The 115,343-nt window shown below is 41.2% G+C and carries 88 protein-coding genes (1 of these 88 running past the window's edge); 28 read left to right on the forward strand and 60 right to left on the reverse strand.

Annotated features, from left to right (window positions below):
- Positions 1–279 (forward strand): hypothetical protein (locus VK664_RS09600; protein WP_461398429.1); only part of this gene is annotated, 279 nt, incomplete at its 5' end.
- 386 nt (positions 280–665) lie between these two features.
- On the opposite strand, the gene VK664_RS09605 is transcribed toward VK664_RS09600, so the two are convergent.
- Together VK664_RS09605 and VK664_RS09610 are read right to left on the reverse strand one after the other, a co-directional pair.
- A complete protein-coding gene (locus tag VK664_RS09605) occupies positions 666–3,401 on the reverse strand; it encodes a TonB-dependent receptor (protein ID WP_461398430.1) in 2,736 nt (911 codons plus the stop codon).
- A 330-nt stretch (positions 3,402–3,731) separates the two neighbouring features.
- Entirely contained in the window at positions 3,732–4,325 is a 594-nt protein-coding gene (locus VK664_RS09610; protein ID WP_461398431.1) for a DUF3347 domain-containing protein, read from the reverse strand.
- Positions 4,326–4,488: 163 nt separating this feature from the next.
- Between VK664_RS09610 and VK664_RS09615 the strand changes: the two genes are divergently transcribed.
- Together VK664_RS09615 and VK664_RS09620 are read left to right on the forward strand one after the other, a co-directional pair.
- Positions 4,489–6,516 carry an ABC-F family ATP-binding cassette domain-containing protein gene (locus VK664_RS09615; RefSeq protein ID WP_461398432.1) on the forward strand — a complete coding sequence of 676 codons (2,028 nt, stop codon included), beginning with the start codon at positions 4,489–4,491 and terminating at the stop codon, positions 6,514–6,516.
- A gap of 62 nt (positions 6,517–6,578) precedes the next feature.
- On the forward strand, positions 6,579–8,837 hold the full coding sequence (locus tag VK664_RS09620) for a patatin-like phospholipase family protein (RefSeq protein ID WP_461398433.1): 2,259 nt from the start codon (positions 6,579–6,581) through the stop codon (positions 8,835–8,837).
- Here the strand turns inward: VK664_RS09620 and VK664_RS09625 are convergent.
- The 3 genes from VK664_RS09625 to VK664_RS09635 form a co-directional block, all read right to left on the reverse strand.
- Positions 8,793–9,893 carry a formimidoylglutamase gene (locus tag VK664_RS09625; protein WP_461398434.1) on the reverse strand — a complete coding sequence of 367 codons (1,101 nt, stop codon included), beginning with the start codon at positions 9,891–9,893 and terminating at the stop codon, positions 8,793–8,795. The two genes, VK664_RS09620 and VK664_RS09625, sit on opposite strands and share 45 nt — an antisense overlap.
- 109 nt (positions 9,894–10,002) lie before the next feature.
- On the reverse strand, positions 10,003–11,244 hold the full coding sequence (hutI, locus tag VK664_RS09630) for an imidazolonepropionase (protein WP_461398435.1): 1,242 nt from the start codon (positions 11,242–11,244) through the stop codon (positions 10,003–10,005).
- 2 nt (positions 11,245–11,246) lie between these two features.
- Positions 11,247–11,717, reverse strand: a complete 471-nt coding sequence (locus VK664_RS09635) for a hypothetical protein (RefSeq protein ID WP_461398436.1) — start codon at positions 11,715–11,717, stop codon at positions 11,247–11,249.
- 190 nt (positions 11,718–11,907) lie between these two features.
- On the opposite strand from VK664_RS09635, the gene VK664_RS09640 reads away from it, so the two are divergent.
- Positions 11,908–12,678, forward strand: coding sequence for a TerC family protein (locus tag VK664_RS09640; RefSeq protein ID WP_461398437.1), 771 nt, complete (start codon positions 11,908–11,910; stop codon positions 12,676–12,678).
- A gap of 96 nt (positions 12,679–12,774) precedes the next feature.
- Here VK664_RS09640 and hutU read toward each other — a convergent pair whose 3' ends face one another.
- Both hutU and hutH read right to left on the reverse strand, forming a co-directional pair.
- On the reverse strand, positions 12,775–14,427 hold the full coding sequence (gene hutU / locus VK664_RS09645; RefSeq protein WP_461398438.1) for a urocanate hydratase: 1,653 nt from the start codon (positions 14,425–14,427) through the stop codon (positions 12,775–12,777).
- Entirely contained in the window at positions 14,427–15,986 is a 1,560-nt protein-coding gene (hutH, locus tag VK664_RS09650) for a histidine ammonia-lyase (RefSeq protein ID WP_461398439.1), read from the reverse strand. The genes hutU and hutH overlap by 1 nt, the downstream gene beginning before the upstream one ends.
- Before the next feature lie 136 nt (positions 15,987–16,122).
- On the opposite strand from hutH, the gene VK664_RS09655 reads away from it, so the two are divergent.
- Positions 16,123–17,331, forward strand: coding sequence for a nucleoside permease (locus tag VK664_RS09655; RefSeq protein WP_461398440.1), 1,209 nt, complete (start codon positions 16,123–16,125; stop codon positions 17,329–17,331).
- A gap of 267 nt (positions 17,332–17,598) precedes the next feature.
- Complete coding sequence (locus VK664_RS09660; protein WP_461398441.1) at positions 17,599–18,792, forward strand: Gfo/Idh/MocA family protein; 1,194 nt, start codon at positions 17,599–17,601, stop codon at positions 18,790–18,792.
- Between the two features lie 111 nt (positions 18,793–18,903).
- Here VK664_RS09660 and VK664_RS09665 read toward each other — a convergent pair whose 3' ends face one another.
- Positions 18,904–20,625, reverse strand: coding sequence for a phospho-sugar mutase (locus VK664_RS09665; RefSeq protein WP_461398442.1), 1,722 nt, complete (start codon positions 20,623–20,625; stop codon positions 18,904–18,906).
- A gap of 128 nt (positions 20,626–20,753) precedes the next feature.
- Here VK664_RS09665 and VK664_RS09670 point away from each other — a divergent pair, with 128 nt between their 5' ends.
- The gene (locus VK664_RS09670; protein ID WP_461398443.1) at positions 20,754–21,896 is read left to right on the forward strand and encodes a DUF2279 domain-containing protein; all 1,143 of its coding nucleotides are present in this window, start codon (positions 20,754–20,756) and stop codon (positions 21,894–21,896) included.
- A gap of 2 nt (positions 21,897–21,898) precedes the next feature.
- On the opposite strand, the gene VK664_RS09675 is transcribed toward VK664_RS09670, so the two are convergent.
- Both VK664_RS09675 and VK664_RS09680 read right to left on the reverse strand, forming a co-directional pair.
- On the reverse strand, positions 21,899–22,396 hold the full coding sequence (locus VK664_RS09675; protein ID WP_461398444.1) for a phosphoribosyltransferase family protein: 498 nt from the start codon (positions 22,394–22,396) through the stop codon (positions 21,899–21,901).
- A gap of 30 nt (positions 22,397–22,426) precedes the next feature.
- The gene (locus VK664_RS09680) at positions 22,427–22,891 is read right to left on the reverse strand and encodes a hypothetical protein (RefSeq protein ID WP_461398445.1); all 465 of its coding nucleotides are present in this window, start codon (positions 22,889–22,891) and stop codon (positions 22,427–22,429) included.
- A 162-nt stretch (positions 22,892–23,053) separates the two neighbouring features.
- Here VK664_RS09680 and VK664_RS09685 point away from each other — a divergent pair, with 162 nt between their 5' ends.
- Complete coding sequence (locus tag VK664_RS09685; protein WP_461398446.1) at positions 23,054–24,376, forward strand: 4Fe-4S dicluster domain-containing protein; 1,323 nt, start codon at positions 23,054–23,056, stop codon at positions 24,374–24,376.
- 86 nt (positions 24,377–24,462) lie between these two features.
- On the opposite strand, the gene VK664_RS09690 is transcribed toward VK664_RS09685, so the two are convergent.
- The 6 genes from VK664_RS09690 to VK664_RS09715 form a co-directional block, all read right to left on the reverse strand.
- Complete coding sequence (locus tag VK664_RS09690) at positions 24,463–24,963, reverse strand: DinB family protein (RefSeq protein ID WP_461398447.1); 501 nt, start codon at positions 24,961–24,963, stop codon at positions 24,463–24,465.
- A 19-nt stretch (positions 24,964–24,982) separates the two neighbouring features.
- Positions 24,983–25,708: a LysE family translocator gene (locus tag VK664_RS09695; protein ID WP_461398448.1), complete on the reverse strand. Its 726-nt coding sequence runs from the start codon at positions 25,706–25,708 to the stop codon at positions 24,983–24,985.
- 11 nt (positions 25,709–25,719) lie between these two features.
- A complete protein-coding gene (locus tag VK664_RS09700) occupies positions 25,720–26,784 on the reverse strand; it encodes an ATP-grasp domain-containing protein (protein WP_461398449.1) in 1,065 nt (354 codons plus the stop codon).
- Complete coding sequence (locus VK664_RS09705) at positions 26,781–27,512, reverse strand: NRDE family protein (RefSeq protein ID WP_461398450.1); 732 nt, start codon at positions 27,510–27,512, stop codon at positions 26,781–26,783. The genes VK664_RS09700 and VK664_RS09705 overlap by 4 nt, the downstream gene beginning before the upstream one ends.
- Complete coding sequence (locus VK664_RS09710) at positions 27,500–28,000, reverse strand: DinB family protein (RefSeq protein ID WP_461398451.1); 501 nt, start codon at positions 27,998–28,000, stop codon at positions 27,500–27,502. The genes VK664_RS09705 and VK664_RS09710 overlap by 13 nt, the downstream gene beginning before the upstream one ends.
- Positions 28,001–28,104: 104 nt before the next feature.
- Positions 28,105–28,644, reverse strand: a complete 540-nt coding sequence (locus VK664_RS09715; RefSeq protein ID WP_461398452.1) for a YceI family protein — start codon at positions 28,642–28,644, stop codon at positions 28,105–28,107.
- Between the two features lie 104 nt (positions 28,645–28,748).
- Here VK664_RS09715 and VK664_RS09720 point away from each other — a divergent pair, with 104 nt between their 5' ends.
- Both VK664_RS09720 and VK664_RS09725 read left to right on the forward strand, forming a co-directional pair.
- Complete coding sequence (locus tag VK664_RS09720; protein ID WP_461398453.1) at positions 28,749–29,528, forward strand: (Fe-S)-binding protein; 780 nt, start codon at positions 28,749–28,751, stop codon at positions 29,526–29,528.
- A gap of 64 nt (positions 29,529–29,592) precedes the next feature.
- Complete coding sequence (locus VK664_RS09725) at positions 29,593–30,111, forward strand: hypothetical protein (protein ID WP_461398454.1); 519 nt, start codon at positions 29,593–29,595, stop codon at positions 30,109–30,111.
- Positions 30,112–30,174: 63 nt separating this feature from the next.
- Here VK664_RS09725 and VK664_RS09730 read toward each other — a convergent pair whose 3' ends face one another.
- From VK664_RS09730 to VK664_RS09740, 3 genes are all read right to left on the reverse strand, one after another.
- Complete coding sequence (locus tag VK664_RS09730) at positions 30,175–30,414, reverse strand: hypothetical protein (protein ID WP_461398455.1); 240 nt, start codon at positions 30,412–30,414, stop codon at positions 30,175–30,177.
- A gap of 903 nt (positions 30,415–31,317) precedes the next feature.
- Positions 31,318–32,676 carry a sensor histidine kinase gene (locus VK664_RS09735; protein WP_461398456.1) on the reverse strand — a complete coding sequence of 453 codons (1,359 nt, stop codon included), beginning with the start codon at positions 32,674–32,676 and terminating at the stop codon, positions 31,318–31,320.
- A 60-nt stretch (positions 32,677–32,736) separates the two neighbouring features.
- Complete coding sequence (locus VK664_RS09740) at positions 32,737–34,098, reverse strand: sigma-54-dependent transcriptional regulator (RefSeq protein WP_461398457.1); 1,362 nt, start codon at positions 34,096–34,098, stop codon at positions 32,737–32,739.
- Between the two features lie 320 nt (positions 34,099–34,418).
- Here VK664_RS09740 and VK664_RS09745 point away from each other — a divergent pair, with 320 nt between their 5' ends.
- From VK664_RS09745 to VK664_RS09810, 14 genes are all read left to right on the forward strand, one after another.
- Positions 34,419–35,675, forward strand: coding sequence for an efflux RND transporter periplasmic adaptor subunit (locus VK664_RS09745; RefSeq protein ID WP_461398458.1), 1,257 nt, complete (start codon positions 34,419–34,421; stop codon positions 35,673–35,675).
- 29 nt (positions 35,676–35,704) lie between these two features.
- Positions 35,705–35,914, forward strand: coding sequence for a hypothetical protein (locus VK664_RS09750; protein WP_461398459.1), 210 nt, complete (start codon positions 35,705–35,707; stop codon positions 35,912–35,914).
- A gap of 112 nt (positions 35,915–36,026) precedes the next feature.
- Complete coding sequence (locus VK664_RS09755; protein ID WP_461398460.1) at positions 36,027–36,704, forward strand: ABC transporter ATP-binding protein; 678 nt, start codon at positions 36,027–36,029, stop codon at positions 36,702–36,704.
- A gap of 72 nt (positions 36,705–36,776) precedes the next feature.
- A complete protein-coding gene (locus VK664_RS09760; protein WP_461398461.1) occupies positions 36,777–39,203 on the forward strand; it encodes an ABC transporter permease in 2,427 nt (808 codons plus the stop codon).
- A 15-nt stretch (positions 39,204–39,218) separates the two neighbouring features.
- Positions 39,219–41,639, forward strand: a complete 2,421-nt coding sequence (locus VK664_RS09765) for an ABC transporter permease (RefSeq protein WP_461398462.1) — start codon at positions 39,219–39,221, stop codon at positions 41,637–41,639.
- Positions 41,640–41,662: 23 nt separating this feature from the next.
- Positions 41,663–44,086 carry an ABC transporter permease gene (locus tag VK664_RS09770; RefSeq protein WP_461398463.1) on the forward strand — a complete coding sequence of 808 codons (2,424 nt, stop codon included), beginning with the start codon at positions 41,663–41,665 and terminating at the stop codon, positions 44,084–44,086.
- Positions 44,087–44,120: 34 nt separating this feature from the next.
- On the forward strand, positions 44,121–46,538 hold the full coding sequence (locus VK664_RS09775; RefSeq protein ID WP_461398464.1) for an ABC transporter permease: 2,418 nt from the start codon (positions 44,121–44,123) through the stop codon (positions 46,536–46,538).
- 75 nt (positions 46,539–46,613) lie between these two features.
- Positions 46,614–49,022 carry an ABC transporter permease gene (locus VK664_RS09780; RefSeq protein ID WP_461398465.1) on the forward strand — a complete coding sequence of 803 codons (2,409 nt, stop codon included), beginning with the start codon at positions 46,614–46,616 and terminating at the stop codon, positions 49,020–49,022.
- Positions 49,023–49,048: 26 nt separating this feature from the next.
- Positions 49,049–51,385, forward strand: a complete 2,337-nt coding sequence (locus tag VK664_RS09785) for an ABC transporter permease (protein WP_461398466.1) — start codon at positions 49,049–49,051, stop codon at positions 51,383–51,385.
- Between the two features lie 60 nt (positions 51,386–51,445).
- Positions 51,446–53,836 carry an ABC transporter permease gene (locus VK664_RS09790; RefSeq protein ID WP_461398467.1) on the forward strand — a complete coding sequence of 797 codons (2,391 nt, stop codon included), beginning with the start codon at positions 51,446–51,448 and terminating at the stop codon, positions 53,834–53,836.
- Positions 53,837–53,979: 143 nt separating this feature from the next.
- A complete protein-coding gene (locus tag VK664_RS09795; protein WP_461398468.1) occupies positions 53,980–56,367 on the forward strand; it encodes an ABC transporter permease in 2,388 nt (795 codons plus the stop codon).
- Positions 56,368–56,610: 243 nt separating this feature from the next.
- On the forward strand, positions 56,611–59,079 hold the full coding sequence (locus tag VK664_RS09800) for an ABC transporter permease (RefSeq protein ID WP_461398469.1): 2,469 nt from the start codon (positions 56,611–56,613) through the stop codon (positions 59,077–59,079).
- A 39-nt stretch (positions 59,080–59,118) separates the two neighbouring features.
- Positions 59,119–59,781: an ABC transporter ATP-binding protein gene (locus VK664_RS09805; protein ID WP_461398470.1), complete on the forward strand. Its 663-nt coding sequence runs from the start codon at positions 59,119–59,121 to the stop codon at positions 59,779–59,781.
- A gap of 57 nt (positions 59,782–59,838) precedes the next feature.
- Positions 59,839–61,260, forward strand: a complete 1,422-nt coding sequence (locus VK664_RS09810) for a TolC family protein (RefSeq protein ID WP_461398471.1) — start codon at positions 59,839–59,841, stop codon at positions 61,258–61,260.
- A gap of 147 nt (positions 61,261–61,407) precedes the next feature.
- Here VK664_RS09810 and VK664_RS09815 read toward each other — a convergent pair whose 3' ends face one another.
- The 4 genes from VK664_RS09815 to prmA form a co-directional block, all read right to left on the reverse strand.
- Complete coding sequence (locus VK664_RS09815; RefSeq protein ID WP_461398472.1) at positions 61,408–61,848, reverse strand: hypothetical protein; 441 nt, start codon at positions 61,846–61,848, stop codon at positions 61,408–61,410.
- Positions 61,849–62,099: 251 nt separating this feature from the next.
- Positions 62,100–62,915 (reverse strand): M48 family metallopeptidase, encoded by an 816-nt coding sequence (locus tag VK664_RS09820; protein WP_461398473.1) that lies wholly within the window; start codon positions 62,913–62,915, stop codon positions 62,100–62,102.
- A 186-nt stretch (positions 62,916–63,101) separates the two neighbouring features.
- Positions 63,102–63,764, reverse strand: coding sequence for a glycerol-3-phosphate 1-O-acyltransferase PlsY (gene plsY, locus VK664_RS09825; RefSeq protein WP_461398474.1), 663 nt, complete (start codon positions 63,762–63,764; stop codon positions 63,102–63,104).
- Positions 63,765–63,839: 75 nt separating this feature from the next.
- Positions 63,840–64,658 carry a 50S ribosomal protein L11 methyltransferase gene (gene prmA, locus VK664_RS09830; protein ID WP_461398475.1) on the reverse strand — a complete coding sequence of 273 codons (819 nt, stop codon included), beginning with the start codon at positions 64,656–64,658 and terminating at the stop codon, positions 63,840–63,842.
- Between the two features lie 93 nt (positions 64,659–64,751).
- On the opposite strand from prmA, the gene cls reads away from it, so the two are divergent.
- Positions 64,752–66,200: a cardiolipin synthase gene (cls, locus tag VK664_RS09835; protein WP_461398476.1), complete on the forward strand. Its 1,449-nt coding sequence runs from the start codon at positions 64,752–64,754 to the stop codon at positions 66,198–66,200.
- Between the two features lie 175 nt (positions 66,201–66,375).
- Here the strand turns inward: cls and pnp are convergent, their stop codons facing one another.
- On the reverse strand, positions 66,376–68,511 hold the full coding sequence (pnp, locus tag VK664_RS09840) for a polyribonucleotide nucleotidyltransferase (protein WP_461398477.1): 2,136 nt from the start codon (positions 68,509–68,511) through the stop codon (positions 66,376–66,378).
- Positions 68,512–68,689: 178 nt separating this feature from the next.
- Positions 68,690–68,962 (reverse strand): 30S ribosomal protein S15, encoded by a 273-nt coding sequence (gene rpsO, locus VK664_RS09845; protein WP_461398478.1) that lies wholly within the window; start codon positions 68,960–68,962, stop codon positions 68,690–68,692.
- Positions 68,963–69,178: 216 nt separating this feature from the next.
- Between rpsO and VK664_RS09850 the strand changes: the two genes are divergently transcribed.
- Together VK664_RS09850 and VK664_RS09855 are read left to right on the forward strand one after the other, a co-directional pair.
- Positions 69,179–70,276 carry a glycosyltransferase family 4 protein gene (locus VK664_RS09850; RefSeq protein ID WP_461398479.1) on the forward strand — a complete coding sequence of 366 codons (1,098 nt, stop codon included), beginning with the start codon at positions 69,179–69,181 and terminating at the stop codon, positions 70,274–70,276.
- A complete protein-coding gene (locus VK664_RS09855) occupies positions 70,269–71,402 on the forward strand; it encodes a glycosyltransferase (protein ID WP_461398480.1) in 1,134 nt (377 codons plus the stop codon). Before VK664_RS09850 ends, VK664_RS09855 begins: the two co-directional genes overlap by 8 nt.
- 3 nt (positions 71,403–71,405) lie before the next feature.
- Here the strand turns inward: VK664_RS09855 and VK664_RS09860 are convergent, their stop codons facing one another.
- The 28 genes from VK664_RS09860 to VK664_RS09995 form a co-directional block, all read right to left on the reverse strand.
- Positions 71,406–72,095 carry a cell division ATP-binding protein FtsE gene (locus tag VK664_RS09860; protein WP_461398481.1) on the reverse strand — a complete coding sequence of 230 codons (690 nt, stop codon included), beginning with the start codon at positions 72,093–72,095 and terminating at the stop codon, positions 71,406–71,408.
- A 95-nt stretch (positions 72,096–72,190) separates the two neighbouring features.
- The gene (locus VK664_RS09865; protein ID WP_461398482.1) at positions 72,191–76,912 is read right to left on the reverse strand and encodes a PKD domain-containing protein; all 4,722 of its coding nucleotides are present in this window, start codon (positions 76,910–76,912) and stop codon (positions 72,191–72,193) included.
- A gap of 754 nt (positions 76,913–77,666) precedes the next feature.
- Positions 77,667–78,695 carry a polysaccharide deacetylase family protein gene (locus tag VK664_RS09870; protein WP_461398483.1) on the reverse strand — a complete coding sequence of 343 codons (1,029 nt, stop codon included), beginning with the start codon at positions 78,693–78,695 and terminating at the stop codon, positions 77,667–77,669.
- A gap of 249 nt (positions 78,696–78,944) precedes the next feature.
- Positions 78,945–79,865 carry a glycosyltransferase family 2 protein gene (locus VK664_RS09875; RefSeq protein WP_461398484.1) on the reverse strand — a complete coding sequence of 307 codons (921 nt, stop codon included), beginning with the start codon at positions 79,863–79,865 and terminating at the stop codon, positions 78,945–78,947.
- A gap of 16 nt (positions 79,866–79,881) precedes the next feature.
- Positions 79,882–80,844: a glycosyltransferase family 2 protein gene (locus tag VK664_RS09880; protein ID WP_461398485.1), complete on the reverse strand. Its 963-nt coding sequence runs from the start codon at positions 80,842–80,844 to the stop codon at positions 79,882–79,884.
- Between the two features lie 47 nt (positions 80,845–80,891).
- The gene (locus tag VK664_RS09885) at positions 80,892–81,764 is read right to left on the reverse strand and encodes a glycosyltransferase family 2 protein (protein WP_461398486.1); all 873 of its coding nucleotides are present in this window, start codon (positions 81,762–81,764) and stop codon (positions 80,892–80,894) included.
- 95 nt (positions 81,765–81,859) lie between these two features.
- A complete protein-coding gene (locus VK664_RS09890; RefSeq protein ID WP_461398487.1) occupies positions 81,860–82,804 on the reverse strand; it encodes a glycosyltransferase family 2 protein in 945 nt (314 codons plus the stop codon).
- A gap of 5 nt (positions 82,805–82,809) precedes the next feature.
- Complete coding sequence (locus VK664_RS09895) at positions 82,810–83,775, reverse strand: glycosyltransferase family 2 protein (protein WP_461398488.1); 966 nt, start codon at positions 83,773–83,775, stop codon at positions 82,810–82,812.
- Positions 83,776–84,039: 264 nt separating this feature from the next.
- A complete protein-coding gene (locus VK664_RS09900) occupies positions 84,040–84,996 on the reverse strand; it encodes a hypothetical protein (RefSeq protein ID WP_461398489.1) in 957 nt (318 codons plus the stop codon).
- 3 nt (positions 84,997–84,999) lie between these two features.
- Positions 85,000–86,421, reverse strand: a complete 1,422-nt coding sequence (locus VK664_RS09905; RefSeq protein ID WP_461398490.1) for an MBOAT family O-acyltransferase — start codon at positions 86,419–86,421, stop codon at positions 85,000–85,002.
- A gap of 392 nt (positions 86,422–86,813) precedes the next feature.
- Positions 86,814–87,062, reverse strand: coding sequence for an acyl carrier protein (locus VK664_RS09910; protein ID WP_461398491.1), 249 nt, complete (start codon positions 87,060–87,062; stop codon positions 86,814–86,816).
- Entirely contained in the window at positions 87,025–88,800 is a 1,776-nt protein-coding gene (locus VK664_RS09915; RefSeq protein ID WP_461398492.1) for an HAD-IIIC family phosphatase, read from the reverse strand. Before VK664_RS09915 ends, VK664_RS09910 begins: the two co-directional genes overlap by 38 nt.
- Before the next feature lie 90 nt (positions 88,801–88,890).
- Positions 88,891–90,183, reverse strand: a complete 1,293-nt coding sequence (locus VK664_RS09920; RefSeq protein WP_461398493.1) for a UDP-glucose dehydrogenase family protein — start codon at positions 90,181–90,183, stop codon at positions 88,891–88,893.
- The gene (locus tag VK664_RS09925) at positions 90,183–91,295 is read right to left on the reverse strand and encodes an NAD-dependent epimerase/dehydratase family protein (RefSeq protein WP_461398494.1); all 1,113 of its coding nucleotides are present in this window, start codon (positions 91,293–91,295) and stop codon (positions 90,183–90,185) included. Before VK664_RS09925 ends, VK664_RS09920 begins: the two co-directional genes overlap by 1 nt.
- 51 nt (positions 91,296–91,346) lie before the next feature.
- Positions 91,347–92,132, reverse strand: coding sequence for a methyltransferase domain-containing protein (locus tag VK664_RS09930; RefSeq protein ID WP_461398495.1), 786 nt, complete (start codon positions 92,130–92,132; stop codon positions 91,347–91,349).
- 58 nt (positions 92,133–92,190) lie between these two features.
- On the reverse strand, positions 92,191–93,504 hold the full coding sequence (locus VK664_RS09935; protein WP_461398496.1) for an NAD(P)H-dependent oxidoreductase: 1,314 nt from the start codon (positions 93,502–93,504) through the stop codon (positions 92,191–92,193).
- A gap of 51 nt (positions 93,505–93,555) precedes the next feature.
- Positions 93,556–94,785 carry a methyltransferase domain-containing protein gene (locus VK664_RS09940; RefSeq protein ID WP_461398497.1) on the reverse strand — a complete coding sequence of 410 codons (1,230 nt, stop codon included), beginning with the start codon at positions 94,783–94,785 and terminating at the stop codon, positions 93,556–93,558.
- A gap of 77 nt (positions 94,786–94,862) precedes the next feature.
- The gene (locus VK664_RS09945; RefSeq protein ID WP_461398498.1) at positions 94,863–95,870 is read right to left on the reverse strand and encodes an NAD-dependent epimerase/dehydratase family protein; all 1,008 of its coding nucleotides are present in this window, start codon (positions 95,868–95,870) and stop codon (positions 94,863–94,865) included.
- A gap of 197 nt (positions 95,871–96,067) precedes the next feature.
- Positions 96,068–96,622, reverse strand: coding sequence for a dTDP-4-dehydrorhamnose 3,5-epimerase (gene rfbC, locus VK664_RS09950; protein ID WP_461398499.1), 555 nt, complete (start codon positions 96,620–96,622; stop codon positions 96,068–96,070).
- Positions 96,623–96,644: 22 nt separating this feature from the next.
- Positions 96,645–97,448, reverse strand: a complete 804-nt coding sequence (rfbF, locus tag VK664_RS09955; RefSeq protein ID WP_461398500.1) for a glucose-1-phosphate cytidylyltransferase — start codon at positions 97,446–97,448, stop codon at positions 96,645–96,647.
- 60 nt (positions 97,449–97,508) lie between these two features.
- Positions 97,509–98,564, reverse strand: coding sequence for a hypothetical protein (locus tag VK664_RS09960; protein ID WP_461398501.1), 1,056 nt, complete (start codon positions 98,562–98,564; stop codon positions 97,509–97,511).
- 498 nt (positions 98,565–99,062) lie between these two features.
- Complete coding sequence (locus VK664_RS09965; RefSeq protein ID WP_461398502.1) at positions 99,063–101,024, reverse strand: polysaccharide biosynthesis protein; 1,962 nt, start codon at positions 101,022–101,024, stop codon at positions 99,063–99,065.
- A gap of 149 nt (positions 101,025–101,173) precedes the next feature.
- Complete coding sequence (locus VK664_RS09970) at positions 101,174–102,343, reverse strand: DegT/DnrJ/EryC1/StrS family aminotransferase (RefSeq protein ID WP_461398503.1); 1,170 nt, start codon at positions 102,341–102,343, stop codon at positions 101,174–101,176.
- A 263-nt stretch (positions 102,344–102,606) separates the two neighbouring features.
- The gene (locus VK664_RS09975) at positions 102,607–103,281 is read right to left on the reverse strand and encodes an HAD family hydrolase (protein WP_461398504.1); all 675 of its coding nucleotides are present in this window, start codon (positions 103,279–103,281) and stop codon (positions 102,607–102,609) included.
- Positions 103,265–104,230 (reverse strand): ATP-grasp domain-containing protein, encoded by a 966-nt coding sequence (locus VK664_RS09980; protein ID WP_461398505.1) that lies wholly within the window; start codon positions 104,228–104,230, stop codon positions 103,265–103,267. The genes VK664_RS09975 and VK664_RS09980 overlap by 17 nt, the downstream gene beginning before the upstream one ends.
- A complete protein-coding gene (locus VK664_RS09985) occupies positions 104,227–104,841 on the reverse strand; it encodes a sugar transferase (RefSeq protein WP_461398506.1) in 615 nt (204 codons plus the stop codon). The genes VK664_RS09980 and VK664_RS09985 overlap by 4 nt, the downstream gene beginning before the upstream one ends.
- On the reverse strand, positions 104,825–105,997 hold the full coding sequence (locus VK664_RS09990) for a glycosyltransferase family 4 protein (RefSeq protein ID WP_461398507.1): 1,173 nt from the start codon (positions 105,995–105,997) through the stop codon (positions 104,825–104,827). The genes VK664_RS09985 and VK664_RS09990 overlap by 17 nt, the downstream gene beginning before the upstream one ends.
- Positions 105,998–106,014: 17 nt before the next feature.
- Positions 106,015–107,082: an NAD-dependent epimerase gene (locus tag VK664_RS09995; protein WP_461398508.1), complete on the reverse strand. Its 1,068-nt coding sequence runs from the start codon at positions 107,080–107,082 to the stop codon at positions 106,015–106,017.
- A 66-nt stretch (positions 107,083–107,148) separates the two neighbouring features.
- Here VK664_RS09995 and VK664_RS10000 point away from each other — a divergent pair, with 66 nt between their 5' ends.
- Positions 107,149–108,129, forward strand: a complete 981-nt coding sequence (locus tag VK664_RS10000) for a GNAT family N-acetyltransferase (protein WP_461398509.1) — start codon at positions 107,149–107,151, stop codon at positions 108,127–108,129.
- Positions 108,130–108,152: 23 nt separating this feature from the next.
- On the opposite strand, the gene VK664_RS10005 is transcribed toward VK664_RS10000, so the two are convergent.
- The 7 genes in view from VK664_RS10005 to VK664_RS10035 are tightly spaced (at most 24 nt apart) and all read right to left on the reverse strand, a layout consistent with a single transcriptional unit that may run on beyond the window.
- Complete coding sequence (locus VK664_RS10005; RefSeq protein WP_461398510.1) at positions 108,153–109,145, reverse strand: polysaccharide deacetylase family protein; 993 nt, start codon at positions 109,143–109,145, stop codon at positions 108,153–108,155.
- Position 109,146: 1 nt separating this feature from the next.
- A complete protein-coding gene (locus VK664_RS10010) occupies positions 109,147–110,409 on the reverse strand; it encodes a hypothetical protein (RefSeq protein WP_461398511.1) in 1,263 nt (420 codons plus the stop codon).
- Positions 110,410–110,414: 5 nt separating this feature from the next.
- Positions 110,415–111,539, reverse strand: a complete 1,125-nt coding sequence (locus VK664_RS10015; protein ID WP_461398512.1) for a glycosyltransferase — start codon at positions 111,537–111,539, stop codon at positions 110,415–110,417.
- Between the two features lie 23 nt (positions 111,540–111,562).
- Complete coding sequence (locus VK664_RS10020; protein WP_461398513.1) at positions 111,563–112,648, reverse strand: glycosyltransferase; 1,086 nt, start codon at positions 112,646–112,648, stop codon at positions 111,563–111,565.
- Complete coding sequence (locus VK664_RS10025) at positions 112,645–113,790, reverse strand: glycosyltransferase (RefSeq protein ID WP_461398514.1); 1,146 nt, start codon at positions 113,788–113,790, stop codon at positions 112,645–112,647. Before VK664_RS10025 ends, VK664_RS10020 begins: the two co-directional genes overlap by 4 nt.
- Before the next feature lie 10 nt (positions 113,791–113,800).
- Complete coding sequence (locus tag VK664_RS10030) at positions 113,801–114,679, reverse strand: glycosyltransferase (RefSeq protein ID WP_461398515.1); 879 nt, start codon at positions 114,677–114,679, stop codon at positions 113,801–113,803.
- Positions 114,680–114,703: 24 nt separating this feature from the next.
- Positions 114,704–115,343, reverse strand: the 3' portion of a protein-coding gene (locus VK664_RS10035) for a glycosyltransferase family 2 protein (RefSeq protein ID WP_461398516.1). The gene runs 209 nt beyond the window's last position; 640 of the gene's 849 nt are visible here — the last part of the coding sequence; its start codon lies off the right edge, out of view — the gene reads right to left on this strand; its stop codon occupies positions 114,704–114,706.

A 115,343-nucleotide genomic window follows, 5' to 3' on the forward strand; every position in this document is an offset into this window, starting at 1 on the left:
ATGATTCAGCGCAGTACTGATTTAGTGTTTGCGGGTGGCTGTGATTATCGTTTGCGAACGCAGCTTTTACACGTGGCAGCGTTATCGGGTGCTGCCTTTGCAAGTAGTAGTTTTTGCGGGTGGCAGCGTTTGCGGGTGGCAGCATTTGCACGCGGCGTTTTTTTGCGGATGGCTGCGTTATCTCCTCCAATCGAATGTCAGATTGGTTTGAATATAGATCGGGCAGGGAATTGCAAAACCGAATATCAACTCATTTGTCTTCTATCGCTAAATAAGTGATTGGCTAATACACATGATTTGATGCTGATTGAATGATGGGACAAGGAACCTGCTATAGCGGACTCTTAAGAATTGCTATGACTAGTATGATATTCCCCCAAGTGGATGAGCTAGTTGGGAGCGGGATTGTGCCTTTGCGCGGCCTTCGTACCGTGGTCGGAGTTACTGAAGCCGATCAGGGCGATACTGCAACCAGCACTTGAAGAAACCCTAACAAAGCTGATCCGGGCAAAAAAAGCCGATCGGAGACAAGAACAAATAACGGCATAACGAAAGGTATTAACCACGGGACACAGCCGCAAAAAGGCACAATCCTGCTCCCAACGGTGCGAAGAAGCGACCAAAAACTGTTGCATAATAATGCTGATAAATTAATAAAACAATCGCTAAAATTTAAAGTTCCACGTAACCGCCGGAATAATTGGAAATAGCGAAACCTTCAGCGCTTCAATTTTCAGATCACCGGAAGTTGCAGTACCCGTCTGGTCGAAATAAATAAAATAAGGATTATACCGGCTGTATGCGTTGTAAATACTAAAAACCCAGCTCGTTTTGAGCTTTTTATTCTCACGATTCTGTGGCGTGAGTGTTGCCGAAAAATCAAGGCGGTGGTAAGCAGGAAGACGGTATTGGTTGAGTTTACTATACTCCTGGGTTAATACTCCGTTCACCAGGTAAAATCTTTCCGGCAGCGTTGTGGCATTACCGGTACCATAAACAAATACTGCAGAGAATTTCCACTTCTTGCTCAATTCATACATGCCAACTACAGACAAATCATGACGCCTGTCAAACTTTGCATAATAGGTTTCACCCCCGTTTAATTGAGGAAATTTTCTCCTGGTCCATGAAAGCGTATAGCCGATCCAACCGGTCAGTTTGCCTTTTGCTTTATTAATGAAAAATTCAGAACCATAACTCCAGCCCCTTCCGAATACAAATTCCTCTTCCGGATCGGTTAATGAAGGTGTGTAGCCTTCACCGTACTCGATCTGGTTCTCCATATTTTTATAATAAAGTTCAACCGAAGTTTCGAAGAGGTTGTTGTCGAAGTTTTTGAATAATCCAATCGCATAGAGCCAGCTTTTTTGGGGCAGAACCCGGTAGGTGCTGGGTACCCAAAGGTCTGTTGGTAAAGTTGAACCCGCATTACTGACCAGATGTATATATTGAAGATTGCGCGACACTGCTGCTTTCACAGAAGTTTCTTCGTTTATTGCATACCGTAACGAAAGCCTTGGTTCAGGTCCTCCGTAGGTTTTCACTACACCACTATTGTAAACGGTACTATCAATATGGTTTCCGTTAGCATCCTTTTCATAGATTGTGTGCGGACCCAGCTGGCTAAATGTGCTATAGCGCAGGCCTGCATTTAGCTGAAGTTTATCACTTATCTCCCAATCGTCCTGGATATAAACCCCCGTTTCAAGGGCATATTTTTTATTGACATTTTCCGGCTTGAATTCATTTTCTCCCTGACGGCCGCTTAACACATTTGGAATAAACGTATGATAAGTAGCAATTCCACCAAACTTCAGTTTATGCTGTGGTGCAGGATAATAATCGAGGTCGAGTTTAACACCAACATCCCTGATACCGGAAGACAGTTTTATTTCAAAGTCATTTTGTGTGGCTCCGAATGAAAAATTATAGCTGTTATAAACGGCTGTTGTATTTGCAAAAAGCTTTCGATTGAAAACATGGTTCCATCTTAATGTGCCTGTTGCGTTGCCCCAGGGTATGTCGGCCTTAAATCCACGTTCGGAATTCCTGAAATTAAATACATCACGACCAAAATAACCGCTGAGATAAAGACGATCACGGTCCGAGAATTTATAATTGACTTTTGTGTTCAGATCATAGAAATAATAACCCGAGCCATAAGCGGCATTAGACTTTGGAATAAAAGGCTTTGTCAGTACATCAATATAGGTGCGCCTGCCCGAAACAATAAACGATGCTTTGTCTTTCAGGATCGGTCCCTGGATCGAAAGCCTTGATGCGATCAGCCCCAGTCCACCGTCGACTTCCATTTTCTTCATGTTACCTTCTTTCATGGCTACGTCCAGCACAGAAGATAACCTGCCGCCATATTGAGGCGGCATACCACCTTTTATCAGGGATGTGTTTTTGATAGCGTCTGCATTAAAAATCGAAAAGAAACCGAAAAGGTGGCCGGTATTATAAACGATGGCATCGTCAAGTAATATCAGGTTTTGGTCTGGCCCTCCCCCACGTACATATAAACCGGTATTGCCTTCACCGGCATTTCTTACTCCCGGTAAAAGCTGAAGTGTTTTTAAAATGTCTGTCTCCCCCATCAATACGGGTACCGATTTGATCTGGTTGATGGAAAGGTCAATTCTTCCCATTTGCGAACTTTTTACATTCGCATCTCTTTTTTTGGAAGAAACGATTACTTCTTCCAGGTAGCCCTGCGGGACCAACTGGAAATTGTATACAAGGTTCTGTTTCAGATCTGCTTCAATCATCCTGGATTGATAGCCGGCGAAAGAAACCATGATCTGGTATTTGCCTTCATCCAGCGTGATAGAATAAAAACCGTAGTTGTTACTGTTAACTCCTTTTCCGCTTCCATTTACAACTATGGATGCGCCGATTAATGACTCAGCTGATAATGAATCACGAACATATCCACTCAATGTGAACTTATTTTGAGTGGGTTTCCACTTTGCGGTTTGATGTCCGGGGATCGGATCTGTAGTTAATTCGCCGACGGGAGATTGTTTGGTGGCTTCTTCGTTGTCGTGAGACTGTTCGGAGGCTGCTTCGTTGTCGTGAGATTGTTCGGAGGCTTCTTCTCTGTCGGGAGATTGTTCGGGGATTGCTTCGCAGCCCGCAAATTCTGGAGAAGCTGCGCCGTCGTTGGCATCTTTTGTGGAGACTGAACTGGCGCTGGGAACTTTTGAAGAAGCTGCACTGACGCTTGCAACTTTTGCGGAGACAACCTGGTCGTCGACAAACTGACCGGCGGCCGCCCGGTTCAAGGAAAGGCAGGATAAAACAATATTAATAACAATGAACATCCTGGTCATACCAGAACTTACGGAAAATTTTAGCGTTGATTCATCTACTGAGACCTCATTAAAAACTTTTCGCATGAACAATATTGAGATTGTTTCAATTGCAGGCTAACAGTCAGACAGTAACGAATGTTGACTATCAGATTAATGTTGATAACTGGACAAATGTTGACGCCAGGACGGATGTTATTTAATGCCAAATATTGAGTATCGACCACATGTTGTTTAATGCCAGATATTGACTTTCGAACGAGTGTTGTTAACTGTCCGGATATTGACTATCACAAAATGTTTACAACTGGACAAATGTTTACAACTAGACAAATGTTTACAACTGAACAAATGTTTACAACTGAACAAATGTTTACTATTGACGAATGATTACTATTGACGAATGTCGACAACTTATCAATTCTTGTATTCGAGTGAATCCTGGGTGCTACCACAGGTAAGCATCTTGTCACCGAAATATGGATTGCGGATATTTGCATCCTTGCTTAACCAATAGGCCCCTTTATTATCAAAGGCCATTGGACAGAATTGATAATATACTTTCTGACCTTCGTATTTCACCGTCCTGGTAAGACTCCATAAGGCATCCGAAATCATTTCAAATTCCTGTCTTTTATTTTCAATATTTTTCTCGCCTTTCAGGCCAAGAGCTGACCCGGTAATGGTCCCGGCGAAGTTTTTAGCTGTTGCTTTGATCATCCCGGTTGAATCACCGGTGATTTCATCCGTTTTTAGTGATTCGGACGCTATAGCGAGATTTACGGCAGCTGCATTTGCTTTAACCGTGTCACTTTCAACAAGTGCATCTTTTACAGAGAAATAGGCAGTCAGCAGTTCATTAAAAGAATCGTTGAAAGCGCCGGACTTTTGACCAAGGCTAAGCGGTTTAGGTTTTTCTGCCTTTGGCTCATCAGATTTATTTTGCCTGAACAAGTAGGTAGCAAAAGCTGCAATTACAAGAACAACAACGATTAAGACGACTTTTTTCATTTCCCCTGGGATTTTCGTAAAGTTAGTGGATTGCCGTTTAAATTCGTGCCGCTTAGGTGTTTATCAGTATTTTTGCAAATTCTAAGGATTAAGCTGGGTGATGCACTGGACGCAGCCAGTCTTATTCGCTATTTTGTGAATTTTATAATTGCTAATTTGTTTTATGCTCGCAGGATTAACTAATGTGACTTTTGAATTTGGAGCCCGTGTTTTAATTGAAGATGCCACCTGGCATATTCAGCCAAACGAAAGGATCGGACTAATAGGTTTTAACGGAACAGGCAAATCTACTTTACTTAAATTATTGGTAGGTCAATACTCTCCTTCGGCAGGTACGGTAGAACGCAGTAAAAATACGTCTATAGGTTATCTGCACCAGGATCTCCTAAGCTTCGATACCGCGGATTCTATTTTTGAAGTTGCCCTCGGCGCCTTTGAGAAGGTGCTAAAGCTTGAACACGAAATAGAAGTAATCGGCAAGCAGCTTGAACAGAGTGCAGGCAAACCGGAGGAGGAAGAATTATTGATCCAGTATACCGACAAGCTTCATGAAATGGAAACCCTTGATGGATATAATATTCATCATAAAACCGAAGAAGTTCTCCAGGGGCTCGGTTTTCCAAATGCAGATCTTAAACGACCCTTCCGGGAGTTCAGCGGGGGTTGGAGGATGCGTGTGCTTCTTGCTAAAATGATCCTGCAGGAACCCGATCTTTTATTGCTCGATGAGCCGACGAATCACCTTGATCTTCCTTCTATAGAATGGCTTGAAAAATACCTGTTGCATTACCAGGGTTCAGTGGTAATTGTAAGTCACGATAAATATTTCCTAAACCGGATGGTTACCAAAATCGTGGAAGTATATCAAAGGGAACTACATATTTATAGTGGTAACTATGAATATTATGAGGCTGAAAAGGAAATGCGTGTTGAGCTTCAGCAGCGGGCCTTTGAAAACCAGCAGGATTATATTAAACAACAGGAAAGATTTATAGAAAGGTTCCGTGCGAAAGCATCCAAAGCTGCAGCGGCCCAGAGTGCCATGAAGCGACTCGATAAGATCGATCGCATTGAAGATGTACAGATCGAAAGACCGGATCTTAAAATCAACTTTCAGGTTGATAAGATACCCGGTAAAGTATTGTGCGAGCTGAAGCACATTAATAAATCATTTGGTGATAATGTAATCATCAAAGATGCATCGGCCTATATAGACCGTGGTGATAAGATTGCATTGATCGGTGCGAACGGAAAAGGCAAGTCTACCATGCTACGAATTATAGCTGGTGTTGAAACTTATAATGGTGAACGCAAGTGGGGACACAATGTTGAGGAAAGTTTTTATGCGCAACACCAGCTGGAAGCTTTGAATGTAAATAATACCGTTATTGAGGAAATGAAGGAATGTGGAAGTCAACGAACTGACCAGGAATTAAGAACCTTGTTAGGATGTTTTCTTTTCAGCGGAGATGATGTTGAAAAAAAGATCAAAGTATTAAGTGGTGGTGAAAAGGCCCGGGTTGCACTTGCAAAAACCATCGTAAGCAAGGCAAATTTCCTTATGCTCGATGAGCCGACGAATCACCTCGATATGCACTCCTGTGATTTGTTAATCGGTGCACTCAATAAATACCAGGGCAGTATTATCCTGGTGAGTCATGATCGTTATTTTGTTTCCAAAACGGCCAATAAGATCTGGGAAATTGTTGACCAGCAAATAAAGGAATTTGATGGTGGCTATGAAGAATGGGTTGAGTGGAAAGAGCGGATGAAAAAAGCTCAACAGGCCTCAGCAAAAAGTGAATCAAAAAAAAAGGACGATAATGACTCCCGGAAACAGCCTCAGCAGGATATAGTAGCAAAAAAAGAAAATACTGCCCCTGCGCCTGCGGCAACTAAACCGGTTGCCCAACCACAGGCTCCTATAAACAAGGATGCAAAAAAAGAATTACAAAGACAACAAAAACTTTTCCAACAACTCGAAGAAAAGCTTGGTGAACTGAATAAAACGAAATTAAAATTTGAAGCAGACCTGGCTTCGCCCGAAGTTTATGCTGACCGCAACAAATTTGTTGTGGCAGAATCGGGTTATAAAAAAGCTTCGCAGGAAATTGAATCGCTGAATAAAGATTATGAAAAAGTTTTTGAGAAGATAATGGAGCTGGAAACCGAGCTGGGAGTTAATAATTAATGTGACAACCATTCAGAGTACCTGTGGCATCTTGTTGATTAATCATTACTAATCTGAAAACTTTGTCACTAACCAAATTCAGGCTGGACTATATTGTGATTACCCTGCTCATCTTCCTGGCTTATAGCCCCGTGAATGGTCAGGACATCCGTGTACGGCCAAAAATCGGTGTGGCCTTAAGCGGTGGAGGTGCCAAGGGCCTCGCACATATCGGCATCCTGAAAGCCATTGACAGCGCGGGCCTCAAAGTTGACTACATCACAGGTACAAGCATGGGCAGTATAATCGGAAGCCTTTACGCTATTGGATATTCTGCAGATTCCATTGAAAAACTGGCGAGGAAAATCGATTGGGATATACTTCTTTCAAACCAGGCTTCCCTGAAAGCTTTGATCATTGAAGAAAAAGATGAGTATGGAAAATATGCCATTGAGTTACCCTGGGTGAATCATGGATTTCGTTTACCAAGTGGTGTACTGGAAGGTGAAGAATTATGGCTGAAGTTTTCCGAACTGTTTTTCCCTGTCTATAATATCAAGAAATTTTCAGATTTTTCGATCCCCTTTAAATGTATTGGTGCGGATATCGCCACAGGTGAAACCGTTATACTTGACAGTGGTGAGATTGTCACTGCCGTTCGTGCAAGCATGGCGATTCCTTCAGTTTTTACTGCCGTTGAGCACAACGGCCGTAAGCTTGTTGACGGCGGAGTAGTAAGAAACTTCCCTGTTCGGGATGTACGCGAAATGGGAGCTGACTATGTTATTGGGTCTAATGTGGCTCTGGGCTTATTGCCAAAAGAAAAAGTGACAAATGCTATCCAGATACTAATGCAGATTGCATTTTTCAAGGAATCCGAAGACAATAAAAAAGAGGTGGAGTCTACAGATATGTATATAACCCACCCTATTGAAAATTATAATGCCGGGAGTTTCAGCCGCTCAGAAGAATTACTGGAAATTGGGCTTGAAGAAGGCCGTAAAATGTACCCGGCGTTAAAACGTCTTGCCGACAGCCTTAACGAGATTTATGGAGTTCCGGTAATTGCCAAAAACAGGTTGCCCGTTATTGATTCCCTCAAAATTTCAGACATTGAGATTAATGGCCTCGATAAAACAACAAAGGACTTTTTCCAACATATGATGGGGTTCTATGAAAACAAGTTTTATACGACAGCCCGTGTTTCAAACATGATCAGGAGGGTCTTCGGCACCCGCTATTATAGTCGCATCGTATACCGCCTGGAATCCTTGCCAGATGGTTCCGTTAAAATTATTATTGATGTCGTCGAAAATCCCAGGACTTTTGCGAAGGTAGGGATACATTATACCCAGTTTACAGGTATAGGTTTACTGCTGAATCTTACCAGCAGGAACTTTTTTTTACCTCATTCCCGTAGCCTTGTTACAGTAAACCTGGGCGAAACTTTCCGTGCGAGGGCGGAGCACCTTCAATACCTTGGCCGTGGGAAAAATGTTGCTCTGATACTTGGAACCCAATATGAAAGGTTCGATATGAACACCTATCAGAACTATAAACGGGATGGACTGTATAAAATGCACCTGTTTAAAGGCGATGCAAAAATGGAACATTCAACCAGCAGGAAATATACACTGGGGGCCGGTACAAGATATGAATGGATACATTATAATCCATCTATTCAATCAAGCTTTGAACTCGATGGCAAAAATGAATTTTTAACAACATATGGATACTTCGGGGTCAACACACTTGACAGGTCAATTTATCCCAGGCGGGGATGGAAGATAAATGGTGAGTTCGGACTCATTTATAACCAGTCTCCCGATATAACATTTTATTCAGAAGGTGTGCCGGTGGGCAATCTTGATTCATTTGGTATCTCCTATTCAAATTTTCAACAGGCAAAGCTTAACGTCGAGGCCTATTTGACCCTGAGTCGCCGGTCAACCTTGTTTACAAATTTCCAGGGCGGAATTAATTTCGGCTATAACCAGAATATCTTAAATGATTTTATTATTGGTGGGATGTATAGTCTTTTCAGGAACCAGATAACATTTGCGGGTCTCGATGAAGCAGCTGTTTATACTCCAAGTGTTGCCGCTTTACAAATCGGTTACCGTTTCCAGTTATTCAATAATCTTTTCATCATTGCCCGATCAAACGGATTGGTCAATAATTTTATCAGTAAAGACAATGTGTTGCAGAGACCTGCATTTCTCTCCGGCCATGCTTTGTCCATGGGATATAATTTTGCACTCGGACCCCTTGAAGTGAGTGCCGCTTACAGCGACCAGTCAAAGCAAGTGCAGTCTGTGATCAGCCTTGGTATTTCTTTCTGAATCCTCCAAAGCATCCCGGCTTTTTATGAAATCGGTTACCAGGTAAGTGATAAGTTTACCGGTTGTTTCGGATTTTCTGCCATCATTGAGTTGTACAGCACCCTCACAAATATGGAGATAAGCCACTTTCAGATTACTGGCTGTAAAAGTTACATATTGCCTGGCATCCCTTGATGATATACCACTGGGTGTTTCTGCGCTCGACAGGACTCCTTCAACACAATCAAGATCAACTTCGATGCCTGTGAAATTATCTTCCATATAGCTGGTGGCATGTGCTACTGCCTGGATAAAATTTCTTTTTTCGCGGACAAAAATATCTTCATAGGTAATGAAATCCATAAATGGATTGTTTGCTATATCCAGCCAAACGTTCTGGGGAAGATAATTCTCCTGTAACCCTATTATACAGTATTTCTCGAGGAAACCATCTTCTTCGGCATACCGGAAACCATTACCGCTATGTCTTCCCTCAATCGGCCGGAAATCAGCATGTGCGTCAAGATTCACTGCGTTAATCTGGGCGAGTGGTATCAGTCCTGATTTATATAAACCTTTTGCGGCACCTTTTATAAGAGGGTATGAATTATTGTGTCCGCCTCCTATAGCGATGGGGATCTTGTTGAGAGAGGTGATTACTTTCACCAGGCTTTCCACTTCTTCATCTATCACATGTACTGCATGCCTGTAAGCGTCCACTTTTTCTTCGTAACTATGTGCGTTTTGTTCGATAAGAAATTTGATATCGCCGAAATCAAAATGGCCCATGAGCATGATATCATCACCCGATAAAAAATCATTGCTCTGGATGTTCAGGAAAGCGGTTAGAAAAGGGGTCCATATTGAATCGGTACCACCTGTGCCTTCATTCGCCCGTACACCGATATCTTCAGGAATTCCAAAAACTACATATTTACAGTGGGATTCGCTGATCATTTTTTCAAGTGTGCCGGTACCCTCAACACAATGTATTTCCTCCCCCAGCTTGGTTTCAAATCTCCGGATCTTTGTGTGATATAATACATCCTGCTTTTTATAAAACTTGAAATGTATCATGCGATTTTTTTTAGTTGGTACAATTATTATTATTCACTTTTCAATGGCTGAATTTCCCTTTTTCAATGTTTAAATTATAACATATTCCTGAACATTAGCCATCGAAATCTCAGGGATCTACCGGTTTTCCGGATACTATTGCCTGGTGTATCAGGTTAGAACCAAAAGAATAAGGTAAATATCCTAAAGAAGGAATTCTTTCTGTGATAATCAGGTTCGCCTTTTTGCCAGCTGTAATAGATCCGGCCAGCTTCTCAACTTCCATTGCAAATGCCCCGTTCAGGGTGGCAGCATTGATGGCTTCCTCCGGTAATAATTTCATTTGAATACAAGCCAGCGATAAAACCAGGTTCATGTTTCCGCTTGGGCTTGAACCCGGATTATAGTCGGAGGCAAGGGCTATTGCGCAACCTGCATCAATCATTTGACGTGCGGTTCCCACCCGCATTCCAAGGAAAAATGCCGCGCCTGGTAAAAGCGTGCCTATGGTTGTCGAGTCCGCCAGGGCGCGGATCAGCTTTTCACTCATTGTTTCCAGGTGATCAACCGATAACGCATCAAGCTTTATGCCGGTCTCAACACCGCCGGAGAGATTTAACTGGTTTGCGTGTATTTTGGGTTTGAGTCCATATGCCATTCCGGCCCGGCAAATCTGCTCTGTTTCTTCTGGTGAAAAAAAACCTGACTCGCAGAAAACATCTATGTAGTCGGCCAGCTTTTCTGCTGCTATCACAGGCAGCATTTCATCTACGATCAATCCTATATATGCCTGGTGATCGTTTTTATATGCCGGCGGGTAAGTATGTGCTGCCAGGAAAGTAGACTTAATAAGCAGGTTGCTTTCCCGCTTTAGTCTTTGAATCACCCTCAGCATCTTCAATTCACCGTCTACCGTTAATCCATAACCGCTTTTTATTTCAACAGCTCCGGTTCCAAGTTTTGCTATTTCAAACAGACGTCTTTTTGCGGCTTCGTATAATGTCTGTTCACTGGTATCGTTTAATATCCGCGCTGAATTCAGGATGCCACCGCCTTTGGCTGCGATTTCAGCGTAGCTCAGTCCTTTTATTTTATCAACAAATTCATTTTCCCGGCTACCCGTAAAAACCAGGTGAGTATGACTATCGCACCAGGATGGCAAAACCATGCGCCCTTTCAGATCGGTAATTTCCGCAGGGTTTGAATAATTCAGATCGACCATCTGTCCGAAAGAAGCAATTTCATCATCTTCAATCACGAGGTAAGCGTTGTCAATACAGGGCAGGTTCGAAAGCCCGGCCCCACGCAACAGTTGATTTTCTGTCCGGCAGTTTACAAGTGATTTAATATTTGTCAGGATCGTTGTTGACATTATCAGATTAATTCCATCTGTTGAAGATAATCATGCTGCAGATCTTCATGAAGTCCCGTGATCAGTTTTTCAACTTTTTTTTGCTGGCCATTGTAGATATTTGCCAATAAAACACTTTTCTGCAAGGGAATCTTTGTTTCCTTTATTTTCCGTAGAAAATAAATCAAAAGTTCTACTTCTGCTGTTTTTCCGGATATATAACGAATATGCTTGTTAGTTATTCTTAATATTTTCCTAAGCATTTTTTTTGTATAGTAGATATTTGATTGGTTGATCTCAACAAACATTTCATCCATTTCATTTTTTACCGAACGTATATAGTCGTTTTCATCGCCTGCTTCAAATAAGAGGTAGCTTATTAATTCTTTGTTTTCTTTTTTGAATTTGGCAAGACGTAAACATATTTCAGTTAGCCTGGCAGGTTGAAGGTGGATCAGTTCCTGCTTAATTTCATGTACAGTCGCCGCTTTCATTAAAATATTTTTCTGAGAAAGTTAATATTCATTACAAACATACTTCACCCTCCCTTTACAGTTGTTGTTTTAATATATTTGCAATCTTTAAAGTACTCAAAAAGCTCGCGGCAACCGGGAACTTATGTACTTAGATGGCATAGATTTTAAGTTTCAATCAGTTAAATAATATCAGTTAAATAATAAAAGGATGGAGATACCAGATTTTTCGGACCCGGCCATATGGATCAGCCTGCTGACACTTACTTTTCTTGAAATTGTATTGGGTGTTGATAACATCATCTTTATCTCTATTATTTCCGATAAGCTTCAACCCGATCAGCAAAAGCGGGCAAGAACTATGGGATTATTGCTGGCTATGGCTTTCAGGATCCTGTTGTTACTGGCAATAACCTGGATTATGCGGCTCACCGAACCGTTGTTCACTATTCCCTTCATCAAAAAAGATGGCGAGTCGATTGGCATTTCCTGGAAGGATCTCATTTTGATGGCTGGTGGTATTTTCCTGATCGCAAAAAGCACGCTTGAGATACACCACAAACTGGAGAAGTCAGCACCCGAAGATGGAGTTAAACCGGTCTATACCGGGTTTGCAAATGTGGTGCTACAAATTGTGTTGATAGATGCTGTATTTTCTTTCGATTCCATATTAACTGCGATCGGCCTTGTTGATGAGGTGTTTATTATGATTATTGCGGTAGTGATATCTATCGGTATTATGATCGCTTTTAGCGGGGCAATAAGCCGGTTCATCAATAGAAACCCGACACTTCAGATGCTTGCCCTTGCTTTCCTGATAGCTATCGGTATTATGCTTGTCGCCGAAGGATTTCACCAGGAAATCAACAAGAGTTATATCTATACCATGATAGCGTTCTCGCTGGTTGTCGAACTGTTAAACATGCGCCTGCGTAAAAGATCTGAGAGTATAAAGCTCAAAAATTCAAGGGACGCAGAATAAATTCAGAAGTCTGGGAGCATGCAAGTTATCCAGCACCTTAGGATTAATTAAAGCTATGGACCAGATAAAGTCAGTTTTCAAATGAACAATAGTGTGTTAAAGACCAAGCGAATGCTTCAACGCTGTCGCTTTAGCTTCATCGTAACCGGCGTCGGCATGACGAATTACACCAATCCCTGGATCATTCCTGAGTACTCGGCTTAATCTCGCCGCAGCTTCTTCAGTACCGTCGGCAACTATTACCATCCCTGCATGGATGCTATAGCCCATTCCTACCCCACCCCCATGGTGAAGGCTAACCCAGCTGGCCCCTCCTGCAGTGCTTAACAGTGCGTTGAGTATCGGCCAGTCGGCCACCGCATCGCTACCATCCAGCATTGATTCCGTTTCCCGGTTTGGTGATGCAACCGAACCGGTGTCAAGATGATCCCGCCCAATCACGATAGGTGCTTTTACTTTGCCGTTTTTCACCAGTTCGTTAAAAGCAAGCCCGGCGATTTCGCGTTCACCTTGTCCCAGCCAGCAGATCCGCGCGGGAAGACCCTGGAAAGCTATCTTTTCTTTCGCAAGATCAAGCCAGCGGATCAGTGATTTGTTCTGCGGAAATAAATTCCTGATAACATCATCCGTAACAGCAATATCAGCCGGGTCACCACTTAACGCCGCCCAGCGGAAAGGACCTTTGCCCTCACAAAAAAGAGGTCTGATATAGGCGGGCACAAAACCAGGGAAACCAAAGGCATTAGGAAGTCCTTTTTCAGCTGCCCTTGCGCGGATATTGTTTCCATAATCAAAACAAACAGCGCCAGCCTGCTGCAGCTCAAGGATCAGCTCAACATGCCTGTACATCGAACGGTATGCGAGTTCAAGATATTTATCGGGATCGGCAGATCTTAACACCCGGGCAGCTTCCGGTTTAATTTCATGAGGCCAGTATCCAATAAGTGGATCATGGGCAGAAGTCTGGTCGGTACAGGTATCTGGAACGATTTTTCGTTCAAATAGCCGTTGCAACAAATCGACTGCGTTAGAAACAACCCCGATTGACAAAGGCAAATTGTTTTTTTTCGATTCAACCGCCTTGTCAATGGCTTCATCAATGTCTTCAATCATTAGATCACAATACCTGGTCTGCAGTCTTTTTTCAATCCGCCACTTTTCAACCTCAGCAATCAGTGCTACTCCGCCATTCATAGTAATTGCAAGTGGTTGTGCTCCACCCATACCTCCGAGTCCTGCAGTTACATGAATGGTGCCTTTCAAACTGCCATTGAAATGTTTATCTGCAATGGCAGCATAGGTTTCATAGGTGCCCTGAACAATTCCCTGTGACCCGATATAGATCCAGGAACCGGCAGTCATTTGGCCGTACATCATCAGGCCTTTTTTTTCAAGCTCATCAAAATGTTTCCAGTTTGCCCAGTTAGGCACGAGTTGGGAATTACTTATTAATATACGCGGACTGTTCGCATGGGTTTTCATGATGGCTACCGGCTTACCACTTTGGATAAGCAGCGATTCATCATTTTCAAGTTTTTTAAGCGAACTGATGATCAGGTCCAATGCTTCGAAATTCCTGGCTGCCTTACCACGACCACCATAAACAATCAGATCGTCCGGCCTTTCAGCCACAGCAGGATCCAGGTTGTTTAATAACATTCTTAATGCTGCTTCCTGTATCCATCCTTTACAATTAAGGGTGGTTCCGGTTGGAGTCCGGTATTTAACCGGGTCATATTTTGTTTGCATTAATCTAAGATTATATTGTTCCTTGTCGCAACCTGGTTTACATAATTCACAAACGAAAAATCACTGATCATTGCCGTTATTTTATTAATATCATCTGAGAAGACCCTGTCCTCTTCAGCAAAACTTACTGTCTCACGTACATGCTCATGCGCAGCTTCAAGTAAAAGACTGCTTTTTAATGGCCTGCGAAACTCTATGGCCTGGCAGGAAGTCAGCAACTCAATGGCAAGTATGTACTCAAGATTGTCCAGCACCTGGTTTAATTTGCGGCCACTGATACTTCCCATACTCACATGATCTTCCTGTCCCAGTGAGGTAGGTATGCTATCGGCGCTGGCCGGGAAACACAAAGTTTTATTTTCCGTAACCAGTGCTGCAGTTGTGTATTGGGGTATCATGAATCCGCTGTTAAGCCCCACTTTTCTCATCAATAACATAGGCAGTCCCCATTTGCCCTCAAGCAACAGGTAACATCTCCTGTCGCTGATATTTCCAATTTCCGCGGCTGCGAAACAGGCATAGTCGAGCGGAAGGGCCAAAGGCTGGCCATGAAAATTGCCTCCGCTGATGGTTGTGTTTTCATCAAAAATGATAGGATTATCTGTTACGGCATTTAATTCTATTTCTGTCAGTTCTTTGAGATGTGCCCAGGCATTTCTTGAAGCCCCATGCACCTGGGGTATACATCGCAGTGAATATGGATCCTGCACCCGGCCGCAATCAACATGGCTTTGCATGATCTCCGAACCTTCAAGAAGGTGACGCAAACGTTTAGCTACATGGATGGTTCCCTTAAAAGGTCTCAATGCATGAAGTCTTTCATCGAACGGTGCTTTTGTGCCCGATAGCGCCTCCAGGCTCATCGACCCAATGATGTCAGCTGCTTCCAGGCAATTCAGCATACGTTGCACACCCTTAATTGCGAATGCAAGTATGAACTGTGTTCCGTTTATCAGTGCCAGCCCTTCTTTTGGCCCAAGCTGGAGTGGCGCCAGCTCATAGCTATCCAGGAAAGATTTTGATCGCTTTGCCGTAGATGCTGACCTGGTCGATATATTGTATTCGATACATTCACCAAGACCAATCAATGGCAGAAAAAGGTGGGCAAGCGGTGCGAGATCGCCGGAAGCTCCCACGGAACCTTTTTCAGGGACCACGGGAATGATATTATTATCGATATGCCAGAGAATTCGTTCTATGGTTTCCAGTCTTACCCCGGAATAACCGCGGGCAAGGGCATGCACCTTGGTAATCATCATCAGTCTCGCTATCTCAGGATCAACCGGTTTTCCAACTCCAACACTATGACTTTGCAGGATTTTATGTTGTAATAATTTCGTGTCTTCAGGAGAGATCCGTTCATTTGCCAGGATTCCAAACCCGGTATTGATGCCATAAACCGTTTGATTGGTTTCAACGATATAATTTACATAAAGCTGGCTTTTGAGAATATTTCTTACGGCCTCATCACTTAACACACCCTGGATTGAACCATTGCACAAACCTGTTACTTTTTCTATGGTAAGTGTTTCGATTCCGTATTGAAAGATATTGTTCATTTGAATGTTTTGCCCGGCTTCAATATAAATCAAATTCGTCTTCCATCATTGATAATGAAAATTTGTTCGTAAATTTTCGCCTTCAATAATTTATGCGTTTATATATTCAAATCTAACTTAAACTGTACTAATTAATATGAAGACAAACACTGGTGTACTATTGGGCCTGATGATGTTCCTGGAATATTTCATCTGGGGGGCATGGTATGTAACGATGGGAACCTACATGGGTGAAAATCTTCAGTCAAGCGGTGTCCAGATCGGGGCAGCATATAGTTCATTTGCCATTGCTACTATGATATCGCCTTTTTTTATGGGAATGGTTGCTGATCGTTTTTTTGCTGCTCAAAAGATAATGGGACTTCTTCACCTGGCCGGAGCAGTACTTTTATTTTATGCATCCACCATCACAAATAATTCTAACTTTTACTGGATCATACTTTTTTATGCGCTGATGTATACTCCTACAATCGCGCTTTCTAACAGTATCGCATTTGGACAAATGAATGATCCCGGTAAACAATTTCCATGGATAAGAGTATTTGGAACAGTAGGTTGGATCGTAGCGGGTATTTTTATCGGTAAATATGGATTAGACAAATCAAACACTACTTTCCTGATGGCGGCCGGTGCATCCGCCCTCTTAGGCCTTCTCAGTTTCATATTACCAAATACACCTCCAAAGGGGAAAGCAACAGAAGCTTCGGCAGCTAAGTCTTTGGGAACCGAAGCCTTTGTATTATTTACCAACAGGCCCTACCTTATTTTCTTTATTGCTGCAATTCTTGTTTGTATACCACTTTCATTTTACTATGGATTCGCCAATAAATTTTTGAATGAGATTGGAATGGAAAACGCTGGTGGTAAGATGATCCTGGGCCAGATCTCTGAAGGCATCTTTATTCTTGCGATCCCTTTCCTTTTTAACAGGATAGGTGTCAAAAATATGTTGCTACTGGGAATGACAGCCTGGATTCTTCGTTATCTTGCATTTGGATACGGCGATACAGGTGCTAATGAATGGATGCTTTATGCTGGAATTCTGCTTCATGGAATTTGTTATGACTTCTTTTTTGTAACCGGTTATATGTATACCGAAAAGAAAGCTTCCGCAAATATCAAAAATGCTGCCCAGGGGCTTTTTACTTTCGCAACCTATGGCCTTGGTATGTTTATCGGGACATATTTTTCCGGTTTTGTTGTAGATCATTACGCTGTGGGTGAGGGACATAACTGGTTGGGAATATGGATGGTGCCTGCATTTATTGCAGTAGGTGTGTTTTTATATTTCGTACTTCTTTTCAAGGAGAAAAGAGACATACGGCAGCTTGATCAAACACTATAAGTTTATTCTCAGACACATTTTTCACTGATTGCTAAAATCCGGTCCTGGTTTTTGAAAGCATCAGTAGCTGGTTTTGAAGACTTCAAATGTTAATTCGAAGTCATTAGCTTCTGAATTCGTAGAGATCAATGATTGTTTCTGAATAACCGGAGAGTCAATCTTTAGTTTCTGAATAAGTGGAGAAATTTTTGATCTCGAAAAGGCAATTCTAATTTCACAAACACTTGTTTTTAATCAAAGACATCAGTTTTTAAAACATATCAAAAGATGAGAAAACTATCAATGCTCGGTTCCGGTTTTATTGGCCGGTTTTATGCTGATTCGATCCAGGGTTACAGATCCAAGGATAAGATCGTAAGCATCTATTCGAGGAGACAGGAAAGTGCGAATAAATTCGCAGAAGATTATAAGGTCGGACATGTAACCATCAACATGGAAGAGTCTATTGCACATCCTGATGTGGATGTTGTTTGTATTTCATTGCCAAACCATCTGCATGAAGAAGCAGTTATGTTGTGTTGCAAACATAAGAAGGCAGTTATAACAACCAAACCTCTTGGTCGTAATGCCGAAGAAGCCAAGCGCATGTTACTGGCTGTTGAAGAGGCAGGCATTTTTAATGGTTATCTCGAGGATCTTGTTTATACACCAAAATTTATCAAGGCATTTGAAAGTGTAAAGAACGGTGCACTGGGTCGGATACTCTGGGCTAAATCGCGTGAAACGCATCCCGGCCCGCATAGCGACTGGTTCTGGAACATCGAGCTGGCCGGCGGTGGCTGTATACTGGATCTCGGTTGTCATTGTGTTGAAATTACCCGCAGTTATATTGGCAAAGACATCAGGCCGGTCGAAGTGATGTGCTGGGCTGATACACAGGTAAAACCTATAGATGCGGAAGATCATGCAATCGGCCTTGTGAAATATGAAAATGGAGCAATAGCCCAGTTCGAGGTTAGCTGGACCTTCAGAGGAGGTCTTGATCTCCGTGACGAAGTGATGGGTACGGAAGGTACTATCTGGATCAACAACTTTCTCAGGACAGGTTTTGAAATGTTTACAACCGGTAAAGGAGACAACTATGTTGCCGAAAAAGCTGAAAGCAACAGCGGCTGGTTATTCCCGGTAGGCGACGAATTAAATGAACTTGGCTATAACCACATGTTTATGGACATGTTTAATGCCATTGAAGAAGGTCGCGCACCAAAGGAAACTTTTTATGATGGATATGTTGTAAATGCTGTTCTCGATGCAGCCTATAAATCTGCAAAATCTAAAGCCTGGGAACCTGTAAAACTCGAAATCTGGAGAGGGCAGGAAAATGTTCAAAAACCCAGCAATCTCGTTGAATACGATAAGGATCATTACCTGGTAAAAGAAGAATTAACACACTATGGAGCAAAGAAACTGATCCTGAAACACAAAACGACAGGCACGATCTCTGAACAAGTTTTAAATTAAGGCAGGTTTATAAGTGGTGAGTGGTGAGTGTAGTGATTGAGTTAGGAAATTAATAGACATTTCATAATTCACCACTCAACAACTACACTCACCACTCACCACTAAATTGGATTATTTAAAATAAGACTGCAGTCCTACGATTCTTGCTTTAAGTTCGGCATTCACTTTTTCGTAGTCGGCTGCTGAGTTTAGTTTTGTATTTACGCTGAAATAGAATTTTATCTTTGGTTCAGTACCTGAAGGGCGGGCTGATATTTTGCTGCCATCTGCAAGGATAAATTGCAAAACATTAGAAGTCGGAAGATTTATTTTCCATTCCTCGCCGGTCTGCAGGTTTTTGCCTTTGCTTAATTCGTAGTCCAGCAATTTAACGACAGCTGATCCATTCATCTCCTTCGGCGGATTGCTGCGAAAGTTTTCCATCATTTCTGCAATTTCCTGCTGACCATTCATTCCCTTCTTGGTAATAGAAATCAGATGTTCTTTGTAGAACCCGTATTGAACATATAAGTCGATCAGTTTATCAAACAATATCTTTCCCTGGTTTTTTTCATAAGCTGCCATTTCAGAAAGCAGGGCAACCGCTGAAACAGCATCTTTGTCGCGTAACCTGTCGCCGATCATTAAACCATAACTTTCTTCTCCGCCGATAACATAATTTTCGACACCTTCTTTTTCACGAATCAGTTCGGCGATCCACTTGAAACCGGTCAGTACGTTGTAACATTTTATTCCATTCGCTTTCGCAAACTCATCAATCATATCAGTTGTAACGATGGTCTTAACAACCATATCGTTTGGTTGGGAAATTCCCTTGGCTTTGCGGGCCTCAATCATGTAGTTGAATGCAAGCACTGCTGTCTGGTTGCCATTCATGAGTATCCATTCGCCTTTTTTATTTTTTATGGCTATCCCTACCCTGTCTGCATCCGGATCTGTTCCCAGTAAAATGTCCGCATCAATTGCTTTTGCTTTGCTGAGGCCAATGCTCATTGCATCAGGTTCTTCGGGATTCGGTGAAACCACAGTTGGAAAATTTCCATCGGGTTCTGCCTGTTCCTCTACAATCGTCACGTTAGTAAATCCAAATTCCTTGAGTACCTGTGGAACCAGCTTTATGCCCGTACCATGAATGGAGGTATAAACGATTTTGAGATCATGTTGTTTTTTTATTACATCGGGATAAACAGAGAGCCCTTTTACCATACTTATATAAGCATCGTCCAATTCTTTTCCTATAATCTGGATATTAGCAGCACCACCATCCCACTTAACATCATTGATGGAAGTAATTTTATCAACCTCTTTTATAACATTTTTATCATGTGGTGGAACCAACTGGCCACCATCATTCCAATATGCTTTGTAACCGTTATATTCTTTGGGATTGTGCGAAGCAGTGCAAACCACCCCACCCTGGCAGCCGAGATGCCTGATCGCAAAGGAGAGTTCCGGTGTTGGTCTCAGCGATTCAAAAAGAAATACCTTGATACCATTTGCCGCCATTACATTGGCAACAATCTCGGCGAACATGCGGCCGTTGTTGCGCGAATCATGTGCGATTGCCACCCTGACAGTACCACCCGGATAGGTCTGATTCAGGTAATTTGCATAACCCTGAGTCGACATTCCCACGGTATATTTATTCATACGGTTAGTGCCTACACCCATAATCCCCCTGAGACCACCGGTACCAAATTCAAGGTTGCGGTAAAAGCCATCAACAAGTTCTGTGGGGTTTTCTTTTTCCAGTCTTGATACCTCGTCTTTAGTGGCCTGGTCGAAGCTTCCTTTCAGCCAGACATTTACTCTTTCTTTGATAACTGTATCCATGATTTATAGTTGATTATACTTTATAATGTAACGGGGAACCAATTTCGGGAAGATTGGTAAGACTAACAAATTCGATTCCAAACGCAGATAGTTGTATTTTGGGCAAAATATTTTTAATCGCCGGAGTGTTGAGACGCAGTTCATTTTGTAATATCCTGAAGGTAAAAGATTACGTAGATGCCGCTGTGATACCCCACAGTAAATTGACTGCGATTTTTATGTTTGCAGCAATGCTTGCTGCTTTACTATTCCCAAACCTTAACGTTTTTGGCCAGGCATCCGCCCCTTCGATTAAAGGTTTTCAGGCATCAGGAACCTGGCTAAACAGCGGCAGTTCATCTGTTCAATCTCTTCAAGTATCTCTCCGGAACAAACGAAGTCTAATACAGTTTGCAGAGATACACCCGGCTTACCCGATTCAACTTCCGGATAAAAAATCACGGTTATGGATAGTTGCGGGTAGCCATGCCGCTATCTGGACTGGTACTTTTATTGCGCTAAATCATGCCTGGTATCGCGACTATCCAAAATCTCCATTCCATCTTTTTAACGACAGGAAAGAATGGAAACAGATGGACAAAGCCGGGCATGTATGGACATCCTACCAGTTGAGTCGACATTCTGCTGCATCTTGGAAGTGGGCCGGGATGACAGAACGACAGAGTGCATGGTATGGCGGAGCAAGCGCTTTTGCATTTCAAAGTATTATTGAGATTCTCGACGGTTTTTCCGAGGAATGGGGATTTAGTATCGGAGATATGGAAGCGAACCTCATAGGTTCAGGTGGATATGTTCTTCAGCAACTATTATTTAAAGAGCAGATGGTCCAGGTAAAATACGGGTACAATCCCTACGATTATCCCGACGATTTGAAACCCCGGCGCGACCAACTGTTTGGTACATCATTGCCGGAACAGCTATTAAAAGATTATAACAGCCAGCGTTACTGGCTAAGTGCCAATCTAAAGTCGATATCCGGCAGCTCACAACTACCCCCATGGCTGAATTTTGCTTTTGGTTATAGTGCCGATGGTCTTTATGGTGCGAATTCAAACGTGTGGATAGATGAGCAGGGAAATTATTTCGACAGGAGTGATATTGCCAGGGTTCGGAGGTTCTATCTTTCTCCCGATATTGATCTCACAAAAATCAAAACGAAAAGCAAATTCCTCCGATCAGTTTTTTTCATTATGAATATGGTAAAAATTCCGGCACCGGCTATCGAGTACAATACAAGCGGAAAGCTGAAGTTTCATCCATTGTTATTTTAAGATCATTCCATCCAGGCTCCCATTACCCTTTCACCCTGAACTTCAACGAAGATATGCTCCTGGATGGTGGTAGATAAAGAGATACCTACATAATCAGGTTTGATCGAAAATGCTTTATGAGTTCTTTCCACGAGCACCAGGATCTGTATTTTTTTGGGATGAAATTCCAGGAAGGGTTTCAGGGCGTACAACAGTGTTTTGCCGCTGTTAGCAACATCATCAACAATGATGATCACTTTGTTGTTGAAGTCAATGTTTTCACTAAGCCTGATTTCAGTTGGATTCCTTTTGTTAAGGGATATATTGATGAGGTGAGTTTTGTAACCTGTGATTTCTCCAAGCAGCTTCTGGATTTCCCTTGCGATCACCACGCCATTATCATCAATACCGGCGAGTATAATTTCAGTTTCTTCTATATTATTTTCTGAAATCTCGTAAGCCATTCTTTTCAACTTCCTACCAGTAGTTGCTTCATCCAGAATATACTTCTTATCAGCCATTATCGATTTTTTGTAAAACTAATAAACATATTACTTCACCCTTGTATATTTTTCAATGTTGATCCTGTTTATACCCGCACTTTCCACTACCTCTACTCCGCGCTGGATTAGTGTATCGTTTAAAATCCGGACATTGAAAGTGAAATCGTGCCCCTCCCATTCCCTGGCTGTACAGTATTCCAGGTGTTCGGTGTAAACGGAATCCTTTAGTGTATACTTTCCTCCACCGGCTGAAAATGAGGCTGCGCTGTCTTTTCCTTTTTGTAAATCATGTTGCAGAAAAGCAAAATGAGTATCATTTATGATCTTTATAAATGAGGTATTTTTTGTGTAATCGGTGGTGACCGTATCGCCTTTTTCGATGAGTGTTCCACTAAACAGTTGCCAGGAGCCTTTGAGAGCAGCAGAGGAAGGCGCCTCCTCTATTGGTTTTGTTTGGTTTTCACAGGAGAGAATAAAGATGCCGGCAATCATTAAAAGAACGTATGATTTCATTTGAAATTTGAAATTATGTATTTGAAATTGAAATGGTTTGTAATTGTATTATTTCACAAGATTCATTTATTTTTTGAATTCCCGTAATTTTTGAAATCCTGCAATTTTTGACCGCTAAAGCCCACCAAAGAAATTATTATATTACACCTCAATAGGCCGCATATGAATTATCTACAACAAATATTGTTTGTACTAGTGTCAGCAATAGCTATCTGGCTGTTCTCGCGAAATGCAATGCAGATAAGGAAAAATATATTGCTTGGCAGGGATGAAGATTATTCTGGCAATAAACCGGAAAGATGGAAAAACATGTTTCTTATTGCTTTCGGGCAAAAAAAGATGTTTCGCAACCCGCTTGTAGCTATTATGCACCTGGTAGTTTATGCCGGCTTTATAATTATCAATATTGAAGTGCTTGAGATAGTGCTGGATGGTATTTTCGGAACTCACCGGATGTTTGCCCCGGTTTTGGGCGGACTTTACCCATTGCTCATAAATGCATTTGAGCTGCTGGCTTTTGGTGTACTTTTTTTTTGTATTATATTTTTGATAAGAAGAAATGCTTTGAAGTTGCGCCGGTTCATCAGTCATGACCTTGATGGCTGGCCAAGATCAGACGCAAACTATATATTGATAACCGAAATCGGATTGATGGCTCTGTTTCTGACCATGAATAGCACCGATACATTGTTACAGGAAAGAAGTTATGGGCACTATGCAGAATACCCGACAGGCAACTTTATTTTTTCACAGATGTTGCATCCTTTGTTTGTAAACCTCGATAGTTCAACACTCGCGGGGATCGAAAGAACTGCCTGGTGGTTGCATATTGTCGGGATCTTTGCATTTCTGAATTATCTTCCATATTCAAAACATCTTCATATTCTACTGGCTTTTCCAAATGCGTATTATACGCGCCTTTTACCCAAGGGTATAATAAAAAACATGCCTTCCATTCAGAATGAAGTTTTATATGCCATGCATCCAGAGCTTGCTCCGGCCGATGCAACACCTCCTGAAAAATTTGGTGCAAAAGATGCGACTGACCTGAGTTGGAGGAATCTTCTCGATGCTTATAGCTGCACTGAATGCGGCCGATGCAGTGCCGCCTGCCCCGCAACTACCACCGGCAAAAAGTTATCACCCCGTAAGATCATGATGGACACACGGGATCGTATAACCGAAGTTGGTGAAAATATCAGGGTCAATGGGGAATTCAAAGATGACGGCAAAACGCTTCTGCACGATTATATCACCGCTGAGGAATTAAGAGCCTGTACCACATGCTCTGCCTGCGTTGAAGAATGCCCTGTCAGTATCAGTCCTCTTGAAATAATAATTGAAATGCGACGCTCCCTGGTTATGGAAGAAAGTAATGCACCCCAGGAATGGAACGCAATGTTTGGTAATGTTGAAAACAACTTTGCCCCCTGGAAATTCAGTCCGGAGGATCGCGATAGATGGACAGAGGATTTAAAAAGCTGAGCCTGTTTCCGGGACAAAACTTAAAAAGCTGTGCTTGTGTCCAGGATAAAAATTTAAAAGCAAGCTCCCGTTTTTTGATACAATTTTTATACGTCCCTTTCGTCGGCACTTGGCCCGTACATGCCCGGAACCGGGATATCCTGCAAACGCAGATAAAGGGATAGCTGTCCCCGGTGATGTACAATATGATTCAAGACCAAATAACGCATCACTATTTTCTTTGGTGCCTTTATGATTATAGTTTCTCCCTGGGTTAATGCCCATGTTTTTTCCAGGCCGGAATCCGGGGACTGCTCAATGGAACTGAGACAGGTTGCAAGGCGCTCATCAAAAAATGCAAGCAGTTCAGCGGCACTAGTTAAGGGTTCCAGTCTTGGAAGCGGATTTGCCAGATCCAACCCTTCGGAATTCAGGATAAGCGATATCCAGGTTGGAATATTAGAAATATGCTGTGCAAGCTTAGCGGTGGTATAGGACTTTTCGTGCGGCTTCCAGGGAAGATGAGCATCCTGGAGTCGTTCCAACATCTTACGAGTATTTGCTGCTTCTCTTTTTATTTCGCCAATCAACATTTCCTTTTCAGTCATAATGTATGGGTTTAACTTTCTAATGAATTCTGTTGATTCCTTCGATGGTTTTTTCGGATTTTTCCGTAACAATCTTTTGCGACTGTTTTTTTCTTCCGATCATTTTAATAAACATGATCACTGCGGTTAAAGCAAATACAGATCCGATTATCCAGTTCAGCACATTTTGGTTGGTATTTAACCGATCAACTATAAGGCGGCCGCCAAATATAAATATCGCGTTCCCAATTAATGTTCCGATTCCGATACCAATGATATAAAAATTGTAATGACTGGTACGTGGTAACAAGACTTGTTTTGTGACTAATACAGTGCTCCATCCAAACCAGAAAGGAATTTGTACCGGGTTAATAGCACTCATTGAAATACCAAGCCAGAATCGATGCATCGTATTGGATAAAATTATGTTCTTGCCTGAACCCCTGGGATTTGATGCAGCCAGGAAGGTGGTAATGGCAAGTGCCACAATCATGGCAAGACTTATCCATTCTAACCAGGTAAACAATCTATCATGTTTTCTTACCCATTCCATGGCAACCAGCGAAACACGAACATATATTATTTCAACGATCATGGCACCCAGAACAAAATACATCGCTGGTACAACCCCGTCAGTAACTGAAATCTGCATGGCTGCTACATTCAGCGTACCTAATGGCAAAGTGCCGAGAAAACTGATGAATAAGCCGGTTACAGCAATTCGTCCTAGTACAATTCCCGCCGGCCGCTTTTTCGTTGTGTTCATAATACCCGCTTTTATTCAGGCATCTCAGCCAATTTAAGAGAATGCGCCTTGTCTTCCCTGAACATGGCAATACCATCTTTGAGACTGAGATATGGATGACCTTCTTTGTGATTCATCCGGCTTATCCGCCACAATATAAACCAGTGCCGGATAATCTCCTTCCAGGCAAAGAAAATACTATGTCGTGGATCGTACATATGCGTGGGTTCAGACCCGGCACCGTTCACTTCAATAACGCTAAGTGCTTCCCCCCTTCTCAATTCTTCCCAGGTGTTGAAACGAATATCGAGCCGGCCATAATAAAAATCTTTGACCTGCCTGCATATCCGGTCAATACTTTCAGTAAGTTGATCATCTGCCAGATGTGTTTCATCAAGAAATAATGAACCACGGGCATGATTGCCATAAGGAGAAACAACTTTTTCTTCACCAGGAGGAAGCACCTGTTCAAGCGCAGTTCCATGCATCCTTTTCATAGCATCAACATACATTATTCCACGCTTATCGTTTTCCAGCAATTCCCGGATAGTATGTTTTCCATCACCCATAACCGTTAGAAATTTCTTCCTTACGATTCCTGAAATTCTCCCCTTCGATTCACCCGGATAACGATAATAAAAAATGCCCACCTCATTTTTATATGACACATATTCCTGGATATGAAAGTTCATGATAGCGCTTTTAACATAAGCGTGCACGTCATCTTCATTCATTAATCTTTTCACACCCCTCCCTCTTCCACCACTGTCTGGTTTGCCTATGAGCGGAAACCTGAGGTCGCAGCTATTCAACTCGTTAAGCACGTGTTCGGCCTGCACCGGCAGCTTAAAAAACACGGTTTTGGGGTGAAGTGATTCAGGCATAATAGCATAAATATCTTCCTTTGATTCATTCAGGAAACCACCATTCTGGATGGCAGGATTAGAAGCCGCAAAGAAAAAAAATGATCTTGCCCTGATACACAGGTAAATCCAGATTGGATAAATCAGCAGATAAACAGTATTAAAACTCCAGTATTCCCAATTAAATAACCTGATAAAAAACGGGCGATGAAAAATGCTGCTGCGGTTCATCATTTCAAACTAACCGGGTTTTTCTGTATTGCAAATTCAGCAGTCGCTGACTGGTTGTTTTTAAGATCAAGGTAACGGACCACGGTCTTCGTCCTTTCAAGGTTTAGCGATGTAATGCTGACGGTATAAGTTTCGCCGTCCCTGTTCATACGCAGATCATTATAAGTATCACCGTCTCCAGTAAACTGGTGAAAACGTATTATATCATCCTGCGCAGGCGACGGATTTTTGTTTATCCATCCGGTAAACCAGCTTTCGCGTTTAGCGATCACTTCTGGAGTGTAAAGAGTAACCGACGACCAGATATGAGGCAATGAAGGATCTGGTCTTTTTGTATGCTTTCCGGAACCATCCCAACGGCATTCATATAGGGTGCCATGTTCCCAGATAATGGCTGTGAAAGGTTCAATTTCATCCAGATCGAGCTTTGCAAATGTCTGGTATGGCTCATGGGTGTCAGCCAGGTCCAGGACAATCAGACCGCGGCTTTTGCGATATGGCGGAGCCGGTATATGTTTAACCAGTCCACCGTTCAGTAAAACTACTGCATTGCCATTTTGATGAACCGCTATCCAGGTGCCACCGGCATCAGCGTCTTTAGGAAACATAATTTTTCCCGATGAAAATTCATAAACTGCCGGGTAAACAGCAGAAGCCCGAACATTCTTCTCGTCACGGTTCGAAGTAAGAAAGATGCGCTGTTTTGATGGAATAAATGTTACTGTGCACATTTGTTGCGGTGCTTGACGGTGGAAGAAGCTACACCAAAATCTGCCGGTAGCTTTATATTGGAAACTTCGTTAATGCCAACGCGAATCAGCGCCATATGGTGAATCGTATGTTCAAGATTATAGGCAATTTCACGGTAAAAGTTTGTACGAATCCGGATCGGCTCGTCGCTCAGGTCGTCATATATGGCTTCCAGGATAAGTTCTTTATCTTCTTTCTCCAGCTTTTTATAGACATCTGTCAGTAAACCTGTTGCAAACTCCTTATTGTTTTCAATAACTGCATCTCTTTTTCTCTGTTCATAGTTCACAACACCAGAGTCGTAACCATTCTCCAGGCATTGAAATAATTCTAATATGTGACGAACATGCTGTCCGATTGTATTTTTAAATAATGTACCGCAGGGCTTAGCATATTCTTGCTGAGACAATTGATTTAAGGTCTCTGCAAGCTGTACAAACACGTTATTTACAGCTTGTTGTAATTGCATTTTAAAATTTTATTGTGCAAAATAATGTTATTTTTTAATTAACTGTCTACCTGTAATCGAAATGTGAAAACTGTTTTTCAACATATGTGCCAATCGTTTCCATATTAACTTTTTTTGGTAACTATTTCGAGGCTAACCAGGAGGTTATCAGAAATAGTGCTACCCCCTCCCACTCCAAAATCACGCCGGTTAATATTAAATTCTCCTTTTAACAGATAACCTTTTGCTAATGCTTTAGCCGTAAATGGAAAGGAAATATCGCGGGTCACTTTTTTGATGGTAAGTTTTCCATTTATGATGAATTCACCGTTTCTCTTACCGTTAGTAATCCTGCTAGATACGAATTGTATACGTGGGTAGTTTTTGACATCGAAATACTCTTCTTTCCGGAGATGATTGTCACGCGTATTGTTATCTGTATCTACAGAATTTGCATCCACCGAAACATTAACCGAAGCATTGGCGGCCGAGGCCGGATCAAAAACAATCTTACCTGTAAGACCGCTGAATTTACCTGTTACTCCAAAACCGAAGTTTCGGATTTTGAACCCGACCTTCGACTCACCCGGCACGGGTGTCTGCGCCTGTGGATAAACGTTAAACAATGCTAACATCAAAACGAAGCTGAGTAATAGACGGAGCATGATCAAAGCTTTGAGCTGTAAGTTCCGGGATATCAACGAATATACCAAAGTGACGACTTCGATCTTCCCCCCATTTATACTAGATTTACAAAAAAACAAAAAGGATGCAGGTACCAGTAATGGCCGAATTATTTGCTGAGGGGAAAACTCCGGAAGTCCTTTTCTGGGTGGGATGTGCAGGTAGTTTTGATCAGCGTGCGCAAAAGATCACCCGGGCCTTTGTTACCATTCTGGAAAAAATAGGGATCAGCTATGCGGTGCTGGGAAAAGAAGAGCTTTGTACAGGGGATCCGGTCCGGCGAGCAGGCAACGAGTTTATGTTCCAGATGATGGCTTACCAGAACATACAGATACTTAACAATTATGGCATCAAAAAAATTGTTACGGCCTGCCCGCATTGTTTTAATATCATTAAAAATGAATATCCCATTCTTGGAGGATGCTATGAAGTTATTCATCATACCACATTTTTGCAGACTCTGCTTGACAGCGGAAAGATCCGTATCAAAGAAGGTGGTACTTTCAAGGGACGTAAAATAACCTACCACGACAGTTGTTATCTTGGGCGCGCAAATGATATTTATGAGGCGCCGCGAAAAGTATTAGAGGCCCTCGATGGAGAGCTGTTAGAAATGAAAAGATGCCGCAGTAAAGGACTATGTTGTGGTGCTGGTGGTGCTCAAATGTTTAAAGAAGAAGAAAAGGGTGATACAAGGGTAAATTTTGAACGCACAAAAGAAGCTATTGATATTGGCGCCTCCGTTATAGCTTCTGCTTGTCCATTTTGTAATACAATGCTTACTGATGGTGTAAAAAATAATGAAAAAGAAGAAAGTGTACAGGTTCTCGATATAGCAGAGCTTGTTGCTTCTTCGATGGCTTAAAATGCGAGATGCTTTTAACACAAAACCCAACACAAAACTGAGACTTATTGCTTAATTTCACACCATGATGAATCTTGAATACCTGCCGCTACTACCACAAGATTTTGCCCCTGATTCCCGGGTATGGATTTACCAAAGCAGCCGCTTGTTTTCACTTGGAGAAGCACTTCAACTGGAAGAAATTCTCGAAGCTTTTGCCAACAACTGGAAATCGCACGGTACGCCGGTAAAAGGTTATGCAAACCTGTTTTTCGGACAGTTTATCATCCTGATGGCTGATGAGTCTGCTACTGGTGTCAGCGGATGCAGCACCGATAGTTCTGTAAGACTAATGAAAGACATTGAACAGACTTTCAAAGTCTCTTTGTTTGACAGACAATCCCTGGCATTTGTAGTAAAAGAATCTGTTCAGCTTCTTCCTATGTCGCAATTGAATTATGCGGTAGAAAAGTCTTTTATTACCGGTGATACTTTATACTTCAATAATCTTGTGCAGACTAAGGCGGAATTGATCAATAGCTGGATTATTCCTGTACGATCCAGTTGGCTTGCGAAAAAACTCAAACTTTCCGTTAGTAATTAGGCGGGGTTTCTTCAAGGGTAACAGCACTATTACGCAACAGTTATGTTTCATTCCTTCGCTCCGTTAGGAGCAGGATGGTGCCTTTTCGCGTCTGTGTCCCGTCCCGCATTTGGCGGGATTCTTTATGCCGTTGGCTGCTATTGTCTCCGGTCGGCTTTTTGTGCCCTGATCAGCTTTGTTAGGTATGCTTCCAGTGGTAGTTGCAGTTGGTCCCGCACGTGCTGGATGCAGTAACTCTCCCGTACGTACGGGAGTACGAAGGCCGCTCAAAGGCACCATCCCGCTCCCAACTCTCTCATCCATTTGGGGGATAGGCGACCAGTCATAACATTTCTTATTATTCCTCTATTGCTGGTTTCATCTATGGACACACTGCTTGTATCATCAAAGCATTCACAGTATCCATTAATTTGATTATGGTATAACCAGGGGTTTAAGTTGCGATCTGCATTTGTCTGAAGAACTCAGATTCAACCAAAAATGCAAAACTGCACCTGCAAGGGTTGCCACCTTATAACTCCTTAACGAGACGATGCAATGATCAGCCGTTCTTATTTTCTGCATGTATCATTGGTAATGAACAGGGATCAGATTGTTTCCAAATCGTAGCCGGTTTGGTTCCAACAAAGCGATAGAATAGAGAAAATAGAAATGTCGACAGTTGAAGGTCGACAGCTGCATGTCTTGATCTGAATTGTTTAAGTATAATTCGACAATAGTAACACAGTGAAGCTTAATTCAGATCAGCATTGCAGTTATTACAATTGCGCCATTGCAATTGTAATAACTGCAATGCTGATAATGAAATGCGGAAACTTCAATGCTGATAATTACAATAAGTGAATGTTGAATTTAGTTGTGCTGGTCGCATATTCCCTTAAGTGATCGAGGTTAGAACGTGCAGGATGGGCCTGAGGTTGGTTTGATTGCCACCTTCGATTCCTGCCCGGAGTTACTGAATCCGATCAGGGCCCAACAGCAGCCAGCGCTGGAAGCTGGGTTAACAAAGCCGATCAGGGAACTAAAGCCGATCGGAGACAAGAGCAGAGAACGGCATGAACAAACGTATTAACCAGGAATCACAGTGGCAAATCAAACCAACCGAAAGGCCCATCCGGCGAAGTGAAGAACCGAGTGAACGCCATGAACGTCGAAAATCAACAGATCACAGATAATAAAATCATCAAAAACAAAAGGAGATTGAGCTTAGAAAGATAGCATGAAAACAGTCCCCTCACCTTCCACAGACTGCACATTAATATTCCCATGATGCAACATCATAATCTGTTTGCATAAACTCAAACCTATACCAGATCCGGTTTTCTTAGTACTAAAGAAAGGGATGAAAATCTTATCCATTACCTCTTCACTCATTCCAAGTCCGTTATCTGAAACCTTGATCACAGTTTTACGTGTAGAAGCGATATAACCTGACAGTACGATCCTCCCGTTTGCCGTTTCCTTAACCGCTTCAATGGCATTCACAACAAGATTGATCAGCACTTGTTCGATGAGGTTTGTATCAGCTTCCAGCATAAGATCCGGGTCCTTTAGAATGATTTCCATTTCTATGTCTTTTTGTTCGAGGGTGGGCTCCATCAGGTGATGAAGATTCTCGAAAAGATCCCGGACATAAATTTTCTTAAGGTTAGGCTGGGTAATCTTATTCAGGTTCCGGTATGTTTCGGCAAATTTCAAAAGACCCTCACTCCTTCTCTGGATTGTTGTAATTCCTAATTCCAGATCATCAAGCGCTCCGCTCTCGTTATTCAGAGATTTCACAGATTGCTGCAGCCTTCGTTTCAGCGTTTCCGCCAGTGAAGATATAGGTGCAATTGAATTCATGATTTCATGTGTCATGACGCTTAACAGTTTCTGCCAGGCTTTTGATTCCGTTTCATCCAGTGCCTCATTCACATTCTGGAAGGCAATCAGTTTAAAAATTCTTCCGTCCGTTTGAAAAGCGGTGCAGGACAGCAGGATCTTAAAGGCCGCCCGGTCGAGATGTGCTGTACCTATTTTTGATTCGCCTGGCTTAAGTGCAAGGATTTGTTTGTACAAATCTTCATCTCTTTTGGTTAGCGAGTGAATAGTTTTAAGATAAGGAAGATGAATCATTTTCTTCAGAGATTCATTCATCCACACAACTTCCCCATTGTCTTCAGCGTACATCAGGATGCCTGTATCAATCAGTTCAAGAATCTTCTGAAGATATTGGTATTGTGTTTCTCTTTCCTTACTGATATCCTTAAACGTAGAATTAATTTCGTTGAACCCCTGCCGTAAGGGTTGCAGATCAACCGGTGCATGTTTCACATCGAAGTACCTGGAGAAGTCACGGTAGTGAACGGATTCCACAAATTGATCGAGTTCTGTATGTGCCTTTCGTTGAAACCGGTAGAACTCCACAACCTGGTAAGCAATAACAGGCAGCAGTATGGTAAGGTAAATAAACAATCCCTTTCCCATCATACCTTTTACAATAACATATGAAGCAATGGTAAGTGTAAACAGTAAAAGGAGCACCCTGACGAGTATGCGCCATTCGAAGTTCTTTAAAGCCATGTATAAAATTCAGTTTTGGGTTGAAGTTCTTTAAGAATAATATTTTGGCTAAGCAAATGATCAGATATCATATTTGCTCAAACGGCGGTATAAAGCAGTCCGGGTCAGACCCAGCTCCTTTGCGGCCTTACTGATGTTACCATTGTGTTTTTCGATCACTTTCATGATCGTATTTTTCTCTATGGAACTTAATTTGAATTCAGTGGGTTCCGACTCAATAACACGCGGTGATTCAATGGGTGAGAAAATGAGGTCCTTTGATTGTAATACATCTCCATCCGACATAATTACCGCACGCTCAATCGTGTACTGCAGTTCCCTGATATTGCCGGGATAATGGTAATGCATCAGCTTGTCAAGTGCTCTTTCATCAAACTGTAGCCCGGGTTTAAGATATTTGTTAGAATATAATTTGCTGAAATGTTTTGCCAGCAAAATGATATCCTCCCCTCTTTTATGCAATGGTGGTAACATGATCTCAACCGTATTGATCCGGTAAATCAGGTCTTTTCTAAACTTGTTTTCGTTGGCAAGTTCACTGAGCGGTACGTTTGTAGCACAGATCAGCCTGATGTCGATTGGTATTGCATCGTTGGTACCCAGCCTGGTAACCTGCCGGTTCTGAAGCACACTTAATAACTTGGCCTGCTGATGCAGGGAGATATTCCCGATTTCATCAAGGAAAAGTGTACCACCGGCAGCTGTCTCAAAACGACCCATGCGGTCCTCACGGGCATCTGTAAACGCACCTTTCTTGTGACCGAAAAGTTCGGATTCAAACAACGATTCAGTCAAAGCACCCACATCCACCTTTACAAAAGGTTTGGCAGCGCGAAGAGATTGCTGATGTATCGCTTTTGCGATCATGTCTTTACCTGTGCCATTTTCTCCAAGAATTAGGATGTTTGCATCAGTTGGAGCGATCTTTTCAATTTTATAAAAGATTTCAGCCATTACTTCAGACTCTCCCATCAGTTCCTTTCCTATAATGGAATCGGAACTGAATGAAGGCTGGGAACTTAATTTGCCGCCTTTTCTTTTCAAAGCATCTTTTATAATGCCAATAAGTTTTTCGTTATGCCACGGTTTCACAACGAAATCCGCGGCACCTTCCTTCAGGCACCTTACAGCCAGGTCGATATCGCCATAGGCAGTTATCATGATCACCGCAGCTTCTGAACGATATTCACCATGAATTTTTTTGAGCCAGAACAGGCCTTCATTGCCGGTATTTATCGAACTATTAAAGTTCATATCGAGCAAAATGAGATCAAATTTCTGCTTCGATAGCAGCCATCTCAGATTTTCCGGGTTCTTTTCGGTCACTACTTCCTTTACCTCAGTTTTTAAAAGCAGGCGGACAGCAGTCAGAACATCTGGGTCGTCATCGATCACCAGGACGCTTGTATTTTTTAATGACATAGTGTTGAAAAATATTTATTGCAATAGATGCAACATTCAGATCTACAATTATACCATAAATACAACGCCATGGCAATTAATTTTTTACGCAATTATTCTGTCACACAGTCACTGTATCAAAACCGTACACCGGATGTACCGCTAACGAACAGATTCGTAGAGATACCCACCCTAAGCCCTTGTATTTCAATAGACTCTGTTTCTGGCATATTGTTTCTTATGATAGTACAGTTGATTTAATCTTATGTGATTGTTTTAGTGGCCGGCCTGATCGGAAAAGCCGGTCACTTTTTAAAAAAATTAATTTAAAGTTTAATAAAGTGGATAGAGTAATTGCAAAAAAGACCTGGACTACCAAACGTATATTAACGATCGGCGGAATCGTGGCCCTGATCGCCCTGATTGCTTCAAGTGTTTATTTCACCTCCGGAAAAAGCCGTCTTAACGTAGATACAGAAAGAATCACCATCAGTGAGGTTAAAAAAGGCCCCTTCCAGGTTACTATACCCGTAAATGGAATTGTGCTCCCGATCACAACAATATATCTCGATGCTATTGAAGGTGGACGGGTTGAGGAAAGATATGTTGACGATGGTGCCGTAATGAAAAAAGGCGAACCGATCATGAAACTGTCTAATACTGACCTTGAACTTACTTTATCGAACCAGGAAACAAGTGTGTTCAATGTATTGACGCAGATGCAGATTCAAAAAAACGCCGCGGAGCAGAATACCATTACCAAGCTTAACCAGATGGCCGATGTAGACAATGCATTAAAAGAAGCTGAACGCGTTTATAAGCTGAATAAGCACCTTTACGACCAGAAAGCAATCGGATCGCAGGAGTATAGTTCCTCAAAGAATCTCTACGAATACCAGGTTTTAAGAAAAGATCTAACTGTTCAGATCCTGAATAAGGATTCACTTTCCAATAAGCAACAACTTAATCAGACTGCGCAGTCTTACGATCGTATGAAAAATGCGCTGGCGCTTATGCAGCAGAAAGTTGGTGACCTGGTAGTGCGTGCTCCGGTTGATGGCCAGCTGACCTCATTGGATGCCGAAATCGGACAATCAAAAAACAAGGGTGAGCGTCTGGGACAAATTGATGTACTCAGCGGATTTAAGGTGAGGGCGGATATAGACGAACATTATCTCTCCAATATAGTAACCGGACTTCGCGGTAAGTTCACATTCGCAGGTAAAAACTATGAGCTTGAAATTAAAAAGGTTTACACGCAGGTGACCAATGGCCGGTTCCAGGTTGATATGGAGTTCCTGGGGGAAATACCAAAAGGGGTAAGACGCGGGCAAACGCTTCAAATTCTTCTCGCATTGAGTGATGAAACCGAAGCGATCATGTTACCCAAAGGCGGCTTCTACCAGCAAACAGGTGGTAACTGGATTTATAAGGTAAGTGAAGATGGCAAATCTGCTTATAGGGTTGACATACAGCTGAACCGCCAGAGCACAGAATACTATGAGGTAATGGAAGGATTGAAACCAGGCGATAAAGTAGTTACATCCAGCTATGAAAACTATGGTACTATGCAGGAACTGATTCTTAAAAAAGAATAATTCCACAATCACTTTATAATACGCGTTTTATGCTAAAAAAAATCATTTTCACCCTCGCACTCGTTACCTGTGTCAGCGTGTTGCCTTCTTACACCAATACTTGTGCTAAGCCGGATGCTGCTTTTCTTAAAACGGGGATGTTGAAATCCTGCGATCCTGAAACGGTGTCAAAGCCAGTCAGGAAGATGAGCCATGGGTTGGAGGTTTTTCCTTTGGAATTGATAAGTATCCAGCTATAATTTGGAACTGTTTAATTTCAACCTGTTTAATTTCAAAAAGTGTAACACCTAAGGGCATATAAACGTATAATCAGATTATTCATAGAAAGTAAAATCACCTAAATCAACTAAAATGATCAAGATCACAGCACTAGAAAAATATTACCGTACCGAGGAAGTAGAAACTGTTGCCCTCAATAAACTCACTTTTGAAGTGAAAGAAGGCGAATTCGTGGCCGTCATGGGCCCTTCAGGTTGCGGTAAGTCAACCCTTCTTAATATCGTTGGATTGCTTGATGATCCTGATGGTGGTAGCTTTCTTTTCAACGGCATTGAAGTAGCCAAGTTTAATGAAAGAAAAAGAGCCGACCTGCGCAAGAGGAATATTGGCTTTGTGTTCCAGAGCTTCAACCTGATTGATGAACTCACTGTATACGAAAATGTTGAACTTCCGTTGATTTATCTCGGCGTAAAAAGTGCAGAGCGCAAACAACGTGTAGAAGAGGTGCTCGATAAAATGCAGATCATGCACCGTCGTAATCACTACCCACAACAGCTTTCAGGTGGTCAGCAACAACGTGTGGCTGTTGCCCGTGCTGTGGTAAATAAACCAAAACTTATCCTGGCGGATGAGCCGACCGGTAACCTTGATTCCTCTAACGGTAATGAAGTAATGACTTTACTCACAGATCTTAACGAACAGGGCACAACCATTATCATGGTGACACACAGCGAGCACGACTCCCGTTATAGCCACCGTATCATCCGTATGTTAGATGGTCAGGCCGTAACAGAAAATATCATGGTCTGATCTGAAGAATTTCTTTTTCACCGGGCTTACTAAGTAAAGGACTTCCACAAGGTTTGCCCTAATATCATTCCCATGCTTTATAATTATCTGAAGATTGCTTACAGAAGTCTGCTTAAGTACAAATTCATTTCATTTATAAATATATCGGGACTGGCAATTGGATTTACCTGTTGCCTGCTGATTGTAGGTTATATCCTTAACGAAGTAAGTTATGATCGTTCTAATCCAAGGGCGAAGGACATCTATCGTGTGTCAAGAAAATTTCATTCTGATAAAGGAGTAATATCGCTTCAACTGGCCAGCGTTGCTCCCCCTTTCGGCCCTTTGCTTGTGAATGATTACCCCGACATCCAAAAAATGACCCGGGTACTCGGTATTGGCACTCCCGCGATGAAGTACGGGGATAAAAATTTCAATGAGCGGCAGGTATATGCAGCCGACGAAAATTTTTTCGACTTCTTCAATGTCAAGGTTATAAAAGGTGATTCTAAGACAGCATTGAATGAGCCCGGCACCCTAATGTTATCCGAGGAGGTGGCTGAAAAGTATTTTGGAAACCAGGATCCGGTGAACCAGGTAATCAGGCTATACAACCAATACAATCTGAAGGTTACCGGTGTCTACAAGGCTTTCCCGGTGAACAGCCATTTTCATCCGCGGGTTTTGGTTTCATTTAATACCCTGAAGAACCCGGATATTTATGGTGAAGAACAGTTGAGAACCAACTGGGGTAATAATTCTTTCATGACTTATGTCATGCTGCCGGAAAACTACCCGGCAGAAAGCCTTGAAAAAAAATTCCCCGCCTTTCTTGACAAATATATGGCCGGTCAATATGGTGGTGGCAAGCCTTCGCTCTTTACAACTATCAATCTTCAAAAGCTAACGGACATTCATCTGCTCTCACATATGGATGATGAAGCCGAACCAAACGGTGACATCAAAAGAGTTTATATTTTTTCCGCGATTGCCTTATTTATTTTACTTATAGCCTGCATTAATTATATGAACCTGGCAACTGCAAGGTCAGTATTGCGTGCGAGAGAAATCGGGATCAGAAAAGTAACAGGTGCCACTAAAGCAGAGTTGATAACACAGTTTCTCACCGAATCGGTCTTAATTACCCTGATCGCTTTGACAATTGCTTTTGGCTTAACAACGATCTGTTTTCCACTGATGAATAAATTATCTGGGTTGGAATTGACTTTTAGTTCCCTGCTGAGTTGGAATATTCTTATTCCAATACTAACTATACCGGTATTGGTCGGTTTATTATCAGGCTTATATCCTGCTTTTTTTATGTCTTCGTTTCAACCAATAAAAACATTGAAGGGGTTTCTAAAGGTTGGGTCGGGCAACGTTTCTTTCCGCCAGGTGCTGGTCGTATTGCAATTTTCCATTTCTATTATTCTTATAATAAGTACCGCAATTGTATTCCAGCAATTGCATTTCATGCAACAAACAAATCTTGGATATGAAAGACAGCATATCGTAACAATCGATTATAACAATGCTATCACCGAAAATTATGAAAGTTTCAGGCAACAATTGTTACAGCACCCTGGAATTGAGGCGGCCGGCCGGTCTTCACGCGTTCCAACTGGCCGTTTACTTGATTCACAGGGATCCGGTATGATAAAGGGAGATTCGGGCGCTCCATCAAATACAGATTTAAAATACGTGATGGCCGATGATCAGTTTATTCCGGCATATAAAATAAAGATGGTCGCGGGCAGAAATTTCTCGAAAGATTTTGGTACTGATACCAGTGCCTATATATTAAATGAAACTGCGGCTAAAAATTTAGGTTATCAAAACCCGGCTGACCTGGTTGGCAAAACCATGAGTTATGGCGGAGACGCGGGGCCCGTTATAGGAATAATGGGAGACTTCCACTTTGAATCCATGCATCAGAAGATTGTTCCACTTGTACTGTTTACTGACCGGTCTACCGGCAATGCATATGGTGATATCTCGATCCGGATCAGTGGAAAAAATATTCCAGCTGCCATCACACATCTGGAAAATACACATAAAAAATTTCTTCCTGAAGTACCCTTTCAGTATAGTTTCCTTGATGAAAGATTTCAGCGTTTGTATGAATCTGAGCTGAAACAGGGAAGCATATTCGCAGTGTTTTCAGGCATCGCCATATTTATTGCCTGTCTTGGTTTATTTGGTTTGTCTGCATTTGCCATCACACAGCGAATGAAGGAAATAGGTGTACGCAAAGTGCTTGGAGCAAGTGTAAACAGCATTGTGCAATTGTTGTCTAAAGATTTCCTGAAACTCGTGGCTGTTGCAGCTGTTATTGCATTCCCGGTAGCCTGGTTTGCTATGTATTCGTGGTTGCAGGATTTTGCTTATCGTGTTACCATAGCATGGTGGATTTTCCTGCTTGCCGGTATTGTAGCTGCCGTGATTGCAATAGTTACCATTTCAACGCAAGCAATAAAAGCAGCTTTATCTAATCCGGTAAAGAGCCTCAGAAGCGAATAATAAACATTTACGATTATGATCAGGAACTATCTGAAAATCACCATCAGGAATATATTGAGGCATAAGATCTATTCAGCTATAAACATCGCGGGCCTTTCCATCGGCATAGCAGCCAGCTTACTGCTTTTCCTCGTGATCAGGTATGAATACAGCTATGACCGGTTTCAAAAAAATTTCAACAATATATACCAGGTAGTTACGGTGGATAAAACAACCTCGGGACTGCATTACACAATAGGTAATCCGTACCCGAATCTGCCGGCACTCAGGGCTGCCTTTCCATCTATAAAATTCGGTGCAGTAAATTCCAGCTATGGAAGCCAGATCTCCGTCATAAAAGAAGGGTCATCTGCTGCACTCGTCAATCCAAAATACATTGAAGAAAACGGATTGATTTATGCGGATCATAACTTCTTCCAGGTTTTTAATTTTAAGTGGCTCCACGGGCAGGCTTCAATTTTGAATGAGCCTAATGTAGCAGTACTTACCGTAGCCAAGGCGGAGAAATATTTTGGCGGCTGGAAAGAAGCTTTGGGTAAATCCTTAATAATTGATAACGGTGCTACTGTGCGTGTTGCCGGTATCATCGAAACACCCCCGGCAAATTCAGACTTTCCCTTACAGCTCATCTGCTCATTTGAAACATTCAAGAATATTAAGACAAGGTATGGGTATACAGAAGAATGGGGCAGCATCTCAAGTAACTTCCAGATCTTTGCATTGCTTCCCCCCGATATTTCACGCGGGCTTTTTGATAAACAACTCAAGGCATACAGCAAAACCCATTTCCCGGCATCAGGCCGCCGTGAGGAAAGAGCCAATATTTTGCATCCCCTTAGTGAAATTCATTTTGATACAAGGTTTGAAAACCTTGGAGATCATGTAATATCAAAGACTACTCTTAATATACTGTCTTTTATTGGAATTCTGATCCTGGTAATGGCTTCCATAAACTTCGTTAATCTTTCTACAGCGCAAGCCGTCGGAAGATCAAAGGAGGTTGGGGTTAGAAAAGTGCTGGGAGGCAGTCGCAGCCAGCTGTTTCGTCAACTAATGGGAGAAACGGGCATCATAGTACTTATATCTATTGCAATCTCTGTGCTTGCAGGTTATCTCTTATTACCTTATGTAAAAAATTTCGTTTCGATAAATGAGCCGTTGAGTCTCATAAATTCATCTTCATTGATATTCCTGGTTGTAGTTTTTATAGCTGTTACATTTCTCTCCGGTGTTTATCCTTCTCTTGTATTGTCGGGTTTCAGGCCAGCGCAGGTGCTCAAAAACAAGATGACATCTGCGAGCGTAGGTGGCATTTCGCTGAGGCGCGCTCTTGTTGTATTGCAATTTGGTATCTCCCAGGTTCTGATCATCGGGACCATCATTGCAGTCAGCCAGATGAACTATGTGAAAAATGCTGATATTGGTTTTAATAAAGATGCTGTTTTTGTTATAAATAGTAATTCAGACAGTGCTTTGCTGTCGCGTCTGCCGGCTTTTAAATCCGCGCTGCTGCAGCTTCCGGGAGTAAAGGCTGTAAGCTATACCAGTGATGTACCTTCTTCTGAAAATAACTCCTCTACAAATTTTGCCTTCGATATGAAGCCTGATGAAGACTTCAACCTTTATCTCAAATTTGCGGATCATGATTATTTCAGGACTTTCGGTATTGAAGTAATAGCCGGCCGCGGTCTCGCTGAGAGCGATACCATGCGCGAAGCCATCATTAATGAGACGCTTGTGCATCGCCTGGGACTTAAATCACCAAATGAAGCAATAGGCAAAAATATCCGTATGGGAGGCAATGCCTGGCTGCCTGTTGTGGGGGTAGTGAAAGATTTTAAAACAAATTCACTACGTGAAACGGTGAAGCCACTAATGATCAGCAGTCTTACTCAATTCTATTCTGTGACCGCAGTAAAACTTCATACAGCGGATATGGCTAAAGCCTCAGGTTCAGTGCTCTCGAAATGGGATGAATATTTTCCTGAATATGCCAACACAAACGTATTCATGAATGAGAGCATTGAGGATTTTTATAAGCAGGAGAACCAGTTAAGTAGGATGTATAAGATTTTTGCAAGCCTTGCAATATTTATTTCATGCCTGGGTCTATATGGCCTGGTATCTTTTTTAGCCGTACAGAAAACCAAAGAAGTTGGAATACGAAAAGTGCTCGGTGCAACGGTTGGAAATATCGTTTATTTATTTTCTAAAGAATTTACGATTCTGATAGCGGTTGCGTTTGCAATTGCCGCCCCTATTGCCTGGTATGTAATGAGTGACTGGCTCAATAATTTCGTATTTAAAATACCCATTGGTGCAGGTGTGTTTGTGCTTGCAATTGTTACATCCCTTATCATAGCATGGATAACTGTTGGCTATAAAGCTATACAGGCCGCGCTTGCGAACCCGGTGAAAAGTATCAGATCCGAATAAAAATTATTTAATACAAATATTTTATGATAAAAAGTTATTTGAAAACCGCCTGGAGAACGATTCTGAAACACAAGGGCTATTCGTCCATAAACATATTTGGTTTATCACTCGGTATCGCAGCCTGTTTACTGATATTGCATTACGTACGTTTTGAAAGAAGTTTTGACAAATTTCATGCAAAAGGCGACCGGATTTTTCGTTTACAACAGGATAGATTTAATGATGGTAAGTTGACAACTCAATGGGCTGCTGGTGCCGCGGGCGCAGGGAAAACTTTTAAACAAGCTTTCCCTGAGATTGAATCTTATGCCTGGTTCCGGTCTGCAGGCAATGGGGTCATCTCCTATAATAATGTCGAGTTCCGTCAAACCCGGGCATATCTTGCCAATGAAGACTTTCTCCGGATCTTTTCGTACCCGGTTCTTAGTGGCAAAATTGAAGGTGCACTCACTGAACCAAATACTGCTGTAATTACAGCCTCCTGTGCGCGTAAGTATTTTGGTAACGAAGATCCGATAGGCAAAGTTTTATCGCGGAATAAGCAGGAAAATTTTAAGATAACTGCTGTAATGGCTGATATGCCTGAAAACACCCATTTAAAATTTGAACTGGTACTATCCATGCCGACTTTCATAAACAGGGTGAAGGTTGATAATCCTGAAGTAGAAACAACTTTTGAATGGGACGGTTGGTATACTTATGTTCTTTTAAAGCAGAATGCAAACCCTGCAAGTGTCGAATCAAAGATCAATGCACTTATCCAGCAAAGATTTGGGGAGGAAATGAAAACCCGTAACTATGGCTTAAAATATCATCTTCAGCCATTAAAGGATATCCACTTATACAGTGATTATATGATGGAAGCTGAGCCAAACGGTAATGGTAAATCAGTAAGCTTCCTGCTTATCATTTCATTATTCATCATTGTTATTGCCTGGATCAATTATATAAATCTTTCAACTGCGCGGGCTGTAGAACGGGCCAGAGAAGTTGGAGTAAGGAAAGTGATGGGATCTTATCGCAGCCAATTGATTGGCCAGTTCCTGATGGAATCTTTACTGGTAAATCTTTTCGCAGTTCTCCTTGCTGTACTTATTGTTTTTGCAACGCTGCCGCTTTTCAATAACCTCACGGGTAAAGAATTCAGCTTTAAAGATTTCATGGATCTAAACTCCTGGATAGCGTTAACAGCATTATTCCTGACAGGATCATTTTTGTCAGGACTTTATCCAGCCTTTGTGCTGTCTTCATTTAAACCCATTGCTGTATTGAAAGGGCGTCTCGTGAAAAGCAGGCATGGCGCTATTCTCCGACACAGCCTGGTGGTTCTTCAGTTTGCAGCCTCCATTGCACTCATAGTTGGAACCTTCAGTGTATACAGCCAGTTAAACTATATGCAAAAGCAGGAGCTTGGGGTAAACATAAATCAAACACTGGTTTTGCGTGGTCCGAATGTCACAGATTCTCTTTACTCTGAAAAGCTGAATGCGTTCAAAACTGAGATGTTGCGAATTCCCGGGGTAACCAAGGTAACTGCTTCCACCGAAGTGCCTGGTAATAAAGTTGGATGGAACGCCGGTGGAATCGGCCTGGTTGGAGGGGACGGATCCAAAACAAATCAATATCGCGTCATTGGGATAGATTATGATTTTCTTGATGCTTATGGATTAAAAATCCTGAAAGGCCGCAATTTTTCCACTCAATTCAAAACAGATCCAAACGCTGTTTTGTTTAATGAATCGGCTGTTAAACTCCTGGGTTTCGATAAACCCGAAGATGCAATCAATAAGAGGATTGAGTTCTGGGGCGATCAATATACCATTATAGGTGTCGTTTCCAATCATCACCAGGAATCACTTAGGGAAGCTTATGATGCGCATATTTTTCGGCTTATTCCGGATAGCCGGAATTTCTATTCTGTACAGATTGATGCAGGGAATAAACAATGGAATAATATAGTTGAAAGTTCAAAACTTAAATGGGCGAATTTTTTTCCAGGCAATCCTTTTGAACATTTTTTTCTTAATGATTATTATGAAGCTCAGTACCAGGACGATAACCGGTTTGGACAAACCTTTGGACTTTTTGCGGTACTTGCAATCATAGTATCCTGTATGGGTTTATTCGGGCTCGCTTCATTCATCACCACTCAAAGAACAAAAGAAGTAGGTATCAGGAAAGTGTCAGGAGCAAACAAATTTAATATACTCGTGCTATTAACCCGCGATTTTGTAAAACCAATCGCAATTGCTTTGCTGATAGCTATACCAGTTACCTATTACCTGCTTATTCAATGGTTACAGGATTATGCATTTAAAATGCCTGTCAGCGCCTGGCTTTTTATTATTCCGGCGCTGTTGATCATCTTTATCGCATTAATCACCATCAGTATTCAGACGGTGAAAGTAGCTGCCGCAAATCCGATCAATAGCCTGAGGACAGAATAAAAGTTTGATTTACCATAACATTAATTTATTAACAATGCTGAAAAATTATTTTATCATCGCCTGGAGAAACATCAGGAAACAGCCTGTGTTTTCCGTGATTAATATTGCCGGTCTGTCAATTGGACTGGCGGCTTTCTGGCTGATAGCATTGTATATTGGTGATGAACTCAGTTTTGACCGGTATCATAAAAAGGGTGATCGCATCTATCGTGTCGTTCAGCATGCCAGCTGGAAAGAAAGTGGCTTTCACCTCGCTCCCACTTCTGCACCATTCGCACCGACGCTGAAAGCCGAATATCCCGAGGTGGAAGCAGCCGTTCGTATCAACCCTGAAGGTGGTGGGGTCATTATTGTTGGTGATAAATCAATCCAGGCAGGTGATGTAATGTTTGCAGATAACAGTATTTTTTCAGTGTTCACCTATAAATTTATTGCCGGCAATCCTTCAAATGCCCTGGCAGCACCACAAACAATTGTTATTACCCGCTCGCTTGCCGAAACGCTTTTTGGAGATGCTGGTTCTGCATTGGGAAAATCCCTGTATTTTGAAAATAAATTCCCTAATACAGTCAGTGCGGTAATAGAAGATTTACCTGCCAATTCTCATTTCAGGTTCCGTGGACTAAGATCATTGCCAGCCGGATATACCGCAGGCTGGCAGGCATTTGAACTTTATACTTATATCCTTCTTAAAAAAGGCACAGATGTAAATAATCTCGAATCAAAATTACCGGCATTCTTTAAAAAACACCTGGAACCATCCATGGGTCAGGGCATTGATTATCGAATGGAGTTGCAACCGCTGTCATCTATACATCTCTATTCGAATCTTGAATACGAAATGGCTGCCAATGGAAACATACAGTACGTCTATGTGTTTTCTATAATTGGCCTGCTGGTGCTTATAATTGCGTCTATTAATTATATGAATCTTTCCACGGCAAGAGCTTCATACCGGGTTAAAGAAATCGGTGTCAGAAAAGTAATAGGATCAGGAAAAAGCCAGCTGGTTTTTATGTTCCTTGCTGAGTCAGTGCTGATTTGTCTTTTTGCCGGTGGCCTGGCAATATTGATTGCGGAACTTGTTATGCCATTATTCAATCAATTATCTGGTAAGGAACTTTCAATCTGGCGGTTTGGCATGCCCGTTACCTTGTTGATGTTGTTTGCATTCACCGTTGTTACAGGATTAATAAGTGGCATCTATCCGGCATTTTTTATGTCGGGCTTCCTGATGATTCCTTCACTAAAGGGACAAATAGGTTCAAGAACCGGAACTGCCCTGTTCCGCAAAGGCCTGGTTACTTTTCAATTCGTGATAACCATAATGATGATAGCCGGATCGTATATTGTTTATCAGCAGTTGAATTATATACAAAATAAGAACCTTGGTTTGAACAAGGACCAGGTACTGACCTTTCATATAGACAATGATCAGTTGAGAGAAAAAACGGCAGCTATAAAAGAAGCTTTTTTACGAAATCCTCTTATTGAATCAGTAGCCGCAGCGAGCAATCCGATAGGGAATAACAATATCGGGTCAAATGGGATATTTTTTGAAGAGGAATCGAAATTGCCAGGTGAAGCGGGAAATATTTCTACCTCAACACGTAAAACACAAAATTTCATGGTTGATGGCGATTATCTTAAAACGCTTGAAATCGGACTTGTTGCCGGCAGAAACTACTCCGAGCAACGCAAGGGTGACCAGGCTTCGAGTATCCTGGTAAATGAAACTTTGGTTAAAGAACTGGGCTGGAAGCAACCAATCGGCAAAAAAGTAAGGTATTATGTAAATAACGAAGGTAAACTCGGAGAATCTATAGTCGTGGGTGTTGTAAAGGATTTCCATATTTATTCCCTTCAACATAAACTCGAACCGCTGATCCTACAAATGCCACAGGCAGAAATGATGAAGGACAATCTTTATGTAAAAGTCAGCTCAAAAAATATTCCTGCTGCCCTTGCATATCTTAAAAAAACCTATCTGCAGTTCGACCCGTCAGCCAATCCTGAATTCCGTTTTCTTAGTGAAAATTTTAACGCCCAGTATAAGAGTGAACAAAAACAAGGATCATTATTACTTGTTCTTACCGTAATTGCGATTTCCATTGCCTGCCTCGGTCTTTTTGGTCTTGTTACTTTCACGGCAGTTCAAAAGTCAAAAGAAATCGGGATAAGAAAAGTATTAGGCGCCAGTGTTGCTGGCATTGTAAAACTTCTTTCTATTGACTTATTAAAGCTCGTCGCGATAGCTTTTATTATTGCAACGCCTATTGCATGGATAGCTATGAAATATTGGTTACAGGATTTTGCATACCAGATAAAAATAAATTGGACAGTGTTTTTAATAGCGGGTGGAACCGCTCTGTTAATTGCACTAATAACGCTAAGTATACAGGCCATCAGATCTGCATTAGCAAACCCCGTAAAGAGTCTAAAGGCTGAATGACCTGGTAAGGCTGAATTATATGGTGGGGTAATCCTTCTTTCAAAGAGTGAATCAACCGTTTTAAAATCACAAAATATGCTCAGGAACTATATTAAAACTGCATGGAGGAACCTTTGGAAGAATTCCTTCTTTTCTTCCCTTAATATATTGGGTCTGGCCACAGGTATGGCAGCCTGTATCGTCATCATGCTTTTTGTTCACTATGAAAAAAGCTTTGATAGATTTCATACTAAAAACATTTACCGGTTGGATGAGGTTCAGAGTTTTCCAGGTATGGTAGCACCACAGAAAGTTGCTTTATCTATGTACCCAATGGGCCCGGTAATGAAAAAGGAATACCCGCAGATCCTGGATTTCACCAGGATGAATGCCCGGAACAATATGGATTTGAACTTTGGCGATAAAAAGATAGTGTTCCCAAAAATACTTTGTGCTGATTCGAACTTCCTCCAGATGTTCAATTTCAAATTGATACATGGTAATAGTAAATCAGTGCTTGAAAAACCGAACAGCATAGTATTAACGGAAACTTCGGCTAAAAGTTTGTTTGGCAATACCGACCCTATGGGTAAAACAGTCAGCAGGTTTGATGGCGATACAATTATATTCAAGGTTACTGGTATACTAAAAGATATTCCTAAAACTTCTCATCTGCAATTTGATGGTGTTTTTTCATTCAGTACTATAGCAAATCCCGAGATGATGAATAACTGGGGAGGCAACTGGCTCATTACTTATTTTGAAATCGCACCCAATACAAATATCGCCAGTCTTGAAAAGAAATTTCCGGAAATACTAAAAAAATACATGAGTGAGGAAGGCCGGAAATTCTATGAATTATTTTTACAGCCACTGAAAGATGTGCATGCAAATTCAGTAGACATAACACATGACTACCATAACTTCCAGAAGTTTGATAAACGATATACAGGTATATTTTCAATCATTGCTATAATTGTCTTGTTGATAGCCTGTATCAACTTCATGAATCTTGCAACTGCAAAATCAGCAAACAGGGCAAGGGAGGTTGGTGTACGGAAATCTATCGGTGCGTTAAGAATACAACTTGGATTCCAATTCATCAGTGAGTCTGTTTTGATTTGCCTGTTTTCCCTCCTGCTTGCTATAATTATGGTGGTTCTTGCTTTACCTTATGTCAGAAACCTTAGCGAGAGAGAACTGGAGTTTCCATTGTTCACCGATCCTGCATTGTTTGGAATTCTTTTCGGAGGTACGATCCTGACAGGTATTATCGCTGGGCTTTATCCCTCTCTTTATCTTTCATCATTCCAGCCAGCGAGGGTGCTCAAAGGATCTATAGTATCCGGAAAATCAAAAAGCATTTTTCGTAATGCGTTAGTTGTGACTCAATTTACCGGTTCTGTTTTTCTAATTATTGCAACCATTTTCGCGGTGAAACAACTTCGGTTTATGCAGGATAAAGATCCCGGATTTAATCGTGAGCAAGTCATGATGCTGCAGCTAAATAACAAAACTTTTCCGAAATACAATGCCATTAAAGAATCACTGCTCGGATCCACAGCAGTGGTTGCCGTTTCTGCATCGCAACAAAGACTTGGAAATAATCTCCATCAAACAGGCGTTGTTTATCATGGTACCAACGGTGCTAAAGAGTTGGCTGTTTCACAGAATGTAGTAGACCCTGATTTCCTTACTCTATATAAAATTGAATTGATTGCAGGGCGGAACTTTTCCAAAGACTATCAGACAGATAACGGCAAGGCATATATCATCAATGAAAATTTAGCGAGGGAACTTTTGAGAGACGACAAAAGTTCAAAACTCGAATCGCTCATAGGTAAACGATTTGGCTTTGGCGGCATGGATTCGGTTGGGTCTATTATCGGGATTACAAAAAACTTCAACTTTAATTCCCTGCATCATAAAGTCGAAACACTTTGCCTGCTTACACAGAAAGACTGGGGTTATTCGGAAATGTCGGTTCGTTTAAAAGGTTCAGATTCCAAAGCTGCAATTGAGCAGGTGAAAGCAATATGGAAGAAAGTTGTACCAGACTACCCTATCGATTATAAATTTCTGGATGAACATTTTAATGAGCTATACAAATCAGACAAACAGGTCAGCGAAGTTGTGGGTATTCTTGCCGGACTTGCGATACTTATCAGCTGTCTTGGTTTATTTGGGCTTGCCTCTTTTTCCGCTGAAAAACGAATTAAAGAAATAGGGATACGGAAGGTGCTTGGCGCCTCTGTTCAAAGTATGGTCAGCCTGCTGTCTGTTGATTTTGTAAGGCTCGTTATCCTCGCTAATGTTATTGCCTGGCCGATTGCCTGGTTTGCATTAACCAACTGGCTTGAAGGTTTTGCATTCCGTATCGAAATCAATTGGTGGATTTTTGCCCTGGCCGGTTTTGCTTCACTTGTAATTGCACTATTAACAGTTTCTTTCCAGGCAATCAAAGCAGCCTGGGCTAACCCTGTTAAGAGTCTGAAGGCAGAATAGAATTTTAAGAAATAAAACATTTTATAATGATCAGGAATTATTTTAAAACAGCCTGGCGCAATCTTATCCGTAACAAAGGTTTTGCTGTTACAAACCTGGTGAGCCTTACTATCGGCATTACTTCAACTATCCTTATCCTGCTTTGGGTCCATAACGAACTTTCCTGGAACAAGCATTACAAAAATTACAATTCTACTTACCAGGTATATGCCAACCGGAATTTCAACGGTAGCATTTATACCGACAATTCGGTCATTTTGCCACTGGCAGATGTGTTGGAGAGTGAACTTCCACAGGTTAAGAATGCAGCTTTTACTTCTTATGGTGAAGATCGAATTTTATCAACCGGTGACAAAAAACTCAAAAAAACGGGTTACAGGGTAAGTAAACATTATTTTAAAATTTTTTCGTCTGATGTTTTGAGAGGAGATCTCGAAACAGCACTGACAACACCTGATGCATTTGTAGTAACCAGGAGCACTGCCCTGGCCTTATTTAACAGTGAAGATGTAATCAATAAGATTATACGTGTAGATAATAGTCGTGATGTGAAAATAACCGCTGTCATTGATGATGTACCTCAAAACTCATCATTCATTCTTGATTTCATTGCTCCATATGATTTTGAACCCGCAGCCATGCAGGACTGGACCAACTCATATTCTAATGTTTTTGTTCAAACAAGCGGAGTAAAAGATGATGCTGCCCTTGAAAAGGCAGTGAATAAAATCATCGCTAAACATAGTGACAACAGAAATTCTACTTACTTTTTGCATCCAATGAAAAAGTGGCGGCTGTACAGTGAATTCAGGGATGGAAAGAATACGGGTGGATTGATCACATATGTAAAGATGTTTTCCATAATTGCAGTCGTGATCCTTTTGATTGGCTGTATAAATTTTATGAATTTATCCACTGCCCGATCAGAAAAACGTGCCCGGGAAGTTGGTATCAGAAAAACATTGGGTTCCGGGAAAACCCAGTTGATGTTCCAGTTTTTCTGCGAGTCGGTTATTTTAGCAATGATTGCTTTGATTATTTCTGTTTTTGTGGTTTACCTCGTTTTGCCATTGTTTAATGGATTAATCGACAAGCAACTTGAACTCCCGTTGAATGCCTGGCAGTTTTGGTTGCTGGCTATTGGCATCATCGTTTTTACAGGGCTTGTTGCCGGAAGTTATCCTGCGATCTATTTATCCTCATTTAACCCTGTGAATGTGCTTAAAGGTACTTTTCTACCGGGTAAAGCAGCTTCAACCCCAAGACGGATACTTGTAATTGCCCAGTTCGTAATATCAATACTATTAATTTCTTCCACCATCATCATCTACCAACAAATTCAACACGTAAAAAACCGGGATCTGGGTTATAAAACTGATAACCTGCTCATGCTTCCTTCCACTGCAGACATAGGCCGGAATATCCAGGCGATCCGGAATGAACTGATACAGTCGGGAGACGTGTTTTCCCTGACACAGACGTCCTCTCCCATTACCGAGATTTATAACTATACCCCTGCTCCGGATTATGAAGGCAAACCTGATGGTCAGATGATTGTTTCTTCAATCGGTGTATCACAGGACTTTACAAAAACCATGGGAATTAAACTGCTTGAAGGCAGTGATTTTGGCAATACTCCTGCTGACACTTCTTCAATGCTGTTGAACGGAGCTGCCGTCAAGACAATGGGTTTAAAAAATCCTGTCGGTACCACCATGCGGTATGGCAACCGTAACTTTGTAGTAAGAGGCGTCACTGAAAATGTAGTTATGACTTCTCCTTATCAACCTGTAGATCCTATGATCATCATGTACCGGCAGAATGCAAGTGGTACAGTAACCATAAGGCTTAACTCAAATACGCCGCCGCAGAAAGCAATCGGTACCATAGAAAAAATTTTCACAAAGTATAATCCCGGGTCGCCATTTGAATACCGGTTTGTAGATGCTGAATTCAACACAAAATTCATAACCGAAGAACTGATCGGGAAACTTACGAATTTGTTTGCCGGGCTTGCCATTTTTATCTGCTGCCTTGGCATGGCGGGACTTGCCTCTTATACTATCGAAAGAAGAATCAGGGAAATCAGTGTCAGGAAGATCCTTGGCGCTTCTGTTCAGCAATTACTGATGTTAATAGCCAGTGAGTTTATCAAACTGGTATTAATTGCTTTTGTAATTGCTGTACCATTGACCTGGTGGGCTATGAATAACTGGTTGCAAAACTATTCATACCGGGTTAAGGTAGAGGGATGGATATTCGGATTGGTTGGTATGATCGTAATTTTAATAACTATGACGATAGTTTGGCTAAATATCGCCAGAACAGCATATGCGAACCCGGCAAAGAAATTAAGAACATAATAAATTATCCTGGTAAAGCCAGGGATAGAATACTGCTTCCCGCACAACTAAAAGGAAATTATGATAAGGCGAAATCTCTTACATGCGTTTAGAAGCATGAGATATTCAAAAGCGACTACACTAATAAATGTCTGCGGCCTCGGTATAGCGGCCGCAGCCTTTTTATTATTACTGCATCATGTAAGCTTTGAAAGGAGTTATGAACTATTTCATAGTAAATCCGACCGGATAGCAAGACTCACGATTGATCTTTATGACGGACCAGGGATCATAGGAACAGATTGCGAAACATATCCTCCCATGGGACCGACTCTTAAAAAGGAATTGCCGGAAGTCGTCGATTTCGTGAGATTACAGGATTATAGCCCGGTTGAAGTAAAGGAAGCAAACCAGGTATTTGCCCTGGATAAATTATATGCGGCAGATCCAAGCATATTCTCGGTTTTTGACTATCGTCTGATCGAAGGTGACAAGCTAACTGCGTTATCAAAACCTATGCAGGCCGTGGTTAGCGAAAAAATTGCAAAGCGTTTGTTTGGGACTGGCCAGGCTGTTGGCAGGGTCATTAAGGTGAATACCCACCCTATGATCATAACCGGTATTATACAGGATGTACCACTGAACACACATCTCCGTTTCGATCTGCTTGTCTCTTTTAGTTCTGTACCAACACTTGGGGGTGACACAACTACATGGCAAGGTAACAATAACTTCACGTATCTATTACTTAAGAAGGATACTGATCTGAAAGCCCTTAACAGTAAACTTAGTGTATTTGCCAAAGCAAGACTTAAGCATGAAAATGTTGTTGCCCAGGGAATAAAAGATATCCACTTATTGTCAAACCGTTCTTTTGAACCTGACATAAACGGAGACATAAAAACTGTAAATTTTTTGACGGTCGTTGCAATACTTATTGTTATTATCGGATGTATTAACTATGTTAATCTTGTTACAGCAAATGCCTCTGACCGGGCTAAAGAGGCGGGTATGCGCAAGCTGCTCGGGTCATCCAGGTCATCTCTGGCGCAGCAATATCTCGCAGAAACATTGATGGTTAACATCCTCGCCTTCGCCTTCGCACTACTTCTTATCGAAGTTGTTTATCCTTATTACCTGGCACTTACGGGCAAAAAATTTCGTCAACATATTTTCCTGGAACCATCTTTTTGGTCAGCATTTTCGGTCTTATTCATGATTAATGCTTTATTGAGTGGACTGTATCCTGCATTTGTGTTGTCTTCCATCAAGCCAACGGCTGTTATCCGCCGCAAATTCACCCAGTCTACCACAGGCACTTTACTCAGAAAGGGGCTCGTGGTAGGGCAGTTCGCAGTGTCCATAATCGTATTAATTGCTTCCGTAGTAGTGTACAGGCAAGTGACTTTTATGCGCAGCCAGGAAATGGGAATGAATTCGAGCCAATTGCTTGTGTTAAAAGGTCCCTTGACTTCTGATCCCGATTCGATACATATTCATCGGATAAAAAGTTTCAAAAATCAGCTTCAGAATATCGATGCAGTTAGCCAGATTACAACAAGTGGTGCTGTGCCTGGAGAAAATATTAATCAGCTCAATACAACTACAGGCGTTGTGAAATTCGGAAGCAATATTGAATCAGGTCTCAACTATTGCAATTATGATATTGATGAAAACTTCCTTCCTTCCATGCAGATAAAACTGGCTGCAGGCCGGAACTTCAGACCAAATAATGAAAGAAATGAAGTATTACTGAATGAAGAGGCCGCGCGACTTCTCGGCTATGCATCTCCGGAAGAGGCTATCGGTGGCAAAATAACATATTCAAGACGGGGGACGAAATATTCAACAGTTGTTGGAGTGATCATGGATTACAAACAAGGTTCAGTAAAGGATGCAATGCTTCCTATCATTCATACATATTCGCAAACCAATGACAGTTATTATTCCCTTAAAATAAATACCGGTAATCTTGACCAGACCATTTCAGGTATAGAAAAAATATGGAAGTCCTCCTTTCCTGAAAATTCATTCCAATATTTTTTCCTGGATGAGTTGATAGACCGTCAATACAGATCGGATCTTAGATTCGGACAAATAATCGGTATATTTTCCGCATTGACTCTTTTTATTACCTGTCTTGGAATACTTGGATTAACTGCAGCCACTATTTCAAAACGTACGAGGGAGATAGGGATACGCAAAGTGCTGGGAGCATCGGTAAACAGTATCGTGTCATTGATCACCAGGGATTTCATCAGTCTCGTTTGTATTGCCATTCTTATCGCATCACCGGTTGCCTGGTTGCTCATGAATGAATGGCTCAAAGATTATCATACCAGGATAAATATTGGCTGGTGGATTTTTGTTGCGGCCGGTTCACTCGCCCTTGCAGTTGCCATTATAACCATAAGTTACCAGGCCATTAAAGCTGCAATTGCTAACCCCGTCAATAGTCTTAAGGCAGATTGAAAATTCATTATGAAGTAAAAATATTCTTCGTAAACTGTAACACCGGCAAGCAGAAAATCGTCTATCTAACTATGACCAGATTGTTGAAGTATAATCTGATCTGACTATATTTTCCAGCCACTAACTGTAAAAAACAAGTAATAATGTTCAAGAATTACCTGAAGATTGCCTGGAGAAGCATCAGAAAAAATAAAGTGTCCTCTGTTATAAATATTACCGGGCTCACCATAGGACTCACTTGCTGTTTGCTGATTGCATTGTACATAAAAAATGAACTGAGTTATGACAAGTTCCAGGTGAATGGTGACCGGATTGCGCGGGTCATCATGGAATACAAAATAGGTAATGACGGCAAATCCGGAACCTTCACAAGCACAAAGGTGTTCCCTGAATTTAAACGACAGTTTCCTGAAGTTGTTTCCGGGGTGAGGATGACGAGGACCTCAAGAATTACAAAATATGGGGACAAGCTTTTTGATGAAAAAAAATTTCTTTTTGCCGACTCAACTTTTTTTGAAGTTTTTTCTTTCAAATTATTGAAAGGGTTACCTGGCCAGGTTTTAAAGGCACCTAAAACTATAGTTCTTACTGAAGATGCTGCGAAAAAGTATTTTGGAAACGAGAATCCTGTTGGTAAAATACTCAAGACCGGTTCCGACGCTACTGATTTCCTGGTTACAGGTGTTATGGAAAACTGTCCGACCAACTCGCAGCTAAAATTTGATATGGTGGCCTCTTTTTCATCACTCGGACCCGCACAGGAGAAAACATGGTGGAATGCCAACTACACAACATATCTTTTATTAAGGGATCCGGCCTCGTTTGCATCCCTTTCGCGAAAGATTCCTCCCTTCATGAAAAAAGAATTTGCCAATGAACCCACAGTATCATTAAACTTTCATCTTGAGCCTTATACAAAAGTTCACCTCCATTCACCTCATGATGGTTTTGAACCAAACAATAACATTGTTTATATCTATATGCTGGCAGGGATCGCTTTGCTGATACTTGCCATCGCCTGCTTCACATATATCAATCTCAGTACTGCCAGGTCTATGGAAAGGGCAAGAGAAGTCGGCATACGCAAAGTTGTCGGTGCCATAAGGAAACAGATATTCTGGCAGTTCATTGGTGAATCAGTACTGATTACCTTCATTGCACTCCTGCTTTCGATTGGAGCCGCCATATTGGTGTTACCCTGGTTTAATACACTCGCTGACAAAAACCTGGAGGCATACCAGGTAATGGATCCTGCTGTATTGATGACCGGTATTTTTATTATAGCAATAATCAGTCTCCTGGCGGGAAGTTATCCTGCTCTTATTCTTTCAGGGTTTAACCCGGTTAAAGTGTTGAAAGGTGCTTTCAAGAATACAAATTCCGGGCTCTGGTTGAGAAAATCCCTTACGGTTTTCCAGTTTGTTATTTCGGTGTTCCTGATAATTGCAACCTTTACTATTCAACATCAGTTAAATTTTATCCGCAATAAAAAGCTTGGTTATGACCGGGACCAGGTATTAGTACTTCCAACCGATGACAAAATTTTAAAAGCCATCGACCTCCTTAAAATTGAATTCAGGAAAAATGGTCATGTACAGAATATATCGATGGCATATAATACGCCCAATCATATAAAGGGTGGCTATTCAATGAAAAACAACATGATGGCCGATGCGGAAGAAATGGGTGTAACAGCTAATCCGGTTGACCAGGATTTCATAAAAACTACTGGTCTGCAATTAATCACCGGTACTGACTATTCAGTGCAGGATATGAAAGACGTAGCCCACGAAGATGAATCCAAAAATGTTTACCAGTTTATAATCAATGAATCGGCTGCCGCAGCGCTCGGATGGAGTGCCCGGGATGCTATCGGTAAAAAAATGTTCCTCGGCGATGACAGACCTGGTTTCGTAAAAGGTGTCGTCAAAGACTTCCATTTCGAATCCCTGCATAATCCTATCAAGCCCCTCGTTTTGTTCCCTGGCTCCTGGTTTGGTGTGATTATGATAAAACTCGAAGGCAAGGACATCTCCCGAACCATCGCTTCTATTGGAGCCAGCTGGAAGCAACTTGTACCTCACCGGCCATTTGAATATCATTTTCTGGATGAAGATTTCAATAAAATGTATATGTCTGAAATGAAGATGGGACAAATTCTAAATGTTTTTGCCGGTATGGCTGTCCTTTTAGCCTGTCTTGGATTGTTTGGTTTGTCTTCATATGCAGCCCAACAAAGAATCAAAGAGATCGGCATAAGGAAAATCCTCGGTGCTTCTTTGCTCCAACTGGCATCTATTCTTTCCAAAGATTTTGTAAAGCTTGCCCTGGTAGCATTCCTGATTGCCGCACCATTAGCCTGGCTGGTAATGTCCGACTGGTTGCAAAATTTCAATTACAGAGTAAGCCTCAGTTGGTGGATATTTCTCATTGCCGGTTCAGTATCATTATTGATCGCCTTACTAACAGTCAGCATCCAGGCCATAAAAGTTGCCCTGACCAACCCCGTCAAAAATCTAAAAACAGACTAACCTTAAGAGAAATATGAATTATGAGTTATGAATTATGAAAGAAAATATGAAATACTAATCTCATAACTGGGTTTAATAACTCATAATTCATAATTCATAATTCACTTCTGTGTTCATTATCGGACAGTTTTTGTATCGAAAACGAACTGATTCGTATCAAATTTTAGTACAATTAAGTGAACATCAACCTGTTACAAACTGGCATATCATTGTTTATAAGATAGTGCACAAATTAATTGACGGATGTTCAAAAATTACTTCAAGGTTGCTGTCAGAAATATCACCAGGAACAAGTTTCTGTCTTCGCTGAATATTCTTGGGTTATCTGTTGGTTTGAGCTCAGCCCTCGTAATTTACCTGATCGTTCAATATCAGCTTGGATTTGATAAACACTATGAGGATAATGATCGTCTTTACCGGGTAGTTACACATCTTCGATTTGCGGAAACCGATTTTAAGAACTCGGGTGTTCCATCCCCCCTGACCACGACCGTGAAAAATGAAGTGACAGGTGTTGAGGCATCCACCGCTGTACTTGCCATTTTATATGATCCGCAGGTATCTGTTGAGCGTGCCGGAAATCCTAAAAAAATAAACTTCAAAAAGCAAACAAAAATCAGCTTTGTCGATGAAGATTTTTTCACCATATTCGAAAGAAATCTGTTGGCCGGTACCGCAAAGGGTATGAACACGGAGCCAAACCTCGTTATCCTGTCTGAATCACGTTCCGGTTTATATTTTCCAGGTGTGCCTTTAAGCCAGGTACCGGGTTCGGTTTTATATTACAATGATACCATCCAGGTTCGTGTGGCCGGGGTAATGGCTCATAATAAAAACCAAACTGACCAGGATCATGAAGAATTTATTTCTCTTCCGACTATTAAGTCAGCAGGACTAACTAACCGATTTGATCCGGGCAATGCTGAAGAATGGGGCTCTGTTTCTTCCAGTAACGAACTTTATCTTAAGCTTGCACCTGGTACCCAGGCTGCTGCGGTTCAGAAGCAAATGCAGGCATTGTTGAATAAATATAAGAAACCTGAACCCGGTGTTGATCCTAAAAAGAATTTTACAAAATTCATCTTACAGCCACTGGCTGATGTTCATTTTAACCAGGATTATGGTGCACCAGCTGATATGTCAACGCTGAATGGACTGATGGTACTTGCGGGGTTCCTCTTGTTACTGGGATGTATAAACTTTATTAACCTTTCGACAGCACAGGCAGCGAGACGTGCAAAAGAAATAGGTATCAGGAAAACAATCGGCAGTACCAGGCAACAACTTATCCGCCAGTTCCTGAGTGAAACATTTTTATTAACAGTAGTAGCCGCCATATTAGCCGTTCTGTTGACGCCTATGCTGCTGAATGTATTTAAAGACTTTATACCCGAAGGGCTATCTTTCAACGATTCAGCTATTAAAAAAATTGCTGTTTTTGTTCCGGTACTTATCTTAATCGTAAGTCTGCTGGCCGGATTTTATCCTGCCCTTGTACTGTCGAAATTCAAACCAGTTTTGGTTCTCAAAAACCAGGCTTATGCTAACACCGGGCAGTCAAGAACAGCCTGGCTTCGCAAGACACTTACCGTATCGCAGTTTATCATTGCACAGTTTTTTATTATTGCCACCATCGTTGTCGGAAGGCAGATCCAGTACTCTATCAATATGGATATGGGTTTTACCAAGGAAAATATTATAACGGTACCCGTTCCGCGTGACTTTTATAAACCGGATAATAAAGTCTTTTTATTTGCTAATGAGCTGAAGTCTGTGCCGGGTATTGATATGATAACTCTCGGTGATAAACCTGCTATAAGCGGTTCGATGTCCAGTACCTATAAGTTCACAAAAGAGGGAAAGGAAACTGAAATGAATGTACAGATCAGGAATGCTGATTCAGCATTTATCCAGGTATTCGGTATCAGGTTGATTGCGGGTCGCAATCTCACTGCCGCAGACTCTAATTCAGCATTCCTGATAAACGAAACGCTTGCAAATGAAATGGGATACAGAAATCCTGCTGATGCAGTAGGTGCACATTTTGGAAAGGAAAAAGACAAAGATCAGATTGTTGTTGCCGGGGTGATGAAAAATTTCAACCTTACTTCATCAAAATCAGGGATAATGCCAATGGCACTCAGGGCGATCCCACGGGTAGCTCGCACAATCCAGGTTAAACTCAAACCTACTCTTCCTTCACAGGGAAATGATAAGAAAACGATAGCGGCAATAGAAAAAAAATACAAAGAGATTTATCCGGACACCGATTTTAGTTATACTTTTTTTGATCAGAGCATTAAAGATTTTTATACCAGGGAACAGCAATTGGCGAAGCTACTAAACTGGTCAACCGCACTATCCCTGTTTATCAGTTGCCTTGGGTTATTAGGCCTGGTAATTTATACGGCTAATCAGCGTCAAAAGGAAATAGGCATCCGAAAAGTGCTGGGTGCAAGCATTACCCAGATGGTAAACCTGTTATCAAAAGATTTTTTGAAACTGGTAGTTATCGCCTGTGTTATTGCCGTACCAGTAGCCTGGTGGGCATGTAGTAAGTGGCTGGAAAATTTTCCTTATCGCGCGCCATTGAATGCCTGGATCTTTCTGGCCGGCGCTTCGATTCTTATTATTATTGCTTTTTTTATTCTGAGTATAAAAACTATCAGATCAGCAGCGGCGAATCCGGTAGACAGCTTGCGTTCCGAATAAATTTTAATTTTTAAATTGTAAGTTCATTAAACAATCAGCATGATTTCACTAGACCATATTTCCAAATGGATAAACGTAGCAGGCAACAGGGTTTTTTTATTAAAAGATATCAACCTGTCTATCAAACAAGGCGAGTTTGTTTCTGTCATGGGCCCTTCCGGATCAGGTAAATCAACATTACTAAATGTTATTGGTATGCTTGATGATGCTTCAGAAGGTACTTACGCATTTATGGACAACAACGTAACGACCTTAAAAGAGAAGGCTCGTTCTGCATTATACAAACAACATATCGGGTTTGTATTCCAGGCTTATCATCTTATAGACGAATTGACAGTTTATGAAAACATCGAAACTCCTTTGATCTATCAAAACATCAAGGGCAGCGAACGTAAGGCAATTGTTGCAGACGTGCTTGACCGGTTCCAGATTGTAGGGAAAAAGGATTTGTTCCCAACCCAACTTTCCGGTGGGCAGCAGCAACTAGTTGGTATTGCAAGGGCACTTGTTGCAAAGCCTGCCCTATTGCTGGCGGATGAACCAACCGGTAACCTGAATTCAAAACAAGGCGAAGAAATAATGGATCTTTTTAAGGAATTAAACAAAGACGGAGTAACCATCATCCAGGTAACCCATTCAGAGAAAAATGCAACTTATGGCTCCAGGATCATTAATCTTCTTGATGGAAGAATAGAACAATAATAAAACCTTTTTCAAGGAGCAAGGGAAATTAAAACAATAAAAGATATTACTATGTGTATGCGTAAAGTGATGGGACTATTCTGTCTCATTATATCAGGAATTAGTACAGTGGGGCAAGATTCAATTCCTGTTCAGAAATTGTCTTTACAACAGGCAGTTGAGATAGCTATCAAAAACAACCTGGAAGTTCAGCAAAGCGATATAGCAATGCAAAGGCAGCGGGTCAATCTACGCCAGGCCCGGACAAATATGTTACCCAATATTAATGCTGATATTAATCATGGAATAAACCAGGGCCGAAGTATTGATCCATTTACAAACAGCTATGTTGATCAGAGATTAACGAATGCCAGCTATAGCCTTAATGGCGGGATTGTATTGTTCAATGGTTTATTAATTCAGAATAATATCAAACTGAACAATTATGCTTATGAAGCTACCAAGCTGGAGTATCAACAAATGAAGGATAATCTCACGCTTGATATTATATTAACTTATCTCCAGATCCTCAACAACGAAGATCAGCTTACACAAGCAATCAACCAGGCAGATGTAACCAGGCAACAGGTTGCCAGGCTTGAAATCATGAACCAGGAAGGCGCAATAGCTCCAAATCTTTTATATGATCTGCGTGGTCAGTTAGCCAGCGACGAGTTGTCTGCTGTTAATAGCCGCAACATACTTGAAAGCAATAAGCTGCAAATGGCCCAGCTGTTGAATATACCCTATTCCAGAGCATTGCAGGTGGAGAGATTAACAGCGGATCAGTTACCAGCCCAATATGAAGGCGATATCGAATCGATCTATCAAAAGGCCATAGTTGAACTTGCTTTTGTGAAAGCAGCTGTGCTAAGGACAAAAAGTGCTGCTAAAGCTATAAGTGTTGCGAGGGGTGATATGTTTCCGATCCTCAGTTTCAATGGGGGCCTTACTACCAATTACTCCAGTGCTGCCAGCACACAACGATTGTTGAATTTCACCAATGATTCCGTTGGATTTGTAAAAGGCACCAACCAGCCCGTACTGGTTAGAAGCGATAATTTTGCATTTGATAAAATCGGGTATTGGGATCAATTTAAAAATAACTATGGTACAGGTGTAGGAATTGGACTGAGAGTGCCGATCCTAAATGGACTTACCGCGAGGAACCGCGTCGCAACCGCCAAGCTTGATAAAAAGAACTTTGAACTGATAGAAGAAAACACAAGGATTCGTTTGAAACAGGCGATTGAGCAGGCTTATTTTAATATGACGGGCGCCCGCGGGCGTTATGATGCCACATCCAGGCAGGTTGATGCATTTCGTGAGTCGTTTCGTGCTGCTGAAATAAAGTTTAATGCCGGGGCTATTAACTCTGTAGAATACCTTACTTCCAAAAATTTTCTTGACCGGGCGAATGTAAGCCTGATTATTGCAAAATATGACTATGTATTAAGAACCAAAATCCTGGACTATTACCAGGTTAAGCCACTCTGGTAATAGCTGACAATACCCGTTTCATCACAATTATTTAAGCCTTCCCATATAAAAACGAAAAAGCGCAAAGTGATTTGCGCTTTTTTCGTTCATGATGTAAATCCGGACAACCAGACCTCCATACTTTTTTAACCAATAAGTTTGACGCAATCAGTCAGCCAACGCTGCTACTCTCCTTTTAGCCCGGGGCACTACAGGTTTCACAGGTTCACACCTTTCGAAACGCATAGCTGTCCACACATGATCCAGCGCTATCTCAGCCGCGCCTTCAAAACCGGCATTCATTACACAGTTCCAACTACAGGACCTGTTTAAATCGGTCACAATCTTGGAAGAGCTTTTCGGATATGCTATCCAGAATTTACCAGCCGCCTGCAAACATGGAATCACCTCTTTCAAAATAGAACTCAATTGATTTTCATTCACTGCAAAAATCAGTGCGAAGTCAATTTTTCGGCTCTTTAAAAGTGGAGTAATGCTCTTGGCGAAAGATAATTTAACAAACTGCTTCTCAATTGAAGATGGCAGTCCCTGGATCAATACATTTTTCTCTTCCTGAAGCTGAAGCTTCTCTAACAAATTTTGAGTCATGCAAAAGAAGTTTTAAGTAAAGCTTAGGTTTAATAACAAACGGGAGTGCAAAGGTATGCAATCCCGACCAGTAGTTAAAACTTTTGCCTTAAAAAAAACGTTTTAGCACCTAATATCTCAAAAAAACAGCCGATTAGTTGAGCAATGTCAACTTTATACTAAGGCCATTGAGAAATCTAAAGCATGTACAACGGTAGCTCCCAGCCTATTTTATTTATAAATAACTAACTCAGGTCGGGCTCCGCAAAGAATTAATTCATTGGTTTATAGTATTTCAAAGCTTCCGGCATCAGTTGCTGTAGTTTTTGTATCCTGGTAGATTCAGCAGGGTGCGTGCTTAGGAATTCGGGAGGCTTTGAACTTCCCGCTGCCTGCTCCATCCTTTGCCAAAGAGTAATTGCTTCCTGTGGATTGTATCCTGCCAAAGCGGAGAATATCAGGCCAAAACGATCGGCTTCCAATTCCTGCTTCCTTGAATTTGGAAGTAATACACCGACCTGCGCTGCCGGTCCATAAACATTATTAAAAATATTGCTAACCTGTGCGTTCCCGGAAGTAACCACGCCACCAACGACTTGCAAGCCCTGGGCAAGCATTGTCTGGCTCATCCGCTCATTACCATGCTTTGCAAGCGCGTGGGCAATTTCATGGCCCATGACAACCGCAAGCGCGGCCTCATTCTGGGTTATTGGCAACAACCCTGTATAAACTACTATTTTTCCGCCAGGCATACACCAGGCATTGGCTTCCTTGGAATCAACCAGGTTATATTCCCATTCATAACCTTCCAATTCTTTGGACAAGCCCTTTTCAGAATAATACTTAGTAATGGCAGTGGTAAGTCGCTGCCCTATCCTGCGAACCATTTCAGCATCTTTCGAGGCACTGGCACTAACGACTTTATTCTGGGAAAGGAAGGTCTGGTATTCCTGCTTTGCCATATTAGTAAGCTCCGAATCGGAAATAAGAGCAAGCTGTTTTCTACCGGTTATAGCGTTCTGGGAACACGATGTAACAATCAATGAAATAACGGCTGTAAATAATACTATTGAAAAATTCTTCATCATAATTTCAAATTAATTCTGGAGTCAACGCATAAAAAACTGTACCACACACCACCTTTTGAGCGAATGAACATCCAAATCAGATCAAAGGCAATATTAGATCAAAGACAATATAAATAGAAGTTAAAAAGTTTAACCTTCATCGCGGCTAAGAAATCTCAGTGTGTGGATAACTGTTAGTAATAATGATCAGAGTGGATTTGAGGTTCTTCTCCTCTCTTTTTTTCTATCGCGATGTTTAAGAATAGGGACTTTACTCTCGCTTCCTTTTAGAAGACGACCTATATTCTTTTGATGAGTCAGCACCACCAATAGGGTTACTGCTATTGCAAATCCCCGGTAAAGCGTTTCTTTTTCGTTGAAGACGAACAAAATAAATACAGCAAACGCCATGCTTGCGAGAATTGAACTTAAAGAAACAAACCGGGTGAGATATAACACGAATAAAAAAACACCAACGCAGCAAACTGCTACCAAAGGTTGTATGGCCAGGATCATTCCAAAAAGAGTTGCAACACCTTTCCCCCCTCTGAAATCAGCCCAGATGGGGAAGATATGCCCCAGCACCGCTGCTAGCCCTAATCCAACCATAAAATTGGTACGATCCCATTCTGATGTCAAATAATAAGGAAGAAGGATATAAAGGCTTGTAGCTGCCACTCCTTTAAGTACATCCATTAACATTACAAAAATTCCCCATCTCGATCCGAGGACCCTGAAAGTGTTCGTAGCTCCTGAGTTGCCGCTACCATATTCGCGGATATCAATGCCAAAAAACAGTTTGCTTACCCAGACTGCGGTTGGAATTGAACCAATCAGGTACGCTATTACAATGAGTAAAATTTCTTTCATTGAATAGTATTAGTTAAAGTTGGATAACGAAAATACAAAATTATTGCTTACCCTTTATATTAATATTGTTGATAATCAGTTGTGTACTAACTTTAATACAATCCATCCTTCCAATTCATTTTCTTCATTTATCCTGAGTCCTGAATCTATTGCTGCAGCCTCGATTTTAGATCTGTCTCCGCTCAGCAATCCACTCATTAACAAAACGCCGTCTTTCTTTAAATGTTGCGATAGATTAGCCATCTGATCCAACAATACATTGCGGTTGATGTTAGCCAGAATAACATCAAATTGCCTGTTTGAATCTATGTTTCCTGATTCCTCTATCCGGATTTTTAAACAGTTGTTTTCGCGGACATTTTCGCCTGCATTTTCGATACTCCATTTGTCATTGTCAATGGCTACAATCTCCGCGGCTCCCAGTTTTTCGGCAAGTATGGCCAAAACGCCTGTGCCTGTTCCAAAATCCAGTACAATTTTGTTTTTGAATGTGATGCTTTCCATTTGTTGAAGCATCAGGTAAGTGGTTGCGTGGTGCCCGGTTCCAAAGCTCATCCTTGGTGTTATAACTATATCATATTTTATTCCCGCCACAGGTGGATGAAAAGAAGCCCTTATACAACAAAAGTTATTAACCAGCACGGGTTTAAAGTTTTTTTCCCATTCATCGTTCCAGTTTTTTCCTGGTATCAACTCAACAGAAAACAAAACTCCATGCGGTTGCAAAAGTTCTTTAGCAGTTGCTTCATCAAAAAGGTCAGCGCTGATATATGCATGTAGCATATGTTGCTCTTCTTCGAATCCATCAAAACCTGCCTCGCTCAAAATTCCTGTGATCAGATCTTTTTCAACGGCCACACTGGTGTGAACCGAAAGTTTTATAAATGCATCCATTTTTATTTGTATGGTGACGAAGATAATATATCTAAAAATGTATCTTCATTTGTTATGTGCCTCACCCATTATTTACTGGCTTCTTCATGGTTCATGCTTAATTTAACTCCCATCCTCCTGGTTGCGGGGTATCTGCTCAGCTTTTTTATGGCCCTGCTTGTTATTTCTGAAAACCGCAGCCCTTCAAAAACGCTGGCCTACCTGCTCATGTTTTTTGCACTTCCCTATATTGGCATCCTGGTTTATTTTGTGTTTGGTGAAAATTACCGGAAGAAAAAAATTTATAAGAAGAAATGGCTCACTGATCAGCAGAACGCTGAACGATTTGGTAACTATATGGTAAGACTTTCGGAAGATGTCCTTGCAAGCCATATGGGAACTATAAAAGGTAATGCGCAACTTGTGCGGTTGCTCGTTAACGATAGCAAGTTGCCAATTTCGGTTAACAATAAAGTAAAGGTATTGCACAATGGTGAAGAGAAGTTTCCAGCTGTGATAGCTGCGCTTGAAAACGCAAAACATCATATTCACATCGAATACTACATTTTCGAAGAAGGACGGATAGGTAATATCATTAGGGATATTTTGATCCGCAAAAGCCTGGATGGTGTTGAGGTACGTGTTATGTATGATGATTTTGGCAGCGACCTTGGTAAAGTTTATCTGAAGAGCCTTCGCGATGCCGGCATTCAGGCTTCACCATTTTACAAAGTTTATTTTCATTTATTGGCAAACCGGAATAACTACCGGGACCATCGTAAAATTATCATCGTTGACGGGACAATTGCTTTTACAGGAGGAATTAATATTTCCGACAAATACGATAACAGTTTTCAAAAACCAGGTCATATATATTGGCGCGACACCCATCTCCGGATTGAAGGAGATTCAGTGAAGTTGTTTCAGTATCTTTTTTTCCTGAACTGGAATTTTTGTTGTGATGAAGAGATTGATCTTGCCGGTGGATATTTTCCTGACTACGAGGGCAATGGGAAACAACTTGTTCAGGTTGCTTATAGCGGACCAGATTCAGACCGTGCAAGCATTATGCTTAGCTACTTCGCTGCAATCAATAACTCCCGCGAATACGTATATATATCCACTCCTTATTTTATTCCAAACGAAAGCATATTAAACGCGCTTAAAAAGGCGGCCCTCGGTAAGGTTGATGTCAGGCTACTGGTGCCAGGCATTTCGGATTCAAAAATGGTAAATGCCGCAGCTATGTCTTACTATGAAGAATTACTTGAAGCAGGAGTAAAAATATATTTATATAAAAAAGGATTTAATCATTCTAAAATAGTCATTGCAGATCAATCGCTTTCCATGGTTGGTACTGCTAACATGGATATCCGGAGCTTCGACCTGAATTTTGAAGTAAATGCAGTTGTATTTGATGACGAAATTCATAGTGAGCTTAAAGAAGCTTTTATGAATGATATAAAAAACAGTGTGGAAATAAACCTGGATCAATGGAAGAACCGCCCACGACTGAGAAAGTTGTTCGAATCCTGCTCCCGGCTTTTATCAGCTTTATTGTAAGAAGTCACTGGCAATATTATCTAACCACAAATAATCGATCATCCGTTTTAAAAAATAACAGCAGATTGCCTGTAGTAACACATAAGTAACAGATCATTCACAACTTAATAAATCAAAATAAAAATGGCGACCTGTTTAGGCCGCCATTGTATTTTACATTTATAAGTTTGTCCGATTAACTTTCTCTTTGTTCAGGTTTAGGCATCAATACCTTTCTGCTTAGCTTAAACTTACCGGTTTTGTTGTCAACCCCGATGAGTTTAACTTTGATGGTATCTCCTTCCTTCAATACACCTTCCATAGTCTCAAGTCGTTTCCAGCTCACTTCACTGATATGAAGTAAACCCTGTTTACCAGGGATGAATTCAACAAAAGCACCGTAAGGCATTACTGACTTAACCTTTGCTTCATAAGTCTCACCGACTTCCGGCATAGCAACAATTCCCTTGATCCAGGCAACGGCTTTTTGCAAACCTTCTTTTGCCGGACTGAAAATGCTGACTTCGCCGAAATTGCCTACTTCTTCCAGATTGATAGTAGTTCCGGTTTCACGCTGAATCTCCTGGATGATCTTGCCCTGGGGTCCGATAACTGCTCCAATAAATTCCTTATCGATAAACAATTTCTCCATTCTTGGTGCATGTGGTTTAACTTCTGTGCGTGCAGAAGGTAAGCACTCATACATAGCGTCAAGAATTTGCAAACGGCCACCGCGTGCCTGGGCAAGAGCCTGCCTCATTGTTTCCATACTAAGGCCATCCACCTTAATATCCATCTGCACACCGCAAATTCCTTCGCGGGTACCGGTAACTTTAAAGTCCATATCTCCAAGATGATCCTCGTCTCCAAGGATATCTGTCAGGATCGCATATTTTCCGTCAGTGCTGCGGGTTATAAGACCCATTGCAACACCGCTTACATGTTTCGGAAAAGGCACACCAGCATCCATTAATGCCAGTGATCCGGCACAAACTGTTGCCATTGATGAAGATCCGTTAGACTCCAGGATATCACTCACTACCCGTACTGTATATGGATAATCCGAACCTGGCATCATTTGTCTTAACGAACGCATTGCAAGGGCACCGTGACCAACTTCCCGGCGGCTTTGCCCGCGCATCATTTTTACCTCGCCTGTACTGAAAGGAGGAAAATTATAATGCAGGAAAAACTTGGAATCGACAGACTTCGCTGCACTTTCCACGAGTATTTCATCTAAAGGCGTTCCGAAAGTAACTGTTGTAAGTGACTGAGTTTCACCTCTTGTGAACAAAGCAGAACCATGTGGTGTTGGCAGGGCATCAATTTCCATTGCCAGGGGACGGACTTCATCCAGTTTTCGTCCATCAAGACGAATCCTGTCATCCACGATCATATTCCGGACGATCTCCCATTTAAGATCCTCATAATATTTTTTCAAGAGTTTTTTATCAACATCTGTTGGTTCCTCACCAAGTAATGCTTCCATCATCTCTTTTCTAAGTGTTGCGAAAGCTTCTGTGCGGGCATGTTTGCTGCTGGCAGATTTAGCTATTTCGTAAACCTTGTCCTTTGCAAAAGCGCTTACTTTTTCGAATAACTCGTCATTTGTAACCGGTTTGGCATATTCCCGTTTTGAAGTAATTCCTTTCTTTGTTCTCAGTTCTTCCTGGGCTTTGATCTGGATGCGGATGGCATCGTGTGCCAGCTCAAGCGCCTTGATAAGATCTTCTTCTGAGCATTCTTTAGCTTCACCTTCAACCATCATCAGATTTTTTTCTGTGGCGGCGATGATGAATTCCATGTCAGCTTTTTCTAATTCAGTTCGTGTCGGGTTTACGATCAGCTGACCTTCAACCCTTGCTATCCTCACTTCACTAATAATTTCTTTGATGGGAATATCGCTCACAGCGAGTGCTGCGGAAGCTGCGAGGCAGGCCAAGGCATCAGGCATAACTTCAATATCACTTGAAATAAGCGAAATAAGTACTTGTACATCACAAAGATAATCTTCTGGAAAAAGTGGCCTTAAGGCACGGTCGATCAAACGGCTGGTAAGAATTTCGTAGTCGTTAAGCCTCGCTTCTCTCTTAAAGAAAGATCCGGGAATACGGCCAGCAGCTGCAAATTTTTCCTGGTAGTCAACAGAAAGGGGGAAAAAATCCTGACCTTCCCGTGGTTCACTGTTGGCGACAACAGTCGCTAATAAAATACAATTGCCCTGGCGGACAGTAACCGCACCATCGGCCTGACGTGCTAATTTGCCAGTCTCGATAGTGACGATTTTGCCACCTCCTATATCAAAACTGGAACTGATTGGTTGGGAAAGCATAATTCAATTACATTTAGAATAACCGGCGATCAGGCGAAGGTGGGAATAAAATGATGGCCGGAAATTCAGTGAAAAAACAAATTTCTAAATAAAACCCGGAGTTAAACAAAACAACGATTCCCAACTGAGCATTCAGTTGGGAATGGTGTTATATAATCACTATCGTAATGACGAATAATTATTTTCTAATTCCAAGTTTTTCAATCAGCTGGCGATAACCCTGAAGGTCATTTTTGCTCAGGTAGTTCAAAAGTCTTTTACGTTGTCCGACTAATTTCATCAGACCGCGCTGAGTTGAAAAATCTTTTTGATTTTTGCGCAGGTGATCAGAAATACTGTTGATACGCTCTGTAAGAAGCGCTATCTGGCCCTCGATAGAGCCTGTGTTGGTAGCTTTGCCACCAAATTGTGAAAAAATACCAGAAACTTTCTCGTTTGTTAAATACGGCATCTCAAATTTTTTTTAGAAACATCCAAATTAATTCATCTATAAATTGCCGGCGAAGGTACGAAATATTTATCATTTATTGATCTATAGTCAGGTCAATTTTTAAGTTTAGTTCATTTATTTCGCGACCAGGGCAAATGATGATGCCGGGAAAAACATAATTTTAATGCTTCTATTTCAGTAAGTTAGTATTTACATGCTGAGATAATATCGTAGTTTATGAAAAACCTGGTTTTCACAGTTACAAATGACCTGACATATGATCAGAGGATGATCCGGATTTGCCGGTCACTGTCCAATGCAGGATACCAGGTGCTGTTAGTCGGTCGAACGATGCCTGATTCCAAACCGCTTCTTCCATCCTCCTTCGCTCAAAAACGATTGAATTGTATTTTCAGCAAAGGCAAGTTGTTTTATGCCGAGTTTAATCTGCGGCTCTTTTTCTTTCTCCTTTTTGCGAAAATGGACCTGGTTTGTGCCATTGATCTCGACACTATTCTGCCTTGCTACCTGGTTTCAGGTTTAAGGAAAATACCAAGGGTTTATGATGCGCACGAATTGTTCTGCGAAATGAAGGAAATCTTGGAAAGGCCAGGGATCTATAAAGCCTGGAAATGGCTGGAGAGAAACACGGTTCCGGGGTTTCCCAATGGTTACACGGTAAATCAACCTATAGCAGACCAGTTTATGTCGATGTATGGGGTTCAATACCATGTTATCAGAAATATTGCAGCTCTCGAACCGTTGGAAATCCCGGTTAAAGCAGAAAAATATATACTCTACCAGGGTGCAGTTAACGAAGGGAGGTCTTTTGAAACGCTTATTCCCGCTATGCAGCAGGTTAATGCAAGATTGATTATTTGCGGTGAAGGTAATTTTATGGACCAGGTGAAAGCGCTGGTAGTTAAATACGGGCTTGAGCAAAAAATAATTTTTAAAGGGAAGATAGAACCAACGCAACTCAGAGCTTATACTATCGGGGCCTGGATCGGTATCACGCTTTTTGATAAAGAAGGTCTTAGTAATTATTATTCGTTGGCTAACAGGTTTTTTGATTATCTCCATGCAGGAATACCGCAGATATGCGTCGATTACCCGGTTTATCATGATTTAAACAATCCCCTGCCTTTCGCTGTTCTCATAAATAACCTTGAAGCAGATACCATTGCTGCTGCCATTAACCGATTACTAAATGATGATTTGTTGTACGAATCGTTACAGAAAAACGCTCTGTTTGTAAGACAGCAACTGAACTGGCAAAACGAAGAACAAAAACTCATATCATTTTATAGTACACTAAAATTAAAATTTGGATAAACACTTACATATAATATCCCTTGATGTGCCATACCCGGTTGATTATGGAGGTGCGTTTGACATTTTTTATAAACTGAAATTTTTAAAAGAAGCAGGTATCAGTATTCATCTCCATTGTTTTGTTAACAAACGTGAGCCGCAGCCGATACTGGAAGATTTTTGTGATAAGGTTGATTATTATCCCCGACAAACAGGGCATAAGGGCCTCTCTTATCAATTACCCTATATCGTAAGTTCAAGAAATAGCGGGGAGCTGGTTGAAAATCTTTTAAATGATAATTATCCAATCCTGATTGAGGGCATTCACTGTACTCATTTCCTTCACGATGAAAGATTCGCAAATCTGCAACACAGGAAAATAATTTTAAGACTCCACAATGTTGAGTCTGTTTATTACCACCAGCTTTTTCAGTCATCCCCTATTTCCCTGAAGAAGTTATATTTTCTGGTTGAAAGTTTACTATTAAAAAAATATGAGGCTTGCATTGCAAAAAAAGTTTCATTGATTCTTACTGTTTCGGATGCTGACAAGGATATTTATAAAAAGGAGTTTGGTGCGCGCAACATTGTGAACCTGCCCGTATTTATGGGATACGATGAAATTAAATCCCAGGAAGGTGTCGGATGTTTTTGTCTCTATCACGGCAATTTGTCTGTACCGGAAAATGAAAAAGCTGCGCGGTGGCTTTGTGACTATGTTTTCAACGATCTTAATATTCCTTTTGTGATTGCCGGAAAAGATCCTTCAGAAAAATTGATGCGAAGCGTGAAAACAAAAACAAATATTTGCCTGGTTGCAAATCCTGACGATCAGGAAATGCGTGATCTGATCAGCAAAGCGCAGATTAACATTTTACCGTCTATGAACGCAACCGGCATCAAACTGAAATTGTTAAACGTATTGTATAATGGTCGCCATGCTATCGTTAATGATGCAACTGTTAAGGGAACTGGTTTCGGCCCGGCATGCCATGTAGCCGGGAATGCAAGTGGGTTTAAAAGCATTGTTACACAACTTTACCACCGGCCTTTTACAGAGGATGAAACTGTTTTGCGTAACAGTCTATTGCAGAATGTATTTGATAATAAGAAAAATGCAGAGAGGCTGATCCAGTGGATCTGGTAACTTTTAATCCATGGATATAGTCGCGTTATCTGAAATTTTACCTCTTTCCGTCCTGATCATCCTTGCAGGAAATTTATTAATAACGATATAATCATGAGTCGCCATCACGATAGCGGTACCATAGTCGCGGGATATATGAAACAGTAACTGCATAATTTCATCAGAAGTTTCGGGATCAAGGTTTCCTGTGGGCTCATCTGCAAGAATCAGCTTGGGTGAATTCAAAAGTGCACGGGCCACATCAATCCTTTGTTGCTCTCCCCCACTCATTTCAAAAGGCATTTTGAATCCTTTTGATTTAAGACCAACCTTATCGAGCACATCAACAATTTTTTCATCCATTAGTTTCTCGTCTTTCCAGCCGGTTGCTCTCAGAACAAATTTGAGATTATCATTTACATTTCTGTCGGTAAGCAACTGAAAATCCTGGAAAACAACGCCGAGGTTGCGTCTGAGATATGGTACTTTTTTCCAGTCCATCATTCTCAGGTCGAAACCCACAACCTTTCCTTCACCTTCAGTAAGCTCCAGGTCACCATACAAAGTCTTGAGCAGGCTCGATTTTCCTGTGCCGGTTTTACCCACCAGGTAAACAAATTCACCCTTCATCACCTGAAAATTCACATCCTGCAGCACCAGGTTTTGCCCCTGGTAAATATTTGCATGCTTTAAATCTATAATTAATTCCGGCATAGCTGAACCTGATTGTTGGCCAAAAATAAGTAAATAAGATTTCAATTAAATAAAAAAACCCCGCAGGTGCGGGGTTGATTTGCAAATAATGAATGTTATAGTTTAATGATTTTGATAATTTTTTTCTGCGTGCCTTGTTCAACGATCAGGAAGTACTGGCCTTTGCTAAGACCTTCACCTATGAGCATGGTTGAATTGTTCTTTGCTCCATTGATGAGTTTTACTACCTGTCCCCATTGGTTGTGAATTTTCAGTGTGATTGGATCCTCTGAACCGCTTAGCAGGTTTAGATTAAACATACTGCTCGAAGGATTTGGCCATACCGCTGCATTCAGTGTAGTTGGCTGTTCAATTCTTGCAAGTGAATATCCAACAGTAACTGTAACATCATCGTAGGCTGTCTTACCCTTGTTATCTGTGACGGTCAGCCTGAAGACATATGTTCCTGCTCTCAGATCCTGCAACATGGTAGAAGGAGCAGAATTAGAGTAGATGTTATACGTGGCCGGGCCGGATACTTTCGTCCATTTGTAAGAAACAATCACCCCGCCTGTTGCAGTACCCAGCAGTATGGTGTCATTTTTAGGTAAAGTTACCACGATGTCGGTTCCTGCATTGACAGTTAAGCCTGTTACCGGTTGTTGTGGTTGTTCAGGTTGTTGTGGCTGCTGTGTAGCCGGCAGAACAGTTACTGAGATGTCATCTGTATTTGTAAGTCCCTTGTCATCAGTTACAGTTAATCTGAAAACATATACCCCCTGAACAAGTCCGTTGATTTCCGTTACCGCATTGTCTGAACGTACAATTGTGTATTGAGAAGGTCCTGAAACCCTGCTCCATTTATAGTTTGCGATGAAACCATCTGTATCGCTTGATCCGCCACCGTCTACCACCACTTTATTGACAGGCAGATTTATCACAACATCCTGGCCTGCTCTTGCTACCGGTGCCTGGTTTGTTGGTTCAGGTGCACCTTGCCTGCTAACAGTAACTGTGATATCGTCTGTGTGAATAGCACCTTTTTCATCAGTAACTGCAAGTCTGAAAACATAAACACCTTCGCGGAGATCTTCCAGCTTCGTAGTGACCACATTGTTCTTGCTGATATTATAGGTAGCTGGTCCACTTACTTTACTCCAACGATATGAAGTGATACTTCCATCGCTGTCTTTTGATGCACTGCCATCCAGTACTGTTCTGTTTGTCGGTAATGTTATGTAGATATCCGGTCCTGCATTGGCGATTGGAGCCTGGTTTCCTGCAGTTTTTGCAGGGTTGACAGTAACCTGTACATCATCGTTATGAATAGCACCTTTATCGTCGGTCACCATCAGTCTGAAAGTATAAACACCAGCTACCAGATTGTTCACAGTAGTGAACGAATTGTTTTGGTTTGAGAAGCTGAATTCAGCAGGTCCGTTTACCATCAACCATTTGTATGATGTGATAGTGCCATCCGGATCCCTTGATGCACGTCCGTCAAGTGTTGCGGTGTTAACAGGAAGGGTGACAGTTAAATCTTCCCCGGCATTCGCAACAGGTGATTGGTTTCCCGGAGTCGCTGCGTTTACGTTTACTACCACTTCATCTTCATGAGCAGCACCTACATTATCAATTACCTGTAAACGGAACACATAAACGCCCTGGGTAAGATCCTTAAGTTCAGTAGTTGACTCAGTGCTGCTTACTATTGTTGCTGTTGCTGGTCCGCTTACTTTGCTCCATTTGTATGAAGCTATGGTACCATCCGCATCTTTTGAAGCTGTACCACTAAGGGTTGTTTTATTTACCGGGAGTGTGAGCGTGATATCCGGTCCAGCACTGGCTACCGGTGATTGATTACCTGCCGATTTTACATTAACGATCACATCATCTGTGTGCTCTGATCCTTTTTCGTCGGTGACTGTTAATTTGAATGTATAAATCCCGGCTACAAGATTTGTGACATCACTTGCTGCTTCTGCTGGTTTTGCTAACGTGCAGCTTGCGGGCCCGCTGGTTTTTGTCCAGCTGTATTTTGTGATTTTTCCTTCAGGATCCTTTGACTGGCTGCCGTCAAGTTTTGTACTGCTAACCGGTAAAATTATATTGATGTCTGGTCCTGCACTAGCAACAGGAGACTGATTGCCGGCTTTAACGGTAACCTGTACGTCATCTTCATGAACACCACCTTTATCATCAGTAACACGTAATCTGAAAACATAAACCCCTTCTTCAAGTTCCTTAAGTTCAGTTTGTGCCTGGTTTGAATTTAATATAGTAGCTTTTGCAGGTCCGTTTACTTTTGACCAGTTGTAAGAATTGATCTGACCATCTGAGTCGCTTGATTTTGTACCGTTAAGTATTGTGCTGTTTACCGGTAAAGTAAGAATGATGTCTTCGCCTGCATTTGCAACAGGCACCTGGTTTTGAACCGGAGGTCTTGGTACAACGGTTGCATCAGTATACATCTGGCTTTGTGAAACGTGTACTTTTCTACCGAAGCTTGGGCACTCCCAAAAGAAATGGCATGATCTTGCTCCACCAAGGTTCATGTGCTCGAGCTTCACGTTGTATCTCTGTCCTAATTGCAGGGCAACCGGTTTGCTCGTTACGATATCTTCATTGTCGGCACGGTCAACCCAGCTGTCAATGATCTGCTCATCATTCAGCCACATCCTGAAACCACCGCTTCCACTCACTTTAAATGTATGCGTTTCCGAGAATTGCGCTTCTATCTGGCCTGTCCAGCGCATTGAGTAGTTAGCGCTGGTAATCTTATAATGTACCTGGGTTGGAGAGGCGCCTTTATCATATGTCCACTGACCGAACATGATCATGCTGTCTATCCGCGTGAAAGCAAGCTTTTCATGATTTGAACCATTGAAATATTCTCCTTTAAGTCCACGACCGGTACCATACACTGTCGGCGCAAAGCGTGCAACCCTGCTGATGCCGGATTGGTTTACCACAGAAGGATCACCTGCCGCTGGCTGAACAAATACCTGTGAGCCATAAATAGAACTGCTCAGGAACCCAACCTGTCTTCCGCTAAAATTACACTTGATCAGTGAAGCGTGTTTTTTTCCATTTTCACCCGGAAGAGAAAATGTATTCATCATAAGACCTACATCAGAGTAGCCTTTGAAATTACATTCTCTGAATGCATTGTAATCACCACCTGAAGTAACCGGTGAAGGATAAACCTCCACAACATATGGTAGTTTACCAGCACCATCAAAAGTTACCTTCTCAAAACGGACACCACTTGCGTTACCTGATGTTGCTTTTACGCGGACCAAAGAGTTATGGAAATATCCACCTGTGTAAGTATAAGAGTTGATATAGGCACCATGGAAAATACCAAGGTTATCATTATAACTCTCATGATTCACAATGGTATGATTGTTACCTGTATTCTGCCAAACAAACAAACCGCTACGGTTGCTGTGAGAAAGATTATTTTCGAAGATCCAAACGCCTTCACTGTCTGCATTCCACACATATCCACCCTGTTGATGTTCGTCGCCGCAATGTGCGTATACAACCACATTATTTTTAGCTGAGTTGCCATCGCCCATATTCATTTCCATCCCGCGTGTACCATTTTCCATTCCGTTCCACTTAACATAAGCGGTAAGATTACCGTCCCAGCTGGTGTCATGGCTCAATTCCTGGAAATCCCACCAGAAAGATGCTTCCATTACAGAGAATGCAATGTTGTTGTTCATGGTTACACCATGAGACATATGTGGCACATAGGCGCGGTTACCGGTATCAGATATTGCACAACCTTCAACCATTGAACCACGTGAACCCTCAACACAGTGGTGGAAGTGAAGTCCGTATCTGCCTGAAACAAGTGATGTTCTACCACCACCTTTTCTTGGACCAAGAAAACGGCCTGCCATATAGTAAATACTTTGTGGCATGCTTGAACGAATAAATATATGCGCTCTTCCCTTTTCGGTACCTTCAATACGAACGTTTCTTGTAATGTTTCCAACTTCTGCTGTCCAGGTTTTGCCTGTGTCAGTACTCACTGCAATGTGATCGTAGTTGAGGGCTTTATCCAGTTGAACCGTGTTACCGCTAACACCACTGATGATTCTTCTTTCGAATTTAACAGCAAAAGAATCAGTCGAAGCTCTGAGATTGTCATCCCAATCATATGTATTTGGTCCAGGCATATCAGTTGGAACGATAAAGATAGTATCACCTACGTTCCATGATGAAGCATCCTGAACTGAAAAACTTGTTGCACCTCTGTTAACTGAACCGGTAGCTCTTGTCCAGCATTTTTTTCTTGCGCCGGAAATATCAAGCTGACCTGCACCCATTACCCACAAACCGATATCGCCTTCAATAATATCATGACCACTACCAATGAAGTTGTTTTCATTAATATTAATAAACTGAATGAATTGAGTATTCGATGCAGATGAAGGTTTCATAACCAGCCTTCCGTAAACAACGATGTTTCTTGATGAAAGTAAAGATGTAGACTTGTTGGGATCGAACTGGAGTGTTCCGCCGCTGTTGACATTTACGCCGCTTACGATTGATCTTTCCTGGTCATGGGTCACTGAATGTCCTGCTGAGATCACTGGTGTATCACCTTCTCCGGGTGTTCTACCACCCCACGTCGAGGGATCGGACCAGTTACCTGACTTTACACTGGCGATAGTACCAAAAAGCTGAGTAACACTTCCTGGTGCACATGCAATTGCTTTTCTTCTGTTTGTTGCGATTTTTGCTCCTGATGGTGTGGCAAGAACCAGCCCTGTCGCCGCAATTGAGGAATTGCGGAGAAATTTTCTCCGAGTAGAATTGTTCATAGTTATTGGAATTTTCTAGTGTACTGGATGAATATTAAGTTAGTTAGATATGGTTTGAAATTTTGGTTTTAAATTTTGTGATAGTGAAACAATTTTGATGCCCAAATAATCTTTAACGAACATTTTTATGTTTTAATTGATCTCGATCATATATTCTGTAAAGATTTGGTATTTGTGCTTGGTATATATACTTGTCCGTTATATTAAACGCAGGAAACTCACAAGTCAAACTCTTAAAAAATCGCATATACATCATCGTTATATTTTGACGGACCGGATACATACCATTTCATCTCAGGTCCGATTCCGGGATTTATACTTTAACGATTTTCAATATGAGATAGTATCTGAAATGCTGATCTGTTCTGCATTTCAGGAGAAACCCTTAGAAAAACCGACAAGATTATTTAGCGCTAATGAGTGTTAGTAATGAAAATTCCGGAGATAGTTGACCAGGATCAATTCGCGATTTTCGAATACTCACTTAAAAATTCAACAGAAAGAATGTTATGTTATTATCAATATAATAAGAGAGCATATTGAATCATCGTGATTATGCGATTTCAATAATCAAAACCTGGCTTAAGAGATTACTTTTGCCGGAAACCAGACAATAATATTTGAGAAAGGGAGTTATAATAGATAGCATTTGTAAAAGTTCTCCTGCTATGCTGAATTCTGATATGCATATAGCTATGTCAGGATCGGGCCTTAAGAATTGGCCACAATCAGAGCCCGCGCTTAATCACCTGAATCAGCTGATCATATTAATCACATTGCTTCTGAGGGCGTTAGCCATCTGGATAACCGGTTTTTCGATAAACATCGGATAAGTATCACTCAGCCCGATGCTCTCGATATCGTGCATGTTACAGTATTCAAAGAAACTCTCAAGTTCATGCAAATAATTATCGCATGCCTCCTGGGATAATGTATAAGGACTCAGCCCTGGCAATACTTCCACATTGTGAAACATCATGTTGAACACAATGGCCTCGCGGTCGTGGTAGCGGCGGCTGTATTGGTTAATAAGCGTCTTCATGTCTTCAAACCGGGAAAAGGCCGGGCGCAGCCAAATCCGCCTGTTCCAGTTGATTTTGCGACGGAAGCCCAGCCCGGAAGCTGCCAGCTCCTGGAACGGGTTTCTTTTCAAAAGCCCGATAGTGACAGGTATCTGCAACAAGCCCGCTTTTATAGTAGACGGCCCCGTAATGGTACCTTCCTTTATAAAATATGGCTGTTCAGGTGCATTTAAAAAATTGACAGGGTGTTCCCTTGTTGCATCATTCCATTTTATATGCGGTGTAACGCTCGTATCTACCTTGTAACCCAACTCCCATAAAGACTTGATGGTGTTCGGTCCGGCAGAAAATCGTCCTGCCCGGAATGAAGTCGGCTTATGTCCAAAGCTCCTTTCAAATAACCTGGTAATACTAACTAACTTTTCGCGTTCAATTTCTGGTGGATAAAAGCAGCAGTTGCGTCGGGCTGATTTGCCTGCATAATCAAAAAATTCCTTTTCAGGTTCGATAAATTCCGGATGGAGATGTGTACCCAGTTCAAACTTCCCTGGAAGATTATTCATTAGTTCTACAGAACCCGGATCATCCATTACTACGTTGTTCATCAGGTAGGTCGGCTTAATGTCGTACCTCCCGAAAAGTGGGTGAAGAATTTTGGCAATACCTTCATGCATTCCCCTGAAACTAAGTGGGTTGCTATAAGACCAATCTGGTGAGCAATCCGGTTCAACATCGATACTGATCGTGAGAAATTTTTTCATGTAAAGGGTTTAGCAAGGGTTAATTGCCTTCTTAAAACGTGAGAACAAGTAATTTGATATAATCTGGGTAGGATAAGCCAATTTTTTGACCATCCTGTCGCGAAACTTATTAGTACTGTGATGTTACCTGGAAATGGTTGACAAGGAGATGGTGGACTTGTCTAAAGGATATTGTGCCATTCATACAAGTGTAACCACTTAAATGAAGCATCTAATTTAGTAAATATACGTTTGAAAGTGAGAAATTTACTAATTTTTTTTAGCGCTGAAATATTGCTTAAGTGGTGCCAGCATAACTTTTTCATTCCAGGCGATTTTGAAGGCCCTGACAAAGTTTTTCCGGGCTTTTCTTCCCGCAATATGTGGAAACAACTTATACATTGCCTTAGAACAAAAAGTTGCCCTTTTCTTTATCATTATATCAATATCCAGTTTTGATAAGTCGAGCCGGAGGGGGTTTTCGATTTTTATCGATTTATAAAATGCGTAGTCTTCGAAAGTATATTTATAATCATTCATGATGAGCTTCGATGCCTGTTTATCATGTACCCGGAAATATGAAAGGGTGTCGGGTATGATATAGCAATCACCAACAGTGAGTATGCGAAGCCACATTTCCCAGTCCACGAGGCATGTATATGATGTGTTGAACTCACCAATTTTTAAGACCGATTTTCTGAACATGACTGTTGTCGGCTCGCCAATCCAGTTTCCGGCTTTCTCCCTGATCGAGGAATAAATCACCGTCTTCCCTTCCTGGAGATGTAATAAAGGCAATTCGCTGCTTTTATTTTTAGATCCAAACATGTCACGTTTGGAAGTAACCAGTGAAACATTCGGATACTGATCCATTACAGGGACCATTTTTTCCAGCAGTGTTGGATGAAAAAGATCATCTGCGAGCAGATACTTTATGTATTCCCCGGATGCGTATTTCAACGCTTCATTGAAGTTGGCAGCAAGGCCAAGATTTATCTTGTTCTTGTAATACTTAATACGGGGATCTGTAAGATAGCCTGCGACTACTTCGTCAGTATTATCTTTTGACTGATCATCGATGATGATAAGCTCAAAATCAGTGTATGTCTGATTCAGCGCGCTTTCTATGGCCTCACCGATATAATGAGCGTAGTTGTATGTCGGAATGAGTATGGAGACTTTCGGAGACATTGTTTATTGTATTAAACTAGGCAGGACTGATCTCTTCGATCGTTAGTATTTTTTTCTTAGGTGCTTTTTTGAACAACTGCCCGAGTGAAGAAAATATCACATTTTCATTCCAGGCAATCTTAAAAGCTCTTTTAAATATCTCCCGTTCTTCAGGTTTATAAACTTTTGGGATCAACTTATACATTGCCTTTGCCACGTTTTCTGCACGGGCTTTAACGATCTTGTTCATGTCGATACCGCTGGTATCAATATTGTATCCTTTTTTATCCCGGATGTCACGGCACATGTTATATTCTTCAAAATAGTTAATGAATTTCTTCATAACGGTCTTGGTTACCTGCTGAGCATGATTTCTTACGTAAGCAAGCGGTTCCGGAATGAAATAAGCATCACCTACATTAAGCTGGCGTAACCACATTTCCCAGTCTGGTAACCAGGTAACATCACTGCGGAATACACCTACACTGAGGTTTGCGCGCCTGAACATGATACAGGTTGGTTCACCCAGCCATCCATAAGTAGACAATGTATTATAGATTATTTCGCGGCCGCTGTGAAGATGTTGAAGTGGTAGTTTTACCCGGGCAGAAGATTTTCCAAACATTTCTTTGTTGCAGACAACCAGGGATACATTTGGGTATTTTTCCATCACTTCAACCATCTTTTCAAGCAGATCATTTCTGAATTTGTCATCTGCACACAGAATTTTTATATTATCCCCTTTCGCAAATGTGAGGCATTTGTTCCAGTTACCAACAAGGCCAAGGTTTTTTTCATTCCTCATGTATGTTACACGTGGATCAGAAAGATATTTCTGCATAACTTCATCAGTGTTGTCTTTGGAACAATCATCGATAATAATCAATTCGAAGTCTGATAAGGTTTGATCAAGTACGCTTTGCACAGCCTCATCAAGGCAATATGCATAGTTATAAGTTGGTATCAGCACAGATACTTTCGGACGATGTTCCATTGACATTTTTTGTGTTTTTAGCGTTGCTTTTTTCAAAGCAGGAAACGGTAATCTTAGATAATTTTTTCTGCCCTTCCTATCTTCAGCCCTTCAATAATAAGCGACAAATTTCCTTTCTGATAAAAGCGTGGAATGAGGTTTGACACTCGTTTTACGCATTTTTTTGCTTTGCGCTTAATGACTGCATCGATATCGAGTTTCGCCAGGTCTATATTGTAAGTATTGTTCCTTTTTACATCGCGGTAAAAATAGTATTCATCGAACCAGTTTCTGATCTCACTTTTATCAGAAGCCTGCCTCCCATGTTTCCTGAAAAAAGCAAGTGTTTCGGGAACAATATAACAATCACCGGTTGTTAATAATCGGAGCCACATATCAAGGTCAACCAGGCAAATATAGTTTGGGTTGAATTTACCGAGCGCAAGGCTGTTTTTTCTGAACATTACAACCGAGGGCTCCCCAAGCCAGTTTCCTTTGCCATGATTAAGCGATTCCATGATTACGTTCGTGCCGCTTTGCAGTCCGGTCAGGGGCAATTCCCTGGTTTGAACAACATCACCAAAGGTACCACTAACACAAGTAACCAGTGAAACATTGGGATATGAGTCAAGGACGGCTGCAAATTTCGAAAGTATCGTTTTATCCAGTTTGTCATCTGCGAGCAGGAATTTTATATACTCGCCATTTGCCAGTTCAAGCGCCCGGTTAAAGTTGCCAACCAGTCCAAGATTAACGGGATTTTTCTGATAGCTCACTCTTGGATCTTTCAGATATTTTCCAACAACTTCATCTGTATTGTCTTTTGACTGATCGTCAATAATGATCAGTTCAAAGTCATTGAAAGTCTGGTTAAGAACAGACTCAATGGCTTCATCAAGATAGCGGGCATAGTTATAAGTAGGAATTAGTACGGATACTTTTGGCATAGCTTTCGAAACATCTAAACAAATTTGTAAACTTCATGTTGAATCAAGCCTTCAAGGGGAATTAACCAGACGACCAGGGAACACAATAAAAAAGATTAGTTTTTGACCATGTTTTTTTTGGCCTTTGTTTTGAAACCCTTCCACAATAGAGAGAATCCGCGCAAAAACACTCCTTCCCTGGCTGTAATACTGAGGGCTTTCATAAAAACTTCACGATGTTCTTTGTTAAAAATATTTGTGAGTTCCTTGTACATTGCTTTTTTCGCGCAAAGTGCCGCTTTATCTTTAACGATCTTATTGATCTCCTCTTTGTCGGCAGGGTTATCAAAGCCTTTATAGTCATACAGCAGTTTAGCCATGTAGTATTCCTCAAAGGAGGCCTTATTGATTACTTCCCTGGTATGCTGTGAGGCATGTGCACGTATATACGCAAGTGCTTCTGGTATGATGTAGCAATCACCAACTGTTAGTTGCCGGTTCCACATTTCCCAATCTACATGCAAGGTATAATCGTTCCGGAATGTGCCCAGATTGAGATTTGATTTGCGGAACATCACCGAGGTAGGTTCACCAATCCAGCTTTTGCTGTTCATGGTATCAAAAATTACCTTTTTGCCATTTTGCAAATGCCTGAGTGGTAATTCCACTAACCAGGGCTGCCCGTCAAATAACTGTTTGTCGCAGGTAATCAGGGAAACATTCGGATAAAGTTCCATCACCGCGTAAAACTTATCAAGCATTTCCGGATGAATTTTATCATCTGCACAAATGAACTTTATATATTCTGCTTTAGGATAACTTAAACACATGTTCCAGTTTCCTACCAGGCCGAGATTTTTTTCGTTTTTGCGATAAGAAATTCTTGGATCCGACAAATATTTACTCACCACTTCTCCTGTATTATCAGTGGAGTTGTTGTCTACAATAATCAACTCAAAATCCCGGAAGCTTTGGTTAAGTACGCTCTGTATTGTCTCATCAAGAAAATGAGCATAGTTATATGTCGGTATCAACACCGATATTTTTGGGAGGGGGGTCATTGATGTTAGTTGGCCAGTTGCCTGGCTGTTTTGCGTTTTAAACCCTTGAATAGTTCTGCAAACGTCGTAAAAAATAAGTTTTCATTTTTTGCAATCCTGAATGCTTTACGAAAGGCATCACGGCATTCCCGTTTGTGCAACTCAGGTATCGTTTTTAACATTGCGCGGCGAATACAGTTTGATGCTGTTAACTTTACTGCCTCATCAATATCTGATCCTGCGGTGTCAATTCCGTATTTACCCTGCTGTACGTCTTTGCAAAGCTTATATTCTTCAAAACACAAAATAAACCGTTTCTTCTTTTGCTCTTTTGATTGAGTGCCGGGATGAAACCGGACATAAGCGAGCTTTTCCGGCACAATATAACAATCCCCGATTGCTAATAATCGTATCCAGTATTCCCAATCCACATACTGGCTGAATTCGTCTGAAAATTTTCCAACGCTGAGATGTTTTCTTCTGAACATTACTGAAGTTGGCTCCCCAATCCAGCAGTAGTTATTTCTCAACATCTCTAAAACGCATTTGTGTCCAGGTTGCTTATAAGTAACAGGAGTAATTGTTTCGTGCGTTTTGGATCCAAAAGCCTGCTTGTCGCAGGTAATGAGGGAAATACCTGGGTCCGCATCCATAACCGGCACATATTTTTCCAGGATATCCGGAGCAAATCGGTCGTCGGCGCATAAAAACTTTATGTATTCGCCATTGGCAAGTTCCAGGCAACGATTGAAATTGGCCACTACGCCTATATTCCTGTCATTGACATAAAATTTCACCCGTGGATCAGACAGATACTTTTCTACAACCTTCGCTGTCGCATCAGTTGAACAATTATCTACAATAGTCAGATCAAAATCAGTGAAAGTCTGCGAGAGTGCACTTTGAATGGTTTCATCCAGAAAATGCGCATAATTATAAGTTGGAATTACGATAGAAACTTTTGGGGTCGATTTCACTCCGTCGTCAAACATGATTATTATACATTATTTGTGATCAGTATTTTACCGCTAACAACTTTTAAGATCCTGGACAAATCGTAGAAGTCTCTTTTGTCCCCAGGTCCTCACCAACAATTTTAGCGAACCTGGTAGCCGACTTTCAAGAGATATTGTAATTTAAGAAATCAGGACTGAATTACCGCCCATTTATAAGATTCAGCCCACTGAGAAGAACGGTAAATATCTGAATTAATTTGTATATTAAGGAATATGTTTTTTTATCATACCAAAGGGATTTTACTCACCCGTGAGACGGTTGGGGTCATTCGAAATCAGTCGGTTAAGATCTCCTGCAAGTATTTTGGAAAAAATGTCTGCTCCAAAATGGTTCAGATGAATCTCGTCACGGAACATTCGGTTGTTGTTCGTTAAAGAAATAGTACGGTAGTTAAGAAAAGGTATTTTATTTGAGTTGCAAATTGAATGGAGTGTTGGAAAAAAGTCGGAATTCAACTTTTCATCTTTCAGCTTATAAATAGGTGAATAAGTGATGAACAGCCTAATCCCTTTTTCCTTACAAATATCTATGATTTCCTGTAGTAAAAGCTTGCCGTGTTGTTCAACAGTGTAATCGGTTCTTAGGTAGGTAGCTTTATAAGGTAACGGCAAGGTGTCTTTGCCGCTCTCCAAATAGCCCTTGTAGTTAGGATCGAGCGGCTTTTCTCTTCCGGTGAGACCCAAAACTGCTCCTTCCCTTAACAAATCATCACATTCAGTTATTTGTAAGAAAGGAAGGTATCTTAAAAGAGAAGTTCGCTTATAAGGCTTAAGGGCATCGGAAACGATTTTGTTATTCAAAAAAGGAAAATAAATATTAGGATTAAAGAAAGGTCTTGAGCTAATTTCAAATGCCGGAGTTGAAAAATCAGCAATGACATATTTAGGTGCAGGATGACTTGCCAGGTAACATTTTAAAATCAGGTTTGTTTCCAGGACATTTGCGCCATCAATTCCTGCGTTATAAGAATTCAATTTCAAGATGGTGTCAATAACATTCGGGTTAACATGATAATAAGTCCGGGATGATCCGATAAACAATATATCATAGCCCGTATTTCCATTTATAATTTCTGTTAAACGGGTTTGTTCAAAACTGTTGTACTTATTGTAACCTTTTCTGAAGAGCACGTACACCAGATCAAGAAGACCGACACCTATCAATATAACCAGGACCGCATATTTTACATATCTCATAACTTAAAATTGAAAATATATAAATGATACATTATAAAATATCCCAAAAAGCATCAATAGTATTATCAAAGTCAAACTGATCACGATCTCTTTTGAAATTACATAGCTGTTGTAAAAAAGACGATCTCCTCTTGCACGTTCAAATATAATTACCGCAGCAATGGATGTAAAAGAAATTATATAGCTAAATCCGGAAGTTTTATTCACATGCAAATACTCGAGGTTGAAGTCTATAAACATTTTCTGAATTACCTGGCTTGCTTTATGTAGTCCACCAGATCTGAAAAAAATCAGGGTCATTGAGTACAAAAAAAATGTTACAAGAACTCCCCGGATTTTGCCAAATCGCTTTTTGGCAAGTTTAGTGCTTTTGATTCCAAGCAAAAACTCACAAACAATAATTGTGCCCTGGAACAATCCATAAACCAGGAAAGCAAGCCCGGCACCATGCCAGATTCCGCTCACCAAAAAGGTAATAAAAAGGCCTGCAACCACAGAAAGTTTTCCATAGTCTCGCAAAGCTATAACAATTGGTTGATAGAGATAATCCCGAAACCACGAGGATAGGGAAATATGCCACCTGTTCCAGAATTCTGATGTAGTGAGCGATTCAAAGGGTGTTCGAAAATTTTCCATCAACTTAAACCCCAAAACTTTCGCTGAGCCTACAGCTATTGAAGAGTAACCAGAAAAATCGCAATAAATTTGAAACGGAAAAAAAAGCAAGACAGCCAGCCATACATTTAGGCTACCCATTTGCCCTGGATTTGAATAAACTTCGTTTACATAAATACCTAACCGGTCTGCTATAACCAGTTTTTTTACAAAGCCCCAGAGCATGATTTTAAGTCCAATAATAACACGGTTGCCATCGAATATAATTTCTTCATGAAACTGGTGCATCATATTCTGAGGCCGCTCAATTGGCCCGGCAACCAGCTGGGGGAAGAACATCACGTATAACGAATAAATGCCAAAATGTCTTTCCGCTTTAACATTGCCCCGACTTACTTCAAAGATGTAGCTTAAAGCCTGAAAAGTATGAAATGAAAGTCCAATCGGAAGAAGGATGTCGAGATAAGGTAAATTTTGTGTTCTGATTCCAATAAAGGACAGAACCATGGCCGCCTCATTAAGTAAAAAATTATAATATTTGAAAATGCACAACACCAATATGTTGAGGATCACCGTCAACCTCACTAACCATATTTTCCTGGCAGGCTCAGCCTGTTCGATCATAACTGCTGCAAAATAATCTATGATGATTGTCGTAAAGAGAATAAGAATGTAGACAGGCACAAAAGCCATATAGAAAACGCAACTGGCTGCAAGTAAATGAAACCACCTGTACTTATGTGGCAATAGAAAATAGACAAGTGTCACTACCGGAAAAAAAATCAGAAATTGAAAAGAATTGAACAGCATCTTTTCCTCAGTTTGGTTTTGTGATCAACAATTTTGCTAAGCTCCTTTAACTGGTTAACTAATGGTATACAGGAATTGGTCAACATGTCCATCGATTAGCCATAGGATTACAAATGATAAGTGGAAGAGCATGTAATTTACCCGTAATGAAATTGAGTAAGGGTTGGTTTTGCTGTCCAGTCTCCAATGATTGGGGAGTGTAATTGAGCATGGTTCAAAAAATGTACCCCTATACCATGGACGGATTGCGCATATACCTGCGTAATATTATCCTCAGTATTTTTCTTTATTCACTCTGCTTCTATGTTTTGCAAAATATAAAATATATATGCTCTCGCAAATTAAAAAAACTTAATAGCATCTCTAAAGGAATACCCCAAATGAAAATGGGTTTATTTTGCTGATTTTCTAACAATACTTTCGGCCATTTGTCCCACGTTTTTATAAGAAGTTATTTCTGCTGTTGTAAATTTTATTCTGAATCTTTTCTCAAGTGCTACTATAAGTTGAATATGTGATAATGAATCCCACTCTTCAATATCGTCTGCGGTCGTTTCAGGTGACAGTTTGATATCATCATTGTCCAGGATATCCTTAAACACTTCAGTAGCTTCCTTTAATACTTCGCTTATTGTTAACATAATCTCCTGTTTTTTCAATATAATTATTTCCTGGCAAATAGTTTTCGATCAACAGCCGGTACTTTCCCGATGCATCAAGCTCTTCAAAACCAAGCAATTTATAATGATCCCTGACCATTCCATTCTTAGCAGTTGCAAGGTATTCGCTGTCGATATATTTAAATCCACTTTCTAAAGCTGCATGAACAATTTCATCAAGCACCATCCATTCTACTCCCCTTTTTAATACACGGCAACTCATGATCCAGGTATCTACAAAAATTGTGTCTGCAGATTTTTTCTCCAGGAACACTGCACTTATCAGACCATAGTCTCCATATTTGTCAGCGAGGGAAACAGTAATTGTTTTGAAGTCAGGGTTCACCATTATTTTTTTGACATCGTCATCTGTATACCTGACAGTTCTAAGATTAAATTGATTTGACCTTTGAGTGAGCTGGGCAACTCTTGGACAGGTGAAGCTGTCAACCGGTTTTATAACGGCCTTCATATCAAGACCAGCAAGAAATTCATCTTCGTTTACAAAAGATTTTTGCAGTTCTCTTCGTCCCGCTTCTTCCTGGTATTGTTTTGTTCTGCCGGCATCTTCGGTGGAAACAGAAGCAGTTTCGAACAAGTTGAGTGATTGAAGATAGAATAGATATTCCGCCGGATCTTCGGGTAGTTCGGGTACGGTAATATCCGCTATATTTTGTCTCACTATATCCCGTTCAAAAGGATTATCATCGAGGAATACCATTGAGTCAAAACCAATATTCAATACTGATTGTATAAACCGGATGTTGTCAACTTTGGTTTCCCAATTAACTGCAAAAACAGAAATATCACGCATCCTTAGCGTCATCCCGGGATGTTTCTCGAAAACTTCCCGCGCAACACTGTCTGTGTTTTTACTGGATACAGCCAGTATGATGCCCCGGTTCTTAAGACTCAGCAGCCAGTTTTGCAAGCCGGTGAAGGCCTTACCAATTCCGAGTTCACCGATCTGAATATTCTCGATACCGTCATCACCGATAATTCCCCCCCACATGGTATTGTCCAGATCCACTACTACGCATTTTTTAAAACTTCCCTGTATGGCTGCAATTATTTTTGAAGTAGACTGTGCAAGTATTGCAATAAAGTCAAGAGTGTAAATTAAATCGCCATGAACATATAATTTGGGATCGAAGGCAAGAGCATTGCCCTGCGAGCTATAAAGACTTTCTGCATCGGCAATATATAAGTTGGAATAGTCAATTGCCAATTGCATTAATCCGAAGTTGATTTTCCGGATCTGGAACAAAAATGACTGAGCCGTTTTATTAGCATAGTTGCCAAATACCCCGTCATCCAGTTCCTGGTAATTTGTAAAAATAATTCTTGACCTGGTCCGGCTGGCCAGGATTTCAAGAAGATGTTGTATTTGTCGAAGTCTGAGGTCAGCAAAACCTGCAGGAGACGATGAATGGCTAAATTCTTTAATCAACTTATGGGGAGAGGGAATCAATACAACATAATCGAAGCTTGCCTGGTACAGCTCTGAGTGTTCGCTGATTATCGAAGAGTCGATTGAATTATAGTCGGCTTCCCAAATGGTTGCGTCGATCCGGCTGCTTATCAATGCTGCCCTTATTGCCTTTACATAATGCTGTGAAGCGAAATCAGCCAGGATGGCTAATTTGATATTCTTGAAACCGGTTTTGTCCTGTTTCAACTGCTTAACAAGTAAGCTATATGCTAAATAGGGTGATTGCATACTATTAATAAGTTTGATCTTAATAATAATCGCAGGGTACGGAAAAAATGAGCGAATGAATAAAATTGTTCATTCACTCTTAATAAACCCTTAAACTGCCAGTTCTTTTTCGGGAACAGCTGTTTTTGGGAGTTCGGCAAACGCATATCTGAAATCAAACAGGCGTTTTGATGTGATCAGTTCTTTATTCTTTTTAAATTCAGGCCAGCTTGTGAGCAAAACAAGTTCATCTGCCTGGCTAACGAGTGACTCCAAAGAATCAGCATATGTTATCGGAAGTTTAAACTGTTCTGCAAATATTTTATTCGCCATCGGATCAAATGCAACTATCTTTTTGTATCCCTTTGCAAGCAGGTTCTCAATAATAAATTTGCTGGGACTCAGACGCACATCGTCAGATCCGGATTTGAACGACAAGCCAAGGATACCAATGGTGCTTTCTTTAGGTACTACAGCGGCAACTTTTTGTGAAACATGTTCTTTTATTACTTCATTGATTTCCAGATTACCTTCCAGGATCTTTGGACTAAATCCGTTTTCACGTGCAATGCTTGCAAGTGCCGCTGTGTCTTTTGGAAGACAGTAACCTCCATAACCACAACCCGGATACACATAACTTGCCATTGAGGCAGGCTGACCGAACCAGCGCTTATCCTGGTGGAGTATCTTGAATGCCGAAGGAACGTCAATATCACCAATATGTTCTGCAATCATTGCCATTTCATTAGAATAACTGATCAATGTTGACAACAATGTGTTCGATAAATATTTAATGAACTCAGCTGAGTTATAACTTACATAATGTACAGGAGCTTTGAATGGCAAATAGATCTCGTTCAGAATTTTCTTCGAACGCTCATCTTCCACTCCTATTACAACACGGTCAGGATTCATGAAATCGTCCCATGCATAGCCTTCTCGCAGGAATTCGGGGTTCGATGCGAGGCCTATTTCCTTGTTGTATTGTTTGTTAAGTTCATCAACATATGGTTTCACTTTTTTGGATACCGTTGAAGGCGGGACAGTCGATTTTGTTACAATCACTTTGAAATCGCCCTTACTGGATTCGAATACATTCTTTACCGCGTCCAACAGGTAAGTTAGATCGGCACTTCCGTCGGCATTGCCGGGTGTTCCCACGCAGATGATTATAACTTTACTATCATTGACTGCTTCTTCAAGCGGAGTGTCGATTAAAAAGTTTTTACCGAGTTCTTCTTTCAATGCGTCGTCCAGGAATGGTTCATAGAAAGGAACTTCGTAATTTTTGATGCTGTTTACTCTTTCCTTATTTACATCTATTCCGTAAACCCGGAAACCTTTTTTACTGAAACCCAGGGCTGTAGTTAATCCTACAAATCCGAGACCTAATACTGTTATCATTATAAATTACCGTTATTAATGTGAAGAAATTTTAGATACCTCCTGATACCGTCAGCTACCAATACAGTAGGATCATAGTTCAGGTTAGTTCTGGCCTTGGCCAGGTTAGGACATCTCCTGTTTGGATTATCTGTCATATAATCTTTGTCATCAGATTTGTTGAATGAAATCTTCCCTTTGTAGTCAAAGATTTCCTTGCCTTCCTTGTTAAAGATTTCTGCGAACTCTTTAACAGACAATTCCGGCTTATCCATCCCAATATTAAACACATCAAATTTATCGTGCAATAACACTTTCAGGTAACCATTGATTGCATCAGAAATATAGCAGAATGTGCGGGTCGGCTTGCCGTCAGAAAGAATTTCAAGATCCCGGCCTTCAATCACCGCTTTTGCGAAGTCCGCGGGCAATCTTTTATCATTGATGTTCATGCCCGGACCATAGTTGTTAAATGGTCTGGCCATTGTAATCGGCATCTTATATTTTTCTGCAAACAGGTAACAAAGTGTTTCTCCAAATCTTTTTGCTTCATCATAACATGCCCTGGGTCCGATAGTTGCCACGTTGCCCCTGTAATCTTCGCTGGTCGGAATAAACTGCGCGAATGGATCGCCGTAGATCTCGCTGCTTGAGAAAAAAAGAAATCCCCTGATGGTTTTAGCAGAATAATAATCCAGGAGCCTTCTAAGTCCTGTAATATTTGCATCCACAGTTTCTATCGGATAGATCCGGTAAAAAGTCGGTGAAGCAATGGAAGCCATATGGATGATGATATCAGCTTTGTCTGCACCATCTACATCGCTAACCGAATCTGTGATAACATTAAATTCATGAAGTTTTATGAGTTCCGGTTTGCTGTTAACAAGTTTTGTAAGCCAGTCTTTAGTACCAGTCAAAAAGTTCTCCAGCGCTATGATTCTCTTAATTTTCAGTTCATCGGCATAATGGGAAAAAAAGTGCATAAAATAATATCCAAGAAAACCGCCACAGCCTGTAAGCAGGATGGTTGAATCTCTTAGTTTATCAAGCTCTTTCGGCGACAGTTTATCATAGATAGCCGCCATATCTTCCAATAAAATCTGGTTTGTTACAACCGTGGTCTCTTTGTTCATAAATAAGATAAATACAAAGTTTTGAAATGGTGATAAGGTTAACGATGTTTATTAAGGTGAAATATATTTATGTGCAATATAGATCAAATGGAAGGGCACAAAATGCTCTGTCGCCACCAGTTTAAACCCGGCGGTTTCCAACATCCGGTGCACCACATTGTCGGTATAAACATGATGATGTAGTGTTCTTAGCCTGGCGTTGTCTTTGCAATATGCAACATGTTGCTCATAAGGAATTGTTTCCCCTTTTCCGCCCAGTAAATAAACCCTGGTCAGATCGCAGTTGTCTATGACATCCTGTACATGAGTTTCATCCTCTTCGGCAGTGTTATTATTATAGTCGCCAAGTATATGCTCAAAGGTTGTACGTTTCCTTTTATGATCAAAAGTGAACTCAGGGTTCGGGAGCACCAGGACCATTAATCCACCGTCTTTAATCACCCTGTTCCACTCTTTTAATGCTTTGATTGGATTGGCAACATGTTCTAAGCAATGACTGCTGATTAAATAATCATATTGGCCGGTATTTACGGAACTGAGATCGGTTGCATCATTTATATACTGCGATCCCAAATTCAGGCCCGCATAGGTATAGGGATTACCGGCTTTAATACTTCCTTCCCAAATGGTATCGGTGCTGAAATTAACTCCATCTACCCGTTGGGCTATTGGATAAATTTTTATGATGTCATTAAAAATTTTGCTCGGCCCTCCAATCTCAATGCCATGTTTATCAGTAATAAAGTTTTTAACGAGTTTGTAATTTGCTATACGTTTCGGGAAAAAAAATCTCCGTATGAGTCTGAATTTATACCTGGCGTAAGCTACAACTCTCATGGCAATATTTTTTTTAATCTGAATTCATCTGGATGGTTTAAACCTCACGGGTAATTATTTACGATGCAACAGTTTTTTCCGAATACTCCGGGAAAAACATTTCAACCTGTTCCTTAAACAACTGGTAAACCAATGTCGATGTATCTACTTCAACATCATCGAAAGTGATTGGATGATCGCGCGGAACATCCCTTTTCATTATTGACCCTTCAGCAAGCGCGATTGGTAAAAGGTTTTCTTTTCTCAAAACGGCAGAATTATCACATTGTCCATAAGTGTCATAAAAACCCAGTCCATCCAGTTTCTTACCAGCTTTCAGGGGCGTTTTTGCGAAGGTGGCCACCTCTACAACCGGCCCACTAATCGGAGCCATGATGATATCATTAAATAAAACCATCCTGGCAATTGAATGTGGGATTTCGAAAAAGATCAGGTGATACGGTGTATAGAAACTGTATAGAGGACCTGGCCCTAATTTACCGTAAGCCATATACTGTATGGTTTTCGGATCATCGGTAGTTGCATAGACGAATACACCCGGTGATGGTTTGGGTCCGACCACGTAGTCAACAATACCTCCGGATTTTTTTAATTCTTCAACGTCAAATAATGAAACGAGTTCATCAACGTGTTTGTCAGAATAGTGTCCATACATTCCTCTTTTGGCAACCCCCATTCCTGTTGCATTGGCAACACAGGCTTGTTCAAATGAAATTTTGGTTCCATCTGCAAAAGTAGTTACCATTTCTGGTGTCATGTTCCATTGCTTAGCAAAGCTCTGTTGAGTTGTGGGATTACGGTAAAAATCCTGCAGGCCTTTTATGTTTCCGCACACCAGCGGAGTAAGACCTATGCTTTTTACAAAGCGAACAAGATTCATTATTACACCGGGCTGATCACCATCACATCCACTGAGCATAACCCCTGCCCTGTCTGCAAATACTTTTAATATGGGCCCGATGGTTGCATCGATCTCAGCATTATAAAGCAGTACATGTTTTTTGTTTTTTATAGCCCGCATGATCAATCTTGCAGCCATTTCTATAGTACCGGTACACTCAACAAGCAGATCAATATCGTCCAGGTCGCATAAGTCTTCATGGTTGCTTGTAACTGCAAGGCCACCATTGGATACTACTTCCTGGAGCGACTTAAAGTCATTACATTCGACTGCCTTGAAACCAGCATATTCGTAAGCCGCATGGGCTTTGCTTGTTGTTCTGTTTGCAATTGCAGCGATCTCCATTCCCGGAGTGTATTTCATAACCTGGTTTACCAGTCCTTTGCCCATTTCCCCTGCGCCCCATAGTCCAACCCTTATCGGCCTTTTTTCATCTTCTCTTTGCTGGAGATACTTGTCAACTATAATCATGTTTGAAGTTTTGTACTGAATTGATTTGTATTCAGGATGAAGATGTTTACTTTAACCGAAAATCTTTAATTCGGGTATAGGAACTACAAATTTGGCCCCCCACTCGCTTGTATAATCAAGATGTTTCATTATTTCATCCTTTAAATTCCATGGAAATATTATGATAAAATCCGGCCTGTTTTCCTTCATAAATTCCTCATCTACCACATGGATATGGCTGCCTGGAAGCCACTTGTTTTGTTTATGTGGATTCGCGTCTACTACATAATCAATCTGATCGTTGGTTGTGCCGCAATAATTAAGTAATGTATTACCCTTCGCGGCCGCACCATAACCAGCGATCTTTTTATCTTGTAATTTCTGCTGAGACAGGAATCTTGTGAATCCTAACTTTACCTGTAGTGCTTTCTTTTGAAAATCTTCATAATAAGCAAGGGTGTTAATTCCTTTTGCCTTTTCTTTTTCCAGCATCAGCCCAACATTTTCAGAAACGGGCTTACTGGAATCTTCCTGGTGTTTTGCATATATACGTAAGGATCCGCCATGAGTTGGCAACTCTTCAACATCGAAAAGCGTTAGTCCCTGCGACCTGAATATCTGTTCTACAGTGAAAAAAGACAGATATGAGAAGTGTTCGTGATAAATGGTGTCGAACTGATTATTGTCAATTAACTGCACCAGGTGCGGGAACTCCATAGTTATTACCCCGGCATCCTTCAATACTATTTTCATTCCTCCCACGAAGTCAACTATATCCGGTACATGCGCCAGTACATTATTCCCAAGCAGTAAATCAGCTTTTTTGCCACGGGAGACGAGTTCAGCTGCCAGTTCCTTGCCAAAAAACTCTGTAATGCTTTCGATGCCTTTTTTCCTGGCAACCTCCGCCGTATTCGAAGTAGGTTCAATGCCTAAAACCGGTATATTCTTCTCTTTGAAGTATTGCAAAAGGTAACCATCATTCGAAGCAATTTCTATCACTTGAGAGGACTGTGAAATTCCAAAACGATCTATCATATTTTCAGTATACTGTTTGGCATGGGCAAGCCAGCTTGTTGAGTAAGATGAAAAATAAACGTAACCATCGTTAAAAATCTGGTCAGACTTTTTGTACTCCGCAATCTGAACGAGGAAACAGTTGCTGCATGTATACACTTTTAATGGAAAATAGACTTCAGGTTCGTTTAATTGTTCAGTTGTTAAAAACGAGTTGGAGGCGGGTGAATTAACCAGGTCAATAAAAACGTCATTCAATTCTGATTTACAAAATCTGCAATGCATAATTTCAGGTTTGTGGTTTACAAGAGGGGTTTAATGATTAAGCGTTGGCGAGGTTTCTTTTATCTGGATAGGATTTTTCACAGTATAATGTGGTTGACTGAAACATGTGGATTTTCAATAGCGATTTCAGACAGTGAATGTGCGAATAAAAATAAATGCATCTGGATCGTTTGTGCTATGGCCTTAATAGTTTGATTAAGGCCATTGTCGAGCGAGGTCCTTGCTTTCCATTTCAGTTTAGTATATGCCGTATCAACATCAGCAACTGAACTGGCTTCACTGGTTCTGTCTTCTAAAACACCAAATAAAGGCTCACCTGTGGTGTCAATAATCTCATAAATTTTCTGCACAACTTCTTTTACGGATGTAGAAATGCCTGTTCCAAGATCTATCACAGATCCCTCAATTCCTGGCGCTATAGAAGCCGCTATCAGGCCATCGATCACGTCATCAATATAGATCCAGTCAGTTGTCCACTTACCGCTTGATAATTTTGGATTTTCGTTTTTGAGCAGCGTATGAATAACATGTGGTATAAGCATTTGTCGTGGCTGCCCCGGGCCATAGGTAACGAAAGTCCGAACTATTGATACCGGTGTCTGATAGCATTCCCAGAACATGCTGCCATAAGAACTTGCCGCCAATTTGGCTGCTGCATATGGCGAATTCGGATTTTCTATGGTTCTTAAAGGTTCCCGGCATGAACCAACCAGGATGATCCGTTCACAGCCTAGTTGAGTTGCAAGTGTAAGAAGGTTCACAGTACTGGTAACAAGGCTATGATAAGTTGCCTGTACATGCTTAAGATCTGTTGACCCGGTAACCTGTCCGGACAAATGAAAAATTATATCCGGTCTGATCTCATCCAATAATGCTTTTGCGGTTACCAGATCTTCAAATGAACCTTTAAGCCAGGTAAAATGCTCAATATGGCTCACTCTTTGCACACGGGAAGTGCCAAAAACTGAAGCACCGGCCTCAGTCAGGCGCTTTACCAATTTAGAACCGATGAACCCACTGGCACCGGTAATGAGAACCCGTTTTTTGCTCCAGGTTGTAAGATCAAGCAGACTAAATTGTTCCATGACGTTTTTATAGAATTTTTTGGGTTAAAATGACTGCAACGCAACAGCTAACGCTTTATTAAATTTAAGGTATTATTTTTTAGTCCTTTCAGGAGATACTGGCAGCTTAATACTTATCGTCAAAGGACATACTGAGATGCAATATTTCATTTGACGTTTTCTCTCTTTTCTTAGTTTTCCTGGGTTGGCCTTTCGGCTCAGATTTTAGGTATGTTCTCATTAAACAGATTAAAAGCGGGTTGGTTTCGATCCTTTTCAGAAATTATGACTGGGTCCATAGGCCATTGAATTGCAAATGCAGAATCATTCCATAACAATCCTTTCTCCGCCCCGGGTGCATAAAAATTGCTGACCTGGTACATGATGTCGGTATTATCTTCCAATGTCAGGAAACCATGCGCACAACCTTCCGGCACATAAAGCATGGTAAAGCTGTCTGCGGTCAGAGTAGTACCATACCACTGGCAATAGGTTGGTGAACCTTTGCGCAGGTCAACCAAAACATCGAACAGTGATCCCCTTGTACATCGGACTAGTTTGCTTTCCTCATGCGGAGCATCCTGGTAATGCAAACCACGTAATGTTCCTTTTTTGGGATTGTGACTGAGATTAGTCTGGGCAACGAGGTCATTAAGGCCGTGCTCTTTCATTTCATGCTGGCAAAACGCCCGGCCAAAAAATCCGCGTTCATCTTCGAACCTTTTGATATCGATGAGAAATGCATCTTTTATTGTTATTTCAGTGAAAATCATTGAACAGCATTGAATTTGTCAGTTACTTTTTCTTCATGTCATTCCGGTGAATTATCTCGTACCATGGGGCCGATCCCTTCTGCCACATTTCTTCCAGTACATTTCTATCACGCAGCGTATCCATCGGTTGCCAGAATCCGGCATGTTTAAAAGCGGCAAGCTTTCCTTCCTTCGCTAAATTTTCTAAGGGGTCCCTCTCCCAAACAGTGTTGTCATCAGTAATGTAATTCATAACCTCGGGTTCCAGAACAAAAAATCCACCATTGATCCATGGTGAATCACCGCCTTCAGGCTTTTCAGCAAAGTGATTAATTTGAGTTTGGTGTTCCGAAAGCGTGAAGGCACCAAATCTACCTGGTTGTTGTACGGCAACCAGTGTTGCTAAAGCTTTTTGTTCTTTATGAAATTTAATGGAGTCTGCAATATTAACATCACTCAGACCATCTCCATAGGTAAGACAAAACGTTTCATCACCGATATATTTTTTAACTCTTTTCAAACGGCCACCAGTCATTGAATTATAACCGGTATGAACAAGTGTAACTCTCCAGTCTTCAGTCTCATTGGTATGAATTTCCATGCTGTTTTTACGCATGTCAAATGTCACATCGCAATTGTCCAATGCATAGTTTGAGAAATATTCTTTTATTATATGGCCCTTGTAACCACAACAAATAATAAAGTCGTTTATTCCATAAGCGGAATAGATCTTCATAATATGCCAGAGTATTGGCTTGCCACCGATTTCGACCATAGGTTTTGGACGTACACCACTTTCTTCACTGATCCTTGTTCCGTATCCACCCGCAAGAATAACTGCTTTCATAAGTTTAATAGGTTGATTCTGTGATTGTATTAATGTATAGTAAGAGTTTAAATTTACTTATTAACTATGATTAAGAACCGTAATGAGTGAATTCAAAACCAGGTTCTCTGGTTTCACGAAATTATTATAATAATGAAAATTGCTTGTCATCATACGCAACAAATCCGTTTCGTTTGAACGAAGCTTTTCAAGCTGCTCAATCAACTGGTCAGCAGTTTCAAATTCATAGTAATGCCGGTCTTTTGAAAAATTGCCCGGCAGCTCGAATTTCAAAGGTTCGGAAACTATTCCACGTGAAGCAGCCACATACTCTCCCATTTTCCAACCAATTGAATTATGCAGTCCTGTTGTTGCTATGCAAATTGCATGATTTTTTACAGCATGCAGATAGCTGGCCTTATTGGTAAGGCTGTTATCCATTATAAGTTCAGGATAATTTTTTCTTGCAAAATTTTCGATAAACAAACCACCGGTAAATTCGGATCCATATTCCTGGCGACACCTGTTGATACATTCAATCCTTGTTTTGTTGATCCTGGTGCGAAGTTCAACCGATCGCTGTGATTTTGCTTCACCCGGATCCCATAACCTGGTTAGGAAAAGGACATTTCGTTTGGAAGGTTTTACCGGATAATATTCGAAATCCTGTTCATAGAAAAAGCTTTTTGAAGAAACTTTTTTCAGGAGCTTGTTGGTCTTCATGAAGTACTTAAACTTATCATTTATGGAGCCACTGTATCGAAACAGGTTTTTGTCGGGTTGTACATTGTAGTTTAAACCCAGCGGAAAAACTTTGCAGTTTTCAGGACTGTGTTCCCTCATCAGGGGACTGAAACTTCTTTTGAAGTAGAAATCAGCTTTGTAGGTTTTTTGGAAATGTTCCAGGTTAACCTGCACGTCGCCGGGGATCCAGGTGAGCCCGTCCAGTGTATCGTAAACAACCCGCTGTTTCTTATTAATTATTGCAGTAACAATTGAAAAGGCCTTCTTATTTTCTTTGATGGGTTTGATCCTGAGGTCGATGATACCCTTTCGTTGCAGCTCAAAGAAACCACTGTAGAGCTGCATCAGGTGAAAGTTCGGGAAATATTCAATTTCACATTCTAGTAACTTCATCTTTCGTTATTGTAATCAGTATGTTGTTCTAAACAAGATTCGAATCAAGGATCAGTAAATGTTTAGGAAATAATTTATTAAAACTTTTGATTGCTGCTGTTTAATGTTATTCACAAATTAACAGTGGCCAGTTATTGTAATGAATGGTAAAACAAGAGGATTTAGATAATAAAGCAAGTAAGTTCCTGTAACCTCCGGGTTATGAAGTATTGCCAGGTCAGGTTAAGCACAGAGATCTGATTGTATTGCAAGATTAGACATTTATGTCTGCATCCGCAAGATATGATACGTTATTTTTTTACTATATAGCTTTGCTCAAACCTCAGAAACCGGAAAGGTTTTTTATGGCCGGATAAACACAATACCTATAGTATGTAAATGGTATTTGTTCTACTGATTACCTGTACCTTTTTGCAAAAATCCTGACAGGAATTGCCAGGTGAAGGTTAAAAACAAATACCGGAATCGCCTGGGGCAATCCGGTATATATTGTAAAACTTATGAATTTGAAGCAATGTCTGAGAATACAGCATAAGTGTTGCCGTTATCGAGCTTCTCGTATTTGGAGTTCTTAGATTTGAATTCCGGAACAAGTCTTTTCATCTTCTTTACCAGCTCATCATTGTCTTCATCCATACAAAGTTCGATCAGGTCTTCAATATCATGCCTGGTTTGCCATGAGCATGGTATCACACGCGCGATCTTGATCTTTTCATGGTGTGTAGGCAAAGTCTTCTCTTCCTTATTAAGCAACTCTTCGTATAATTTTTCACCTGGACGTAATCCTGTATACACGATCCTGATATCTTCGTCTGGCACCAGGCCCGCAAGGCGGATCATCTTTTTAGCCAGATCAACGATACGCACCGGTTTGCCCATATCGAAAATAAATATCTCACCGCCTGTGCCCATTGTACCTGCTTCCAGCACAAGCTGAACAGCCTCAGGTATTGTCATGAAGAAGCGGGTGATTTCCGGGTCAGTTACAGTTACTGGTCCCCCCTTCTGAATCTGTTCACGGAACCTCGGGATCACAGATCCATTTGAACCAAGTACATTACCAAAACGGGTGGTTATGAATTTTGTATTTGAACTATGATCAAATCCATTCACATCGTTGTTATCACCGGTCCTTCCGATTAAAGACTGCACATACATTTCCGCGATACGCTTGGATGTACCCATAATGTTAGTTGGGTTTACCGCCTTATCGGTAGAGATCATCACAAATTTCTGGGCACTATATGCGATTGCAAGATCCGCAAGATGTTTTGTGCCCAGCACATTAGTCATAATCGCTTCTGACGGGTGATGCTCCATCATTGGAACATGTTTATAGGCAGCGGCATGAAATACAATCTGGGGCCGAAATATATTAAACATGATCTCCATTCTCTTGTATTCGCGGATATTACCGATAAACACACGGATCTTTATTCCAGGAAACTTTTCCTCAACGTCAAGTTGCATTTCATGAAGGTCAGATTCAGCCTGGTCGCAAAGAATAACCATTTCAGGATTATAGGAAAGCACCTGTCTTACAATTTCAGAGCCTATAGAACCGGCAGCCCCAGTTACAAGTACACGCTTTCCTTCGAGGTCCTGTGATACCTGTGAATTATTGATTACGATTGGCTCACGCTGGAGAAGATCTTCAATTTTAAGTGCCTGGATCTGGTTTGAGCTCAGTTTGCCGGACATCCACTGATCGGAAGGTGGAACCGTGAGAACCTTAATCCCCAATTGTAAACATTTCTCAATAACGAGTTTTTTATCGATGCTGGTAAGTTGCTCATTCATCAGAATAAGCTTCGCAATATTTTTCTTCTCTTTTAATGTTGTCAGTTCCTTCAGGTGATACACTTTCTTCTGTTGTATATAGGTGTTGATCTTACGGATATTAGCTTCCAGGAAACCGACGATCACAAATTTGTTTGCATTTCCGGACTCCATAGCTTGTTTCAGAAGGATCGAGTTGTTGTCTGACCCATAGATTAAAATGTTTTCTTTATCTGGAGTTGTGTTTCTTTTTACATAATTATAGAGTTCCTTTACTCCGGTTCTTAACATGACAAGCATTGTGGAAGCAACGAAGAAATTGATAAACAGAACTGTACTGATGCTGAGTGAAGCGATATTAAGGTTATTCACCATTATGAACTGAACAGCAATAGGATACACGAGGCTGGTTACGAATACAGAAAGAAAGATCCGTAACATATCCTTAATATTTGAATACCGGATGAGGCCGGTATGTACGCGCATAAGGTAGAACACTATTCCGGATACAAGGCAATACAAGCCAGTATAGAAGAAAAAGTGTCCTCTAAGAATTGCCGGAAAGTCAAATTGCTTTACCACAAAGTAGGATAACGCAAATGAAGAACCGCTGATCATCAGATCGACTAAAAGTATAACCCACCTGGGTAATACTGTCGCGTTTAACAATAACTTTTTCATGGCCTCTAACGAGAGTTTAGATAATGAAAAAGGATATCGGCCATGGAAATTTTATAGGATGTGTGGCTTCTGGAGGTTTTTTTTTAGAAAATAGATTATAGCGGATTTTGCAGGAGGATATTGGATGGATATAAGAGGACCCTTTTTAACTAGACTAGTTGGCCTGAATCAATAATCCGGCCAGCCGGTGAACATACTTCCTGTATCACAGATAATACGCGGTTTAGTTCATCGTCTGTAAGGTTTGATCCGGACGGCAGACAAAGACCTTTTTCAAACAACGTTTCACTCACCTTTGCTCCGTAATATGGAGCCGTCCTGAAAACCGGCTGCAGATGCATTGGTTTCCATGGTGGACGACTGTCAATATTTTCTTTCACCAGGGCTAACCGAAGATCTTCCCTTGAAAATCTGTCAGAATCAATTTTAATGATGCTTAGCCAATGATTCGAAAAATAGTTCTCATCTGGTACTCCAACACATGTTATTTCTTCTTCCAGAGAAGCAAGATTCGATTGATAAAATTCAAAATTCTTTCGCCGTTGGTTGATATGGTCATTCAGCACCTTCATCTGCCCCCTGCCAATACCTGCGCTTATATTACTCATCCGGTAATTGTATCCAATTTGCGAATGTTGGTAATGTGGTGCCGGATCCTGGGCCTGGGTTGCAAGAAACCTGGCTTTCTTTACATATTCCTCATTCGATGAAACAAGCGCACCCCCACCCGAAGTGGTGATTATCTTATTTCCGTTGAAAGAAAGTATTCCAATATCGCCGAAGGTTCCCAATGGTTGACCATTAAAGGTTGAACCGAGTGCCTCAGCGGCATCTTCAATTACCGGGATATTGAACTTCCTGGCTATTGACATGATCTTATCCATCTGCGCGGGCATTCCGTACAAATGAACTATTATTATTGCCTTAGGTAATTTTCCTGTTTTTTGAAGACGGTCGCTGATCGAGGTTTCAAGATACGCTGGAGACATGTTCCAGGTTTGTTCTTCACTATCCACAAAAACCGGGGTTGCGCCCTGATAAACGATTGGATTAGCTGATGCAGAAAAAGTCATAGACTGGCAAATCACTTCATCACCGTGCTGCACCCCTAGTATCACTAATGCAAGATGTATGGCTGCAGTACCTGAACTGAGGGCCGCAACCTGGACTTTGTTACCAAGAAATTCTTTCAAATCCTGCTCAAAACCATCCACATTTGGACCCAGCGGAGCTATCCAGTTGGATTCAAAAGCCTGGTGAATATAACTTAGTTCCTGACCTCCCATGTGAGGAGAGGAAAGCCAAATTTTTGATTTCATTTTATAGGGTAAACCGTTTTAATTAAGAAAAACGAATTGAACAACGGCAGGTATCTCAAAGGAAAGAGGAAAGTAATTCGCAGGATTATTATGGAAGCACAATATCTAAAGAATTATTGAATCTGCAAATTATAATATATAAAAAAAATAATTCAGGTAGTACTACCTGAGACGTATACTCAAACTACCCACTAACCATGATCGCTGTATAACGAGTTGGAAACCACGAAATCTACAAAATGCAATAATTTGCAACACAAAAATTAATTTCGGTCCCATGTCAGGGTTAGTTCATCAAATCCATTGACAACAAATTGGGGAATTTTTTTGACGTCAAATCGCTGCTTGTGGATATTTTTCCCACTATCTTTTACACATATGGTGGTCCATCCTAATCGGGCAGGAATTATAAAATCTTTTTTAGTATTATCACCAAAATAATAAAATTCTTTACCCGGATATTTTAATACGAAATGCAAATAATTACGTTCATCTGGTTTTTCCGATCCGAATTCTTCTGAAATAATGATCTCAGAAAACAAATCCTCTATACCAAGTGCTTTAAGTTTATTTCTCTGAGTTACGCTCCGGCCATCGGTTATAAGGCCAGTGGGTATTTTTCGAGAGCGCAATTCGCGGATGAATGCTGCCGTTTCTGAACTTAGCTTAATTTCGGGTATATGTTGCCGGTAGGTACTGATCAGCCATGCTGCATCACGTTCACCAAGATGCTCTTTATATTGTTCAACAATCCATGCAAAAACATTTTCATTGCGATGATATCGCTCTATCATTTCATCATAGATAGAAATTTTTATAGATGGCTCAATTGCAGACGCAATGTTTTTATACGCAGATCTCAGGAAGTCTATTTCCTGGTAAAGAGTATCATCAAGATCAAAAACGAAGAAGGTGCGGGAGTTAATCTTTATATCCATGTACTATAACTTCATCGTCGTACCGAAGCATGAGAAGCTGATCTTCCCAGCCATCGGTATAACTGGTTTCCTGGTGTAAAAAGTATTCATTAATCAGCCATAAAGGGTAGTTTGCCCCGGCCTGGTAGCTAAGTGGGTATCCACCACCGAAACGGGGATTAATTTCAATGGCCACCATTCTGTCCGTGGTTTTGTTAAGGAATAGCTGTAAAGTCAGGCATCCGACCGCACCGGGGATATAACCCAGTTTTTCTTTCAGAAAGGAGACAATAATGTTTTTGCAGGTTAATCCCTTATTGATCTCTCCTGCCCTGACCAGCATTCTCTTTCGCGGAACTATGCATTTCACCTCATTTTTCCTGTCATAATACATATCTACGGTGAACTCGTCATAATTCTCCTTATCGATGTATTCCATGAACATGAAACGAGGATTTGTCAGTTGATCCCTCGTCAACTGATCCTTTGACCTCACCAGGAAAGTATCCGCGCTAAGACTTCCGTCAAAGGGTTTTATAAAAAGCGGGAACACCGGGGCGTTTTTATCAATGGCCATGGGTGTCTCTATGCCCGAACTTTTGAAAAAATCATTGATCAGGCGTTTGTCACGGCATTTTGCAGTGAAGTCTTCGTCACAGACAACCAAAAAGATTCCAGCTGAGGCAAATTCGGCTTTATAGCGCGAAAGAACCAGGAGTTCTGTATCGATGGTAGGAATCACCATCCTGACCTCATTTTCAATGCAACGGCTTTTAAGCTCCTTTATATATGCCGGATCGGTTACCCTTTTTACCTGGAAATATCCATCAGATACGTTACAGGCGGCGCTGATCTGAGGTTGCATATCTGTTGTATAAACCTTCCCTTCCGGGAAAACTGACCTAAGTTGTTTCTGAAAAGCCCGCACAAGTGAAACACGTTGTCCGGCTGATGTAATTAATATGTTCATGATTTACTGCCCTTAAAATGAGGCATTGTAGCATGGCCGTCCTGGCTGATGCCCTCTGTTTTAAAAACTTTTTTTATTGTGAGCCAGATAATCCTGGCGTCGAGTGCAGGATTGATATGGTCGGCATACCAGACATCAAGTTCGAACTTTTTCTCCCAACTTATAGCATTGCGTCCATTCACCTGTGCCCAACCGGTTATTCCTGGTCTCACCCCGTGCCGGCGATTCTGAAATGGCGAATACAAAGGCAGGTATTCCACCAGCAAAGGTCGAGGACCTACGAGGCTCATATCACCTTTCACTACGTTGAATAACTGGGGTATCTCGTCAAGTGAAGTTTTGCGTATGAATTTCCCAACCGAAGTCAGCCTTTTCTCATCAGGCAACAGGTTTCCTGCCGGGTCCCTCCGATCGTTCATTGTTTTGAATTTTACAAGCATAAAGATCCGGCCATTTTTACCTGGTCTACGCTGAAAGAAGAATGGTTTACCCTGGTTTGTAATCAGCAGGAAAATCGCAACTCCCAGGATAACTGGTGAAAGCAGGCAGACCGCAACGAGGCTGACTACCAGGTCAATAAATCTTTTGAAAAATTTATGATAAACTTGCATGATCTATTTGTTCCTCATACTCTTTTAATATTAAACTCCACAGATATTTCTGCTCATAACGGTCAACAATCATTTCACGGGCTTTTGATTTCATATGGTTGTAGAGCCCGGCATCCTCCAGTAATCTTGTCATAGCATTTACCAACGCTTCAACATCTTTGGCTGGTATGATCAATCCATTTTCCCCTTCAACGATAATCTCATTACATCCATTGATATCCGTTACAATACTGGGAAGCTCGAAACATCCGGCCTGCATCGGCACATTTGGAAATCCTTCCCGGTACGAAGGAAAGGCAAGCACGTTACTGATTAAAAAAAATGGGCGCACATCCTGCTGGAATCCTACCAGGGTGATACGGTCATCCTTTTTGATGGCTGTGTTCGTTTTGTCTGAGATTGGATCGAGCTCCGGTTCAAAGGGTCCGACCAGCAACAATTTTGCAGATTGATATTGATTTTTTATCCGGCTGAAAGCTTCAACCAGTTCTTCAATACCTTTATCACGCACCAACCTGCCAATAAAAACAAACACAAAATCGCTGGTATTTATTTTCAACTCATGCCTCAGTTCTCCGGCTGTTTTTTCCAATTCCGGGCTCCTGCTAAAGAAATTTGTATCAATACCATTGCTGCTTCCGTTTCCGAGTACTTTAACTTTTGCAGGAGAGCAGAATTTATTCCGAAGGATAAAACTGGCCAGGTTACCCGAATTTGGATAGACCTTCGTAGCCGACGCGTAAGTGATCTTTTCAACTTTTTCAAGTAACAGCCTTTTTTTTCCTTTGGCTTCCATTAGCGGAAGACCTGCCACTGTGTGGAGGCGAACCGGCACACCTGCAAGTCTTCCCGCTAACATGCCCAACAATCCCGCTTTCGGGGTGTGAGTATGAATTATGGCGGGTTTTTCTTTCCTGAATAAACGGTAAAGGCTCCATATTGCTCTCAGGTCCTGAACAGGTGTAATAGACCGGGTCATGTTCACCCCAACAGTTCGGATGCCTTCCTGTTCTGAGACTTCACCAAGCGTTTTTCCTGGTGAGGAAACGCCAACAACCTCAAAATATGCGCTCATAAACCGCAATTGCTTTTTGAGCAGAACCTTTAATGAGATCGGTACGGTAGTAATCCTGATAATTTTTTGCTGACTCGCCATTCGATTAGTAAATTATTTCAAAGGGCAGTCTGCTGCACTTTATAATAGTCCCGGTACCATTTGATAAATTCTCTTATCCCATCCTGTATCGGTGTTGACGGACTATAGTCAAAATCATTGATTATTTCTGAAACGTCTGCATAAGTCACAGTCACATCACCGGGCTGCATCTCAGTCATCACTTTATTAGCCTTCACACCCAGTTGTTCTTCCAGTGTTTCTATGAAATCTAAAAGGTTGACCGGTCGATTATTACCAATATTATAGATCCGGAAAGGTGTTCTTGAACGTGAAGGATCGGGATTGCGGTCGTTCCAGTCTGCCGATGGTTTAGCAGGAGAAGGAATAACCTTCACGATTCCATTTATAATATCATCGATATAAGTAAAATCCCTCCGCATCTCTCCGCCGTTGAATACCCGGATAGGTTTGCCTTCGAGAATATTATTAGTAAAAGAGAAGTATGCCATGTCCGGCCTGCCCCAGGCGCCGTAAACGGTAAAAAATCTAAGCCCCGTCACTGGCAAATTATAAAGATGGCTGTAAACATGGGCCATAAGCTCATTACTCTTTTTTGTTGCAGCATATATAGATACCGGATGATCAGTATGTTGATCAACCCTGAAAGGGATCTCCGCATTAAGACCATAAACGCTTGAGCTACTTGCATACACAAGATGTTTAACATAATGATTTTTCGAGGCTTCCAGTATGTTCGTGAACCCGATTACATTACTATGAATATATTTCAATGGCTTTTCAATACTGTATCGAACACCAGCCTGCGCTGCAAGATGACAGACCATGTCAAATTTCTGGGATGCAAAAAGAAGTTCAATATTCTCATCATCTTCCAGGTGTGCGAGCATGAACGAAAATGATTGCAACGATTTGCTTGGTGTGAGTTCATTGAGAACCAGGTCCTGGCTGGAAATACCTAATTCATTTAACCGGCCATACTTCAGATTTACATCATAATAATCATTGATGTTATCAAGACCAATGACCTCGTATCCTTCTGATACCAACTTTTTCACGAGATGAAATCCAATAAAGCCGGCGGCGCCTGTGACTAATATCTTCATTGTTTAATTTTTTCTGTTTTACCGGGATAATTGGATTTAAGTATTATTTTCAATTTAAATTTTTTGATGAATATCCGACCTGCTACCTCCAAAGATAAACCCGCAATCATAGACCTGCTGCGAAAATCACTTGGGGAATCAACCATACCAAAATCAGAAGCTTTATGGGCCTGGAAACATGAAGAGAATCCCTTTGGAAATTCTTACGTACTTCTTGCAGAAGAGAACGAAGAATTGATAGGTCTTCGTGCATTTTTGCAATGGGAATGGCAATGGAACGAAAAAAGCTATCGCACTATCCGGGCTGTTGATACTGCCACACATCCTGAATACCAGGGCAAAGGCATTTTTAAAAAACTGACTTTAGAACAATTGGAGCGATGCCGGAAAGATAATATCCGCTTTGTTTTTAACACACCTAACAATCAAAGCATGCCGGGTTACCTGAAGATGGGTTGGCAGGTGCAGGGCAAAATGCCTTTAAAAATAAAGGTCTTAAGTCCGGTTAAAACAGCATTCAGACTCCTGCTTAAAACCAAACCTGCTGCTTCAACCAACAGTTCTGCAAGTGATTGGAATTTGATGTTAGAAAACTTCGATGGACAGCAAGCTTTAAAAATTGCCGGCCTTCATACTCCATGGTCAACTTCGTATGTACAATGGCGTTATGCTACCAATCCGTTGTTTCCCTATAGTTTTATTACTGATAATAAAAACTATATTCTGATTTATCGTGTCAAAGAGCATAGCCGTTTTTCTGAATTAAGACTAACGGATATTTATTTGTTTAATAAAGACCGGGCTGTCAAAAGAGACATATCTTCAAAACTCAAACAGGTGGCCCGTAGAAGTTCTGCCGATCTGCTCACCATTTCCGGCCGGCAATTGATTGCCTACAAAGATTATCTTCCTGCTTTTGGTCCGATACCCATCCGTAATGCCGGCCCTTCCATCACTCTCCGCGATCTTAATGCAACAGATGAATTTGATTCACTCATGAAGATGGAAAACTGGTCATACAGCATGGGCGATCTGGAACTGTTTTAATCGTAATTTAAATTGATTGCAAACTAATTTGAATTTCGATTCTCAAAATAACTGGCATATTCACCCATGTTCCAACTGGTCATATTATGACTTTGTCGGCATTCAGTATAAAAATTTAATATTTGGTTTAGGTTTTCCATATTCTCATCAGGGTAATCACCGAAGTTTTCCGGATGCCACCAGAGATGATAACATTCTTTTTTTATTGCCGCCGTCTTCATCTCCCCCATTAACCTGTTCAATACAAGCTTATTTGCAAACTTATACCTGGGATGCCAGGGTCTTAAAAACCGGCTGGCTGGTACCTGGAGTGGTTCGCCGGTTAAAGGCTTCAATGAACTAAGTGGAAAAGAAGTCCTTTTAGAAGCCATTGGGAAATACGCATCACCCGTCCGGAAAATTTTTCTGATCAGGTTGCCGCCTTTGTCTGATACCGGACTCCAGAACCAATCTTCAGGATTCGATCTGATTGTTTTGATGCCATTATCATAGCAAACTTTTAAATGCACCGGGTTAAACTGGTTTCTTGGAAACACCAATGAAACGGTGGTCGTATTAAACTTTGATGCGGCACGCTGCACGGACCTTAGATCCGCACCGAATGCATCTTCACCGTGTAGTTTTTCAAGACAGTAATAATGACTAAATGTATGGGTGCCTAATTCCTGACCCGGATATGATAAGATCTTTTCAATCATTTCGGGTGCGAAATGCGCCCATTTGTAACGTGGATCCAGGCCGTTTTCTCTGACATAGCGATAGGCCGAATAAATATTATTTTCATAAGCCGGCTCACTGGCTGGTTTCAGCTCATGCCATTCCTGCTGATCCTTTGCAAACAAAGACCCGACCGAAGCCCAGGTTACATGCACCTTATGTTTATCAAAAAGTTCAAGCATGGAGGGAATTAGCCTCAACGTATTTTCGTAACAGCGTTTCCTTTCGTCCCTGTTTCTTTTATCGAAAACACCCCAGTGGAGTTCAAAATCAAGACTTACTGTAAATATCCCATCCATTTTATAAACCGTTTATACCGGCCTGGTATTGTTTTTCAGATTCAGCTTCATCCAGCATTTTCTGGTCATTTATATATTTTTTTCGCCTGGCCATCACTACGCTTTGTTTATAGTCAAGAAACGCGATGATGATAAAAAGAAAAAAATACATCACCATGCTTTTCTGTCGGATTATGATTCCCATATTTGAAAGCGTTGCAGACAAGGCAAAAGAAGTGGCCAGGAACGCCACCGCACAGGTTTTAACAAGTGCCGAACTTACTCGTATAAATTTGAAAAAGCCTGGTTGAAAAAGATTAGCTGCCAGGAGAATGTAAATAACGTTCTCAAATGAAACTATCAACCCCGCAATTCCCGGTGCATCAAAGAAAAGTGGTCTGAACCAGAATGTAAAAAGTTTCAGAACAAGCGGATAGTTTGAAATATCAACTCCTGAATTTGACTTTGCAAGCTCACCGGATCTTGTTGTCGAAAACTTGTCAAAACTTTCAACAAGGTTTTCTGTATCAAGACCAACAAAATTCATAATAGTATTATACATGAGCGCAAGGGTGATGGCAACTCCAAAAAAGACAATGGCTTTCTGGTAACCCGGAATTTTTTGTCTCCCTGTAAACATGCCCACAATAATGCCCACTGTCATAAATAAAAACACATGTGGCCGAACATGATAAACGATGACAAGTCCCAGTATCAGGGCTATTTTCCGTTTATTTATTTTGCTCAGACCATACATGGTCATCGCCAGTCCCCAGAATATAATGGAACCTTTACCCAATGAGGATGTCCAGTAATGCATGTTTGGCAGGAAAATAAACAGGGTGATCATATCAATGCCCTTTTTACTGCCGCCAAGTGATGTATTGGCCAGGAACCTGTGCGGATATACAATGTTTTCCTTGAAGAATATATAAAAATAAACAAAGCCCCAATACCCCAGGTATGTAAACAAAACCATCATCATCTCGTAGCTAAATCCCAGATGTTTGATAAATGGATATCCTACGAAGTCAATAAAACGGGTACCCGTGGTATAAATCGAGAGCCAGTCCCAGTGCTCATACAATGACCTTAAGTAATAGCCAACCGAATCAGACCTGGAATTCATGACCATGACATAGTAAATACCGGCAAATAAAATATGGTACCAGTAAAGGCCCTTCATGAGGTTGGTATCAAACCATGGTTTGCCCCGCCTTAATGAATCGAGGATTGGGATAGTTATTCCAAACAACACAATGATTAATATAATGGCTCCTATCACTTAAATTATTTTAGTGTTTCACTATATATTGTTTCAAGCTCGCCCACCATCTTTTCCATGCTAAAATTGCTGATAACAGTTTTTCTTGCATTTTCTCCCATTTCACGGATCATTGCCCGGTTACGGATAAATGGTTCGAGCTTTTCTGCAAGCATCATCGGATCAGCAACCGGCACAAGGACACCGTTTAACCCATCCTTTACCAACTCGCTGATTCCTCCTGCCTCTGTACAGGCAGGCATTACTTCCATACTCATGGCCTCTAATAAAGCTATGGGTAATCCTTCAAATTCTGAACTCATCATAAATATATCCAATGCTTTCAGATAAGGTCTTATTTCCGTTTGCAAACCTGCAAAATGCACATATTCTGCTGTCTGCAATTCCGCCGCCTTTGCAAAAATTTCCTCCTTCAATACACCATCACCAATGATGATGAACCGGACATCCGGAAAATTTCTATGAATCCGGTGAGCGATTTCCAGCCAGGTAGTTAATCTTTTCTGAGCCCGGAACACACAGGTTATACCTATTAATACAGATTCCCGGGGGATATTAAACTGCTTTCGTATGTCAGAACCTCCCTGGTAAGAATCAGAAAATTTTGTCGTGTTGATACCATTTAAAACAACCTGCACTATTGGTCTGCTTTTTTTGTGGTGGCTTTTTATTGAATTGGCTACTTCCGTCGAAACCGCAATCACCCGCTCCTGGCTGGAGTAGGTTATTTTATTTAGATGATAGGTGAGTTTATGATACCTCTCCCATAAATTATGTTCTGTATAAACCACGGGAACACCGGCTAGTCTCCCAACAATCCTGCCGGTTATACCCGCCCAGGGAAGGTGACAATGAATCAGCCTGATCCTGTTTTTCCGCACATATGATATTATAGCCGGGATTTTCGCCATGATAGCGAGGTTATTTTTGGCGGAATAACAAGTGACCACTCCTCCTGCGTTTTGGATGGCTCCTACCATCTGGTCTTTCCAGGGGATGAAATAAATATAATGAAACCGGTATTTCGACTGATCATGTTTAGCCAGCGTTTCGGGTAAAAGTGTTTCTGCCCCACCCCTTCCAAGCGACTTAATAATATGCAGTATATGTATCGGTTCGTTACTTTCCATTTTTAGACTTCCTACTTAATTTGTTATTTTTTGATCAGGCTGTGGTATGCATCTACGAATTTTTCAGTTATGGCAGAATTGAGGTATTCTGATTTAACCAATCGGTATGCATTCTCATTAATCGCATCAGCAGGCTGATTCACTGCTTTTAATACCGCTGCCACAAATCCTGCTTCGTCATCTTTTTGCACCAGGTAACCGGTCTCATTGTTAATCAGGATTTCACCTATGCCGCCTACATTATAAGCTACTACCGGTGTCTTACAATAGAATGCTTCCAGTATAACCCCCGGCAAACCTTCTATTATGCTTGGTAAAACAAGCAAATCGGCTTGTTTGATCATTTGCATGGCATCTTTCCGGAAGCCATGAAAGATCACTTTATCGTTCAGACCTTTTTGATTTACCAGTATTTCAATTTCATCTTTCAGTATACCGTTTCCGACTAACTCGAGGGTGGCGGGATGACCAGCCTTCAGTATTTTTTCAAAAATGCTGATCAGACCCTTGTGGTTTTTTTCAAAACTAAATCCTCCGACATGAATGATGCGAAACGGTGCCCCGGGAAGCCTGGCTGTTTTTTGAATGGCTCCAAGTTCGGGTTCTTCAATGCCTATTGGTATGTTGACAATAGGGTTCGGGAAGTTTGGAAAGATTGCTGAGAAATCTTTTGCTGAAGTTTTACTTACCGAAGCTACCAGGTCAGCATAGCGGAAAAAAAAACCGTTGAATAATTTCGCTGTCTGCGATTTTATATAAAGACTAATAGTGCTGGCATTCCTGAAAACTATCGGTTGTTTCCATCGGTAAAATAACTTTGAGGAAACTGCATATTTAAGCGTGTCGCCGGCATTCGCCTGTATCAGATCCGGTTTTTCTTTGTCAATGATTTCTGCCAGTTTTTTCCAGGCGGTCCTGTCAAATAAACGCCTGGAACTCCTGCCACCTAAATAGAATTTTTTTCCGGTGAAGGGTAAAGGTGCCTCACCAGGAAACACAAATACAAGTATTGCGTCATGCCCCGCTTTATTTAAATGCGAAGCCAGCTGGGAAGCAAACATCTCTGCCCCTCTCAATTGCGGTTTCTGAACAAGTTGAAGAATTTTCACTGTTGTGCGGCGATTTTATGATGCAGGTAATTTTCGAACTGGTTCACAATATCACTCAGTTCAAAGCTCGTTTTCGCATATGCATAACCGTTTGCCGCATATTCATGTGCTTTTTCCATATTGTTCTTATACCAGCTCATAGCCTTGAATATTTCATCCGGCGATTCCGTTCCGAATTCATAGCCAGTCTGCAGATGAGTTATAATCTCCTGGTTCTGTGGTATATTAGTTGCAAGCACAGGCAGTTCCGCAAACAAGGCTTCTACGAGCGCTCCGCTAAATCCTTCCATGATGGATGGAAATACAAAACAATCATAATCCGCCAGGATATCCGGAACATCTTTCCTGGCTCCCAGTAATGTTACTTTTCCTTCCAGTTTTTCGGTTGTGATCAAGTTGTTCAACTCCCCTTTAAGTGGTCCGTCTCCAATAATTGTGAGGGTTGCATCAGGATGCAGATCCACAAATTTCCGAAAGCCCAGTATTAGGTAGCGATGCCCCTTTACAGTGAACAACCGGCTGACATTTACAAAATTTATGGTGCGATTGAATGGAAGATTTCCTCCGGGTCTGCGTTTTATTTTAAAACTGTCGCGCCCCCGGTTAATAACTTCAATCTTTTCAGGAGCAATTGCCAGGTGAATGGCATTTGCTTCTTTTATGGCCTTCGAATTAGCCACAAAGCCAACACAATACTTACTGGTATAGCGGTTAATTGATTTGAAAACATTAACAAGCTTCCTTGCTTTCCAGCTTAAATGCTGATTGTATGATGGAGTGTAAAGATCATTTACAAAAGTACCTAACACCGGTACATGATTGAACCTGGCCACAAGTCTTGCTACTATCTCAGACCTGGTTAAATAGGCGACAATCAGATCCGGCTTTTCCTCGCAGACAATTTTCTTTAGTTCCTGGTAAGCCCTGACAAAACCGTATTTCTGCTTAATATTGAGAGAATACACTTTCTTTCCATATTCAGCAAAACGTGGCTTTAATGCTTCGCCCGGGTAAAGATGGCAAATCACTGATTCCGTATTTACAAATCGACTGCTATTGGCCAACAGGCTCTGTTCAGCTCCTCCCAACTGGAGGGTATCTATAACAAACAGGATTTTTTTCTTCCCTTCAGTATACATCATAAAACAGCGCTTAATTGGAACGTTTGCTATCGAATGTCAGTGACTTGGGGTCAAGGGTTTTTCCTTCAACTCCTCTCAATCCATGCCAGATGCCGGTTATTCTTAACCGGACACGTTGGAAGCGATCCGGTGCAAAAACAGCAGCGCCGATTAATAATTTTGATTGCAGGTAAGTATATTCCAGTAAACGCTTCAGCGAGAAATATTCCTTCAAAATAAGCATCTGGTTACGGGATGAATAATATCCCCGCCAAAGGGTGGCTTTGGTAAAAGAACCCTGGCCACCAAGATGCAACCTGTTCACAGGGCCGAGGTTTAACAAGCCGATTTTATAGCCATGTTTTTTTAGCCTGATAATGTATTCATCGTCATCACACATCATGAAAAACCGCTCACAGGTAGTACCGATCTTCCTGACCACATCACCGCGGATGATAGCTCCATCCACCAGCGCATAATCAACTTCAGTTAATGGCTGGGTGGTATTAACTTTTCTTTTCGTTCCAAACCGGATGTTGGAGCCACTTAGTCCGACCAATGCAAAATCAGATTTGCTGATATTTGTAACCAGGTCTTTTAAGACGTTACTTTTATAATACGAATCATCGTCGAGTACCCAGAAATAATCAAAGTCTCTTAACTTCAGCCCAAGTTTCATTCCTTGTGAGATAGCATAACCAGCACCCATGTTGTTGTCCAGGTGAATTGTTTTAATGCGCTGGTCGATCAGTAAAGTCTGAAGATATTCTTTGGTACCATCGGTACTGTAATTATCTACTATAATGATATTTGTAGGTGGATATTCCTGGTCCAGAACATGTGCAAGCGTGGATTTTAGAATTTCCAGCCTGTTATAAGTGACCATGACGGCACAAACAGTATTATTCATTAAAGGGTGTTGAAAAGTGAATGATTACATAAGCCCGTACTTGAAGATCCGGAAATAATTCAGGATCCTTGTCGGGTTATGTTTGATGGCTTTCATCAGATATTCGACGGATTTTTTTCGATCATTCATCTTGTAATTCGAAAATGCGATCGTTGCGCAGATATTTGAAATCTCTTTCGGATCGTGTTTTTTCAAAAAAGCAAAATGTTTTTTCAGGAATTGAGCACCACCATCACTTTTTCTTTGCCAGTTTGTACGTATTCGTTCACCGGCATGTATATTTATTTGAATGAGGTATTTGCGTATTGTTACAATTTTATAATTTGTTTTGCGGATCTGGTCAATCAGGCGATAGCCGAGATCGGTCTGGATATTAGCCCGCAGATCTGCATCGTAGCCGCCAATAGCATTAAAAAGTTCTTTGCGGATAAAAAGTGAACCGCAGGTAAATTTAAGCATCATTTTTTCACCAAACAGGTGAAACTCGCCCAGGTCCTCTTCGATGATTGATCCATCCATAAACTTCCTGATCGCACATGAACAGGCAATGCCGGTATCATCCTTCATTTCCTGGATTACAGTGGCCAACCATTCAGGATAGGCTTCGTCATCACTATCAAGGAAGGTAATAAATTCTCCTTTGGCATTACTTACGCCCACATTA

This window comes from Flavitalea sp., from assembly GCF_035489435.1.
Lineage (GTDB): Bacteria > Bacteroidota > Bacteroidia > Chitinophagales > Chitinophagaceae > DATHKG01.

Bases quoted from the DNA above. Each gene is read 5' to 3' on its own strand.
- VK664_RS09655 (WP_461398440.1), top strand. From the start codon at position 16,123: ATGAAGACAAACACTGGTGTACTATTGGGCCTGATGATGTTCCTGGAA.
- VK664_RS09975 (WP_461398504.1), bottom strand. From the start codon at position 103,281: ATGGATATAAAGATTAACTCCCGCACCTTCTTCGTTTTTGATCTTGAT.
- VK664_RS09980 (WP_461398505.1), bottom strand. From the start codon at position 104,230: ATGAACATATTAATTACATCAGCCGGACAACGTGTTTCACTTGTGCGG.
- VK664_RS09700 (WP_461398449.1), bottom strand. From the start codon at position 26,784: ATGATGAACCGCAGCAGCATTTTTCATCGCCCGTTTTTTATCAGGTTA.
- VK664_RS09850 (WP_461398479.1), top strand. From the start codon at position 69,179: ATGAAAAACCTGGTTTTCACAGTTACAAATGACCTGACATATGATCAG.
- VK664_RS09890 (WP_461398487.1), bottom strand. From the start codon at position 82,804: ATGACCCCCCTCCCAAAAATATCGGTGTTGATACCGACATATAACTAT.
- VK664_RS10000 (WP_461398509.1), top strand. From the start codon at position 107,149: ATGAATATCCGACCTGCTACCTCCAAAGATAAACCCGCAATCATAGAC.
- VK664_RS09885 (WP_461398486.1), bottom strand. From the start codon at position 81,764: ATGCCAAAAGTATCCGTACTAATTCCTACTTATAACTATGCCCGCTAT.
- VK664_RS09715 (WP_461398452.1), bottom strand. From the start codon at position 28,644: ATGCTCCGTCTATTACTCAGCTTCGTTTTGATGTTAGCATTGTTTAAC.
- VK664_RS09760 (WP_461398461.1), top strand. From the start codon at position 36,777: ATGCTTTATAATTATCTGAAGATTGCTTACAGAAGTCTGCTTAAGTAC.
- VK664_RS09870 (WP_461398483.1), bottom strand. From the start codon at position 78,695: ATGAAAAAATTTCTCACGATCAGTATCGATGTTGAACCGGATTGCTCA.
- VK664_RS09795 (WP_461398468.1), top strand. From the start codon at position 53,980: ATGTTCAAGAATTACCTGAAGATTGCCTGGAGAAGCATCAGAAAAAAT.
- VK664_RS09740 (WP_461398457.1), bottom strand. From the start codon at position 34,098: ATGTCATTAAAAAATACAAGCGTCCTGGTGATCGATGACGACCCAGAT.
- VK664_RS09930 (WP_461398495.1), bottom strand. From the start codon at position 92,132: ATGAGAGTTGTAGCTTACGCCAGGTATAAATTCAGACTCATACGGAGA.
- VK664_RS09990 (WP_461398507.1), bottom strand. From the start codon at position 105,997: ATGGCGAGTCAGCAAAAAATTATCAGGATTACTACCGTACCGATCTCA.
- VK664_RS09635 (WP_461398436.1), bottom strand. From the start codon at position 11,717: ATGAAAGCGGCGACTGTACATGAAATTAAGCAGGAACTGATCCACCTT.
- cls (WP_461398476.1), top strand. From the start codon at position 64,752: ATGCTTAATTTAACTCCCATCCTCCTGGTTGCGGGGTATCTGCTCAGC.
- VK664_RS09820 (WP_461398473.1), bottom strand. From the start codon at position 62,915: ATGATGAAGAATTTTTCAATAGTATTATTTACAGCCGTTATTTCATTG.
- VK664_RS09970 (WP_461398503.1), bottom strand. From the start codon at position 102,343: ATGAAATCAAAAATTTGGCTTTCCTCTCCTCACATGGGAGGTCAGGAA.
- VK664_RS09905 (WP_461398490.1), bottom strand. From the start codon at position 86,421: ATGCTGTTCAATTCTTTTCAATTTCTGATTTTTTTTCCGGTAGTGACA.
- VK664_RS09730 (WP_461398455.1), bottom strand. From the start codon at position 30,414: ATGGATGAGAGAGTTGGGAGCGGGATGGTGCCTTTGAGCGGCCTTCGT.
- VK664_RS09815 (WP_461398472.1), bottom strand. From the start codon at position 61,848: ATGACTCAAAATTTGTTAGAGAAGCTTCAGCTTCAGGAAGAGAAAAAT.
- VK664_RS09690 (WP_461398447.1), bottom strand. From the start codon at position 24,963: ATGACTGAAAAGGAAATGTTGATTGGCGAAATAAAAAGAGAAGCAGCA.
- VK664_RS10025 (WP_461398514.1), bottom strand. From the start codon at position 113,790: ATGATGTATACTGAAGGGAAGAAAAAAATCCTGTTTGTTATAGATACC.
- VK664_RS09865 (WP_461398482.1), bottom strand. From the start codon at position 76,912: ATGAACAATTCTACTCGGAGAAAATTTCTCCGCAATTCCTCAATTGCG.
- VK664_RS09755 (WP_461398460.1), top strand. From the start codon at position 36,027: ATGATCAAGATCACAGCACTAGAAAAATATTACCGTACCGAGGAAGTA.
- VK664_RS09895 (WP_461398488.1), bottom strand. From the start codon at position 83,775: ATGTTTGACGACGGAGTGAAATCGACCCCAAAAGTTTCTATCGTAATT.
- VK664_RS10015 (WP_461398512.1), bottom strand. From the start codon at position 111,539: ATGGAAAGTAACGAACCGATACATATACTGCATATTATTAAGTCGCTT.
- prmA (WP_461398475.1), bottom strand. From the start codon at position 64,658: ATGGATGCATTTATAAAACTTTCGGTTCACACCAGTGTGGCCGTTGAA.
- VK664_RS09805 (WP_461398470.1), top strand. From the start codon at position 59,119: ATGATTTCACTAGACCATATTTCCAAATGGATAAACGTAGCAGGCAAC.
- VK664_RS09945 (WP_461398498.1), bottom strand. From the start codon at position 95,870: ATGGAACAATTTAGTCTGCTTGATCTTACAACCTGGAGCAAAAAACGG.
- VK664_RS09910 (WP_461398491.1), bottom strand. From the start codon at position 87,062: ATGTTAACAATAAGCGAAGTATTAAAGGAAGCTACTGAAGTGTTTAAG.
- VK664_RS09940 (WP_461398497.1), bottom strand. From the start codon at position 94,785: ATGCATTGCAGATTTTGTAAATCAGAATTGAATGACGTTTTTATTGAC.
- VK664_RS09875 (WP_461398484.1), bottom strand. From the start codon at position 79,865: ATGTCTCCGAAAGTCTCCATACTCATTCCGACATACAACTACGCTCAT.
- VK664_RS09665 (WP_461398442.1), bottom strand. From the start codon at position 20,625: ATGGATACAGTTATCAAAGAAAGAGTAAATGTCTGGCTGAAAGGAAGC.
- hutH (WP_461398439.1), bottom strand. From the start codon at position 15,986: ATGAACAATATCTTTCAATACGGAATCGAAACACTTACCATAGAAAAA.
- VK664_RS09660 (WP_461398441.1), top strand. From the start codon at position 17,599: ATGAGAAAACTATCAATGCTCGGTTCCGGTTTTATTGGCCGGTTTTAT.
- VK664_RS09995 (WP_461398508.1), bottom strand. From the start codon at position 107,082: ATGAAGATATTAGTCACAGGCGCCGCCGGCTTTATTGGATTTCATCTC.
- VK664_RS09935 (WP_461398496.1), bottom strand. From the start codon at position 93,504: ATGATTATAGTTGACAAGTATCTCCAGCAAAGAGAAGATGAAAAAAGG.
- VK664_RS09785 (WP_461398466.1), top strand. From the start codon at position 49,049: ATGATCAGGAATTATTTTAAAACAGCCTGGCGCAATCTTATCCGTAAC.
- VK664_RS09775 (WP_461398464.1), top strand. From the start codon at position 44,121: ATGCTGAAAAATTATTTTATCATCGCCTGGAGAAACATCAGGAAACAG.
- rpsO (WP_461398478.1), bottom strand. From the start codon at position 68,962: ATGCCGTATTTAACAAACGAGAAAGTTTCTGGTATTTTTTCACAATTT.
- VK664_RS09675 (WP_461398444.1), bottom strand. From the start codon at position 22,396: ATGGCTGATAAGAAGTATATTCTGGATGAAGCAACTACTGGTAGGAAG.
- VK664_RS09640 (WP_461398437.1), top strand. From the start codon at position 11,908: ATGGAGATACCAGATTTTTCGGACCCGGCCATATGGATCAGCCTGCTG.
- VK664_RS09915 (WP_461398492.1), bottom strand. From the start codon at position 88,800: ATGCAATCACCCTATTTAGCATATAGCTTACTTGTTAAGCAGTTGAAA.
- VK664_RS09880 (WP_461398485.1), bottom strand. From the start codon at position 80,844: ATGTCAATGGAACATCGTCCGAAAGTATCTGTGCTGATACCAACTTAT.
- VK664_RS09900 (WP_461398489.1), bottom strand. From the start codon at position 84,996: ATGAGATATGTAAAATATGCGGTCCTGGTTATATTGATAGGTGTCGGT.
- VK664_RS09680 (WP_461398445.1), bottom strand. From the start codon at position 22,891: ATGAAATCATACGTTCTTTTAATGATTGCCGGCATCTTTATTCTCTCC.
- rfbC (WP_461398499.1), bottom strand. From the start codon at position 96,622: ATGATTTTCACTGAAATAACAATAAAAGATGCATTTCTCATCGATATC.
- VK664_RS09610 (WP_461398431.1), bottom strand. From the start codon at position 4,325: ATGAAAAAAGTCGTCTTAATCGTTGTTGTTCTTGTAATTGCAGCTTTT.
- plsY (WP_461398474.1), bottom strand. From the start codon at position 63,764: ATGAAAGAAATTTTACTCATTGTAATAGCGTACCTGATTGGTTCAATT.
- VK664_RS09765 (WP_461398462.1), top strand. From the start codon at position 39,219: ATGATCAGGAACTATCTGAAAATCACCATCAGGAATATATTGAGGCAT.
- VK664_RS09965 (WP_461398502.1), bottom strand. From the start codon at position 101,024: ATGAAAAAGTTATTGTTAAACGCGACAGTATTACCCAGGTGGGTTATA.
- VK664_RS09685 (WP_461398446.1), top strand. From the start codon at position 23,054: ATGAATTATCTACAACAAATATTGTTTGTACTAGTGTCAGCAATAGCT.
- VK664_RS09750 (WP_461398459.1), top strand. From the start codon at position 35,705: ATGCTAAAAAAAATCATTTTCACCCTCGCACTCGTTACCTGTGTCAGC.
- VK664_RS09925 (WP_461398494.1), bottom strand. From the start codon at position 91,295: ATGAACAAAGAGACCACGGTTGTAACAAACCAGATTTTATTGGAAGAT.
- VK664_RS09735 (WP_461398456.1), bottom strand. From the start codon at position 32,676: ATGGCTTTAAAGAACTTCGAATGGCGCATACTCGTCAGGGTGCTCCTT.
- VK664_RS10005 (WP_461398510.1), bottom strand. From the start codon at position 109,145: ATGGATGGGATATTTACAGTAAGTCTTGATTTTGAACTCCACTGGGGT.
- VK664_RS09770 (WP_461398463.1), top strand. From the start codon at position 41,663: ATGATAAAAAGTTATTTGAAAACCGCCTGGAGAACGATTCTGAAACAC.
- VK664_RS09710 (WP_461398451.1), bottom strand. From the start codon at position 28,000: ATGCAATTACAACAAGCTGTAAATAACGTGTTTGTACAGCTTGCAGAG.
- VK664_RS09695 (WP_461398448.1), bottom strand. From the start codon at position 25,708: ATGAACACAACGAAAAAGCGGCCGGCGGGAATTGTACTAGGACGAATT.
- VK664_RS09720 (WP_461398453.1), top strand. From the start codon at position 28,749: ATGCAGGTACCAGTAATGGCCGAATTATTTGCTGAGGGGAAAACTCCG.
- rfbF (WP_461398500.1), bottom strand. From the start codon at position 97,448: ATGAAAGCAGTTATTCTTGCGGGTGGATACGGAACAAGGATCAGTGAA.
- VK664_RS09625 (WP_461398434.1), bottom strand. From the start codon at position 9,893: ATGATACATTTCAAGTTTTATAAAAAGCAGGATGTATTATATCACACA.
- VK664_RS09790 (WP_461398467.1), top strand. From the start codon at position 51,446: ATGATAAGGCGAAATCTCTTACATGCGTTTAGAAGCATGAGATATTCA.
- VK664_RS09725 (WP_461398454.1), top strand. From the start codon at position 29,593: ATGATGAATCTTGAATACCTGCCGCTACTACCACAAGATTTTGCCCCT.
- hutI (WP_461398435.1), bottom strand. From the start codon at position 11,244: ATGTCAACAACGATCCTGACAAATATTAAATCACTTGTAAACTGCCGG.
- hutU (WP_461398438.1), bottom strand. From the start codon at position 14,427: ATGCAAACAAAATATGACCCGGTTAAATACCGGACTCCAACCGGAACC.
- VK664_RS10030 (WP_461398515.1), bottom strand. From the start codon at position 114,679: ATGAATAATACTGTTTGTGCCGTCATGGTCACTTATAACAGGCTGGAA.
- VK664_RS09615 (WP_461398432.1), top strand. From the start codon at position 4,489: ATGCTCGCAGGATTAACTAATGTGACTTTTGAATTTGGAGCCCGTGTT.
- VK664_RS09605 (WP_461398430.1), bottom strand. From the start codon at position 3,401: ATGCGAAAAGTTTTTAATGAGGTCTCAGTAGATGAATCAACGCTAAAA.
- VK664_RS09780 (WP_461398465.1), top strand. From the start codon at position 46,614: ATGCTCAGGAACTATATTAAAACTGCATGGAGGAACCTTTGGAAGAAT.
- VK664_RS09985 (WP_461398506.1), bottom strand. From the start codon at position 104,841: ATGCAAGTTTATCATAAATTTTTCAAAAGATTTATTGACCTGGTAGTC.
- VK664_RS09860 (WP_461398481.1), bottom strand. From the start codon at position 72,095: ATGCCGGAATTAATTATAGATTTAAAGCATGCAAATATTTACCAGGGG.
- VK664_RS09960 (WP_461398501.1), bottom strand. From the start codon at position 98,564: ATGAAGTTACTAGAATGTGAAATTGAATATTTCCCGAACTTTCACCTG.
- VK664_RS09800 (WP_461398469.1), top strand. From the start codon at position 56,611: ATGTTCAAAAATTACTTCAAGGTTGCTGTCAGAAATATCACCAGGAAC.
- VK664_RS09705 (WP_461398450.1), bottom strand. From the start codon at position 27,512: ATGTGCACAGTAACATTTATTCCATCAAAACAGCGCATCTTTCTTACT.
- VK664_RS09920 (WP_461398493.1), bottom strand. From the start codon at position 90,183: ATGATAACAGTATTAGGTCTCGGATTTGTAGGATTAACTACAGCCCTG.
- VK664_RS09810 (WP_461398471.1), top strand. From the start codon at position 59,839: ATGCGTAAAGTGATGGGACTATTCTGTCTCATTATATCAGGAATTAGT.
- pnp (WP_461398477.1), bottom strand. From the start codon at position 68,511: ATGCTTTCCCAACCAATCAGTTCCAGTTTTGATATAGGAGGTGGCAAA.